This window comes from Embleya scabrispora DSM 41855 (assembly GCF_000372745.1).
In the GTDB taxonomy this organism is placed as follows: Bacteria; Actinomycetota; Actinomycetes; order Streptomycetales; family Streptomycetaceae; genus Embleya; species Embleya scabrispora.
This window is the reverse complement of sequence record NZ_KB889651.1, coordinates 114,332-198,187: the sequence shown is the minus strand read 5'-3', so window position 1 is coordinate 198,187 and position 83,856 is coordinate 114,332. Positions and strand designations below refer to the sequence as shown.

Here is an 83,856-nt window from a genome sequence, read left to right as displayed (position 1 = left end):
GCGGCCCCTCGCTCGGGACTTCGTGTCCCTCCGCTTCGCTCCGGGCCACGAAGTCCAAACTGGCGGCTCCGCCGCTCTCCGCGCTTCGCGCGTCGATCACTTGGGTGGGGGTGGGTCGGGGGCGCTGACGCGCCGGGGCGGAGTTGAGCTTGGCGACTTGGGGGAGTTGAGCTGGCGACTCGGGGGAGTCTGATCGCCTATCGCAGCCGACCCACCCACCCACCGCCTCGGCTCGTTGCCGGGTGCGGCGGGGCGGATTACGACTCTGCGGCCATCCGGATGCCCAGCGCCACCATGATTCCGCCGGACGTCTGTTCCAACCGGCGGCGGACCTTGGCGCGGCTCAGCAGCGTGCGCATCCGGCCGACGAACCAGACGTACAGGCTGTAGTAGCCGATCTCGTACACCGCCCAGATGGCGGCCAGCGCGACCATCGTGGGCAGTTGCGGCGCGCCGTGCGGGACGAACTGGGGGAGGAAGGACATCGCGAAGACGGCGGCCTTCGGGTTGGCCAGGTTCAGGGTCAGCGCGGCGCGGTAGGCGCGCCGGCCGCTGCCGGGTTCGGGCTTGGCGTTCGCCTCGCCGTCGGCCTCGGCCGTGGCGAATCCGGTCAGGCCGTCGCGCCGGGCCGAGCGGATGGCCTGGATGCCGAAGCCGATCAGGACCACGGCGCCGACGATGCGCATGATGTCGTACGCGAGTTGGGACGCGGCCAGCAGGCCGGTCAGCCCGAAGGCCGCGGCGAGTCCCCAGATGAAGACCCCGGTCTCGTTGCCGAGCACCGCCAGGAAGCCGGAGCGACGGGACCGCAACGAGTGTCGGATGATCAGGACCGAACTCGGCCCGGGGCTCAGCGCGATGAGCGTGCAGGCGCCCAGAAAGGCCAGGAGGGTATGCGTCATGCCCCGCATCCTGGACCTGTGTCGGGCCCGGATGCCACCGATTTGCCCGGGCCGACTACCACCCGGGCGGCAGCCAGGTGTACGGGTCGGCGGCGCCCTGTTCGGCCGAGCCCGGATCCTTCACCTCCCGGGTCGCGCACGCCGGCGGGATCAGGTCGGGACGGACGGTTCGAGGGTGTGGTCGGTGCTTGGGGGACTGCCGTCGCCCCGTACCGCGTCCAGGTATTCGGCGATCGCGTCGCGGTTGCGGATCAGGCAGTTGACCCGTTCGGTCATCCGGTCGCGTTCCTGTTCCAGGGTGGCCAGCATCTCCGGTGTCGCGTCCGGGAAGTGGATGATGCGGGGCTTGTCGAGGCAGGGCAGGATCTGTTTGATGATCCGGGTCGGCAGTCCGGCGTCGAGGAGCCCCCGGATCTGCATGACCCGGTCGACGCAGAATCCGTCGTAGTCGCGGTAGCCGTTCGGGGAGCGGTTCGCGATGATCAGGCCCTGCTCCTCGTAGTAGCGCAACAACCGGCGTGGAGTGCCGGTGCGTTCGGACAGCTCGCCGATACGCATGTGATCCACCTCACGTCTCGCCGCTTGACCCTCACATCAATGTGATGGTTCGAGCATACGCGGCATGAGAAGTCGAAGCACGACCCCGGCACCCTCCCACACCACGCCGATCGACGACCGGAAGCTGCCGATGGCGGCGCTGTTGGCGCTGGCCACGGCCGTCTTCGTGACCAGCCTGACCGAGACCCTGCCGGCGGGCGTCCTGCCCGCGATGAGCTCCGATCTGGGAGTCGGCGAGTCGGCGATGGGGCAGTCGGTGACGATTTATGCGATCGGTACCGCGCTCACCGCGATCCCGCTGTCGGTGGCCACCGCCGGCCTGCGCCGCAAACGACTGCTGCTGACCGCGATGGCCGGATTCGCGGCGGCCAACACGGTCACCGCCGTCTCCGGCAACTACCCGCTGACCATGGTGGCCCGCTTCGTCGCCGGTGTGGCCGCGGGCGTGGCCTGGGCGCTGCTGGCCGGATACGCCCGCCGCATGGTGCCCGCGCACCTGCAGGGCAAGGCGATCGCGATCGTGATGGCGGGGATTCCGATCGCGCTGTCGCTGGGAGTGCCCGCCGGGACCTTCCTCGGCGACCGGTTCGGCTGGCGAGTCTCCTTCTGGGCGATGACCGTGCTCGCGCTGGTCCTGATCGCCTGGATCGTCGCGATCGTGCCGGACCAGCCCGGACAGCGCCCGGACGAGCGAACTCCCCTACTGCGCACCCTGGCCATCCCGGGCGTGGCGCCGGTCCTGTTCGTCACCCTGGTGTTCGTGCTGGCGCACACCGTCCTCTACACCTACATCGCCACCTACCTGGACCGGCTGGACATGGGCGGCTCCACCGACGTGGTGCTGTTGGTCTTCGGCGGTGCGTCGCTGCTGAGTATCTGGGTCGTGGGCGCCGCGATCCACCGACGGCTGCGTGAGCTGACCATCGCGGCCACGCTGCTGTTCGCCGCGGCGGCCACGATCCTCGCGGCGTTCTCCGACAGCCACGTTCCGGTCTATGCCGCGATCGTGTTGTGGGGACTGGGTTGGGGTGGCGCGCCCACGCTCCTGCAGACCGCCGTCGGCGAAGCGGGCGGTGCCGAGGCGGACGCCGCACAGGCGATGCTCGTCACCCTGTGGAACGCGGCGATGGCCGGCGGCGGCGTGGCCGGTGCGATCCTGCTGGACCTGCTCGGCGCCGGCTCCTTCCCGTGGAGCGTGCTGGTCCTGCTGATCCCGGTGCTCGCGGTGGTCCTCGCGGCCCGCGCCCACGGCTTCCCGGCCCGACACAGGGGCGCGGACGTCTGATCGGCGGCACGAGGACGGCCGAGAAGGGCAGCGGTCGGGGCGGGGGATCGGCCGTGAACCCGCCCCGGCGGCAAGATCGATTCCGGCATTAGGCTGCCGCCATGAGCTCACAGGCATACCTCTCCGAACTGTTCGCGCTGGACGGCCGGGTCGCCTTGGTGACCGGCGGAAGTTCCGGTATCGGCCGCGCCATCGCCGCAGCCTTCGCCCGGGCCGGGGCGAGCGTGGTGGTCGTGGCCCGGAGGGAATCGGAACTGATCGCCACCGTCGCCGAGTTGACCGCCCAGGGCGGCAAGGCGGCCTGGGTGAGCGCGGACCTGGGCAGCCGCGCCGGAGTGCGCACTGCGGCCGAGGCGGCGGTCGAGGCGTTCGGTGAGCCGGACATCCTGGTCAACTCCGCGGGCATCAACCTGCGTCCGCCGATGAGCGAACTCGGCGACGACGTCTGGGACACCACGATGGCGGTGAACCTGGAGGCGCCCTACCTGCTGGGCCAGCGCTTCGGGCCCGGCATGGCCGAGCGCGGCTACGGGCGGATCATCCACGTCTCGTCGCAGCAGGCGCATCGCGCGTTCGTGCAGAGCGGCGCCTACGGCGTGTCCAAGGGCGGATTGGAGTCACTGGCCCGGTCCCAGGCCGAGGCCTGGTCGCCGTACGGGGTCACCGCCAACACGCTCGTGCCCGGGTTCGTGATGACCCCGCTCAACGCGCGACTGTCCTCCGACCCGGAGAGGGTCGCCTCGCTGGCCGCGCGCACCATGGTCGGCCGGAACGGCCTGGCCGAGGACTTCGAGGCGGCGGCGGTGTTCCTGGCGGGCGCCGGCTCGGCCTACGTGACCGGCCAGTCGATCTTCGTCGACGGCGGACTCTCGGTGCACTGACCGGAAGGCCGCACCGACCACACCGAGTGAGCCGGACGGGCCGGGCGGATCGCACCGACCACGCCGGACGGGCCGGTCCCGAGTCGACATCGACTCGGGACCGGTGCGTCCGCATGGCCGGCGGTCCCGGCGGTCCCGGCGGTCCCGGCGGTCCCGGCGGCACCGGTACCGCCGGTACCGCCGGTCACCGCGGGCGTACCTCAGCGGCCGATCATGAACGCGTCCGGCCGCAGCGCACGATCCACGATCCGGACATCGCCGACCCAGGCGTTGAGGGTCTGGTCCAGCTTGCCGTCGTACGCGTAACCACCCAGCATCCAGGGCAGGTTGAGCGTGGTCAGGCCGATCGAGCGGGCCGTCGGGTTGCGCACCACCGGGCAACCGTCGATGTACATCGTGGTCTGCCGGGAGTCGTTGACCACGGCGACGTGCCACCACGTGTCCAGCCGGAGTTCGTGGCCCCAGTTGGTCGACGAGCCGTCGCTGTTCAACGGGTAGACGCACCACTGTAGTTCGCGGCCACCGGACAGACTCAACGTGACGACCGGCTCCTGCGGATCGCCCTGCGGCTTGCGCGCCTCGCCGCTCATGCCCCAGCGGCTGAGCAGCGCCGACCAGGCGTCCCGGCCCCCGTCCCAGTCGGCGGGCAGCTTGAAGAACGCCTCGACCGTGTAGCCGGAGCGGAACGTCGCGGTGTTCAGCGGAGCGCCGTTGGCGGTCTGCAAGTGGCCGCCGCGCAGCGGCGACTTGCCACCGGCGAGCCGGATGCTGCCGTGTCCGGGCTGGTCGGGGTGGAACTGGTGGGACCAGCTGACCGAACCGGCCGCAGCGCCCGGAGCCGGTACGAGGGTGAGGTCGTTGCCGCGCCCGGACAGGTCGGGGAAGCGCCCGCCCCCGGGGATCGGCGCGCCGTCCTGGTGGGAGCCGTCGAAGCGCCAGTAGGCGACCGTGCCGGGCACCACCATGCGCTGGGCCGGGCGAGCCGGGCGCTGGGGTATCGGGGCGAAACGCGCGAAGCGCTGGTCGAAGTCGATCGGTACCGAGAAGTAGTCCTCCGGGCCGGTCAACTCCATCTCGCGGCGCTCGAGTTCGTTCAGACCATGGTTGCTGCGGCCGAGGATCCACGGGGAGAGCGTCTCGACGTCGATCGTGTTGCGGTCGAGATCGAAGTGGTAGAGCCGGATCATCGCGGCGCCGCCGAAGTAGCGGTTCTGGTAGTTGGTGATGTGCAGGTGCACGTCACCACCGGCGTCGTTCTTCTGCGTGGTGCGCCCGGCCGGCCAGTAGTGGCCGTTGAGCGTGAGGAAGATCTGGTCGTTGCCCTTGATCAGGTCGTTCCACAACTGCCTGCCGTGGTCGGAGAACTCCGCCTCCTGTCCCGGTCGGTCGGCGGAGACGAGTTCGTGGCTGGTCAGGATGACCGGCGTGTGCGGGTGGTCGGCCATCACCTTCTTCGCCCACGCGATGCCGGCCGGCGAGGGCCGCCAGTCCAGCGCGAGCACCAGCCACTCGCGGCCCGCGGCGCGGAACAGGTGGTAGGTGTTGTAGCCGTCCGGGGTCGCTCCGCCGAAGGAGCGCCTGCCGCGGAACCGTTGCGGCCCGAACGTGTCCAGGTACGGCGAACGCCCGCGCCGGTCGTCGGTGTTGGAATCGATGTCGTGGTTGCCCGCCAGCACGCTGTAGTCGACGCCCTTGCGGTCGAGCAGCTCGAAAGCCCGGCCGATCCCGTCGAATTCGGCCTTGCGGCCGTTCTGGGTGAGATCGCCCAGGTGTGACATGAAGACGATGTTGTCGTCGCGCGCGTGCTCCAGGATGTACCGGAACGACGCCTCGATCGGGGCGGTGGTGATGCTCGGCTCGTCGAACATGTACTGCGTGTCCGGCATCACGACCAGCGTGAACCGACGGCTGTCGCCGTCCGGACGCCACGCGGGCAGGTGTTGCGCGTCCACCGTCGAGTCGGCCGCCGCAGCGCCGGCGGCGTCCTCGGTACCCGCGGCGGCGGCCGGCGAGGCCGCCACCGCGCCCGCCACGGTGACGCCGGCACCGGCCAGCGCGGCGGAGCGCAGGAACGCCCGTCGCGCGGGTGCGGACAGGGGTGTGACGGGCGGCTGATCGCAGTCGTCGTCGTGCTGCTGACACATGATGGTTCTCCGGCGCCGGGCTGGTTGGGGGCATGCGCACGGTATTGGGTGGAAAACCCATGCAGGTCGTCTGTACCGCCAACAATCGCCGTCGGCCGGGTGAATTCGCAGATCGGCAGCCCTCCGGGGACCCGCCACGGCACCGGCTGCCCTGCCGGTCGCCCCCGGTCGCCACGCCGATCGGTGCGTCGCACGCCGTGGGGCCGATCCGACGAACCTCTTCGGTCGTCGGGAAATGCGCTGGACGACCGGTCGGTCCTCGCCGATGATCCGATGATGACCGAACACCTCGACGATTCCTCGCGCCCGCCGTCCGCCTCACCCGCTTCCGGTCTCGGATCCGCTTCCGAGCAGCGGGTGCGCTGGGTCTACCTGATCGGTCGACCCCTGACTGCCCTGCTGGCCGGTGATTTGGCCGAGGCGCGCTACCAAACCGGGCTGGAACTGCCCGAGTTCTTCGTCTCCGACCAGGCGCGCGGCCTGTGGCGGCGGCGCTTCGAGCAGGTGACCGCCGAACCCGAGAGCGCCCCCTGGGTCGCCCGGGCCGCGGTGTCCGAGCCGGACGGCGCGGTGGTGGGCTACGCCGGGTTCCACGGACCGCCGGACGAGGTCGGCATGGTGGAGATCGGCTACACCGTGGTGCCCGGCGCGCGCCGGCGCGGCTATGCCCGGGCGATGCTGAAGTCGCTGCTGGAGCGGGCGGCCCACGAGCCCGACGTGGCGACCGTCCGGGTCACCATCGCTCCGCACAACGCGGCGTCGCTCGCCACCATCCGGGGTTTCCACTTCGTCGAGGTCGGCGAGCAGATGGACGAGGAGGACGGCCTGGAGATCATCTTCGAGGTGCCGGCCGACCGAATCCTCAAGGCGTGACGCTCCGCGGCGCGACGGGGTCCTCGGCCTCTCGACCCGCTCGCCGAAAGTTCAGCGCGACGAGCACCGCGACCCCCGCACCCACCGCCGCGGCGAACACCGCGGTGCGCAGGCCGTGTGCGATCGCCGCGCGTAGGGCCTCGCCGGTTCGGCCGTCCGTACCCGAGTTGGCGATCGCCACCAGGACCGCGAGCCCCATCGCACCGCCGATCTGCCGGCCGGTGGACGCCATCCCGGACGCGATGCCCTGCTCGTGGCCCGGCACGCCGGTCGCGGCGGCGGCGAACATCGTGGTGTAGACGACGCCCTGACCGAGTCCGAAGACCACCAGACCCGGCACCAGGTCGAGATAGGAGGCGCCCGCCGACATGCCCAGACCGGTCGCGACCACGCCGATCGCGCTCACCGTGAGGCTGACGAGCAGCGTGGACCGTACCCCGAACCGGGTCGCCGACCGGCCCCCGAGCAGGGAGCCGAGCAGCCCGCCGCCCATCGGGACCAGGAAGGCGAAGCCGGTGCGCAGCGCGCTGTACCCGTGCACACCCTGGAAGTAGACGGTGAGGAAGTACGGCAACGTGCCGAGCGTGGCCATGAACAGGAACGCCACCGTCATCCCGGTGCCCAGATCACGGCTCCGCAGCAGCCGCAGCGGCATCAGCGCGTCGGGGTCGCGCCCCTCGACGATCAGGAACACGGCCGGCAGGGCGAGGGCGGCACCGGGGCGAGGCAGGCCCGGGCGGGGGCCGCCGGTGCCGACGCCGGTATCGGTCGTGCGAGCGGAGGCGGGCATGGCGAAGCCTTCCGAGGCGACTGGACGGGAGTTCGCCCGGCCGGACCCGATGCGTCGGGCCCGGTTCCGGCGGTGCCTCGAACGTTGCCACGGTGGTGTGCCGCCGAGGAGCGGAGTGTTCAGCCTGGGACCGCCGATCCCTGGATATCCGGGTCTCTGCCGGCCGCCGGTCGGCCGGTCCACCATCGAGTCGGCCGGAGCGCCGCGAGCACGGCGCCCCCTCACACCCGGGAGCCGACATGCCGATCCACCTCGACCACACCATCGTCCTCGCCACCGACAAGTCGCGGTCCGCGACGTTCCTGGCGGACATTCTGGGCCTGCCCGTCGGCGCGCCGTACGGCCCCTTTCTGCCGATCGGCACCGCGAACGGGGTGACCCTCGACTTCATGGACGGCCCGGCCGAGCAGGTGCGGCCCCATCACTACGCGTTCCGGGTCGAGGAGGACGAGTTCGACGTGATCCTCGACCGGCTGCGCACCGCCGGCGTGACGATCTACGCGGACCCCGGCCGCCGGGTCGCGGGCCGGGTGAACACTTGGGACGGCGGCCGGGGCATGTTCTTCGCCGATCCCGATGGGCACAACATGGAGGTCATCACCCGTTCCTACGGCGGCGGTTCGTGACGATCCGTCGATCCGTCGATCCGGTGGCCGGTCGGGTGGGCACTCGGGCGGACGGCCGCGGCCGGTCGCCGATTGCCGCGGCCCGGCGACCGGGATCAACCCTGCCCGGTGAATGCCCGGCGCAACCGCTCGACGCCCTCGATCAGCCGCTCCGGGCCCTCGGCGTAGGCGTACCCGACGCGCAGGTAGGGAGCCGGCGGCTCCGCGGTGAAGTACGCCGGGCCCGGTGTCACCGCGACACCGGCGTGCAGCGCGGCCGAGGTCAGTGCCGCGACGTCCTGCCCGTCGGGCAGCCGCAGCCAGAAGTGGTAGCCGCCGTACGGCAGTCGGTCCGGGAGAAGTTCCGGCAGCAGCCGCTCCAGCGCGCCGGCCAGCACTCGGCGCCGATCGCGCAGCCCCGCGCTCAGCGCCCGCAGGTGCTGCGGCCAGGCCGGCGCGCCGACCAGTTGCAGGGCGGTTTCCTGGAGGGGGCGCGGGACGAAGAAGCTGTCCACCGTCTGGACGGCGCGCAGCCGCGCGAAGGCCGGGCCGTGGGCGGTGAGCGCGGCCACGCGCAGGCTGGGCGAGGTGGTCTTGGTCAGCGAACGGATGTGCACCACCACGCCGTTCGGGTCATCGGCGGCCAGCGGCGCGGGCAGGGGAGGCGCGTCCGCGTGCACCAGGCGGCGGGAGAAGTCGTCCTCGATCACGAACGCGCCCGCCTCGTGCGCGATCCGCAGCACCTCGGCGCGTCGATCGACGCAGAGCACCGTGCCGGTCGGGTTCTGGAACACCGGCTGGCACACGAACGCCCGGGCCCGGGTGGCCGCGAACGCGTCGGCGAGCAGGTCGGTACGAACGCCGTCGCCATCCATCGGCACCGGCACCGGACGCAGCCCGGCGGCCTGCGCGACGGCCAGTACGCCGGGGTAGGTCGGCGATTCGACCAGCACCGGCGAGCCCGGTGCGACCAGCGAACGCAGCGCCGTGGTCAGGGCGTTCTGACCGCCGGCGGTGATCAGCACATTCGACGTGGAGACCGTGCCGCCGATGTCGCGGGCGAACCACGCGCGCAACTCCGGCAGGCCCTCCAGCGGCGGGCGCTCCCACGCGCCGGGACGGCGGCCCGCGCGCGAGAGGGCGGCGGCGAGCGCGCGTTCGGGTTGCAGGGACGCGTGCAGGTAGCCGCTGTTGAGGTCGACCACCTCGGGCGGGGCCACCGCGAGTGAGGACAACACCCCGGTCGCGTCCGGGCTGCGCTGCGGCGGCAGGCCCGGTTCGGCGCTGAGCGCGACCTCCTGCCACGAGGTGTCGCCGGTCGGCGCGACCGGGCGGCTCGGCGCGGCGCGGTAGACGCCGGCCCCGGGGCGGGTGACCACCAGCCCTTCGGCAGCGAGCGTGGCGATGGCGCGGGACACCGTCACCGGGCTGACCCGATGCCGGTCCACCAGTGAGCGACTGGACGGCAGCTTCTCGCCCGACGAGTAGCGGTTCAGCTCCTGGCGCAGGATGGCGACCAGATCGACGGCACCGCTACTCTTGTTCATGACAGTACAAGATAGCGCTATTCGACCCGCGCCGATAGCGGTCGGCGGTACCGCGCTCGCCGCACTTGCGATCGTGACCTTCTCGCTCAGCTTCCCGGCGACCGTATGGGCCCTGGACGGATTCGGCCCCTGGACGGTCACCGGGCTGCGCGGGCTGCTCGCGGCGCTGTTCGCCGGGGCGGCACTATTGGTCGCCCGGGCGCCGCTGCCCGCGCGAGCGGACCGGCTCGGGTCGGCCGTGATCGCGGTGGGCTGCGTACTCGGCTTCCCGCTGCTCACCACGCTCGCTCTACAGACCTCCTCGACGGCGCACTCGGCGGTGGTGATCGGTCTGCTGCCCCTGGCCACCACGGTCTGCTCGGTGCTGCGTACCGGTGAACGGCCGAGTCGGTCCTTCTGGGCGGCGGCGGTCGCGGGCGCGGTGGTGGTGTTCGCGTTCGCCGTGCAACAGAGCAGCGGCGGGGTCGGCCTCGCGGACGTCTACCTGTTCGGCGCGCTGGGATTGTGCGCGGCCGGCTACGCCGAGGGGGGCCGACTGGCCCGGCACATGCCCGGATGGCAGGTGATCGCCTGGGGCGTGGTGCTCGCCGCGCCGGCCACCGCGCTGATCTCGATACTGGGACTGGCCACCGAGCCGGTCCACCTCGATGCCCGAGGCGTGGGCGGCCTGCTCTACCTGGCGGCCATTTCGCAATTCCTCGGCTTCGTCGTGTGGTACCGGGGGATGGCCGCGATCGGCGTACCGGCGGCGAGCCAACTGCAACTGGGCCAACCGCTGTTGACCCTGGTGTGGGCGGTGCTGATCCTGGGCGAGACGTTGTCGCCCGCAATGCCGATCGCCGCACTCGGCGTACTCGGCTGCATCGTGCTGACCCAGCGGACCAGGTCGACTCCCGACCGGGCCTGATCCGCGTCGACGCGCACCCGGGTCGGCGCGGAGCGGGTTCGGCGCGACCCGCGCGGCCGACGGTGCGTCCGACACCGTGCCGCTCCGCGCGATCGAAAGGCGCGTTCGTCGCCGGCCGCCGCACGCACCGCCGCGGGACCTCGGACGCACCGCCCGGCGACCGCCCGGTCGTCGCCGGTACGGCTGCGCTCGTCCGGCGCCGACCCTTCACCCGGGTACGCGTGCCGGCCGGGCGCCGCAGGCCGTGGCCGGCCCGGGCGGCCGGGTCAGGCCACCGGGCGGATGCGCTGCACGCCGGCTCGGCGCAGCGCCGTCGCCAGGTTGTTCCGAGCCTCGGTCTGGGCGGCGATCCGGGCGTCCAGGACGGCCAACCGGTCCAGGGCGATCCGCACGGCCGAGGCGGACGGGGGCCGCGCGGCGACGTCGACGCCCGCGTCCAGGCACGGGAGGAAGGCGCGCACGTCGTCGAGGGTGAGCCCGACGCCGAGCAGGTCGCGGATCGAGCGGACCCGGGCCACGGCAGCCTCGTCGTAGACCCGATAGCCGTTCGCCGACCGGGCCGATTCGATCAGCCCCGCCTGCTCGTAGTGGCGCAGCGCACGTGGCGTGGCACCGGTCGCCTTCGCCAGTTCACCGATCCGCATCCGGACGCCTCCGATCCCCACCACGATCCCGCCGTGGTGATCCCACCACTCCTATCACGAGCACAGGACTCGACCGGTGCCCCCGATCGAACCGGGCCCGGAGCCGCCCCGGCGGCAAGTCGCCCGCGCCGGGCGCGTGGCCCGTCGGGGGCACCGAGACGGCCTACGCCACGACCGCGCCGCCGTCGACCGGGAGGACCACGCCGGTGACGAAGGAGGCACCGGGAGCGGTGAGCGTCGTGATCGCCCAGGCGACCTCCTCGGGAGCGCCGATCCGGCCCATCGGCGTGTGCGCGAGCTGCCAGGCGCGGATGGCGGCGCGCTGTTCGGGGGTCCAGCCCTGGTGCTCGGCGATCGGCGTGGTGATCGCGCCGGGGGCGACCGCGACGACTCGGACCCCGCGCGGGGCGAGCTCGACGGCCCAGCTCCGGGTGAGCAGTTCGAGGGCGGTCTTGGTCGCCGCGTAGAGCGAGTTGCCCGGCCAGGCGCGCCGGCCGACGGAGGTGGTGATGTTGACGATCACCCCGCCGGCGGCCTCCAGGAGCGGCAGCGCGGACCTGGTGAGCAGGACCGGGGCGATCAGGTTGGTGGCGAGCAGCGGGTCGATCGTCTCCCGGGTGTAGGTGCTCAGGTTGCCGGTGCCGACGATGCCCGCGTTGTTGACGAGGACGTCGAGTCGACCGTGCGTGTCGGTGACGGTGCGGACGATGTGCTCGGCCGCGCCGTCGGCGGTGATGTCGGCGGTGAGCGGGGTGATCCGGTGGTGGCCCGCCGCGGTCTCGGCGAGCGGTTCGGCGCGGCGCCCGACGGCGATCACGTGCGCGCCCTCGGCGGCGAAGGCGTGCGCGGCGGCCCGGCCGATGCCGGTGCCCGCACCGGTGATCAGCACGACGCGGGGTGCCCGGGAGGTGGTGTCATCGAGGTTCATGCCGCGATCGTTCAACCCTGTCGCCAACGGCAGGGTCAAACGATCGTGCGTGCATCGGGGCGGGTGGGAGCGATGTCCGTGCGGAGCCCGGCGGCTCGCATGCCCGGCGCCCGGCACCGGATGCGTCGAACGCGGGTGCGGGTCGAGCGACGTACGCTTGCGGATTGATTCCCTGGCTCTTCCATCCGTAGGCGGAGGCCGTACATGTCCCAACCCGCTCCACGTTCGCGACCCCGACCCCGGATCGCGATCTTTGGTGCCGGCAGCGTCGGCTGCCAGCTCGGTGGCCGGCTCGCCGCGTTCGCCGACATCACCCTGATCGGCCGCCCGGCCGTCCTGGACGCGCTCGCGGACGGGTTGACCGTCACCGGCGCGGGCCGTCCCGCGACGGTGGTAGAACCGGAGCGGCTGACCCTGGCCGAGACGCCGGACGCGGTGGCCGGCGCCGACTTCGTACTGGTCACCGTCAAGTCCGCGGCCACCGCCGAGGCCGGCCGGCAACTGGCCGGTCGCCTCAGCCCGGCCGCGATCGTGGTCAGCCTGCAAAACGGTGTGCGCAACCCGGCCGTGCTGCGGGCCGCGCTGCCCGGGCATACCGTGCTGGCCGGCATGGTCCCGTACAACGTGCTGCGGACCGAGCCCGCGGTATTTCATCAGGGCACGTCGGGCGTGCTGATGATCGACGCCAATCCGCGGGCGATCCCGCTCGTGGACGTGCTGGCCGAGGCCGGCATCTCGGTGCAGGTCCGCGAGGACATGCCCGAGGTGCAGCACGCGAAGCTGCTGATGAACCTGAACAACGCGATCAACGCGCTGTCCGGCCTGCCGCTGCGCGATCAGCTCGGGCAGCGCGACTACCGCGCGTGCCTGGCGCTGTGCCAGGGCGAGGCGCTCATCGCGTTCCGGGCCGAGGGCATCCGGCCCGCCAAGCTCGGCCCCGGGTCCGCCGCGCGCAACCGGCAGTTGCTGGGACTGCCCGATCCGCTGTTTCGTCGGCTGGCCGGTTCCGCGCTGCGGATCGACGCGAAGGCCCGCTCCTCGATGTGGGAGGACCTGCAACGGGGTCGGCGTACCGAGGTCGACAGCGTGCAGGGCGAGATACTCGCGATCGCCGAACGCAACGGACTGACCGCGCCGGCGAACGCGCGCATGATCGCACTGATCCGCGAGGCGGAGGCCGCGCCGGCCGGGCAGGCCCGGCAGTGGAGTGGGCCGGATCTGCTGGCCGAGCTCACCACGGCGGTCGAGGGCTCCTGACCCGGAGACGCGGCCCGGGCGTGACCCGCCGGTGCCGGATGGGCGCGGCGGGCGCCGGCGATGTGATCGGACGGGTGGACCCGGCCCGGCGGACGGCGATCCGACCGCCGCTCACCAGGTGCGGGCCGCCCGGACCAGGTGATCGTGGACCAGGGTCGGATGCGGGTGGTCCGCCGTGCCCGCGCGGCGGACCAGGTAGCCGGTGTTGATCGGCGGATCGTCGGGAGTGAGCAGCGGTACGAGCGCGCCGGACGCGAGTTCGGCCGCGCACAGATAGCGCGGCAGCACGGTCAGTCCCGTGCCGGCGACCACCGCGGCCGGCACACCGCGCAGATCCGGGACGGTGACGGCGGCCCGTTCGGTGAGCCGGGTGCCGAACACGTGTCGCCAGTAGCGGCGGGCGATCGGCAGGTCCTCCGCGTAGCTGACCAGCGGTACGCCGCGCAGCGCTGCCGGACCCTCGACGGCGACCCGGCCCGGGCCGATGCGCTCGGCCCACCGCGGCGCCGCGACCAGCACGAATTCCTCGTCCATCAGCGGGACGGCGGCCGGCGTGCGCCCGCGCGGTCGGGTCGTGGCCAGGACCAGGTCGTACCGGCCCGCACGCAGTCCGTCGAGCAGGTCGTCGGTGAGCCCGGTGGTGATCCGCAGCAGTACTCCGCGCTCGATCAGCGGCGCCGGCGCGGGCAGCGCACGCAGGCACAGGACCTCGGCGGGACCCGGCCGGGTGCACCGGCTCCGCCGGGCTGTCGACGCCGAACCGATCCCCATCGGCCACCTCGGCCGGCGCGTCCAGCGGCTCCGCGACCCGAATCGCCAGGTCGTCCGCGATCGGTGTGGCGGCCACGCCCCGGGGCAACCGTTCGAACAGGGCCCGGCCCAGCCGGCGCTCCAGCGCGCGGATCCGGGTGGTCACCGTGGGCTGGGACAGGCCCGGCACGCGTGCGGCGCCGGTGAAGGAACCGGCGCGATGCACCGCCAGGAACGTGCGCAGCAGGGTCGGATCCAGCGGCCCGCGCATGGCCGAGTCCGGTATCGACCCGCCCCGGTGTCCCGTCCCCGTGACCCATCGGAATCTTCATGGCTCATGGTGGCAAGCCTGTTTGGATCCCGATGGGTGGGCGATCTACGTTCGAGTTCGACGGCGCGACCGCGGGCGGCGTCGACCGGCCGCGATCACTGCCGTGACGGCCGGAGGCGACGATCGAACCGCGACCGGTCGACCCCGCACGACCCGCCCGCGACGTCCGACGACCCGACGATCACGACCCGGCGAAGCGATCAGATGGCGCCGGAGCGCACCCCGCTCCCGGTACCGAATGGAGAAACCCATGGCGAAGATCCTGTTCGTGCTCAGCGGCTCCGACTACTGGACGCTGGCCGACGGCACCCGGCACCCGACCGGCTTCTGGGCCGAGGAAGTCGTCGCCCCGTTCGAGGCGTTCACCGTGGCCGGCCACGAGATCGTGGTCGCCACACCCGGCGGCGTGACGCCGACCGTCGACCGGGCGAGCCTGGCGCCCGAGGTGAACGGCGGCCCGGACGGGGTGGCCGCGGTCGCCTCCGCGCTGGAGCGGTTCAGCGCGCTGCGCTCGCCGATCGACCTGGCCGACGTCGACCCGGCCGAGTACGCCGCGGTCTTCTACCCCGGCGGCCACGCGCCGATGGAGGACCTCGCGGTGAACGCCACCTCGGGCGCGCTGCTCACCGCGGTGCTCGACTCGGGCAAGCCGCTGGGCGTGGTCTGCCACGGGCCGGCCGCGCTGCTCGCCACCGAGCGCGCCGACGGCACCTCGCCGTTCGCCGGCTACCGGCTGACCGCGTTCACCAACGCCGAGGAGACTCAGGCCGGCTTGGCGGACAAGGCCGTATGGCTGCTCCAGGACCGTCTGGTCGCCCTGGGTGTCGACTTCCGGGAGGGCGCTCCGTGGGTGCCCAACGTGGTCGTCGACCGCAACCTCTACACCGGCCAGAACCCGGCCTCGGCCGCCCCGCTGGCCGCGGAAATGGTCAAGATCCTGAACTGACCGGGGCGGCGGCCGGGAAATCCGCCGGGCGGTCGCCGAATCGGCGACCGCCGATCCGCCGGTCGCCGAGCCCGCCGCCGCGCCGAACGGTGGCTCGCTCGGCCGGGTCGGCGTCGGTGATCCCGATACCGCCCCGGCTCGGGGCTTTCGTCGCCTTCTCCGGTGCGTTCGAGGCGGTGTGGCCGGCCGCGGAACGCGCTGCCGTGCCCTCGGCCGGGTGCTGTGTCCGGGCGTCATCGGTCCTCCTTCGGCAGCGGCGAGGTGGCGGACACCGCACCCGAGGGTGAGATGGCGACCGGAGCCGACCGTGCGTCGATGCCACCGATGCCGGGGGCGGCCTCGGCGTCCGTGCCGCGCGGGACGGACGAGGGATTGAGCAGCCGAGCCGCCGGGATCAGGATCGCGGCGAGCACGGCGACGACGGCGAACGACGTGCCCAGCGACGCCCGATCGGCGATGCCGCCGACGATGGCGGGTGCGATCAGGCCGGACGTGTAGGTGACGGTGGCCACCCCGGCGATGGACTGACTCGGGTCCTCGCCGGTACGTCCGGCCGCGGCGAAGGTGAGCGGCAGGACGGCGGACACCCCCACGCCGAGCAGTGCGAAGCCCGAGGCGGCAGGCAGCGGGGAGTGCGCGGTGGCGACCAGGGTCGCGCCGATCGTGGCCAGGACCGCGCCCGCCTGAACCGTTCGGGTCACCCCGAACCGGTCCACGATCGCGCCGGAGAGCAGCCGGGCGACGGTCATCGTGCAGGCGAAGCCGGTGAAGGCCAGCGCCGCGACGCCGGGGGAGGCGCCCGCGACCTCCCTGAGGTGTACCGCGCTCCAGTTCGCTCCGGCGCCCTCGGCGAAGACCGCGCAGAAGCCGACCGCGCCGATCGCGAGTACCTTCCGGGACGGCAGTGTGAAGCGCGGCGGGGCCTTGGCGCCGGCCGCGGGGCGCGCGTCGAGCAGGTTGCGGCCGGCGATCCAGCCCACCGCGGCGAGCAGCACGGCAAGCCCGGCCAGGTGTACGCGGGCATCGAGTCCGGCGAACGCGGCGGCCGCGCCCAGGCCCGCGCCGACCAGCGCGCCGGCGCTCCACATCCCGTGCAGCAGCGGCAACGTCGAACGGCCGACCCGCTGTTCGACCACGAGCCCCTGGGTGTTCATCGCCACGTCGGACATGCCCGCACCCACGCCGTACACCAGCAGCGCCGCGCACAACCACGGCAGTCCGGGGGCGGACAGGGGCAGCAGCGGGACCGCGCACCACAGCGCGATCAGGCAGCGCAGCGCGGTCCGCCCGCCGTGCCGGTGTACCAGCGACGCGGCCAGTGGCATCGCCAGCGAGGCGCCGACGGCGGGCGCGGCCAGGGCGACGCCCAGTTGACCCGGGCTCAGGTCGAGGTGCTCCTGAAGCCAGGGCATCCGGGACGCGAAGCCGCCGCCGACCGCGCCGTGCACGGCGAAGATCAGGCTCGCCGCGATCCGGGCCCGGCCCGCTTCGGCCGCTTCGGCCGCTTCGGCGGCTCCGGCGGCTCCGGCGGCTCCGGCGGTGGACGGTAGCGCCGTCGCGACGGGCGGGGTCTCGGAAGAGGTCGGCGGGGCCTCCGGCGGGCGTGGCGGTGTGGGGGCCGGTGGTGTGGGGGCCGGTGGGGCGACGGGCATGCCGGTGGCGTCGTGGGACGCGCAGGTCTGCGTCATGGTGCGATAAATTATCAGGGAGGGTTCCTGAAAGAAAGACTTCCGACCGGCCGTACCGCCGCGACCGGCGCGTTGACCGTGGCGCCGGGACGTGATTCGGCCCTGGTCCTGGCCGACGTGCTCGACGTGCTGGACGCCACCGCGGCCCGGGCCGGCGCCGACACGCTGCACACCTTCGGTATCGGTGCGCCCGGCCTGATCATCCGGTGTCCGGCAATCTGGGTGCGGCCGATTTCCTGCCCGGCCGCACACCCTCCTGGTCGCCGCCCTCCGCGAGCGCGGCCGGCTCGTGCCGGAGAACGAGTCCGACCTCGCCGCCATCGCCGAACACCGCCTCGGCACGGCCCGGGGCCTGGACACGTTCGTGCCGGCCTGGCTCGGTCAGGGCATCGGTGCGGGGGTGATGCTGGATGGCCGACTGCGGCGCGGAGCCTCCGGTGGCAGCGGTGAACTGGGCTTCCTTCCGGTCCCGGGTACCGGCCGGCTGCCCTCGCGCGGTGACGGCTCGGGCGGCTTCCACGGCCTGGTCTCGGGTCTGGCGATCGAGGAACCGGCCGCCCGGCACGGCTTCGCCGGGAGCGCCGAGGAGTGTGTGCGGGCGGCGGCCGAACAGGTCGGTTCGGGGCGGGACGCGGGCGGCGCGGTGGCGCTGCCGGACGAACTCGCCGACCGGGTCGTGGTCGGTATCGCCGCGCCGGCGGTCATCCTCGACCCCGGCCGCGTGGTGCTGGGCGGCGCGACCGGGCGGGCCGGCGGTGCGGCGCCGGCCGATCGGGTCGAGGCCCGACTCGCCGAGGTGTCGCCGCTGAGCACGCGGGTGCCGGCGGCCACGGCGCCCGGCAACGCGATCCTGGACGGTGCCGTGCCGACCGCGCTCGACGCTGCCCGCGACGACCTGTTCGGCGGGTCGGGGCGCTGAGTACGGCCGCCCGGTGTGCTGTGCGGGTCAGACCCGACGGCTGCCGGAGAGCAGGCCCGCGGGCGCGACCGCGCACCACGCGTCGAAGAGTTCGGTGACGTTCGCATAGCGCTCGGCCGGGTCGCGCCGGGTCGCCCGCTCGACCACGGCGAGTTGGGCCAGCGTGCCGCGCCAGGCCCGCTCCTCGTCGCCCGCGTCCAGCAGCAGGCGCAGGGTGCGGCCGAGCAGGAACACGGTGCCCGCCCGGGTGACCAGCGCGCCGCGGCGGCTGTGCTCGGGCGGCATGTAGCGGGTGGACCCCGACAGCCGGGCGGTGTCCAGCACGAACGGCGCGCTGCGGTATTCGTCCAGGTCGATCAGGTGCACCCGGCGGGCGGCGAAGTCGTAGAGGACGCAGCCGTCGTACCAGTCCACCCCGACGTAGCCGGCCGCGTCGATCAGGCGGTGCGCGTCGAGGATCGCGTCCAGTGCCGCGTGCACGTCATCCAGCGGCAGCGCGCGAAAGCGGGCGAGCGGCGAGGCCGCGCCGGTGCGCAATTGCTTGCCCGCGCGCTTGACCGTCGAGTGATACAGCACCTCGCCCGCGTGCCACGGCCCCACCGTCACGGGGATGCCGTTGGCGGTGAACGAGTGCAGCACCGGCACGATCGCCGGGTGCCGGACGTGCGCGTGCAACTCGATCGCGCGGCGCAGGCACAGCGCGGACGCCGCGTTGGGGCCGGTCTTGACGAACCAGTTGCCCTCGGCGTGCACACCGTAGGAGACCGCACCCGAATCCTGGTCGCCGAAGGTCGTGTGCACGGTTCCGATCGAGCGCAGGAAATCGGCCGGATCCTGCGTGGTGTCGATGGCGTCGAGCAGTGGGTGCGGCACGGCGGTGGGCCTTTCCTGGCGGGTGTTCCGGACCCGCCACCCGGGGTCGGCAGCGTGGACGGATCGAGCCTGTGGGCATCGGGTCCTTATAGGCGACGGTAGCGCCCCAGGGAAGGCCGATGGGGCGTTTTCGGCGGAAGCCCCGCAGATGAGGGGCCTGTCGGGGGTGGCCGGGGGCGCAAAGTGAACAGGATTTCGGGGGATCGTGTCGGGAAACACGGTAATTGTGCGCAAGCGCTCAACGGCCGGCGCGGGGCGCTGCGCGGCGGCCATCAGTTCGCCCGTCGTGCCGCCGAACCCGTTCCGGGCCGGCAGGATCCGACGTCGACGGCCGCCACCGTGCCCCGGGCAAGCACGAACACCTCGGGCCCGCCGCCACTCCGAAGCCCGTCGACCCGACGATGCAGTGAAGCCCGCCCGACCACGCGCCCATCGCGACCGGGTCGGGCGGGTCTGTCGTCGGGAGAGGGGCGGTATGGTGGGGGGATGTTGTGTGCAGGGGGTTCGAGTTGGTGGCGCTCCACTTAGGGGCGACCATCGTTTTTGCATGGGTCGTTCGGACGGACGGCCCTTTTTTGTGCCCTGGTTCGGGGCGGTGCCGTCGGGACGGCGACCGACCTGTCGACCAGGAGAAGAGATCATGAACGGCACACCGAACAGCGCGGCCGACGCGACTGTCACAATCCCCGCGACACCGGCCGCCTCGGCGGACTCGATGGATGTCACGGATGTGATCGGGACGAGCGCCGCGCAGGCCCGAAGTGTGGTGCTCGAAGAGCGGATTCGACGTGAACCCGGGGCTTTTCGCGTACTCACCGGAGACCGCCCGACAGGACGCCTGCACCTGGGCCACTACTTCGGCACCCTGCACAACCGGGTGCGCCTGCAGAACCTCGGCGTCGAGCAATACCTGATCATCGCCGACTACCAGGTGCTCACCGATCGCGATGTCGCGGACCACCTGGTCGAGTACGTCGAGGGCCTGCTGCTCGACTACCTGGCCGTCGGGATCGACCCGGACCGGACCACAATCTTCACGCACAGCGCGATCCCGGCGCTCAACCAGTTGTTGCTGCCGTTTCTCAGCCTGGTCTCGGTCGCCGAGTTGAGCCGCAATCCGACCGTCAAGGACGAGATCGCGCACTCGCGACAGGCCGCCGTCAGCGGGTTGATGTTCACCTATCCCGCGCACCAGGCGGCCGACATCCTGTTCTGCAAGGGCAATCTGGTCCCGGTCGGCCAGGACCAGTTGCCGCATCTGGAGCTCACCCGCACCATCGCCCGCCGATTCAACGACCGCTACCCGGCGGGCGGACGACCCGTCTTCCCCGAACCCGAGGCGCTGCTGTCGGCCGCGCCGCTGCTGCTCGGCACCGACGGCACCAAGATGAGCAAGAGCCGAGGCAACTCGATCGCCCTCGCGGCAACGGCGGACGAGACGGCCAAGCTGATCCGGGGCGCCAAGACCGACGCCGACCGGCACATCACCTACGACCCGACGACCCGTCCGGAGGTCTCGGGCCTGGTCCTGCTGGCCGCGCTGTGTCAGGACCGGGACCCGCACCGGGTCGCGGAGGAGATCGGTACGGCGGGCGCCGCCGCGCTCAAGCGCACCGTCACCGAGGCGGTCAACGAGTTCCTGGCCCCGATCCGGGCGCGTCGAGCCGAGTACGCGCGCGACCTCGGCCAGGTCCGGCGCATCCTGCACGCGGGCAACGAGCGGGCGAACGCGGTGGCCGACGCGACGTTGCGCGAGGTGCGAAGCGCGATGATGAGCCTCTACTGAGCGACGATCCGCCGGCGGCACGGCCCGGCGGCTCGCAACGAGGAGGTGGTCCCGATGGCCCGGGACGTGTACACGGTGCGACCCATCGGCAGGGTCGAATCGACGCTCGTGGACCGGAGTTCGGCACCCCGGCAGGCCGACGAGGGGGCGCCCGACGCGTGGCTCGTGTTCGAGGAGGAGGTGCGCGCGGGACTCGGCGACCTGCGCGCGGGCGACGAGGTGGTCCTGCTGACCTGGCTGGACCGGGCCGGCCGCGACGTGCTGAGCGTGCATCCGCGCGGTGACCGGGAGCGGCCGGCCACCGGCGTGTTCAGCACCCGCTCGCCGGACCGGCCGAACCCGATCGGACTGCACCGGGTCGTGCTCACCGCGGTCGACGGCCTCAGGCTGCACGTACGCAATCTCGAAGCGATCGACGGCACCCCGATCCTGGACGTCAAACCCGTCCTCGGCCCGGGGTCCGAACGCTGACACACACCCGCCACCGGCGGTCGCACAGCCGGGACGGGAGCCCCGAGCAGGCCCGCTCCCGGCATCCGCCCCGCGACCGCCGAGCCGCGCGGTGGTCCGCCCGCGCGGCCGGCCCGGCCGCCCGGCCACCGCGCCCCCGGGCGACCGCGCCCCCGTGCCCCCGGGCCACCTTGCCCGGCCCGGCCACCGCACCCGCCCAACCACCGCACCCGCCCGCTCAGGCCGCGACCTTCGCCAACGCGCCCGCTTCGCCGCCCACCGCCGCCCGGGGCCGATCCCGCATCAGACACGCCACCAACACCGCCGACCCGAGCAACATCGCCGAGCCGGTCCACAGCGCCAGGTGCAGGCCGTCCATGAACGCCGTCGTCGCGGCCTCACGGACCACCGTCGGCGCACCGCCCAGGTGCCCGATCCCGCCGCCACCCCCCGACGTGGCGGCATCGACGATCCGGCGCGTGTCGTCCGCGGGTACCCGCGCGTCGGCCAACAGTTCGGTCAACCGGCTCGACAGCCGCCCGGTGAGCACCGCGCCGAGTGCGGCGATGCCGACCACGCCACCCAGTTCGCGGGCGGTGTTGGTGACCGCCGACGCCATGCCGGCCCGGGCCGGTTCGACCCGCGACATCACCGCGACCGAGATCGGCGTGAAGCACAACCCCATGCCCGCGCCGAGGAACGGCAACACCCAGAAGAATTCCACGTAGGACACGTCCGCCCCGTAGAAGGAGAGCCCGCCCAGGGCGACCCCGCACAGGGTCAACCCGGCCACGAGCGGCACGCGCGGCCCGATCCGGCCCGCCAACTGCCCGGAGATCGGCGCCGCGATCATGATCGCCAGCGTCGACGGCAACGACGCGAAGCCCGCCTCGGTCGGCGTGTACCCGAGCACGTCCTGCATGTACAGGCCGAGGAAGAACAAGGCGCCGAACATCCCGAAGCTCACCGCGAAGCCGCCCCACATGGCGGCGCCGATCACTCGGTCGCGCAGGAAGCCGAGGTCGAGCATCGGTTGCTCGACCCGCAGTTCGACACAGACGAAGGCGATCAGCGCGACCACGGCCAGGGCGGCGGCGCTGAGTACGAGGGCCGAGGTCCAGCCCTGGGCCGGGCCCTCGATCAGCGCGAATACCAGCGCACCGACCGCCGGTACGCCCAGGAGCAGTCCCGGCACGTCGAAGCGACTGCGGCGTTCCGCGAATTCGGGGAGGACCCAGGCGCCGATCACGATCCCGGCGATACCGACCGGCACGTTGATCCAGAACACGCTCGCCCAGCCGAACGTGTCCACCAGTGGGCCGCCGATCGCCGGGCCGAGCGCGAGCCCGGCGCCGGAGACCCCCGACCAGATGCCGATGGCGCGGGCCCGCTCCCGGTCGTCGGTGAACACGTGTCGAATGATCGACATGCTGCCGGGCAACAACAGTGCGCCGCCCACACCCTGGATCGCGCGTCCGGCGATCAGCGCCGTGAGCGAACCGGCCAGCGCGCAGGCGATGGATCCGGCCGTGAACACGCCGAGGCCGATCAGGAACACGCGGCGCCGGCCGTATCGGTCGCCCAGGGTGCCGCCGGTCAGCAGCAGCGCGGCGAAGACCAGGCTGTAGCCCTCCATCACCCATTGCAGTCCGCTGACCCCCGCGTCGAGATCGCGGTCGATGCTGGGCAGCGCGTTGGACACCACCACGTTGTCGAGCATGGCCACGAACAGCGCGACGCACAGCGTGGCCAGGATCAGACCCTTGCGCGGCGTGCCGTCCCGCGCCGGTGCGGCCGGGGCGGTGCCGCCCGGCGTGGTCGAGGGGGGTCGCGCTCCCGGTATCGGACCGGGCGGATCGTGCGCCATTGTCGCTCCCTAACAGTGTTAGTTGTTGTCTAACGGTGTTAGATTGCACTCCGCCGGGCATCGACGCAAGAGGATTGATCCGGATCCGGACCCCGGCCCGGACCCCGGCCCGGACCCCGGCCCGGACCGGGGCGCGGATCCGGATTCGGGTCCCGGGGCGGAAACGCTCCGAATGCGGAAGAGGAATGACCTGAATCCGTAGGAGGATCGACCCGACGAGGTCCGCGGCAACACCCGCCGGGGTCGACGACAAGGAGTGGGCATGACGGGCAAGGGCCGGGCGCCGGCGGACGGCGCGCGACGGCGGCCGGCGGTGACCCTCGACGCGTTGGTCCGGGCGGGACTGGTCGTGCTGGAGCGCGACGGCCTCGATGCCCTGTCGATGCGCTCGGTGGCGGCCGAACTCGGCGTGCGGGCACCGTCGTTGTACTGGCACGTGCGGGACAAGGAGGAACTGCTCGACCTGCTCGCCGATGGACTGCTCGGGATCGGTGTCCCCGCATTGCCGCCGGTCCGCGGCGACTGGCGGGTCGAACTGCGCGATCTGGCCTGGGCGTTCCGTAGCTTTTTGAACCGCAGGCGGGACTCCGTACGGGTGCTGATGGGCCGTTTCCCGTCCGGCCCCGGGATGGCCGCGGTGATGGAGCACCAACTCGCGATGTTGGACCGGGCCGGGTTCGGCCGGCAGGACGCGGCGTACATCACCTACGGCCTCAGTACGCTGGTGACCGGGTTCGTGTACGGCGAGCAGCGACCGATCTCGGCGGCGGTGGTCGCCGGGGTGCCCGTCCGCGAGGCGGTGACCGCGATCGGCGACACGATCGCGGCCTTCCCGGCGGACACCTATCCGCACCTGGTGGCGACGGCGCGCGAGCTCACCGGTCCGCACATCGACGAACGATTCGAGTTCATCCTCGAACGGTTCCTGGACGGCCTGGCCGTGCTGCCCCGGAATCCGAAGCGCGACGGGGGAGGGACAACCGCGGCCGAGGACGTCTGACCGACGGGTGACACCCGACCAACGGGTCGGCCGATGCGGTGGCTGCGGTTCGCCTCGTCGTCCGACCGCCGATATGCCCTTCCGATTCGGCGAGTTCACCATGTATTAACCCGCCCTGTGCCCAACTGGGGGTTAATCGGTGGACGGTGGGAGCGTCCATCGGGGACAATCCGCCGTCGGACTGCCGGCAAGCGATGAGTTTCGGGGCGCTGGCCAGTCTGAACTCCTGTATGCAACACAGAAAATTCGACACCGACCGGTTGGCTCCGGGAGGGGTCGCGGACAGTCTCGATCGCCCGGTCACGGAGCCGGCGTAGAGCTGACTCCATGTTGTCGATCGACCGCTGCTTCCTTGGAATCAGCCCATCAGCTGGGGGATACATGAACCGGATCAAGGCGCTTGCGGCGTTGCCGTGCGGGCGTCGATCCAAGTGGGTCGTGCTTGCTTTGTGGTTGGTGTTGCTCGTTGCGGCAGCACCGCTCTCGGCCAAGCTGACCGACGCTCAGAACAACGAGGTCTCGTCGTGGCTGCCCGCCGAGGCCGAGTCCACGAAGGTGATCAACGAACAGAAGGACTTCCGCCCGGACACGACGGTGCCCGCCGTCGTGGTCTACGAGCGCGCCTCCGGCCTGACGCCGGACGACACGAAGGCGATCGCCGACGACCAGGCCAAGTTCGGCACCGCCAAGGGGGTCACGAACAAGGTCGAGGACGCGCGGTTCGAACCGAACAACAAGGCCGCGCAGGTCCTGGTTCCGATCACCATCAAGGACGGTGGCTGGAACGACCTCGGTGACGCGGTCGACGAGATCAAGAAGAGCCTGAAGGACAACCCGGACGGGCTCAAGTCGTACGTCACCGGCCCGGCCGGGCTCGGCGCGGACCAGGCCGCCGCGTTCGAGGGCATCGACGGGACGCTGTTGTACGCGACCCTCGGCGTGGTCGTGCTGATCCTGCTGTTCACCTACCGCAGCCCGGTGTTGTGGCTGCTCCCGGTGATCTCGGCGGTCGCGGCGCTGTTCACCGCGCAGGCCGTGGTGTACATGTTCACCAAGGCCGGCCTGGTCGTCAACGGCCAGAGCGCGGCCATCCTGACCGTGTTGATCTTCGGCGCGGGCACCGACTACGCGCTGCTGCTGATCGCCCGCTACCGCGAGGAACTGCATCGGTACGAGGACCGGCACGAGGCGATGGCGGCGGCGCTGTTCCGCGCCGGACCGGCGATCGTGGCCAGCGCCGCGACCGTCGGCGTCGGCATGTTGTGCCTGATGGCCGCGGAGATGCAGTCCACCAAGGGCCTGGGCCCGGTCTGCGCGCTCGGTGTGGTGGTCGGCCTGATCGCGATGACCACGCTGCTGCCCGCGCTGCTCGTGATCGTCGGCCGCTGGGTGTTCTGGCCGGTCCGCCCGGCCTACGAGCCGGACGCGATCACCCACGACGAGAACGGCATCTGGGCCAAGGTCGGCCGGCAGATCGCCCGCGGCCCGCGCCTGGTGTGGATCGTGACCGCGATCATCCTCGGCGTGATGACGATCGGCCTGACCAACCTCAACGGTGACGGCATCGCCAACAAGGACTCGTTCACCGACAAGCCGCAGTCGATCACCGGCCAGGAGATCTCCGAGCGCTACTTCCCGGCGGGCTCCGGTGACCCGATCGTGGTGATCGGCCGTGAGTCGGCCGCGACCGCGCTGATGCAAAAGCTCCAGACGACCCCCGGGATCGCTCCCGACGGAGTCCGCCGGACCGGCACGGCCAACGGGCGGGTGCAGATCGAGGGCGTGATGAGCGCGTCGCCCGACTCGGCGGCGGCCAAGGACACCGTCAAGCGGGTTCGCACCGCGATGCACGCGGTCCCGGACGGCGCGGCCAAGGTCGGCGGCGGCACCGCGACCCAGATGGACGTCGCCAAGGCGTCCGAGCACGACGACAAGGTGATCATCCCGCTCATCCTGCTCGTGGTGCTGATCGTGCTCGGGCTGCTGCTGCGGGCGGTGATCGCACCGCTGGTGCTGATCGCCACCGTGGTGTTGTCCTTCGCCGCGGCGCTGGGCATCAGCGTGTTCACCTTCGAGCACCTGCTCGGCTTCAAGGGCACCGACGTGGGCTTCCCGCTGTTCGTGTTCGTCTTCCTGGTGGCCCTGGGCATCGACTACAACGTGTTCCTGATGAGTCGGGTGCACGAGGAGTCGAAGAAGCACGGGACCAGGCGCGGCGTGCTGATCGGCCTGTCCGCGACCGGTGGCGTGATCACCTCGGCCGGCCTGGTGCTGGCGGCCACGTTCGCGGTGCTCGGCACGCTGCCGATCGTCGCGTTCGCCGAGATGGGCTTCACCGTCGCGCTGGGCGTGCTGCTGGACACCTTCATCGTGCGCTCGGTCCTGGTCACCGCGCTGGGCCTGGACATCGGCCGCAAGATCTGGTGGCCGAGCAAGCTCGCGCAGCACCCGGACGAGGAGGAGCCGAAGGCCGGCGGCGACGGCGACCGCGAGGGCGTCCTGGTCGGCTGAACCGGCAGGGCGCCGATCCGTTGATCGGGGCCCGCTGATCGAGGGTGGTGGGCGGATGGCACGCGCCCACCACCCTCTTCGCGTCCGCGCGGGCGGCTACCGGCTCCGGGCCCGCAGCGCGGCGAGGAACCAGTCGAAGACCGGGGCCAGGCTCGGCCAGGACGGCCAACCGTTCATCACGCCGAGCAGTTGCCAGTAGCGTTCGGCGCGCGGGTCGGTGCCCACCTCGAAGCGCTCGGCCAGCCAGGCGACGAAGGCGTCGTCGGGGTTCCGGCCGAAGGCGGTGGCGTATTCCGCGAGCAGGTCGGCGAGCACCGGTTCGGCCTCCGGCGAGGTCGGCTCGACGCCGGCCGTGCGGGCCGCCTCGACCCACTCACGGGTGATCGTGGTCAGCCGCTCGTGGGTGCCGGGAGCGACGTCGTCGCCGCGGGTGCGTGCCTGGTACTCGGCCATCCGCCGAATCGACGCGCGGAAGTCCGGATCGGCGACCAGTTCGCCCAGTTCGACCCACGCCTCGACCTGCTCGGTGGTCGGGTCGTCCGGCAGAGCCGGCAACCCGCAGCGCATCTTGGCCAGGAAATCCGGGTCCACGTCCAGGTCGGCGAAGGTCGCGTCGAGGAAGTCGGTGATCATCTTCCGGCGTTCCTCGTCGGACAGTTTGGCGAGCTTGTGCATCAGGTCCAACTCCTCGGGACTGGAAGCCCGCCGAGCCACCGCGCGCAATACGGCCCGACGCAACCGCAGCGTGCGGATCTGCGTGTCCACCGCGTTCGCGTGCGCCTCGGCGACCTCGGCGACGGTGACCTCGCGGGCCAACACCCGTCGGATGGTCACCAGATCGATGCCGAGGTCGCGCAGTGTGCGCACGAGTTCGAGGCGCACCAGCGCGTCGAGGTCGTACAGCCGGTAGCCGGCGGAACTTCGTCGGGTGGGCGGCACGACTCCCGCGTCCGCGTAGAACCGGATCGTCCGGACCGACAGGCCGGTCCGGCGCGCCAGGTCGCCGATCGAATACAGGGTCGCGCCGTCCATGTCCCTCACCGTGCCGCCTCCACCCGGTGGAGACTCAAGTCCCCCTCGCGTCCCCCGAGTCGCGAGCCTACGAGTTCGCGAGCCGGGGATCGGCCCCGAGCCCCGATCAGCCCTTGAGGCCGATCCGGTCCATCAACACCATGCCGTCGTTGGTCAGCACCATGCCCACCACCGTCGACCGGTGGAATCCGGTCACCACCGAGGACTGGTAGGTCCACAGTGGCGCGTCCTGCTTGAGCTGCGCGGCGACCGCGGTGTACGCGGCCTTGCGCTGGGCCGGGTCGTTGGTGGTCCGGGCCTTGTCCAGGTTCTGGTCCACGGTGGGGTTGGCGTACAGCAGGTAGTTGTTCGGGCTGGTGCTGTAGAGGTTCACGTACAGCCCCGGCTCGGCGTCCGAGAGGTAGTAGCTGAACATCGCGGCCTGGTAGTTCTTGTTGATCACGATGTCGGTCTGGAACGCGGCGATCGGCATCGGCGCGATCTTGACGGAGACGTTCTTCAGCCCCTGGAGCGAGGTCATGATGTATTCGGCGGTCCGCTGCGCGTTCGCGTTCTGCGGTATCGAATACGTGAAGTTCAGCGGCTTGCCCTCGGCCGCCAACTCGTTCAGCAGCCGCTGCGCCTCCGCACGGTCGGTGCGCTGAACCGTCTCGGTGCCGGGCTCCACGAGCGGGCTGTCCGGCGGGAAGATGCTGTGCGTGGGCGTGCCGTTGCCACTGAAGGAGATCTTGTTCACCTCGTTCGCGTCCAGCGCGAGCTGCACCGCGCGCCGGGCGCGCACGTCGTCGAACGGGGCACGCTTGTTGTTGAAGTAGAGGGACTCGCCGCCGATGATCGTGACGGTCTTGGTCTCCAGGCCCTTCTGCTTGGCCTTGACCGGATCCTCCGCGTTGACCGAGACCTTCAGGTCGGCGCCTCCGGAGAAGACCGTCTCCAGGGCCTGGGTGCTGTCCTGGATGATCTTGAACACCACGGTGTCGGCGTAGGGCTTGCCCGCGCCCTGCCAGTAGCCGGGGTTCTTCACGAAGGTCATGTGGTCGCCGTTGGTCCACTCCTTGAACGTGTACGGACCCGCGCCGACCGGGTTGCGGGCGAAACCGGCCGGATCCTTCCGGTACGCGGTGGGCGAGACGATGAAGGACAGGTTGGAGGCGACGATGTGGTCGAAGTTGGCGTTCGGCCCGGTCAGGGTGATCTTGAGGGTGGTGGGGTCGACCACCTCGGTCGCCTTGACCGCCGCGATGGTGCCCGCCTGGTACGACTTTCGCGCCGGCGCGGCGTGCTCGTCCCAGGTGGCCTTCACCGCCGCCGCGTCGTAGGGGGTGCCGTCGGAGAACTTCACGTTCGGCTTGAGTTTCAGCGTCCAGGACGCGTTGCCCGGGTCGGGGATCAGGCTCTCGCCGATCTGCGGCATCACCTTGCCGGTCTTGGCCTCGTGCCAGAACAGCGAGTCGTAGACCGCGTTGAGCCGGGTGTTGTCGGTGTACGAATTGCTCAGCGCGCCGAACGGGTCCATCGAGCGCATGTCGCTCGCCATGGCCACGGTCAGTGTCCCGCCGCCCTTGGGCGCGACGGTGGAGGTGTCCGGAGTCTTCGCCGCCTTGTCGTCGCCTCCGCCGCATGCGCCGAGCACCAGGCACGCGGCGACGGCGGGTACCACGGTGCGAAAGGCGCGTGCGCCGGCCGGGGCTCGGGACGGTTCGTCGGAGAGCGGATTCCGGCGTGTCGTGTCCATGCGTATGCCTCGCTTCGATCTGTGCGTCGACCCCCGAGGGGCAACCGGTGGCGGAGCATAATCGAAGCCTCGAACGATCTTTGTCGCGCTTTTTCGGGTACTGATGGATGTTTCGCCCGGCGCCGCCGCGGCGAGGCCCACGAGCGGGATCGCTGCCGCGCGGACCGTTTGCCCACGCGCGAAGGCCCTCGTCCGCCGACGAGGGCCTTCGGTTCGAGCGGGTGCGGGCCGTGGGCTCAGCGCACCGGGCGCAGCGTCCTGCTCCACAGCACGGTGGAGGCGCCGTCGCGCAGATTGACCGTCAGGTTGCCCGAGGGGCCGTCGATCTCGACCTCGCCGAAGTGCTGGAAGCCCTCCAGCGGCGAGTAGTTCGCGCGCGGCGGAGCGTGCACGAACTCCGCCTTGGGGCCGAACGTGCCGTCCAGCGCGTTGGGACCGAACGCGCCCGCGTTCAGCGGACCCGAGACGAACTCCCAGAACGGGTCGAAGTCCTTGAACGCCGCCCGGGACGGGTCGTAGTGGTGTGCCGCGGTGTAGTGCACGTCGGCGGTCAGGAACACGATGCCGCGCACGCCGCGCCGCTGCGCCGTGCGCAGGATCGTGGCGAACTCCATCTCCCGACCCAGCGGCTCGCCGGGGTCGCCCTGCGCGACGCCCTCCTGCGCGGCGGCGCCGTCCGGCACCACCAGGCCCAGCGGCAGGTCGTTGGCGATCACCTTCCAGGTGGCCCGGCTCTGCGACAGGCCCTCGATCAGCCACCGGCGCTGCCGCTCGCCCAGCAACCCGCGCTTGGGGTCGGCGTAGCGGTTGTCGTCGTTGGGGTCCTTGTAGGTGCGCATGTCCAGGACGAACACGTCAAGGTGCCGGCCGTAGGACAGCTTGCGGTAGACCCGGTCGTCCCCGATCGGCACCCACTCGCGAAACGCCTGCCCGGCGCGCGCGGCGAGCACGTCGACGCGCTTCTCGGTGTAGCGGGCATCCTCCAGGATCTGGCCCGGGTACCAGTTGTTGCGCACCTCGTGGTCGTCCCACTGGTTGATCTGGGCGACCTCGGCGGCGAACGCGCGGTAGTTGCGGTCGAGCAGGTTGTACGCGAACTGCCCCCGGTACTCGGTCAGCGACTCGGCGACCTTGGACTTCTCGGGGGTGACCACGTTGTGCCAGATCCGGCCGTCGGGCAGCGGCACGCTCTCCACCAGCGGGCCGTCCGAGTAGACCGTGTCGCCGCTGTTGAGGAAGAAGTCCGGACGCAGCCGGCGCATCTGCTCGAAGATCGTCATGCCGCCGATGTCCGGGTTGCTGCCCCAGCCCTGGCCGACGGTGTCGCCGGACCACACGAACCGCACGCCGGAGCGGCTGCGTTCGCTCGGCGCGGTGAACAGCGAACCGGTCACCGCCTCGCCGGCCGCACCGCGCTCGCCCTCGACCCGGACGCGGTAGTGGATGCGCCGCCCGGACGGCAGATCGCGCAACCGGACCCGCCCGGTGAGGTCGCCGTCCGGGGTCAACCACGGGCCCCGCACGCGGTGCGCGTCGCGCAGGTCGGGCCGGGTGCCGTACTCGACGATGAGCCGACCGGGCCGGTCGGCGCGGCCCCACACGATCGCCGAGGACGCGGTGGCGTCGCCACTCTGCACGCCGTGGCTCAGGCTCGGCCGGCCGGAGGCCACGTACGCCGGCGCGTTTGACGTCGAGGCCGAGGCGGCGCCGCCCACCACGGGGGCGATCGCCAGGCCCGCGCCGACGACGGAGCCGGTGCGCAGGAGGGTCCTTCTGTCCACTGAGGTCATGCAGATGTGTGTAGTGGCGCCGAGCGACGTATCGGCGAACGCGGGTTGGCCGGCTCGTCAAGTCTGGTCGGCGGGCCGGGGGCGCGCCGGCCGCGGGCCGGCCGGCGCGTGGACCGGGCGATCGGCTACTCCACCACGGTCAGCACGATCTTGCCGGAGGTGCGTCCGCTCTCGCCCGACTCGTGCGCCTTGGCCGCCTGCTCCAGTGGCAGCACCGCGTCGATCACCGGCCGCAACAGGCCCGCCTCGACCAGCGCCGCGATCTCCTTCAACCCGCCCTGATCCGGCTCGACGATGGTGAACCCCGCCCGCAGCCCCGCCGCCTGCGCCACCGGCACCAGTTCCAGCTCCGCCGGCGACGCGAGCGAGACCACCAGCCCGCCCGGCCGCAACGTCCGCAACGAGCGCGGCCCGTACTCGCCGCCGATGGTGTCCAGCACGACGTCCACATCGCGCACCACCTCGGCGAAGTCGACGCTCGTGTAGTCGATCAGCTCGTCCGCACCGAGGCCGCGCACCAACTCGTGCTTGGCCGCGCGGGCGGTGCCGATCACATACGCGCCGCGCGCCTTGGCGATCTGGACGGCGAGATGGCCCACGCCACCGGCCGCCGCGTGGATCAACACCCGCTGTCCGGGCCGTACGTCGGCCGCGTCCACCAGCGACTGCCACGCGGTGAGCGCGGCCACCGGCAGCGCCGCCGCCTCCACGTGCGACAGGCCGGCCGGCTTGCGGGCCAGGTGCCGGGCCGGCGACGTGACGAACTCGGCGTAGGTACCGGCCGGCTGCGGCAGTCGGGGCATGCCGAACACCTCGTCGCCGGGTGCGAAGACGCTCACCCCCAGGCCGACCGACTCGACCACGCCCGACACGTCCCAGCCCAGCGGGACGGGGGTGTCACCGAGCAGGCCGCCGCTGGCGCGGTGCCAGTAGTCGGTCGGGTTCACGCCGGCCGCGTGCACCCGCACCAGCACCTCGGAGGGGCCCGGCGTCGGGCGCTCGACCTCGACCATCCTCAGCACCTCGGGCCCACCCAGCGTGTCCTGTCCGATGGCGCGCATCTTCATCACATTCCCCTGCTCGTGCCGCGGTTCGACCGCCGTGCCCGGCGGCGTGGCAGCAACTCTGCCGTCGCCCCCGAGGCCCATCGAGTGGCCGAGCAGCCAATATGTGAAAGGATCCGGCCATGCATCGAGTCGTGGTCCTGGCCCTGGAAAACGTCTATCCGTTCGAGCTGGGCATCCCGGTCCGGATCTTCGGCACCGCGACCGGCGCCGACGAGGAACCGCTGTACGAGGTGATCACCTGCAGCCTCGACGGCCGGCCGGTGCGCACCAGCGCCGACTTCACCATCGCCGTCGAGCACGGCGCCGAGGTGCTGGCGACCGCGGACACCCTGGTGCTGCCGCCGTTCACGTGCGGTGTCGACGAGAACGACGAGCCGGACTGGCTTCCGCAACCGCTCGCCCGGGCGCTGGCGGGACTGCGGCCGAGCACGCGGATCGTGTCCATCTGCACCGCGTCCTACGTGCTGGCAGCCGCCGGTCTGCTGGACGGCCGTCCGGCGACCACGCACTGGAACGAGGTCGAGCAGTTCCGCAAGCGCTTCCCCCGGGTCGAGGTCGACCCGGACGTGTTGTTCGTGGACGACGGGGACATCCTCACCGCGGCCGGGGTGGCCGCCGGTATCGACCTGTGCATGCACCTGCTGCGCCGCGACCACGGCAGCGAGGTGGCCAACCGGGTCGCCCGGCGCTGCGTGACGCCGCCGTGGCGCGAGGGCGGGCAGGCCCAGTTCATCGAACGCCCGGTCCCGGAGCCGTCCTCGGCCACCACCTCGGCGACCCGGGCCTGGGCGCTCGAACACCTGCACCGCCCGCTGTCGTTGGCCGAACTGGCCGAGCACGCGCGGATGAGCGTACGCACCTTCACCCGGCGCTTTCGGGACGAAGTGGGCATGACCCCCGGGCAGTGGCTGACCCGGCAACGCGTCGAACACGCCCGCCGGCTCCTGGAGACCACCGACCTGACCGTGGACCGGATCGCCGACCGGGCGGGCTTCGGCACCGGCGCCTCGCTGCGCCAGCACCTGGTCGCCACGATCGGGGTGCCGCCGATGACCTACCGCCAGACCTTCCGCACCCACGAGCCGATGCCGGCGCGAGGCTGAGGCACCGGCCGGCGGGGCTTCCTTCCCATGGGTGAGGGCGATCAAGCCGGCTCCCGTTCCGGTCGATACCTCCGACAACGTGCCCACGCTCGGAGGAGATCCACCCGTGCCGTCACCGTCCCGTGTCGCCGCGTCCATCGCCGCCGCCGCGGCCCTCACGTTCGCCGGAGGCATCGCACACCCGGCTCCCGCCGCACCGGTCGCGCGGTACGCGGCGCTGGGCGACTCGTACAGTTCGGGCGTCGGCGCGGGCGACTACCTCGCGGGCGGCGGCGACTGCAAGCGCAGCGCGAACGCCTACCCGGCGCTGTGGCAACAGGCCCACTCCGCAGCCGAGTTCGCGTTCGTGGCCTGCTCCTCGGCAACCACGGCGGATGTGCGCGCGCGGCAACTGTCCGCGGTGACCGGCGACACCACGTTGGTGACGATCAGCGTCGGAGGCAACGACATCGGCTTCACCGACACGATCAGGACCTGTGTGCTCGGCAGCGACGGGGACTGTTCGGACGCGGTGGCCAGGTCCACGGCGTACGCTCGCGACCGCCTGCCGGCCGACCTGGACGCGACCTACGCGCAGATCCGCCGCCAGGCCCCGAACGCGCGGCTCGTGGTGCTGGGGTATCCGCGCCTGTTCGAGACGGGTAGCTGCCTCCTGGGGTTGAGCGTGGCCAAGCGGCGGGTGCTGGACGACGCGGCCGACACGGTGGCGGACGTCACGGCGCGCCGGGCCGCGGCCGGCGGCGCGGAGTTCGCGGACGTCCGGGCGCGTTTCGCGGGGCATGGGGTGTGTGCGGCGGACGAGTGGGTGCACGGGCTGACGCTGCCGGTCGACGAGTCGTACCACCCGAAGGCCACGGGCCAGGCGAAGGGCTACCTCCCGGGCCTGGTCGCACTCACCGGCTGACGGCCGGCGGGCACCGGACGGGCCTGCGGGCGGGGCGGACCGGCGCCTCGAACGGCGGTCCTGCCGGGATGCTTCGGGCGCTGCCGGGCGGGTCAGCCGCGCCCGTTGGCCAGTACCTCGCCGAGCGTGGTGCGTCGGTAGTGCACGGAGTGGCCCACCCGCAGGCCGGTGATCAGGTCGGCGCGGCGCAACACGGCCAGGTGGTCGCCGACCGTGCCCAGGCCGAGGTTGAGCCGCGCGGCCAGTTGGGTGGTGGTCGCCTGCGTGGCCAGCGCGCGCAGGATCGTCGCGCGCGTGGTGCCGAGCAGGTCGGCCAGCGCCTCGTCGTCCGAGCGGGCCGGGGCGCCCAGCAGTTCGGCCACGCCCCGGGCCGGATACACGATGGCGTACGGCCACGGCGGTTCCACGTAGACGATGAGCGCACCGAACGCGGACGGCACGAACAACAGCCCGGCGCCGTCGAGTGTCACCGTGTCGGTCGCCTCGCGGACAACCTCGATCACGCCCTCGTCGCGCCACCGCAGCCGAGGCGACAGGTCGCCCAATGCCGCACCCCAGCCGTATGCCGCCAACCGCCCGGCGGTGCGCACCAGATCGTGCTCCAGCACCGCGCGCAGCGCCGGCCACTCCGGCTCGACCAGGGTCGTCCAGGCGGCCTCGATCGCGTCCGCCAGCCGGGCCACGACATCGGGGGAGTCGAGCAGCGCGCGCGCCGAGGCCGAGGGCGCGCGCAGCCCTTCCAGATTGCGCACGAGTTCGGAGCGGGCCCGCGCCAGGGGGGTCGCGCGCAGTACGGCCAGTTCGTCCCCGATGCCGGCCGGCGTACCCGACGGCGGCGGATGCAGGAAGTCCGCGTTGTAGCCGCGGCGCCGGTACAGCGACGTCATCGCCGCGACCGCCGGTTGCTCGCGGCGCAGCCGGTCGTACGCCGGCCGCAGCCGCTCGATCCACGGCCGCAGCGGACCGGCCTGATGGCTTCCCGACAGCGTCCGCAGCACCCAGACCACCTCGCCCAGCGGTGAGATGCCGAATCTGCTGCGCGCCATGTCGGCCGGTCCGACCTCGATCCCGAGCATCTGCCGCCTCCCCCGGGCAGCCTGCCAGGTTTCGGTTGTGGCCGAAAGGATGGCCGGCGTGCGGCGCGGCGCGGCACGCTCGCCCTCATGATCGGTGACGACGTCAAACCGGCGACCTACGGCGAGGTCTTCGCGGTGGGCGCCTTCCGGGTGTTGTTCGGCTCCTATGTGCTGCTGTTGATCGGCGACACCGTGCGGATGCTCGCGCTCGCCGTGCTCGTCTACGAACGCACCGGGTCACCGGCGCTGTCCGCGCTCGCCTTCGTCGCGGGGTTCGTCCCGCAGGCGTTCGGCGGGGCGCTGTTGCTCTCGCTCACCGATCGGGTGCCGGTGCGTGTGGCGATGGCCGGATACGACCTGGTGCGCTGCGCGCTCGCGCTGGTGCTCGCCGCCGACGTGCTGTCGGTGTGGGCGGTCCTGCTGCTGCTGGCGAGCGTCGGGCTGGTCAGCCCGGTCGCGGGCGCCGCGCGGCAGCGCACGCTGCCCGAACTGCTGCACGGCGACGCCTACGTGCTCGGGCGTTCGGTGTTCGGGATGACCGCCGGCGCGATGCAGGTGCTCGGCTATGCGGTCGGCGGCCTGCTGCTCGCACTGGTGGGGTCGAGCGGTGCGCTGTTGTTCGCGGCGGGCACCGCACTGGCCTCCGCCGCGGTCCTGTGGTTCGGCCTGCCGCCCGCGCCGCGCACCGAGCGCGCCGCGTCGGCCCGGACCGAGGGCACGGTACGCGCGACGTGGCGGGTCAATCGCGAACTGCTCGGCGACCGGACCGTGCGCGGCCTGCTGCTGGCGCAGTGGATACCGGCGAACCTGACCGTGGCCGCCGAGGGCGTGATCGTCCCGTACGCGCCCGACCACGCCGGTGTCCTGTACGGCTCGGCCGCCACCGGGATGCTCCTGGGCGACCTGCTGGTGGGCCGCTTCGTGCGCCCGGCCCGGCGCGAACGCCTGACGCCGTGGCTCGCCCTGCAACTGGGCGTCCCGCTGGCGTTCCTCGCCGCGGGCCCGCCGCTGTGGGTGACGGCCGGCCTGTTCGTACTCTCCAGCGCGGGTCTGTCCTACCAACTCGGTCTCCAGCGCCGCTTCCTGGACGCCGTGCCGAAGGCCGCCACGGGCCAGGCGATGGGCCTGGCGATGACCGGCACGATGACCCTCCAGGGCGTCACCATGGCGGGCGCGGGTGCACTGGCCGGCGTGCTCGCCCCCGGGCACGTGATCGCGCTGGTCGGCGCGGCCTCGATCACCGGCACGTTGGCCATCCATCGCGTGTTGCGGCCGCGGGCGCGCCGGCGGTCGGTGGCGGCCGAACCCGGGGTGCCCACGGTGGCGGCTGAATCCGCGGTGCCGACCGAGCCCGGGGTGGCGGCTGTGCCCGCTGCGCCGACCGCGCCGGCTCTCGGCCCGGAACCGACGCAGGCCGGTTGACCGGGTTCGCCGGCCGGGTGCGCCACGCCGCCCGAAGGCACCTCGGTTGCGGGTGGGTGACGTGTCGGACGCCGCCGTTCGGGGCGTTCGGGAGCGGGTACGGCCGGGTGGGCTCGTTTGCGGCGGATCGATCCGACATTCTGTCCGCCGGGATGTCGAGAACCGTCGACCCGTTCCGACCCGGATACGAGCGGCCCGCCCGGCGACTCGGCGAAACGATCCCGAGCACCCGATCGGGCCGTGCCGCTCGGACCGGGGGCACCCGGCCCGACCGAACCAAACCGAGCCGAACCAGAGCGACCAGGAGTCACCGATGAAGTTCATGCTGCTGATCCACAACCGCCCCGGATTCGTGGAGGAACTCTCCGAGGCCGAGCGCACCGAACTGTTCGGCGAGGTCGACGCGCTGATGGCCGAGCTGACCGCGTCCGGTGAACTGCTGGGCGGCGAGGCGCTGGCCGACCCCGCGCAGACTCGGACCGTACGGGTCCGGGACGGGGTGCCGGCGGTCACCGACGGCCCGTTCGTGGAGGCCAAGGAGCACTTCGCCGGCTACCTGCTGGTCGAGTGCGAGAGCACCGAACGCGCCGTCGAGATCGCCGCACGCTGGCCGGACGCCCGCTACTGGGCGATGGAGGTCCGCCCGGTGATGACCGACGCCGGGACGGAGATGTGAGCCGGGACGTGCACATCGAGGGCCTGCTGCGGGAACTGACCCCACAGGTCCTCGGTGTGCTCGTCCGCCGGCACGGCCAGTTCGACGCGTGCGAGGACGCGGTCCAGGAGGCGCTGCTCGCGGCCACCGTGCAGTGGCCCGTGGAGGGGATTCCGGACAGTCCGTGGGGCTGGTTGCTCACCGTGGCCGACCGGCGGCTGATCGACCACTGGCGCAGCGAGCGGGCCCGACGCAACCGCGAGGAGCGACTCGCCGCGCAGGCCCCGGCCGACGAGTACGTCTGGCCCGCACCCGACGACGACGCGGCCGGCGATCGCGACGACACGCTGACCCTGTTGTTCCTGTGCTGCCACCCGGCGTTGACCGGGGCCTCGCAGGTCGCGTTGACGCTGCGCGCGGTCGGTGGCCTGACCACCGCGCAGATCGCCGACGCGTTCCTGGTGCCGGAGAGCACCATGGCGCAGCGGATCAGCCGGGCCAAGCAGCGGATCAAGGCCGCCGGCGCTCGCTTCGGCACGCCGGCCGGGTCGGAGCCGATGGAGCGGTTGGGCGCGGTGTTGCACGTGCTCTATCTGATCTTCAACGAGGGCTACACGGCCGGTTCGGGCCCGGACCTGCTCCGCACCGACCTGACCGCCGAGGCGATCCGGCTCACCCGTGCGGTACGCCGGTTGCGGCCGGACGACGGCGAGGTGTCCGGTTTGCTCGCGCTGATGTTGCTGACCGATGCCCGCCGAGCCGCACGCACCGCCGCGGACGGCGGGTTGATCCCGCTGGCCGAGCAGGACCGGAGCCGCTGGAACGCGGAGGCGATCCGCGAGGGCACCGAGTTGGTCACCGATGCGCTCACCTGGGGGCCGCCGGGCCCGTACCAGCTCCAGGCCGCGATCGCCGCGGTACACACGGAGGCGGCGCACGCCGAGGACACGGACTGGCCGCAGATCCTCGCGCTGTACCGGCTGCTCGACCACCTGTCGCCGGGCCCGATGGTCACCCTCAACCGCAGCGTCGCGACGGCGATGGTGCACGGACCGAGAGCCGGCCTGGACCTGCTCGACACGCTGGCCGGCGACGAGCGGATGACCGGGCATCACCGGGTCTGGGCGGTGCGCGGCCACCTGCTCGAACTCGCCGGCGACCACGAGGCCGCCCGCGAGGCATACCGCGAGGCGTCCCGCCGCACCACGAGCCTCCCGGAGCGCCGCTACCTGGAAATACGCGCGGCCCGGACCACCCGCGGCAGATGACGGGCGCGGCACCCCAGGCGTCGACTCGCCGGCTGCCCGCCCGCTCGTCCGCCCGCAGGCCCGTACGCGCGGGAAATCTCGGCGGGAACTCTTCTCGGGATTTCGGCGGGAGATGTCGAGGGCCCGGGATCGACTCCGACCTCTCCGTGAGAACAGCGAAGAACGGCACAGTCGGGAGCTTCGAAATGCGCAAGATCCTCTACATGGTCCACCAGTCGCTCGACGGCTACATCGAGGGCCCGAACGGCGAATTCGACTGGCCGGTGATGGGGCCGGAGCTGTCCGACTTCGGGCAGACCGTCAACGACGGAGTCGACACGTTCCTGTACGGGCGCGTGGTGTGGGAGATGATGTCCGGCTACTGGCCGATCGCCGAGACCATCTCCACGGATCCGCACGACCTGCGGTTCGCGCCGATCTGGCGCGCGACCCGCAAGGTGGTCGTCTCCAACACGTTGGACCGGGCCGAGTGGGGCGCCCAGGTGATCGGCAGGAACCTCGCCGAGGACATCACCGCGCTCAAGCACGAGCCCGGCAAGGACATCCTGCTCAGCGGCGGTTCCGGGCTCGCCAACACGCTCACCGGACTCGGCCTGATCGACGAGTACCTGATCTTCGTGCACCCGGTGATCCTGGGCGGCGGCAAGCCGGTCTTCCGGCCCGGCGACACCCGGTACGCGCTGGACCTGGTCGACTCGCGCACGTTCGACGGACGCACGGTGATGCTGCGCCACGCACGAGCCGGCGCGTAGCGGCGGCCCGCCGCGGGTCCGGGCGGCTCAGCCCGCAAGCCTGCCGGCCGCGCGATCGGCGAGCCAGGCGTCGAACGCGGTCCGGGCTTCGGCGGCGTCCTGCTCGGTCAACGGGCGGGACTGGTGGGTGATTTCCAGGTGCACGCCGTTGGGGTCGAAGCAGTACACCGAGTACCAGACGCCGTCGTGGTCGATCGGGCCCCGGACCTCGACCCCGTGTCGGCGGATCTGCTCGGCCATCGCGTCGACCTCGGCGACGGAATCCACCGCGAGCGCGACGTGCCGGGTCCACCATTCGAGGCCGTCGGGCACGGGCGCGTAGTCCTTGGCCACGTCGAAGAACGCGATGCACTCGCCGCTCGCGAGCGCGTAGAACACGTGCAGGAACGGTGCGGTGACCTCGCCGCTGCTGGTGGTGCGGGACTCCTCGCGCACCGCGCCCGCCAGTTTCGCGCCGACCGCATCGGTCCAGAAACGGTGCGTCGCCGCCAAGTCCCGGGTTTGGTAGGCGAGGTGGTTCAGCGCTACCGGTACGACCATGAGGTGCTCCTGTTCGCTCGGCGATGAGCAATTTCAGTGCACCATGCATGCTATCGAGGACGTGGCCGTCCCGACACCGCCACCACGATGACGGCGGCGGAACGGCCGGATGCGCCGGCGAGTGCCCGGGTCGACTCGAACGCGGGCCCAAGCGGAACGGCCGCGCCGGCGAGTCGGCCCGAACGCAGGCCCGGTCCATGGAACTTCACGTCGAACGCCGCCACCCGTTCGAGCTGCGGAAACCTTGTACGGGGCAACCGCGTTGCACCCTAGGCTGAGCGCTCGGACCGGCAGGGGAGCGGGGGCATGGCGAATCCGGCGCGGCGGCGCGCACCGGTGGTCGGGGTGGCCGGTGCCGCCCGCGCCGACCTCGGCACGGAGGCGCCCGACGCGCTGCCGCAATTGGCGTACGCGCCGGAATACGCCCGGCAGATCCGCGAACTGCTGCACAGTGCCTACCGATACGACCCGACGGAGTCCTCGGGCGACCCCGCCGGCAGCGCCGGCGCGCTGGACGAGGCGGTCCGTACGGTGCTGGGCGGCGGCCCGGGACTCGCGGTGGTGCACCTGCTCGCACACGGGCAGCGGGGCCGCGGCAGCGGCGGTCTGTACGTGGTCGGCGGCGACGGCAGCCGGGTCGACACCGCCGTGGACCAATGGCTGGTCCGCCTGGAGGACGACGAGGACGAGGGGGCACCGACCGTGCTCTTTCTGCTCGACCTGTGCTACGCCGGGGACGCCGCCCGGTTGCACTGGCAAAATCGCGCAGGGGACGGACGAGGACGCCTTCGATCGGCTCGCCGCGGCTGATCCGGCTCTCGCGCTGTTCGCCGATCAGTGGATGGCGGCGCTGGAACTGCCGGCGGTGACCGCGCAGGGCCGACTGACCGTGCCGCTGCGGCAGGCAGCCCAGGCCGTGGCGGTCCGGTTTCGGCTCGACGGGCGGCTGACCCACCTGTTCATGTCGCTGTTCGTGCGAGAGGTGACCACCTACCTGCGGGAGGCGGATGGGCCGGCGAGGATCGGCGCCCGCGAGGAGGTGGCCGCGTGTATCGCCGCGCACCGGCCGCGCGTGGTGATCGCGCACTCGCTCGGCACGGTCGTCACCTACGAGGCCCTGCACGCCCATCCCGAGTTGGAGCTCGATCTCCTGGTCACTCTCGGCTCGCCGCCGGCTCTCCCACACGCGGTCTTCCACCGCCTGCGGCCGACTCCGGACGGCACCGGCAGCCGTCCACCCGGTGTGCGTCGTTGGGTGAACGTGGCCGATCACGGGGATCCGGTGGCGATCCCGCGGCCGTTCACCGCGTACTTCCCGGAGGTCGACCTCGATCTGGCCGAGAGCATCGGCCTGTTCGCCTTCCACCCGGCGACGAACTATCTCGGCTCGGCCGCGGTTGCCGCCGCGGTGGCGCCCTACCTGGCACCGGTTCGGGACTGACCGCGGCCCGCGACGGGCCGCGGATGCGCGGCGGGGCGGCCGGTTCCGGGCGAAATTCCGGTCCGATCCCCGATCAGGGTCGCCAGGCGGTCCAGGCCGTGGTCGATCGTGGCCCGGTCGAGCGTGCCGCAGGACAGCCGCAGGCGGTGGGCGGGTCCGATGCCCGGGTCGTAGAAGTGCGCCATCGGTGTCCACAACACGCCGTACTCGCGGGCGGACAGCTCCATCAACTCGTCGTCCGCCACGAACGGCACGGTCAGCACGACGAGGAAGCCCCCGTCCGGGCTGTTCCAGTGCACCCGATCCGCAGCCGGACGCCGGCCGAATCGGGCGGCGAGGCCGGCCAGCAGATGCGCCGGGTTGCCGACGCGGCGGCGCGGACCGGGCCGACCGGTTTCGGCGAACGAGCCCACGTGTACGACGCGTTGCCGGGTGTCCAGGGCTTCCAGCGTCGGCGGTCGGCGATCGCCGGCGACGTGGATCGGGCCGTACGGGTTGTCCTCGAGCAGCAGCAGATCCAACTCCAGGGCTGCGGCCAGGAGTTCACGCCTGGCTGGCCGGTCCAGGGCGATTCCGGACGGGCCGGCGAAGTCCGGGACCGTGTACAGCGCGCGGGGTCGCAGGCCGGCCGCGCGGGCGCCGTGCACCTGCGCCGCCAGGTCGTCCAGGTCGACGCCGCGCGGGCCGTCGGCGACCGGGAGCACCGGTACGTCGGCCCGCCGGGCCGCGTCGGTCAGCCCGAGGTAGGCGGGCGCGACCGCCAGCACCACGTCCCGATCCGAGCCGCGCAGCACTCGCAGCGCCCGAAACAGCGCGTCCCGGCCCGCGGTCGGCATGCCCGCCGCGGTGATCCCGTACGGGCGCCCGGTGGCGAAGGAGATCGCTTTCGGGTGCCGGCCGGCCACCTCGTCGAGCAGGGCCCTGGAGCGCAGCATCGGGTCGGCGAGCGCGATGTCGGGGCCGTCGAGGGTCGATTCGCCATTGGTGTGCGTCATCGCCGGCCCCTCTCCGGTCGGCCGTCGGCCGGGCCGCGGTATCCACCGGCGCATCGCCGAGATGCCACGTGCTGCCCGGGCCGCCGGGTTGGCGACGAGGCTAGGAGGTGAACGGGGCCGACGGGCGACATCTGAGCAAAACGTGAGGTTCCCGGGGCGCGGGTGACGCGGGGGATCGAGGGGGCGAGGGGGATCGACTCGTCGGGACGTGGCGGTGCTGCCGCCGCCGGTGGCGGGCGGGGCGCTGCGACGGGTGGGTGACGACCGAGGCCGAGCGGGCACGCATGGACAGGGCGGCGACCCCGAGGCTGCGGGTGCGGGTGTGTTCAGCCGTCGCGGGCCGGGCGCCACATCGTGGTGACGATGTGTCCGGTGTCGAGGGTGACGGTGCCGAGTGGGGCGAAGCCGGCTCGTGCGTAGCGTGCGTGGTTGGCCGGGTTGCTCGACTCCAGGTAGGCCGGTGCGCCGAGCGCGTCGATGCGGTTCAGGCTTTCGGCGAGCAGGCCCATGCCCAGTCCGCGGCCCCGGTGGTCGTCGTGGGTGGCGAGCAGGCTCAGGAAGAAGTGCGGTTCGGCGGGTTGCGCGGCGCCGAGCAGTTCGAGGACCCGCAGGACGTTGTCCGCCGTCGTCCGGTCGCTGTTGTCGACCAGGAACTTCTCCAAGCCGTCCGCCTCGTCGGCCGACAACTCCGTCCCGCCCGGCGGGATCCACAGAGCCGCCGCCTCGACGTGCTCGGTCACCAGTGTCCAGGGATAGCGCAGTGTCGACGTCGCGAACAGCCGCCACAGCGCGGCGGCCTGCTCGGTCCGACGGCCGACGTCCGGGAACGCCGGGCCCCACATCGGGTCGTCGAAGAACGCGGTGGTCAAGGTGGCGACGATCGCGTCGATGTCCTCGGTCGTCGCCACGCGTGCGGGTACGGGGGCAAAAGCAGTGCTCACGTGTGCACTCTAATGAGCGGCGAGCCGGAGCCGCGAGGGACGGCAACGGTCCGCACCGCCCGGGCTCCGGCCGGAAGGTCAGCGGTAGTAGCCGGCGACGACTTCCCGGACCTCTTCGAGCAGTGCGGGTCCGACCTGCGGCACGGGGGGTTGGCCGCTGCCCGGCCTGATGTCCAGGAGTTGTTCGTTGGAGAGGGCGAACACCACCCGGCGCAGGCCGGCCCGCTGGATGACCGCCTCGCACATCTCGCACGGCTGGCAACTCGTGTACATCGTGGTTTGCGCCGCCGAGGCCGCGTCCAACTCGCGGGCGGCCCATCTGGCGAGCTTCAGTTCCGGGTGAGCGGTGATGTCCCGGTCGGTGAGCGTCGTGTTGTGCGCCTCCGCCAGGACCTTCCCGTCCGGGCCCGCCGGCAACGATCCGAACGGCGGATTCCCGCCCGCGCGGGCCCGGGCCGCGAGTTCGATCGCCTGCCGCAGGAGGGTGTGGTCGTCGGGTGTGGTCATGACTGCTCCGTTCAAGTGCGGGTGGTGTCGAACCGGGCGGCCACCGTGGCCAGTGCCTGGCGGGCCGCCTGGGGATGGCTCGTCTCGCGGGGGTCGCCGCCGTACGGATCGAGGACGACGGTCTCGGCGCCCAGCAGGCGTAGCTGCTCGAGGTCGTCGATGATCTGGTCGATCGTGCCCTCCCCGGCGATCCGTTGCGATCCGTCGACCGGCGTCGCGGTGGGTCCGAGGGCGATCCGTGGGGCGAATCCGGGCACGGGGAGGTGTTCCTCGTCCGCGAAGGTCCGCAGCTTGACCAGCCCTTCGCGCAGCCACGGCATGGTGCGGCGCAGCGGATGCCACGCGTCCCCCAGCCGTATCGCCCGGCGCAACCCCGCGTCGCTGTGGCCGCCGACCCACACCGGGATGGTTCCGCTCCCATAGGCGGCCGTGTCCGCCCAGGCCGCCCGGATCGTCCGCAGGTGCTCGTCGGTCAGTCGGCCGCGTCGTTCGAACGGGACCCCGAGCGCGGCGAACTCCTGTCGGGCCCAGCCCACCCCGACGCCGAGGACGAACCGGCCGCCGCTGAACTCGTTCAGGTTGGCCGCCATCCGGGCGGTGAGCAGCGGGTGTCGGTAGGGCGCGATGAGGACCGTCGTGCCGAGCCGGACCCGGGTGGTGATGCCGGCCAACCAGGACAGCGTGGTGAAGGGCTCGTAGAAGGGCGCCGGATACCGCTCGGCGACGTCGGGGGTGATGGCGATGTGGTCCGACACCATCAGCAGGTCGAAGCCCAGACCTTCCACAGTCTGAGCCCAGTCCCGCAGGACGCCAGGGTCGGTGCCGGGGCCGAAATTGAGGACGTTGACTCCGATCTTCACGACGTCGAGCCCAGCCGGGCGACCGGGGCGGTCAGAAGGGAATCCTCCCTGTTCAGACGCGGTTCGGCCGGGGATCCACCGGTAATCTGAGCGGATGACCGAGAATCTTGACGCGACGGACTGGGCGATCCTGGACGAGGTTCAGCGGGACGGCCGAATCGCCTATACCGAGTTGGCGCGGCGGGTGAATCTGAGCGCGTCGGCGACGACCGAGCGGGTGCGGCGACTGGAGGCGGCCGGCGTGATCACCGGCTACCGGGCGGAAGTGGCTCTGGAGCGGACCGGATACGCGGTGTCGGCCGTGGTTCGGCTGAAGTACCCGGGGACCCGGCACGAACCGCTGCGCCGGTTGCTCGGGGAGCGTTCGGAGATCCTGGAGTGCCTGCGCACCACCGGCGACGACTGTTACGTCCTGAAGGTCGCGGCCACGTCGATGTCCCACCTGGAGGAGATCGTCGACGCGCCGGCCCGGTTCGGGAGCACGACCACCAACGTCGTGCTCAGCCGGACGCAGCCGTTCCGCGGCCCGCGTGAGCCTCGGGTGCACACGGTCGGGTAGGCGTCGACGCGGCGTGTGTGTCGGGATCGGTCCGGTTCGGGCGGCCCGAGAACCGGCCGGGCCACGTGGGCGGTGTGGCCCGGGTAGGTTTCGACCATGACTGCCTCAGCCGCCCGCTCGACTCCGCATCGGGGCTCCGGCGGCCGACCGCCCGCCGAGTTCGGCCCGCTCGCCCGACGCCTGGCCCCCGCCGGGATCGCGCTGCCGGTCCTGATCGTGGCCTGCACGCTGTGCGCCGTGGCCGCGGACACCGACCTGGCCGATGCCCGCGGGCTCTGGATCCTGGCCGCCGCCGTGTGCGCGGTGGCTGCCGCCGTCGCGTGGGCGGACGTCCTGATCGTCGTGCACCGCCGCCGCCCCTCACCGGGAGCCGCCCGGGTGGCACCGCCGACCGAGGACCCCGGACCGGCGCCACCCGTTCGGCGGTGACCCTCGCGGGCGCCGAGCGTTCGGCTCCGGGTCCGCCCGCCTCGCGGGTCCTCTCTCCCGGCCCCGGCCCACCGACTCACACCAACCCCCAGGCCCCAGCCGGTCAGCACGGCGACCAGGGCCCCGGCCGCGGCCCGGCGGGCGCAGCTCACCGCGACAGGGAAGACCAGCACGTCCGCCGCCGGGAACAGCGGCCACGAGCGTGTCCCGAAGGTCCTGGCCGCGAACGCCTCGACCGGCAGCAGTCCGAGCACCGGCAGCGGCCTGCGCCCGGCCCAGCCGATCGGCAGCGCCGCCGCCACCGCCAAGGCCACCGGCAACCACCGATCCGGACGCAGGAAGCGACCGTCGTCCTCGGCCGGCGTGACGTTTGATCGGCCGCCGATCCGGCCCTCGGTCGGCTGATTTCACGCAGGGCCGGCCCGCCTTCAGCGCCTGGGCCGGCCCTCCTTGGGATCCAGCAACTGGGAGCGCAGGGCCGTCAGTTGGTGGGAGTGCTCGACCGAGCGGGTCTCGTCCAGGGAGGCGACGGCGAGCAACAGCGTGTCGCTGAGCACGATCGCGGCCAGCGATTCGGCGGTGATGCCGGTCGGGGTGTGCGGTGCGTACAGGACCGCGTCCGCGCGGTCGGCCAGGCGTTCGACCAGTTCATCGGTGACCACCACGATGCCGGCGCCGACCACGCGGGCGCGGTCCAGCAGCACCTCCATGTCGCGCAGGAAGCGGCCGGGGACGAACATCACCACCACGTCCCGGCGGCGCAGCGTGAGCAGTTCGTCGGCCAGCCCGAAGCCCGTGGTGCCGACGAATCGGGCTCGCCGGCCCATGCGGTTGAGCTTGAGCGCGAGGTGCCGGCCGGCCAACTCCGAGGCGCCGACGCCGTACGCGAGCACCTCGCCGGCGTCGGCGAGCAGTTGGGTGGCCAGTCGGAAGGCGGTCGCGTCCAGGTTGGTCCGGCCGTGTTCCAGCCGTTCGATCGCCTCGTCGTAGACCCGGGCGCGGATGCCGTCGAGGTCCTGGCCGACCTGGGTGATCCGCTGCCGGAGCCGGACCTCGGGGGCCACGTCGGCGCTGAAGTCGGCGGCGATGTCGCGCTTGAGCGCGGACAGGCCGCCCAGACCCAGACGCTGCAGGGTGCGCACCACGGTGGCGTTGCTGACGCCGATGCTCGCGCCCAGGTCCTGGGCGCTGGCGAAGAGCACCTGTTCGGGGGAGCAGTTGGTCAGATATCCGGCCACGTTCCGCTCAGCCGGCGACAGGTCGCCCCATTGATCACGGATCGCCGCCCGGAGTCGGGCCAGCGCCGGATTTTGCGGTTGTTCGCTCACGCCTCTTGACTCCCCGGTATCAGCCATTACTCTCCTCATGAAACGTGCAATACATGTTACCGCGAATTCGTAATGAATGTTACGGAGCCCGGGGTCGAAGCATGTCGAACCCATCCGCCCCGGACGACGAGCGTCGCCACGAGGCTCGCGGCACCCAGGACAGCGTGCAGCACCCGCCCGCCCGCCCAACCCCAGCACCCAGGAGACGACGTGAGTGGCGTGTCCCTTCCGACCATCGAGATCGGCGGCGAGCCCCGGACCCGGGGCCGCCAGTACGGCGAAGGGGCGAGCGCGCTCATCCATACCGCGGTCGACTACTACGCCGAGGCATTCGGCGCCGCCGGTGGCCTGACCTGGCGTCAGGTCACCGACCGGGCCGAACACTGGCTCGCCCCGTCCCGCGCCTTCGCCCCCGACCTGGTCGAGGAGATGACCGGGATCGCCGAGGGCGCCGGCCTCGACCTGCTCGACATCCTCGCCCTCAACGCCCGCGGCGAGATCATCTACGACGACACCTTCGCCGCGATGGGAGCGCCCGACGCGCCGGGGGCCTCGGACGCGGCAAGGACACCGGAGGCGGCAAAGACACCGAACGCACCCTCGGACACACCGGGGACACCGGACGCCCCGGCGGTGCCGAGGGCGCCGGACAACCCCGACGGCTGTACCTCGTTCGCCCTGCTCGACCGGGCCTCCGGCGACGGCCACGTCTACGCCGGCCAGAACTGGGACTGGCGCTACGGCGTGCGCGAGACGGTCATGGTCGTGCGGGTGGTCCAGCCCGGCAAGCCCACCGTGGTGATGCAGGTCGAAGCGGGTCAGGTCGGCCGGCAGGGCGCCAACTCGGCCGGCCTCGCGCTCAACGCCAACGGCCTCGGCGGGCGCTTCGACCACGCCGTCGGCATCCCACAGACGCTGATCCGGCGCCGCGTGCTCGACTGCGCCAACCCGGCCGAGGCGCTCGACGTGCTCTTTCGCACCCGCGCGCACATCGCCAGCAACGCCCTGCTCACCCATCGCGCGGGCTTCGCGATCGACATCGAGACCACCCCCGGCGCGAACGGCTGGATGTACCCCACCGACGGCCTGCTCGTGCACGGCAACCACTACCAAGCCTTCATGCCCGCGCAACTGGCCGCGAACTACCGCCCCTCGGCCCCGGATTCGCTGCTTCGGGTACCGCGTGCCGAGGCCGGACTGCGGCGCTGCCGGGACGCGAGCGACCCGGCCGAGACCCGCAAGCTGATCCACGCCGCGATGTCCGACCACCTCGGCTACCCCGAATCGTTGTGCACCCACCCGGATCCGGCCCGACCGGCGGTCCGGCAGTGGGCGACGCTCCTTTCCAGTTGCGTCGACCTGACCACGGGCGAATACCGCGTCACCGCCGGCACCCCGTGCGATCACGAGTACGAACTCCTGCCCTGGAACCTGCACGACGGTCCCGGCGGCGCCTGAACCACCCGCCCGCCCCGGCAACCGACCCACCGTCCCCCGCAATCCCCCGGAGAGTCGCATGTCCCGCACTCGCACCCTCGCCGCGCTCGGCCTGGCGACCCTGCTCGGCCTGAGCACCGCGTGCTCCAACAAGTCCGCCGGCGGCGACCACGCCGCGGGCACCCCCGGCAAACCCGCCGACCTCGCGCTGACCGACACCACCGCCAAGGGCACCGGCGCGGTGGACGGCGTCAAGTGGCTGCTGGCCAAGGAACCCAAATCGCTCGACCTGGACGTGCGTTCGGACAGCGACTCCAACGCGGTGCTCGCCAACGTCTGCGAACGACTGTTCCAGACCCAACCCGACCTGGGCATGCGCCCGCACCTGGCCGACTCGGCGACCTACACCGACCCCACGACGCTCGTGCTCAGGCTGCGCGCCGGCGTGACCTTCCACGACGGCTCGCCGATGACCGCCGACGACGTGGTGTGGAGCCTGCGACGGCACGCGGCGGACGGGAAGAACGAGTCGGACGAATTCGAGCGTGTGAGCTCGATCGAACGCACCGGCGACGCCGAGGTCACCGTGCGCCTGAAGGAGCCCGACGCGCTGTTCACCAAGGCGCTCGCGGGCAACGCGGGCATCGTGCTCGACCGCGAACAGGCCGAGCCCGCGGGCAAGGACTACGGCACCCCCGGCCGCGCCGACGCGTGCTCGGGCCCGTACACGCTCAAGGAATGGAAGGCCGGCAGCCGGATCACCCTGGAGCGCTACGACGCCTACTGGGACAAGTCCCGCAAGCCGCTCGTGCGTTCGGCGACATTCGGTTGGGCGGACGAGAACGCCATGGTCAACAGCATGACCACCGGCGCCGCCGACGGCACCTACCTCACCACGATGAGCGCGGTTCCGCCGCTGGCCGGCAACGGCGCACTCACCGTCTCCTACGGCTCCTCCTCGCGCGCCTGGACGCTGATCCCCACCGAGCGCGGCGGGATGAAGGACCCGCGCGTGCGGCGCGCGCTCTCGCTCGCGCTGGACCGCCAGGGCATCGCCAAGGCGGCCTTCGCGGGACTGGCCACACCGTGGAAGACCCCGCTGGGACCGGGCGCGTGGGGCTACGAGAAGGCCACCTTCCAGGCCGGCTACGACGCGCTCCAGGGCGCCCCCGCGCAGCCCACCGCCGCCGACCTGGACGCGGCGAAGAAGTTGATCGCCGAGGTCGGTCCCGCCGCGCCGACCATCGTGGTCGCCAACGACGGCACGCCCACTCGCAACCTGATCGCGAACGCGGTGGTGGACGCGGCCCGCCGGATCGGTCTCAAGGCCGAGATCAAGACCATGTCCGGCGCGGACTTCACCTCGTTGTACACCGATCAGGCGCTGCGCCGAAGCGTCGACATGTTCGCCGACGACTGGTACATCTCCAAGGCCGACCCGGCCGGCTTCTACGACAACGCGCTCACCGGCTCGAACAACAACTGGGTCGGCTTCAGTTCGCCCGAGTACGACAAGGTCGTCAACGAGGCGCTGCGCACCACCGACGACGCGGCCCGGGCCAAGCTGCTGGTCGAGGCCGAGCGCCGGTTCACCGCGGACGCGGTGTGGTTGCCGCTGGTCCAGGTGCCCAACGTGCTGGTCACCAGCGCCAAGCTGACCGGCGCGCCCGCGTCGATGGCCAACGTCGCCTACCCGTGGCTGGCCGACCTCGGCGCCAAGGGCTGATCCCCCGCGCTGCGCCGGCCGCGCGGACACACGTGTCCGGCACACCCGCCCGGCCGCGCACCGGCCCGTTCCCCTCGCTCTCGGAGGTGTCCCCCATGCCCGCCCGCGCCCTGCGCATCACCCTTGGGCTGCTCGTCACCCTGCTCGCCGCGTCCTTCGTGATCTTCGGCGCCATCTACGCCGCCCCCGGCGACCCGGCCGCGTTCCTGGTCGGCGGACAGGAGGACGCGACGCCGGAGAAACTGGCCGCCGTCCGGGCCGCCTACCACCTCGACGACCCGCTGTGGGTGCAGTACGGGGACTGGATCGGCGGCGTCCTGCGTGGCGACCTCGGCCGCTCGATGCAGTACCACGACCAGGTAGCGGACCTGGTGTCCTCGCGCGTGCCCACCACGCTGTTCCTGGTCGGCTACTCGGCCGTGCTGTTCGTCGTGGCCGGCGTCGCCCTCGGCGTGTTGTCGGCGGTGCGCGGCGGCCGGGTCGACTCGATCGTCGTCGCGGTCACCACGCTGCTCGCGTCGATTCCCAAGTTCGTCAAGGCACTGGCCCTGGTCGCCTTCCTGGGCGTGCAGTTGGGCTGGTTCCCGGTCACCGGCGCCGGCGAGGGCTTCGGTGACCGCCTCCACCACCTGACCCTGCCCGCGCTCTCGCTCGCGCTGGGCGAACTGGCCGTGGTCAGCCGGGTGACCCGGCAGAGCATGCTGGAGCAGTACGCCCAGGACCACGTCACCGTGGCTCGCGCGGCGGGACTGTCCGAGTTCAAGGTGATCCGTCGGCACGTGCTGCGCAACGCGCTCGCGCCGGTGGTGACCATGTGCGGCCTGATCATCGCGAGCCTGTTCGCGGGCACCGTGGTCGTGGAGACCGCGTTCGGGATCAGCGGGATGGGCTCGCTGCTGGTCCAGGCGATCAACACGCACGACTTCCCGGTGACCCAGGCCGTGCTGCTGCTCATGGTGCTCGCCTACATGCTCGTGACCACGTTCGTCGACCTCGTCCACCCGCTGATCGATCCGCGGGTGCGCCTCGAAGGAAGCGCCGCATGACCCTCCCGCAAACCGCCGCGCCGCCCGTGCCGCCCGTGCCGCCCGTGCCGATGATGTCCTCGAAGTCGGCCAAGCCCGCCCGGACCTGGCCGATCCCGTTCCGGATCGCGGCCGGATTCCTGCTGCTGACCGCGACGTTGGCGATCCTGGCGCCGCTGGTGGCGCCGTACGAACCGGACGCCATCGACCTGAACGCCTCGCTCGCGCTGCCCGACGGCGCGCACGTGCTGGGCACCGACCAGTCCGGGCGCGACCTGCTCTCCCGGGTACTGCACGGGGCGGGGCCGAGCCTGGTGGCGCCGCTTGCGCTGCTCGCGCTCGCGTCGGTGATCGGGATCGCGCTGGGCACGCTGGCCGCCTGGCACGGCGGTTGGGTGGACGCGCTCGTCTCGCGCGTCACCGACGTGATGTTCGCCTTTCCCGGGTTGTTGTTCGTGATCCTGATCGTGTCGGTATTCGGCGACGGGTTGACCACGGCGGTGATCGCGCTCGCGCTGGCCTATTCGCCGGTGGTGGCCAAGTACACCCGCAGCATCGCGCTCGCCGAGCGGGCCAAGCCCTACATCGACGCCTATCGGGTGCAGGGCATGGGCGGATTCGCGATCTGCGCCCGACGCCTGGTGCCCAACCTGGCGCCGTCGCTGATCGGTTACCTGGTGCTGATGTTCGGTCAGGTGTTGATGGGCATGGCCACGCTCAGCTATCTGGGCTTCGGCGCCCAGCCGCCCAGTTCGGAATGGGGTCTGATGGTCAAGGAGGGGCAGGCCGCGCTGGTCCAGGGCGCGCTGTGGCCGGCCCTGGTGCCCGGCACCGCGATCGCCCTGGTCGTGGTGGCCTTCAATGTCGTCGGCGTGCGGATCTCCGACCGCCTGGGGGTGAGGGAACGTTGATGGTGCGGAAGGAGAGCGACCCGGCAAAGACCCCGCTCGACGCCGAGACCCTGCTGGACATCGAGGACCTGACGGTCGAGTTGCCCGGTGTCGGGGCGCGACGTCCGGTGCTCGACGCGGTGCGCCTGCGGGTGGATCGAGGCGAAGTGGTGGGCTTGGTCGGCGAGTCCGGCTCGGGCAAGTCCACCGCCGCGAAGGCGGTGCTGCGGATGTTGCCGCGCGATGCGCACCTGCGCGGCCGGGTGGGCGTGGCCGGGCGCGACGTGCTCACCCTGAACGCGGGCGACCTGCGCGAACTTCGGGCCCGCCGGGTGGCGATGGTGCACCAGGATCCGCGTTCCTCGCTCAATCCGGTGCGCCGGATCGGCGACTTCCTGACCGAGCGGCTGATCCACACCCTGGGCCGGCCGAAGGCGCAGGCGTACGCCGAGGCGCTGCGGTTGCTGGAGGCGGTGGGCATCGTGCGTCCGGCCGAGCGGCTGCGGCAATTCCCGCACGAGTTGTCCGGTGGCATGCTCCAGCGGGTGGTGATCGCGGCGGCACTCGCGGGCGATCCCGAACTGCTGCTCGCGGACGAGGCGACCAGCGCGCTGGACGTGACCACCCAGGCCGAGATCCTGGCCATCCTGCGCGAGCATCGCACCGGGCGCGGACTGGGCCTGCTGTTCATCACGCACGACCTGCACCTGGCCGCGGCCTACTGCGACCGGGTGTACGTCATGTACGCCGGGCGGGTCGTGGAAGAGCGAACCGCCGAGCGGTTGTTCGAGGATCCGCGCCATCCGTACACGGCCGGCCTGCTGGCCTGCACGCCCGAGTTGGGCGACCCGCGCCCGATCAGCCCGATCCCGGGCCGACCGCCGTCGCTGGACGACGCCTTCCCGGGCTGCCCGTTCGTCGCGCGCTGCCCGGTGGCCGAGGCGGCGTGCGAGACCTGGCTGCCGGTCGCGCGCGAACTCGACGACGGCGGCAGCGTGATGTGTCGCCGAACCGATTTGGACCACCCTGCGGAGAAGGTGCGCCGATGACCACCCCGGCTCTGGAAGTACACGGTTTGTGCCGCGAGTTCGCGCTGCCGGGTCGACGCGGCGAGCGCACGGTCGCGGCCTGCGACATCTCCTTCGCCGTGCCGCCGGGCGGTTCGCTCGGCCTGGTCGGCGAGTCCGGTTCGGGCAAGACCACGATCGCGCGGATGCTGGTCGGCCTGGTCCGCCCGGACGCGGGCACCATCGCGGTGGACGGATGCCCGCGCGCGCCGCGTGCCAAGGGCGCCGCGGAACGGCTGCGTCGGGCCCGGGAGATCCAGATGGTCTTCCAGGACCCGTATGTCTCACTCGATCCCAGGCTCACCGCCGCGCAGTGCGTGGCCGGCGTGTTGCGCCTGCACGGCGAGGCGGATCGCGACAAGCGGGTGCGTGAGCTGCTCGACCAGGTCGGCCTGGGCACCCGCGAGGCCGACGCCCGACCGCATCGGCTCAGCGGTGGGCAGCGGCAACGGTTGTCCATCGCCCGGGCGTTGGCGGCGCGCCCGCGAGTCCTGGTGCTGGACGAGGCGGTCTCCGCCCTGGATGTGTCGATCCAGGCGCAGATCCTGCACCTGCTCACCGAATTGCGCGAGGAGACGGACGTCGCGCTGGTCTTCGTCAGCCACGACCTCGCGGTGGTGCAGCAGGTCACCGACGACATTCTGGTGCTCTATCGCGGTGTCGCGGTCGAACAGGGGCCGACCGCCGACATCCTGACCGACCCGCGACACGCGTACACCCGGTTGTTGGTCGGGTCCGCGCCGCGTCCGGGCTGGGACCCGGCCTCGGTGGGCGTCCTGCGTAGGGAACTCGCCGGGTGAGGTCGACGCGGCGGGTGGGCCGGTGCGGTCGGCGAGGGCCGGTCGCGCGGCAAACCCGGGTGTGGGCACGGGAATCGGGCCGCTGCGGAGCGTAACCGGTTGGGGACGGCGAGGTAAACGGAGTCGGATCGGGTGGAAAACCTTGACACGCTCCATTGGTCTGGACCACTTTGGCCTAGACCAATATGCGCACAGGGCGGGCTGTCGCGCATCCGGCGGTACCACGTCCACCCACATCGCTTCTCCACGCACGGAGGCAGTAGTGGCACGCGTTTCGCACCTTCCGCGAGCGAAGTCCCCTCGCCGCGGACACCCCACCCTCGCCGCACTCGCGGCGCTCACCCTGGCCGGCGCCGGTCTGACCGTCGCCGTCGCCGGCAGCGCACAGGCCGCCGACAACCTGGTGAGCAATCCCGGCTTCGAGAACGGCCTCTCCGGCTGGACCTGTTCGGCCGGTTCCGGCGCTGCGGTGAGCACCCCCACGCATACCGGCACCGGCGCGCTCAAGGCCACCCCGGCGGGTTCCGACAACGCCCGGTGCGCACAGACCGTCACGGTGTTGCCGAACTCCGCCTACACACTGAGCGCCTGGGTCCAGGGCAGCTATGTCTACCTGGGCGCGACCGGCACCGGCACCACCGACCCGTCCACCTGGACGCCGGGCGCCGGAACGTATCAGCAACTCACCACCACGTTCCGCACCGGACCCTCGACCACCTCGGTCACCGTCTACACCCACGGCTGGTACGGCCAACCCGCCTACTTCGCCGACGACATCACCCTGGCCGGCCCCGGCGGCGGCACCCGGATCCCGGCGGTCCCCACCGGCCTGGCCGCCGGTGCGCCGACCTCCACGAGTGTGCCCCTGTCGTGGAACTCCGTCCCCGGCGCGACCGGTTACAACGTGTACCGGAACGGGACCAAGGTGCAGTCGGTCACCGGGACGAGCGCCGACGTCACCGGGTTGACCGCGAACACCGTGTACGACTTCCAGGTCAGCGCGACCAACTCGGCCGGCGAGTCGGCCAAGTCGGCGCCGGTCACCGCGACCACCACCGGCGGCGGCACCCAGATCCCGGCGGTCCCCACCGGCCTGGCCGCGGGTGCGCCGACCTCCACGAGTGTGCCCCTGTCGTGGAACTCCGTCCCCGGCGCGACCGGCTACAACCTCTACCAGGACGGCACCAAGGTGCAGTCCGTGTCCGGGACCGGTGCGACGGCCGTCAATCTGACCGCGTCCACGTCCTACGGCTTCCAGGTCAGTGCCACCAACTCGGCGGGTGAGTCGGCCAGGTCCGCCGCGGTGACCGCGACCACCACCGGCGGCGGAGGCGGCGGCCAACTGCCCAAGCACGTGCTCACCGGCTACTGGCAGAACTTCAACAACGGCGCCACCATCCAGACCATCGCCCAGGTGCCCGCCGAATACGACATCATCGCCGTCTCGTTCGCGGACGCCACCGGCACCCCGGGCGGCGTCTCGTTCACCCTGGATCCGGCGCTGAACTACTCCGAGGCGGCCTTCAAGGCCGACATCGCGGCCAAGAAGGCGGCCGGCAAGAAGGTGATCATCTCGGTCGGCGGCGAGAAGGGCACCGTCTCGGTCAACAGCTCCACGTCGGCGACCAACTTCGCGAACACGCTGTACACGCTGATCCAGACCTACGGCTTCGACGGCGTGGACATCGACCTGGAGAACGGGATCAACTCCACCTACATGTCCCAGGCGCTGCGCTCGTTGTCCGGCAAGGTCGGCGCCGGCCTGGTGATCACCATGGCACCGCAGACGCTGGACATGCAGTCCACCGGCACCGAGTACTTCAAGACCGCGCTGGCGATCAAGGACATCCTGACCGTCGTCAACACCCAGTACTACAACAGCGGCGCGATGCTCGGCTGTGACGGCAAGGTGTACAGCCAGGGCACGGTCGACTTCATGACCGGCCTCGCCTGCATCCAACTCGAAGGCGGCCTGGCCCCCTCGCAGGTCGGCCTCGGCCTGCCGGCCTCACCGCGCGGTGCCGGATCCGGCTACGTCTCGCCGAGCGTGGTCAACAACGCGCTCGACTGCCTCGCCAAGGGCACCGGCTGCGGGACGTTCAAGCCGAGCAAGACCTATCCGGGTCTGCGCGGCGCGATGACCTGGTCGACCAACTGGGACGCCCTCAACGGCAACCAGTTCTCCAACACGGTCGGCCCGCACCTCGACACGCTCCCGTAGCGCCCGGCGCCCGGGCCGGACCACACGACCGGCCCGGGTGCCCCGTCCCGCTCCGCCCCGTTCGATTTCGTCCCGACCACGCGAGGAATCCCATGTCCGGATCCACCAGCGTTCGTCCCCACAAGCGGCTGCGCCCCCTCGTCGCCGCGGCAGGCACCGCACTGTTGACCGCCGCCATGCTCACCGCGGCCGGCGGCACCGCCGACGGCGCGGACGCCGCCGAACTCGTCCGGAACGGCGACTTCGAATCCGGCCTGACCGGCTGGACCTGCAGCGCCGGCAGCGGAGCAACCGTCAGCACCCCCGCACACGCCGGGACTTCGGCCTTGAAGGCGACCCCGGCCGGCAGCGACAACGCGCGCTGCGCGCAGACCGTCACCGTGCAGCCCTCCTCCGACTACGTGATCTCCGGCTGGGTGCGCGGCAGTTACGTCTACCTCGGCGCGACCGGCACCGGCACCACCGACCCGTCCACGTGGACCGGCTCCGCACCGGACTGGACCCGGCTGACCACCACGTTCCGCACCGGCGCGAACACCACGTCGGTGACCCTGTACACGCACGGCTGGTACGGCACGGGGGCCTACTACGCCGACGACCTGTCGCTGACCGGCCCCGGCGGCGGCACCCAGGTCCCGGCGGTGCCCACGGGCCTGACGGCCGGCACCCCGACCACGACGAGCGTGCCGCTGTCGTGGACCGCGGTTCCCGGCGCGACGGGCTACAACGTGTACCGGAACGGCACGAAGGTGCAATCGGTGTCCGGGACCGGTGCGAACGTCACCGGGTTGACCGCGAACACCGCGTACGACTTCCAGGTCAGCGCGACCAATTCGGCCGGCGAGTCGGCCAAGTCGGCGCCGGTCACCGCGACCACCACGGGCGGCGGCACCCAGATCCCGGCCACCCCCACCGGTCTGGCCGCCGGTACCCCGACCACGACGGCCGTGCCGCTGACCTGGACCGCGGTTCCCGGCGCGACCGGCTACAACGTGTACCGCAACGGCGCGTCGGCCCAAGCGGTGACCGGCCCGAGCGCCACGGTGACCGGCCTGAGCCCGGCCACCGCGTACAGCTTCCAGGTCAGCGCGACCAACTCGGCCGGCGAGTCGGCCAAGTCGGCGGCCGTCACCGCCACCACCGCCACCGACGGCGGAGGCGGCCAACTGCCCCCGCACGCCCTGGTCGGCTACCTGCACGCGAGCTTCGCCAACGGCGCCGGGTACACCAAGATGGCCGATGTGCCCGCGAGTTGGGACGTGATCAACCTGTCCTTCGGCGAGCCGACGTCGGTCACCTCCGGCGACATCCGGTTCGTGCGTTGCCCGGCCACCGAATGCTCCGGCGTGGAGAGCGACGCCGACTTCAAGACCGCCATCCGAGCCAAGCAGGCGGCGGGCAAGAAGGTACTGATCTCGATCGGCGGCCAGAACGGTCAGGTGCAACTGTCCACGACCGCCGCGCGGGACAAGTTCGTCGAATCGGTCGGCAGGATCATCGACGAGTACGGACTCGACGGCCTGGACATCGACTTCGAGGGCCACTCGTTGTCGCTGAACACCGGCGACACCGACTTCAGGAACCCGACCACGCCGGTGATCGTCAACCTGATCTCGGCGGTCAAGACGCTCAAGGCCAAGTACGGCGGCCGGTTCGTGCTCACCATGGCGCCGGAGACGTTCTTCGTGCAGATGGGCTACCAGTACTACGGCTCCGGCCAGTGGGGCGGCCAGGACCCGCGTTGCGGCGCCTACCTGCCGGTCATCCACGCGTTGCGCGACGACCTGACCCTGCTGCACGTCCAGGACTACAACTCCGGCTCGATCATGGGCCTGGACAACCAGTACCACAGCATGGGCGGCGCCGACTTCCACATCGCGATGACGGACATGCTGCTCACCGGCTTCCCGGTCGCGGGCAACACCAACAACGTGTTCCCGGCACTGCGACCCGAACAGGTCGCGATCGGCATGCCGGCCTCGGTCCAGGCGGGCAACGGCTGGGTGTCCACCACCGAGGTGAACAAGGCCCTCGACTGCCTGACCAAGGGCACCAACTGCGGCGGCTACACGCCCCACGGCGTGCGCCCGAACCTGCGCGGACTGATGACCTGGTCGATCAACTGGGACCGCTTCAACAATCTCGAATTCTCCCGCAACTTCGACAACTACTTCGGTGGTTGACCCGCTCGGCTGCCGCCGTCCCCCGGCAGCCGAGCCCCCGACGACCCCCGCCGCCGGCACCCATGCGAGACCGGCGGCGGGCCGGTCGAGAACCCGGCACGTCGCAACACTCGCGGCTACGGAACCAGCCAGGTGCCGTCGCGGAGCACCTCGCGACCCTCGATCTCGTTCGCCTCGCGCCAGGCTTGCACCAGATTCGGGCGAATACGGAAGTAGTGATAGGAGGTGGTGAGTGTCCGTGGGTCGAAGCCGGTCGTCGCGGCGAAGTCGTCGGCCGCGTCACCGGGGATCTCGGTTGTCGTGAGGGGCTCGGCGGTGGCCTCGATCATGACCACGTCCCGGGTCGGGCCGATCCCCAGCCGCAGCGTGCCGCCGGCCAGCAGGTTGCGGGCGGTCGGACTCGCCGAGGCGGTCGCGATCAGCAGCGTGCTGCCGTCCCACAGGAAGGACAGCGGCACCAGGTACGGCGTCCCGGTCTTCGCGTCGGCGGTGGCCACCCACGCGTCCACGTCGTGTTCGAGCCGGTCGAGGGTGTCCTGCTTGCGCTGCTCGGCGGTGCGGGGAGGGGATGGCGGTGGGGTCATGGTGACGCTGCCTCCGGATCGGCTCGCTCGGATGATCGACGCTTTCGCAGGTCGGCCTGCGACGGCTCAGTCTTTCGCATGTCCCGGCCGCCAGAACCGGGGGCCGATCTCCAGCGCCAATGCCGGGATCAGCAGGCTGCGGACCAGGAAGGTGTCCAGAAGCACGCCCACCGCGACCAGGACGCCCTGTTGCAGCGAGTTCACCGTCGGGATCACGGTCAGCGCGGCGAACGTGGCCGCCAGTACGAGACCGGCCGAGGTGATCACACCGCCGGTCACGGTCAACCCGGTGAGCACACCCTCGCGGTGCCCGCGCACCCGGACCTCCTCCCTGGCCCGGGTCATCAGGAAGATCGTGTAGTCCACGCCGAGCGCGACCAGGAACAGGAAACCGAACAGCACCAGGCCACGATCGATCCGCGGGTAACCCAGCGCGTGATAGATCAGCGCCGCGGCACCGACCGCGGAGCCGAACGAGAGCACCACCGACAACAGCAGCACGACCGGCGCGACCAGTGCGCGCAGCAGCACCACGAGCATGAGCAGCACCACCGCGAGAATCAGCGGGATCAGCAACTTCTCCTCCTCGCCCTGTGCCTGCGAGGTGTCCAACGCGACCGCGCTCTGCCCGGCGACCAGCGCCGAGCGGACCTCCGCCGGTCCCGAGTGCAGCGTCGCGCGGATCCGCTCGACGGTGTCCCGGGCCGCTCGGGTGTCGGGACTGTCCCGCAACACCGCGGCGATGTGCGTCCAGCCGCCGGAACTCGCCACCTCGGCCGCCGAGTTCACCCCGGGCACACTCGGCAGCAGGCGCACCGTCGCGGCGGCACCCACGCTGCGCACGTACACGTCCGCGGGCGCCGACGAGCCGGCCGGGAAGTGCTCGCCGAGTCGTTCCTGGCCGATCACCGAGTCGACCCGCTTGGTGAACTGCTCGCCCTGGGTCTGCCCGCTGCCCAGGGTGAGCGCACCGCACGCCAGTGCCACCAGCACCAGCACGCTGCCGATCCAGATCGGCCGGGGCCGCAGGCCCACCGCGCGCGAGACCCGCCCCCACGCGCCGTGTTCGCGCTCCACACCCACACCTTCGTAGCCCACCGCATGGCGCGGGATCAGCGGCCAGAACACCCACCGGCCGAGGATCACCAGGAACGCGGGCAACAGCGAGGTCATCGCGCAGAACACGATCACCACGCCGATGGCCACCACCGGTCCCAGACCGCGGGTGGAGTTCATGCTGCCGAAGACCAGGCACAGCGTGGCGATGCCCACCGTGGCGGCGGACGCGGCGATCGCGGGCAGACAGCGGGTCAATGCCGCCGCCATCGCCTCGTGTCGATCCTCGTGGCGGTGCAACTCCTCGCGATAGCGCGCGATCAGCAGCAGCGCGTAGTCGGTGCCGACGCCCAGAACCAGCACGACCAGCACGTACGAACTCTGCCCGTTGACCACCAGCCCCGCGTACCTGGCGAGCAGGTACACCACGCCGGAGGCGACCTGACCGGCCAATGCCACCGAGATCAGCGGGATCAGCCACAACACCGGACTGCGGTAGGTGATCAACAACAGCAGCGCCACGATCGCCAACGTGGTGCCCAGGAGCGCCGCGTCCATGCCCGAATACACGTCGATGAAGTCGGCGAGGTTGCCCGCCCGGCCGGCGATGCGGACGTCGAGTCCGGCGGGTATGTCGTTTCCGGTGAGCTTGCGCACGGCCTCGACCGCGTCGCCGAGCACCGCGTTGTCGCTCCTGTCGGCCTTCAGCGGCACGGTGAGGTAGGCCGCCTTGTGGTCCTGCGACACCACGACGTCCGCAATCTCCGCCGCGGCCATCCCTCGCTCGCGCAGTCGGCTCCGGGCCTCGCCGATTCGGGTCAGGTCGGCCGGGGTGAGTCCCCGAGCGCGGGTGTAGACCACGACCGCGGTCAGGATGCCCTTCTCGGTGAAGTGCTCGTCGGCGATGTCCAGCGCCCTGGTGGCCTGGGAATCCGCCGGCAACCAGGTCTGTTGCTCGTTGTTCTGCACCGAGCCGAGCTTGGCGGCCGGCGAACCGCCGACGCCGATCAGCAACAGCCAGCACACCAGTACCACCCATTTCGAGCGCCGCCCGGCGACGAACGAGGCGTAGCGCCCGAAGAGCGTGGGCGGTGGTGCGGGAGAGGGCACGTCGGCCGGTTGGGAAGGGGACGTCTGTGTGGTCATGGTGGCTCGCCCGGGGTCTCGTCCTGCGCCGCTTCGGTCACTGTGCTGACACGACCCGCGCGGCGAATGTGACACCCGTCGAGAAACGATTCACCCGGCCCGCCCGCGCCGGCGATCCACCGGCGCGCCGGCCGGGAAACCGGCGAAGATGTTCCGGCCGCGGACCCCGGGCCGGCCCCGTTCCACCCGCTCAGGTGATGCGGTGCCCGAACTCGGCTGCCAGCGGCTCCAGCTCGGGGGTGCCGAACTCCTCTGCCAGCGCCTGGAACCCGACCACCTTGTCGTCCCCGAAGCGCCGGATCTTCGCGGCGAACGTGTCGGGGCGCAAAAAGCGTGGCGGGTTCGATTTGCTGTGGAACTTGTCCGCGTACATCACCAGGCGCTCCTGGGCCGACTCGGCGACGTAGTCGTCCACCGGGATCGGCAACTGCCGGCTCAGTACGTCGTGCCGGGTCAGCCCGACGCCGGTGTGGCACGAGCAGAACCGGTGCAGCGACTCGGGCAGGCCCTCCTTGCGCAGGATCTCCACACCGAGCAGTCCGTGTCGCACGTAGTTGGCGCCGTCCAGTCGGCCGGTCTCGTCGTAGAGCCGGTAGACCCCGATGTCGTGCAGCAGGCACCCGGCCCGGACCAGGTCGCGGTCGACGCCGGCACCGCCGGGTCCGGTCAGCAACTGCTCGGCGATCCGCCAGACGATCCCGCAGTGCGTGTGCACCTTGTCGAAGACCGCTCGGCTCGGTGCGTATGCCTTGTGCAGTGCGGTGATCTCGGCGACCGTCGGAAGCTGTGACATCCGGGGAGCCTAACCGAGGGACCGTCGGGTTTGTCCGTATGGGCGGCCGATCAGCGTGGCGGGCCGGCGCCGGTCCTCCGCCGGTGGAGCCGGGACGCACCCCGGGCGCGGCGGAGTGGGGAAGGTCCCGGAATGTGCGGTGTGTGAGCGTGAACGGGCCTTCACGCAGTGCGAGTTCGATGTTCGGCCGCCCCGCCGGGTACCCTCGTGGTCGTCTGATGTTCGCCCGGTCGATCCTGCGGGGGCATCCCGGGATCAGGCACCGTGGAGGGGCGACGGCCGGCGACGTGCTCGCATGATCGGACGGGTCCGTCCGCGACCGACGGCCATCCCAGCGAATCAGGACACCGCGATGACCCCGACCACGCTCGCAGGGCCCGCTCCCGCCGGGCGCACCGACCACCACACGTTCATCGCGATCGAGGGGCCGCCCGGCGCGGGCGGCGCCGCGCTCGCCGATACCCTCGGCGCCGCGCTCGGCTGCACGCCGATCGCCGGGCGTGCCGAATCGATCCGCCTCGACGCCCGCGCCGGATACGGCCTCGGCCTGGCCGGGTTGCTCCGGGCCGACGCGCTGGTCAGGCGACAGCGCTCGGCGGGGCCGGTGATCGTGCACACCTGGGCGGCCGGCGTGGCCGCCGACGGTGCGGTGATCTACCGTGCCGACGGGAGCAGGCTCAGCGCCCAGGTCGCCGAGTACCGGGCCGTGCTGGAGGAGCCGACGGTCACGGTCCACCTGACCGCCTCGGCCCGTACGCTGCGCGACCGACTGTCCGCGCAGCAGGTGCTCTCCGCCGACGACCGGGGCTGGCTGACCCGCCGTGGCGCGCTGGAGCGCATCGCGGAGGCGCATGTCGCGCTCGCTCTCGAAGCCGACCCTCGGCACGCGATCGTGGTGGACATCGACGGATGCGGATCGCGGTCGGTGGCGGACGTGGTGATCGCGGGACTCCAGGCGCGCGAGATCGGCGTCGTGGACGCCGCGTAACCACCCCGCCGTCGATCCCGCGGTCCGCCGTATGCGATCGCCGGACGGGCCGGACCGTACTCGTCCCCGCTCGGCGTAGGGTGCCCCGCATGAGCGGTGAGATGGGGTTGCGCGAGCGCAAGCGGCTGCGGATGGCGGCGACGATCTCCGATGTCGCGATCGGGTTGTTCCTGGCGAGGGGCTTCGATGCGGTGTCGGTCGCCGAGATCGCGGACGCCGCGGAGGTCTCCAAGCCGACGCTGTTCCGGTACTTCCCGACCAAGGAGGACCTGGTGCTGCACCGGTTCGCCGACCACCAGGACGAGGCCGGCCGGGTGGTGGCCGGGCGGCCGGCGGGCGTTTCGGCGCTGGCGGCGCTGCGCCTGCACTTCCTGGCCGGATTGGATCGGCACGATCCGGTGACCGGGCTCAGCGACCATCCGCAGGTACTGGCCTTCCACGGGCTGCTGTACGGGACCCCGAGCCTGGTGGCCCGGTTGTACGCGTACACCGAACGTTCGGAGCAGGCGCTGGCCGACGCGCTGGGCGCCGCGGCTTCGGACGTGGACGCGGACGTGGACGCGGACGGGATGCAGGCGCGGTTGGCGGCCGGGCAGATCATCGCGGTGCAGCGGATCCTGGCCCGGGAGAATTGGCGGCGGATCGCGGCGGGCGAACGCGCGGCGGCCCTGCATCCGGTGGCGCGGGCGACGGCGGAGCGGGCTTTCGATCGGCTGGCCGAGGGACTGACCCGATACGCGACCATTACTCGGTAACATTTTTAACCGAGTTGCACTATCCTTTCGGTATGACGCCACTCGATGCCGAACTCGATCGGGAGCGCGCCTACCACGAGGTCTGCCGCGAGGCGATGGCCGCGATGGTCGCGGGCGCCGCCGAACACGTGCTCACCGGCGCCGACGTCTCCGCCTCCGGCGCGGACGCCGAAGCGCTCGGCTACACGCTGCGCAGCCGCGCCCGGGAGATGGACGAACTCCCGGACACCCCACTGTTCTTCGGCCGCCTGGACTTCGTCGGGACGGAGGCCGCCGGTGAGCACCGAGGCGGCTGCTATCACATCGGTCGGCGCCGGATCGGCACCGATCCGGCCGTCCCGCCGCTCGTGGTCGACTGGCGCGCGCCGATCTCCCGGGCCTTCTACCGAGCCAGTGCCCGCGACCCGCAGGGTGTCGCGATCCGCCGCCGGTTCGGTTGGGCACCGTGGAGCACCGGCGCCGCCGAGGACCTGACCAGCCTGGAGGACGAGCACCTCGCCGCGCATCCCGAGCCGAACGCGGCCGATGCCGGCGGCGCCGGGGCGATCCTGGCAAGCGAGATCGGCCGGCCCCGGGTCGGCCCGATGCGCGACATCGTCGCCACCATCCAGCCCGAACAGGACGACCTGGTCCGCCGCGACCCGAGCGCCTCGATCTGCGTACAGGGCGCTCCGGGCACCGGCAAGACAGCCGTCGGCCTGCACCGCGCGGCCTACCTCCTCTACACCTACCCGCAGCGCGTCCAACGCGCCGGCCTGCTGATCGTCGGCCCCAACCGGGCCTTCCTGCGCTACATCTCCGAGGTGCTGCCCGCCCTGGGCGAGACCGGCATCCGGCAGGCCACCATCGACGACGAGGTCGGCCGGCACCCGGTCGGCGCCCGGGACGAACCCGCCGCCGAGGTGGTCAAGCACGATCCCCGGATGGCGACCGTGCTGCGCCGCGCGCTCTACGCCCGGGTCGTCGCCCCGAAGGAACCGGTCGCCGTACCCGACGGCTCCTATCGGCGCCGGATCGCCCTGGACGAACTGACCCGGATCGTCGACGGGGTGCGTGCCGAGGACGCCCCCTACCAGGTCGGCAGGGAGCGGATCCGGGCCCGCGCGGTGGCCCTGCTGCAACGCCAGGCCGAGCGCAACTCCGGTCCGCCGACCGGAGATTGGCTGCGCCGGATGGGCCGCTCGAAGGCCGTCGGCGGGTTCGTCGACCATTGTTGGCCCAGGGTGCACCCCGAGCAGGTCCTCGCCGAGCTGCTCGGCGACTCGCAGGTACTGGCCGCCGCGGCCGACGGCATCCTCACCGCCGACGAACAGCGGGCGATCCGATGGACCCGGCCACCGCGCTCGTGGCGGAGCGCCCGCTGGACGGCCGCCGACCTGGTCCTGCTCGACGAGGTCGGCGGCCTGATCGAGCGGCCGCCGACCTATGGCCACGTGGTGGTCGACGAGGCCCAGGACCTGTCCCCGATGCAGTGCCGCGCGCTGGCCAGGCGGATCGGCTCCGGCTCGGTGACCGTGCTCGGCGACCTGGCCCAGGGCACCACGCCCTGGTCCGCCCGCACCTGGCCCGAGTTGCTTGCCCACCTGGGCCGACCCGAGGCGGAGGTGGCGCCGCTGACCGTCGGCTTCCGGGTGCCCGCGGTGATCGTCGCGCTGGCGAACCGGCTGCTCGCCGGGCTGGACGTGGACGTACCCGCGGCCCGGTCGTTGCGCGAGGACGGCGAGCTGACCATCCGCGAGGTGGCCGACCCGGTCGCCGCGACGGTCGAGGCGGTGCGCGCCGCGCTGGGCCGACCCGGCTCGATCGGGGTGATCGCGGACGGCGCGCGGACGCAGGCGCTGGGTGCCGCGCTCGCCGACGCCGACGTCGCGACCACGACGGCGGACGCACCGGACCCGACCGGCGCCGTACGGGTGACCGTACTGCCGGCGACGCTGGCCAAGGGGCTGGAGTACGACCACGTGGTGGTGGTCGAGCCGGCCGCGATCGTGGCCGCCGAGGCACGCGGGGCGGGCCGCCTGTACGTGGTGCTGACCAGAGCGGTGTCCCGGTTGCACATCCTGCACAACCGGCCGCTGCCGGCGCTGCTGCGCGAAGCGCTGAAGTGACGGACGGCGCCCGATCGAGCACCACCCGTTCGCGGTAGCCGAGCAGGCGGCGTCGGCGCGGCGAATCTACCGTGTGGACAGGACCGCTGCCCGGACACGGCCGGTGGATCGACCCGGGAGGCACGATGACGGGCGCGAGACACGAGGTCCCGGTGATGATCGCCGGCGACTCGATCGGTCACGTCGGCAGCGGCGACCGGACCTGGCGCTATCGCCTGTGGCGACACCTGCGCGCGCACGACGTGCGGCTCGACATGGTCGGGTCCAAGGACCCGCTCGGCGACATCGAGGCCGAGGTGGCCGAGCACCAACCCGACTACCTGCTGATCCTGCTCGGGGTCGACGACCTGCGGCCGACCGTCGAACCGGCTCGGTTCGACGCGGACCTGCGCGCGTTCATCGGCGACGCCCGCCGGGCGAATCCGCGCCTGCGGATCGTGCTCGGTCATGTGTTGCCCACCCATCAGGCGGGCCCGGACCCGGAGTTCGCCGCCCGTGCCGCGGGCTTCAACGCCCGCATCGACGCCATCGCGGCCGACCTGAGCACCGACGAGTCGCCGATCGTGGTGGCCACCACCGACGCCGAATTCGTCGCGGCCGACCACACCGGGGACGGCCTGCACCCCAACCCGGCCGGCGAGTACCGCATCGCGGCGGCCTTCGCGGACGTCCTCGCCGACCGCTTCCATCTCGGCGTGCACTACCCGCGCCCGTTCCCGAGAGTCTCGGGCGCCTCCACGGATACGACGACGACGGATTGACGACCGGCGCCGGGCCGGTTCGGGCCTACACGGACGGGACCAGGGCCAGGTAGCGGTCGACGGTGTCGTGGTCGCCGGTGATCGCCAGTCGGTCCGCCGGGATGCGGCCCCACAGGAAGAGTGCCAAGTCGGATGCCGTACCGGCCAGTTCGACGCCGCCCGGCTCGTCGGCCGGACCCAAGCGGACCTCGTCGCCGAAGAACCGCACCGTCCAGTCGCCCGGGCCGTCGGTCCGGCGGAACCGCAGGTGTTCGCCGGATCCGGGCGGCGCCTGCCGCCGGTCGCGCCGGGCCGGGACCATCACGGTGAAGTGCTGGGCGACCGCGTCCGCAGCCAACTCGGCGTGCATCGGCGCGGCGCTGCCGACCGTGTGCTCGGCGTCCCACCGATGCAGAGCGGCCTCGATGGTCTGCATGCGCAGCCAGAAGCCGACGCTCTGCTCGGCGGACCAGGTCCAGACCGCTCGCGCGGCCGGCGTGCGCCCGAACGCGTCGGCCAACTCGCTCGCCCCGGCGGCGAACCAGTCGACCAGCCCGGACGGCAACGGGCCCGGGGTGGGGGTGGGGCCGCCCGGGAGGGGCCAGCCGGTGCGGTCCTCGGGCAGTGCGTAGATGTCGATGTCGGTGACGGGCGGCGGCTCGGTGAGTCCGGCCACGACGACCCGGGTCACGAATCGGTGCACGCCGCCGAGATGCACCACCAGATCGGACATCGTCCACTCCGGGCAGGACGGCACGACGGGCGCCTCGGCGGCGTTCAGGCTCCGCCGCGCGGCGGCCTCGAACGCACGAACCTCGCGGCGGAAATGGCTGATGTGGTCCATGGATCGATTATTGGGCCCCGCCGGGGCCGGGCGGGCGCGGCGGCCGATTCGGCGTGGGCGAAACCGGGACGCGCGGCACCGCCGGCGGCACCGCGGGCGGGTACACCTTTCGGCTCACCGCCCTCGCGGGGTGCCCGATTGTTCGCGAGGCTGTCGGAAGAACCCGGGCGCGTCGCGCGTTGGCCCGATGGCACGCCGGAACGCAACAAAGGAGCGACCATGCAGCAGGACAAGCACCCGTCGTACGGCCCGGTCGTCTTCCGGGACAGGTCCGCCGGATACGCCTTCCTCACCAAGTCCACGGCGGTCAGCGAACAGACCATCGAGTGGGACGACGGCAACACCTATCCGGTGATCGACGTCGAAATCTCCTCGGAGAGCCATCCGTTCTACACCGGCAATGCCCGCCCGGTGGATCCCGAGGGAGAGATCGCCAAGTTCGAGCGCCGCTACGGCGATCGGGGCGGCGACGGTCGAGCCGACCGGAGCTGACCTCGGCCACCGTCGTTGGGGCACGCCGCGCCCGCAACCGACGTCCGCCCACAGCACGGGAGTTGGCCGGGACCGCGCGATTCGAAACGCTGCGAAAGGCCGCTGCCCCGGGCAACAAAACCGAGTCGAGCACCAATAGGCTTACCACCAACGGGAACCGATGATCACTCAACCCACGGTTGGAGCCTTCATGGCAGACGACTCGCAAACGGCGGGCAACGCTCCGGTCGAGCCGGACGACTGGCGACCGGTCGGCATCGACATCTCCACGCCCAGCATCGCCCGAGTCTACGACGCGGTGCTCGGCGGCAAGGACAACTACCCGGTGGACCGCGCGATAGCCGAGGCGTCGCTGGCGATCGTCCCGGAGATCGGCGATGTCGGCCGGTACAACCGGGCGATACTCGGGCGCGGCGTTCGGTACATGGCCGAGCAGGGCATCCGGCAGTTCCTCGACCTGGGTTCCGGCCTGCCCACCGTGCAGAACACCCACCAGGTGGCCCAGGAGCACTCGCCCGAGGCCCGCGTGGTCTACGTGGACAAGGACCCGATCGTGCTCGCGCACGGCCGGGCGCTGCTCGCGGAGAACGACCGGACCACGGTGGTCACCGCCGATCTGCGCGAGCCGGCCGAGATCCTGAACCACCCGGACGTGCGCGCGCTGATCGACTTCGATCAGCCGGTCGGGCTGATGCTGGTGGGCGTCGTGCACCACCTCAACGACGACGAGGGCCCGGAGCAGATCGTCGAGGCGTACAAGAAGGCGCTGCCGCCCGGCAGTTTCCTCTTCCTCACCCACTTCTGCGCGTCCAGCCCGGATGCGGTCGCGCTGGAGAAGGCGCTGCTCACCGACCTGGGTTCGGGGCGCTTCCGCACGATCGAGGAGATCTCCGCGTACTTCGACGGCCTGGAACTGGTCGCGCCGGGCGTGGTGTTCCTGCCGCAGTGGCAGCCGGAGGAGCCGGTCGAGGAGCCGCTGACGGTCGGTCAGAAGCTGATGGCCGGCGGCATCGCCAAGAAGCCGACGGCCTGACCCACCGCATGTGATCGTCGCGGCGCGCGGGGTTCAGCGTGCCGCGGCGAGTTGTTGTTCGGCGCGGGCGATGATCTCCTGGAGATACAGCCCGCGGCGGACGTCGCACACGTGCTCGCCGCCGTCGCGCACCAGGCTCGCGAACTCCGCGCGCAGCACCGCGAACGCGGCCCCGTCGATCGCGGTGGACAGGTCGAGCGCGGCGTTCCCGGCCGAGCCGTACAGCTCCACGTCGTAGCGGTGGCCGGCCTCGGCGGCGCAGCACAGCACGAGTTGGGACACCGCGCCGCCGGCGTGCACCAACTGCACCGCCGTCCAGCCGGCACCGGGTGAATCGGCCCGCATGTCCACGATGTCGCCCAGCGCGACGCTCATCAGGTCGAACGCGTGCGGCCCCACGTCGAGAAGCGCCCCGCGGGTCTGCCGCCACGGCGACGCCGCGAACGGGCCTTCGAGGAACGCGTCGGTGACGCAGGCCAGTCGGCCGCCGCGCCAGACCGTCTCGGCACTCGCCAGGTGGGCCAGGAAATCCCGTACCCGCGGCGCGTATCGGGCGCTCAACGCGACCATCGAACCGACGCCGGCCGCGCCGATCACGTCGGCCAACCGGCGGGCGGTCTCCACGTCGCCCGCGATCGGCTTCTCCAGCAGCACCGCCTTGCCCGCCCGGGCCGCGCGTTCGGCGAGCGCGGGCTGCGCCTCGGGGGCGATCGCGAAGACCACCGCCTCGCATCGGTCGAGCAACTCCTCGAATCGGGCACACGCCTGGGCCCCGTAGGGCTCCGCGAGTTCCCGGGCCGCCTCCGGACGGCGTGCCCACACTGCGGCGAGCCGGGTCTCCGGACCGGTCGCGAACACCGGTGCGTGCACCTGACTCGCCCACGGACCGGCCCCGACCAATCCCACCGCGACCCGCTCGACCATCGTCATCGCCTCCGCCACCCACACCGCCGACCCCGCCGAGCGAGCGTACCGGCGAGCCGAGCCCACCCGATCACGCCACGCACGTACGCGGCCCCGGCTCCCGAGCCGTTCGTTGGCGCGGCATGCCCCTGGGAAGCTCGCGAGCACGCTGCTAGCTTCCGGCCGCATGAAATTCTCCATGTCGCTGCCCGTGCTACGCGAGCCCGGTCACGCGCAGCCGTACCACCGGACGTTCGCGCTCGCCCGGATCGCCGAGGAGGCGGGATTCCACACCGCCACCGTCGGCCACCACCACTTCATGCCGGGCAACATGAGCGACCCGCTCACGCTGCTCGCCGCCGTCGCCGCGCGGACCGAGACGCTGCGGGTGGGCACCGGCATCTTCCAGCTCCCGGTGCACCATCCCGTGCGGGTCGCCGAACAGGTCGCCACGATCGACGAGATCTCCGGCGGCCGGGTCACCCTCGGCGTCGGACTGGGCTGGTGGCCGCTGGAGTACACCGCGCACGGATCCGACTTCCGCACCCGGGGCGCGCGGATGGAGGAGGCGCTGGAGATCCTGCGCTTGCTCTGGAGCCGGGAGAACGTCGGCTATCGGGGCCGCTTCCACACCTTCCCCGAACTGACCGTGCACCCGCGCCCGGTCCAGGAGAACATCCCGCTGTGGGTGGCGGGTGTCGCCGACGCCGCCGTCGAGCGCGCCGCGCGGCTGGGCGATGCGTGGTTGTGCGGCCCGGTGCAGTCGTTGGCCAGGGCCCGATCCTGTCTGGCGGTCTACCGGGCGGCCTGCGCGACGCATGCCAGGCGTCCGGACTGGGTGTTGCGCCGCTACGCGTGGCTGGGCAAGGACCGCCGCACGGTCGCCGAGGACGTGTTGCCCGCTTATGTCGGCGGCCTGCTCGAACACTGGCGCGAGTCGGCCGAGGACGCCGGCGAGCGGGACCTGTTCCGCCGTCTGGACGCGGGCGAGCACGTACCCGCCGAGGAGATCGCGCACGACCGTCTGCTGTGGGGCGGTCCCGAGGACGTGATCGCCCAGATCACCCGCTACCGGGACCTCACCGACAGCGATCACGTGCACGCCGCGTTCGGCGCGGGTCTGCCCGCGGGCACGAGCCCGGTGTCCACGCGCGGATCCTTCGACGAACTGGCTTCGATGATTCGACTGTTCGGTGCCGAGGTGATCCCGGCGTTCCGCTGAAACGGACGGTCGGCGGCGGAATCCGATCGACGGCCCGTCGGGCCACGGCACGGAACGCGATGCGATGCGATGTGACGCGCACGGGTGAAACCGCTCGTACGGGTCGGCCCGTCGACGGCCGGAATCGGGTCGCTCGGATGATCTACTGGACGCCGCAGAGTGCTTGTTCGGACGAAGGGTTCGCAGCGTGCTGATCGATCTCGCCGGGAAGTCCGCGCTGGTCACCGGGTCGACCCAGGGCATCGGGGCCGCGATCGCGGTGGGGCTGGCCCGCGCCGGGGCCCGGGTCGCGGTGAACGGGCGCACCCGGGAATCCGTCGACGCCGCGCTGGAGCGCATGCGCGGCGAACTGCCGCGGGCGCACTTCCTCGCGGCCCCCGGCGACATCGCCGCCGACGAGGGGGCCGAGCGGGTGTGGGCGGCGGTACCGCACGTGGACATCCTGGTGAACAACCTCGGCATCTTCGGTACCCGGCCCGCGCTGGAGATCGACGACGCCGAGTGGCGGCGGTACTTCGAGGTGAACGTGCTCACCGCGGTGCGGATGATCCGCGCCTATCTGCCCGGGATGCGCGAACGCGGCTGGGGGCGGATCCAGAACATCGCGAGCGACTCGGCGGTGGTCACCCCGGCGGAGATGATCCAGTACGGCGTGTCCAAGACGGCGTTGCTCGCGGTCTCGCGCGGCTTCGCCAAGGAGGCGGCGGGCAGCGGGGTGACGGTCAACTCGGTGCTCGCCGGGCCCACCCATACCGGCGGAGTCGAGGACTTCGTCTACGAGTTGGTGGACCCCTCGCTCCCGTGGGCGCAGGCGCAGCGCGAGTTCATGCGGCTGCACCGACCACAGTCGCTGATCCAGCGGTTGATCGAACCCGAGGAGATCGCCCACATGGTGGTGTACCTCAGTTCGACATTCGCCTCGGCGACCACGGGCGGCGCGGTGCGGGTGGACGGCGGATACGTGGACGCGATCCTGCCCTGAGCGGCGGGCGGTCCGCTGTCGTCGGGCCCGGCGCACCGATCCGGATCGCCCGGGCGCGCATACGACGCAGGCCCCACCGCCGATGGCGATGGGGCCTGCGCCCGGGGTACTGCCGCGATCAGTGCACGAGAACCGGAATCGGCACCTCGTCCGCGTCCGCGTCCTTGTCGTTCGAGGCGACCACCGTGCTGTCGCCGTGCCCGACGGTGATGAAGGTGAAGGCGATCGCCGAGGCCAGGGCCAGGATGCCGACCGCCCACCAGATCGCGGTGGCGTAGCCGTGCACGACGGCCTGGACGCGCAGTTGTTCGGCGCCCGCCGAGGTCGCCGCGTGCGAGGCCACGTAGGCGGTGGTCGCGCTTGCCGCGATGGTGTTCAGCAGCGCGGTGCCGATCGCGCCGCCGACCTGCTGCGAAGTGTTGACCATCGCCGAGGCGACGCCCGCGTCCCGCGGCTGGACACCGTGGGTGGCCAGGCTCATCGCCGGCATGAACGCGGTGCCCATGCCCAGGCCGAGCAGGATCTGCGCGGGCAGGATCAGCGCGACGTAGGAGCTGCCGACCTCGATTTGAGTGAGCATCAACATGCCGATTCCGGCGGTCAGGAAGCCCGGACCCATCAGCAACCTGGCCGGGACCCGAGTCATCAGCCGGGCGCCGATCTGGGTCGAGCCGGTGATCATGCCCGCGATCATCGGCAGGAACGCCAGGCCGGTCATCACCGGCGAGAAGTCCTTGACGATCTGGAGGTAGTAGGTGAGGAACAGGAACATGCCGAACATCGCGATGATGGCCAGGCCCAGCGAGAGGTAGATGCCGGCCCGGTTGCGCTCGGCGATCACCCGCAGCGGCAGCAGCGGGGCCTTGACCCGGCTCTCCACGAAGACGAACGACGCGAGCAGGACGGCCGCGGCGACGAACAGACCCAGCGTGCTGCCCGAGGTCCAACCGTGGCTCTCGGCACGGGTGAACGCGTAGACCAGGGTGCCCAGGCCGACCGAGGACAGCACCACTCCGGGGATGTCCAACGGCGAGCGGTTGCGGGTACCGGCGGGCTCGCGGATGACCAGGACGGCACCGGCCGCGGCGGCCGCGGCGAACGGGATGTTGACGAAGAAGGTCCAGCGCCAGTTCATGTACTCGGTGAGCACGCCGCCCAGGATCAGGCCGACCGCGCCGCCGCCACCGGCGATCGCGCCGAAGATGCCGAACGCCTTGGCGCGTTCCTTGGCGTCGGTGAACATCACCGCGAGCAGGGACAGCGCCGACGGGGCGAGCAGTGCGCCGAACGCGCCCTGGAGCGCGCGGGCGCCGAGCAGCATGCCGGTGCTCGCGGCTATGCCGCCGAGCGCGGAGGCGGCGGCGAAGCCGACCAGGCCGACGATGAAGGTCCGGCGTCGACCCCACAGGTCGGCGATTCGGCCGCCGAAGAGCAGCAGCCCGCCGAACGCGAGGGCGTATGCGGTGATCACCCATTGCCGGTTGCCGTCCGAGATGCCCAGGTCGGTCTGGGCGGACGGCAGCGCGATGTTCACGATGGTGCCGTCGAGGACGACCATCAACTGGGCGATGGCGATGAAAACGAGCGCTTTCCAGCGCCTGGAATCGGGCTCGGTGGTCTTGGGCGGGGCGGTTGCAGACATGGGGGTACTCACTTCGGGGGGTGTGTTGCGACGGCGGGCGTCGCGGGACGGACGGTGCGCCCTCGCCCGCGCGGAAGTGGCAAGGCGACGGTGAAGTGTTGTGGGTGGTGCGCGATCACGCGGCTACGCGAGGCCGCGAAAGCTCGGAGAATCGGAAGTCGGTGGGGCGCGTCAGCGCCCGCAAGGCTGCCCCTCGGGCTCGTCGGCCAGGTGTTCCAGGTCCCGCATCGCCACGGCGGAGCCGGACAGCGCGGTGGGTTCGGGCGTGCCCAGACCGTCGAGCAGCACGTCGAGGTGACGGTGCACAAAGCGGTCGTTCACCATGCAGCCGCCCATCCCGGGCAGCGGTCGGGTGAGCTGGGTGATCGCCATCAGCAGATCACCCGAGCCGACGTCGGCGCGCAGCCGGCCCTCGATGCGAGAACGCTCCATCAGCGTCTCGACCAAGTGCTCCAGCCGCGTCCGGGCGGCGATCAGCTCGGGGTGTTGCTTGTCCACGGTCGCGGACACGAGCGTGCACAGCGCCCCGATCCGCTCCTTCGTCGCGCCGTGGGCGAAGCGCCGCAGAGCCGCGAAGGCCTCCGACTCCTCGGCCAGGGCCAGCTCGCCCTGCTCGGTGATCCTCTCCAGAACGGAGAGGATCACCCGGTGTGCGAGCTCGCCGCGGTCGGCGAAGTGGCGGTACAGGGTCGCGTTGCCGACGCCGGCGCGGCGTGCGACCTCGTCGAACGGCACCTCGGCGCCGTGCTCGACGAACATCTCACGTGCCGCGGCGATGATCCGCTCACGATTGCGCCGGGCGTCCGCACGAAGTCGCGGACCGCGGTCCTCGGCGACGTCGGTGACGGCGACGGTGTTGCCCATGATCCGGCTCCTTCCTGTCGGTACCCGGTCGATAACCGGGGAGAGATTCCCCGATTGTGATTCGCTCGGTTAAACGGACAGGAAGTCCCCGGATATTTCGATCGGCCATGTGACCTGGGTCACATTACCGACCGGGGCCCTTCCGGTGGTCCGCCGGCGACCCGCGACGGGTCTCCCGGCGGCCCTGTCACAGGGCTCCTACCAGGCAAAAGACTCCGGCGCGGGTCCCGGGCCGGGGAAGATGCGGTCGAGTTCGGCGAGTGTCTCCGGGCTCAGTTCGACGCTCAGCGCGCGCAGTGCCGAGTGCAATTGCTCTCGCGTGCGCGGTCCCACGATCGGCCCGGTCACTCCGGGACGGGTGAGCAGCCAGGCCAGGGCGACCTCGCCGGGCGGCGTGCCGAGTTTGCCGCACAGGTCCTCGTACGCCTGGATCTGCTCGCGCCGCTCGGCCACCTCGGCCGCCGCCCGGTCGCCGGCGGAGCGGTGCCGGCCGCCCGTGCGCTCCTTCTCCAGCACCCCGCCCAGCACTCCGCCGTGCAGCGGCGACCACGGGATGACCCCGAGGCCGTATGCCTGTGCGGCCGGCAGCACCTCGGCCTCGGCGGCCCGCTGGGCCAGGTTGTACAGGCACTGCTCGCTGACCAGGCCCAGCGAGGATCGGCGGGCGGCCGCCTCCTCGGCCTGGGCGATGTGCCAGCCGGCGAAGTTCGACGAGCCGACGTAGAGCACCTTGCCCTGCGCGACCAGCAGGTCCATCGCCTGCCAGATCTCCTCCCACGGCACCCGGCGGTCGATGTGGTGCATCTGGTAGATGTCGATGTGGTCGGTGCCCAGGCGACGCAGGCTGTCCTCGCAGGCCCTGCGGATGTGCCGGGCGCCGAGTCCGCCGGAATTGGGCCAGTCGCCCCAACTGCCGTAGACCTTCGTGGCCAGCACGACCCGCTCGCGGCGATCGCCGCGGCCCAGCCAGCGGCCGACCAGTTCCTCGGTGTCGCCCCGGGTGCCGGCGCCGGTCACCTGGGAGCGCCCGTACACGTCGGCGGTGTCGAAGAGGTTGACCCCGGCGTCGAGCGCGGCGTCCATGATCTCGCCGCTGTCGTGTTCGTCGGTGGCGGGGCCGAAGTTCATCGTGCCGAGCACCAGGCGGGCGACGGTCAGGCCGGTGCGACCCAGCTGGGTGTACGGCATCTCGGGGGCAATGGCGGAGGAGGAAGAGGTCATGTCCTTGTCGCTGCCCGGCCCCGAGCGCCGGGAACCCACGGAAGGGGAGGGGTTCGCCGCTCGGTGCGGTGCGAGGGGCCGGTGGCGCACGGGCACGGGCCGGGTTCGCCGCTCGGTCGGTGACCGGGTGACCGGGCGACCGGGCGACTGGGTGACTCGCCGGTTGGTGGCCCGGTGACTCGGCGGTCCGGTGGTTCCGGTCGCCGGGCGGCTTGGTTGCCCGGTGGCTCGATCGCTCGGGGTGATGTGGTTCGCTGCCCGCCGCGGCGTCCCGTCAGCGGCTCGCCGCCAGTCGGCGGGTGTGTTCCTCCCAGGCGGCGGTGAGGCGGTCGACGGCGGATTCGAGCGTGGCCGGCGACTCGGCGAAGGACATGCGCACGCCGCGCCGATGCCGGCCGTCCACGCACGCGGCGGTGCCCGGCACGACCAGTACGCCGTAACGCGCGGCCAGGTGCACGAATGTGGTGCTGTCCGCGACCGGCAGGTCGGCCCACAACGACAGACCGGCCCGCGGCGGTTCCACCCGCCAGGCCGGCAACTGCCGGGCCAACAGCTCCAGCAGCAGGTCGCGTCGCTCGGTCAGGGCCCGGCGCAGCCCGTCCTGCCAGGGTGCGTCGGCGGCGTCGAGCAGCCGGGTCGCGAGCACCTGCGTGGGCACGCTCGCCGCCGGCGCGCCGACCCCGGAGGTCTGCGCCAGGTATCCGCGCAGCGAACCGGGCGCCCGCAGCCACCCCACCCGCAGACCGGCCCAGAACATCTTGGACAACGACCCGATCGTGATCACCGCGTCGTCCGCGGCGGCGGCCGGCGGCACGGGCCGGGCGCGCACCGGCCCCAGGTCCAGTCCGGCCTGGGTCAAGTCCTCCACCAGCACCGCGTTCCGCGAGCGCCGCACCGCGAGCAGGCTGCGACGGCGGAGCTCGGCGGACGGAGCCCCGGTCGGGTCGTGGGCGGCGGAGGCGGTCAGGATCACCGGCGCGTGCAGGCGGGCGGCGGCCCGGTCGACGGCGGCCACGTCCAGGCCCAGGGCGTCCACGCCGACCCCGATCGGCCGGCCGCCGGCCGCCGTCACGGCCGCGCCCAGGCCCGGTGGGCCCGGGCAGCCGGTGAGTACCGCCCGTCCCGGTGACACCAGCGCCGCGAACACCAGGGCCAGCGCGTGTCGGGCGCCCGCGGTGACGATCAACTGGTCGGGCGTGGTCGGCAATCCCAGGTGCACGGTGAGATGGTCGGCCAGCGCGGCGCGCAGCTCGGGCAGACCGTTCGGAGGCAGGCCGTGGTCATCGCTTCGGGAAAATGCGAACGAGCCGTCGACAGGCGGCAGATGTCCGGTGCCGGCGGGCACCGACAGGGACAGGTCGAGCACGTCCGCGTCGGCGACCAGGCGCCGCCGGACCGGGGCCGCGACCGGTGTGGGCGGATGCGTCCATCCCGGTCGTGGGCGGACGAAGGTGCCCGCACCCTGGCGCCGCTCCACCAGACCGGCCTCGGCGAGCGTCTCGTAGCCGCGCACCACGGTGCCGCGACCGACCCGCAAGGCGTCCGCCAACGGGCGTTCGGCGGGCAACTTCGCGCCCGGGTCGGTGAGTCCGCGCTCGATCGCCTCGGCCAGGGCCTCGGCGATCCGTCGGTGCCGCGGCCCGGTTCGCGCCTGCCAATCGTCCAGCGCGATTCGTACCCACCAGCCCAGATCCTGGTCCATTCGTTCAGATTGGCACTGTCTCGGCGGTGGGACAACGGGCACGCTGGTCGGCGGGCGGACCCGGACGGTCGGTTGCCGGTCCCGCCCGCGAACCCGTCGTCCGGCGAAAGGTGCCCGCCGTGTCATCCGCCCCCGCTCCCACCCTGGCCAGACGGTTCTGGGAGGCGATCGAACCCGTCCACGCCGTCGTGTACTTCGCGCCCGAGCCGATCGAGGCGGCTCGTGCGCTCGGCCTGATCGGCTGGTGGATGGGCTACTTCGCCGGCCGCCTCGCCCCGCTCGGCGCGGTGCGCGTACCCGAGGCGAACGCGCTGTGCTTCGCCTTCGCGCCGAGTCGGGTGGCCCGCGTGCTGCCCGACGCGTGGACCTGCACCACGCCGGAGAAAGTGCTGGACACCCGGCTCGGCGCCGTCGAGGCGGCGCTCACCCGCACCCTGCCGGCCGTCGGCGAACGACACCTGGGCCGCTTGGCCGACCTGCTGGAACACGCCGTGGAGGGCTGCGGCTACGAGGGACGCGCGCTCGCCGCCGCGTGGTCGGGTGTGCCGCGTCCGGACGGCGTGGTCGGGCGACTGTGGCCGGCGAGTACGGTGCTGCGCGAACATCGCGGCGACGGCCACGTGATCGCGGTCGCGCACGCCGGACTGACCGGGCTGGAGGCGGGCCTGACCCACGCCGCGACCGGCAACGTCGCACGCGAACTGCTGCAGAGCACCCGAGGCTGGACCGACGCGCAATGGGAACAGGCCCGGCGCCGACTGGTCGCCAAGGGCCTGCTGGACCGCGACACCCGACTCACCAAGAGCGGCGGGGCGCTGCGCCGGGAGCTGGAACACGCCACCGACCGACTCGCCGCCGACCCCGTCACCCGACTCGGCGAGGACGGGGTCGAGGAGGCCGTCCGACTGGCCGCGCCGCTGAGCCGACATCTGGTGGACAGCGGCCTGATCCCGGTACCCAACCCGATCGGAGCGCCCCGACCGTGACCTCGCCGACCGCGGCACGTCGGCCGCGGGCACGGCCTGGAGTTGATCCTCACCGGCGAGCCGATCGACGCGGCCCGCGCGGCCGAACTCGGCCTGGTCGACCGGGTGGTGCCCGCGGCCGACCTGACGGCGGAGGCCGCCGCACCGGCCGGGCGCATCATCCGGCGTCCGGCGAGCGCGGTGTCGGCCCGTCCGGCGGCGGTCACGCGCGGGGTCGACCTGCCGAGCGACGAGGGCTTGGCGGTGGAGGCGCCCCGGTTCGCGGTCACCGTGCCGATCGAGGGCGTCGCGGTCGGGCTGGAACGGTTCCGTACCCGAACGCGTCCGTAGTGGGCGGGAGTCGGTCTCGACCCCCGACCGCGGCCCCGCCCGCCGACTCGAATCTTGTTCGTGGTCGTGCGCGGCGGCCCGTCGGTCGCGAGAGAGCGGTTTGCCGGCCGTGACCCGGGGGGTCTGCCAGGACAGGGGGGCGGCCGGCCACGACACAGGGGGACGATCCATATCGCTATCGCCGAGCCCGGGCGCACTGCCCGGGAGAGCACCGCGCGAGGTGCGGGAGGGGACGGGGCCGGCGGAACCGGGGTTTCGGACGTCGGTACACGTGGGGTGGAGGCCGGCGAGGTCGGGGGTCGAGCGGAAGGCGCCGCGGCGGCTGCGCCCGTCTCGGGCGGCGCCTCGGGTGCGGTGGTGCGCGGGGCCGGAACTCGCGAGGTGGGCGTCCGCGACGTGGTGGACTCCGACGGGGGCGGTCCGGGCCCGGGGGCCATCGATGCGGACGCGGACGCGGACGCCGATGCCGATGCCGATGTGGACGCGGACCCCGACGGCGACGGCGCCGAGCGCGAGGAGTCCGGCGGGCCGTCCGACGTGCCGCCGCCGCGCCGGGGCCGGCTGCGTCGCCGGTGGCGGTCGTGGAGTCGGTGGCGGCGGGTCACCGTGATCGTGCTGCTCCTGGTGAGCCTGCCGCTGGTGCCGATCGGCGCGGCCGCGCTCGCGCTGCGCCTGGAGTACGCGGGCGATCCGTCGGATCAGGCCCGCAGCCGCGGCCGGGACGCGATCTGGTTGGGCCACGCGTGGGTGGACGGGCGCAAGGGAGCGGCCGAACTGGCCGTGTTGGCACAGCGGTTACGCGATACCGGCATCCACGACCTGTACGTGCACGCCGGTCCCCTGGAGCACGACGGCACGCTGCCGGCCACGGCCCACCCCGGGGCGCGGCAACTGGTCGAGGCGGTGCACCGCGAACTGCCGGGCGTACGGGTGCAGGCATGGCTCGGCGACATCGTCTCGCACGGTGGGCCCGGGCTGAACCTGGACCGCCCCCGGGTGCGCGAGGCGATCACCGCGTCGGCCGCGCAGGTTCTGGACGCCGGCTTCGAGGGTGTGCACTTCGACCTGGAACCGGTGTGGTCCGGTGACGAGGACTTCCTGACGCTGCTCACCGCCACCCACGAACTGACCCGTGCGCGCGGCGTGCCCCTCTCGGTCGCCGCCGCCCAGATCGACCCGCTGCCGTCCCTGCACAATGTCTTCCAGACGTTGCGCGACCACCCCAAATGGTGGTCGCAGCGATACTTCGGCCAGGTCGCGCGGCGGGTCGAGCAGATCGCGGTGATGTCCTACGACACCGCGATGCCGCTGGAATCGCTGTACGGCGGCTACGTCGCCGAGCAGACCGCACTCGCCCTGGAGGCGACGCCGGCCCGGGTCGACCTGCTGATGGGCCTGCCCGCCTACTACGCGAACACGTGGGGCCATCGCGGCTCGGCCGAGACGGTGGCGGCGGCGGTGCGCGGCGTACGCCTCGGTCTGACCCGAACCGACCTGCGCCGACCGGGCTTCGGCGTCGCGCTGTACGTCGACTTCACCGCGACCGACACGGACTGGGCTTCCTACCGCCGCGATTGGTGCCGCCTGGACCGTTGAGCCGGGTCCGGCCGTCCCTCCCGGCATCGAGCACGGCGGGCGAAGCCACCGGCGCCGGGAGCGGATCGTCGGCGGGCACGCCACCGCCGTACGGCCGACACCGAACGCGGCCTCCGGATGCCGCCGGCACCCTGTTCCGGCCCCGCCCAGGCGAAACGGCCGGGTCCGCTCGCGGACCCGGCCGTTCGCCGCCTGCCCGGCCGGTGACGCCCCGGCACTGTCAGTCGGTGTCCGAAGACGTGGTGATGCCGTCGAGGACGTAGTGCAGGCCCGTGGTGAAGGTGGTGTCCCAGTCGTTTTGGAGCATGTAGTCGTTGGCGCTGAGGGTGGGGTAGCGGTCGCTCAGGTCGTGTAGCCGGCGTTGGGCGGCCTCGCGGTCCTCGGTGGAGAGGGTGAAGCCGGCTCGGGCCACGGTTGCGCCCATGAGGTGGTTGTAGAGCGCCCAGGTGGCGGAGTTCAGCCGACGGCCGGTGAAGCCTGCCCGGACCAGGGTCGCCTGGAGGAACTCCATCCGGGCGAGCAGGTTCGGACCCAGGGTCGGTCGCTGGAGCAGCGCGGCGGACCACGGGTGGCGCAGCATGGTCGCCCGCCAGTCCAGGAGCAGGGCGAGGATGTCGGCCCGCCATGCGTCGGGCTCCGGGGATGCCGCCGGTACCGGGGTCTCGGCGAAGATCGCGTCGAGCGCGAGGTCGACCACGTCGATCTTGGTGTCGACGTGCCAGTAGAGCGTGGTGACGCCCGAGCCCAGCCGCTCGGCCAGCCGCCGCATGGTCAGCCCGTCGATGCCCTCCGCGTCGAGGAGGGCCACCGCCTCGCCGACGATGCGCGCCCGGGTCAGTGGGGGTTCCTCGCGCGCCGCCCGGGATTCGCGCAGCCAGACGCTTTGCGCGCCCCCCGCGGCCTGGCCCTTGGCGTTGCCCTGCTTGCCCTTGATGGCCCAACCTCCTTGCTCTTTCCGTGACGGCGAGCCTAGTATCCTGGCCGTGTCGAACGTTGTACCAGTACCGGTACGTTGTACTAGAGAGGCGTGGGTGAGCCGTGCATCAGCGTGAGTACGAGCAGGAACACGAGCAGGAACACCGACGTGAGCGGGATCGTGCCGAAGAGGCGGTCGGGCGTCGGCACGAGCAGCGGTGGTGGGCCTTGGCCGTGATCACCCTCGCCCAGCTGATGATCGTTCTGGACGGCACCATCGTGAATATCGCGTTGCCCTCGATGCAGCACGATCTGCACCTGTCGGACGCCGACCGGCAGTGGGCGATCATCGCCTATGTGTTGGCGTTCGGCGGATTATTGCTGCTCGGCGGCCGGGTCAGCGGGCTGCTCGGGCACCGGCGGACGTTTCGGATCGGTCTGATCGGGTTCGCCGCGGCCTCCGCGCTGGGCGGCGCGGCCGACGGTGCGGCGACCCTGTTCGGTGCCCGCGCGCTGCAAGGGGTGTTCGCGGCGGCGATGGCGCCGGCCGCCATGTCGTTGCTGACCCTGACCTTCACCGACCCGCGCGATCGCGGCAAGGCGTTCGGGGTGTTCGGCGCGATGGGCGCCGCCGGTTCGGGGGTCGGGCTGCTCGCGGGCGGGCTGCTCACCGAGTACCTGGACTGGCGCTGGTGCCTGTGGGTCAACGTGCCCATCGCCGGACTCGCCCTGCTGGGTCTGCCGTTCGTGTACCGCGACCGTCCCTCGGCGGGGCCCGGCCGGCTGGACCTGCCGGGGGCACTGTTGAGCGTGGCCGGCCTCGCGGCCCTGGTCTACGGCTTCAATCGCACCGAACCGCGCGGCTGGGACGACCCGTTGGTGCTCACCCTGGTGCCGGGCGGAGTGCTGTTGCTCGGTCTGTTCGTGCTCGTGGAGACCCGGGTGAGTCATCCGCTGCTGCCGATGCGGGTGGTTCTGGACCGCGTCCGCGGCGGCGCTTACCTGACCAGTGCGCTGATGCTGGCCGCGCTGTTCGGCTGCTTCTTGTTCCTGAGCTACTACGCGCAGACGGTCCTGGGGTATTCACCCGTCCGGGCCGGGCTGATCATCATGGTCCTGGTCGCGGGCTCGTTGGTGGGCTCGATCCTGATCGCGGGCAGGCTGCTCGCCCGGGTGACGGCCCGGACGCTGATGGTGCCCGGACTGCTCGCCATGGCCGCCGGGTTGCTGCTCCTGTCCCGGCTGACGGCGGACAGCGCGCATGTGCTGATGCTGTATCTGGTGCCCGCGCAGATCCTGATCGGCCTGGGCTTGGGCGTCGTGCTCACCACGACGACCAGCCTGGCCACGGCGGGAGTGGGCGCGGTCGACGCCGGGACCGCCGCGGCGACCTTCAACGCCGGACAACAGGTGGGCGGCGCACTCGGCACCGCGCTGTTCAACACCGTCGCCACCAGCGTCACCGCGACCTGGCTGCGCACCCACGAGGGTGGTCGGGACGAGGTCACGGCGGGCACCGTACACGGGTTCGGCGTGGCCCTGTTGGTGGCCACCGGCATCATGCTCGGCGCGACGGTGGTCGCGGCCGTGCTGATCGATTCGCGCCCGACCCGCGACGCGCCCCCGGCGTACTGAGCGGCCACCGGCAACGAGCGGGCGGCGGGAGCACCTGCCCCGCCGCCCGCCCCGGGGCCCGACGGTCAGCGGAAGACGCCGGTGTGGCCGAGCGAGTACCGGCCCGGCTGCGGATACACGCACAGCCCGTGCGGGCCGACGCCGACCGGGATGCGGGCGAGCAGGTGCCCGTCGGCGGTGTCGATCGCGTACACCTCGGCGTCGTAGCGGCCGCTGAGCCACAGCACCTTGCCGTCGGAGGAGACCCCGCCCATGTCCGGGCTGCCGCCGCCGGGCAGGTGCCACTTGGCGGTCAGCGCGCCGGTGGCGAAGTCCAGGACCGAGATCGAGCCCTCGCCCCGGTTGGAGATGTACAGGCTCTTGGAGTCGCGGCTCGGGTACAGGCCGTGCGCGCCCTTGCCGGTGCGCAGCTTGGTCGGCTTGCCGAACCTGTCGCCGTCGAGCACCCAGATGCCGTCGGACATCATGTCGGCGATGTACCAGGTACGGCCGTCCGGGGAGATCTTGACGTCCTGCGGCATCGAGCCGGACTGCGGGATCTTCTGCTTGGCCAGCACCTTCATCTCGGCGGTGTCCACCTTGAGCAGCTCACCGGAGAACTCGCAGGAGACGATGAAGTACCTGCCGTCGGGCGAGAAGTCCGCGTGGTTGACGCCCGCGCAGTCGCTGGGCACGGCCTTGACCACGGCCATCGTGTGTGCGTCGCGAAAGACCAACTGGCGGTCCATCGAGGCCATCACGATCGCGTACTTGCCGTCCGGGGTGAAGTAGAGGTTGTACGGATCGTCCACCGGGACCGGCGTGCCGGCCTTGCCGGTGGCCGGGTCGAGCGGGGTCAGCGAGTCGCCCAGGTCGTTGTTCACCCACAGCGTCTTCAGGTCCCAGGACGGCACCACGTGCTGCGGCTGGTGGCCGACCTCGATCGTCTCGATCACCGTGTAGGTGGTCGGGTCGATCACGCTGACCGTGTTCGAGTCGGTGTTGGGCACGTACACCCGGTTCGGGAAGTCCTTGACCGCGTCCGAGAACATGCCGGGGCGGTCGGCGGCGTACAGATCGTGCGGGTCCAGCGGCGGCGGCATGCCGGGCAGGAGATTCGCGATCTCCACCGCCGGCACCGCGGC

At 72.0% G+C, this 83,856-nt stretch carries 73 protein-coding genes and 2 pseudogenes (1 of these 75 running past the window's edge); 42 read left to right on the top strand and 33 right to left on the bottom strand.

The genetic code is table 11. The features are described from left to right. Window positions 1-257: 257 nt before the first annotated feature. Both A3IC_RS0116315 and A3IC_RS54800 read right to left on the bottom strand, forming a co-directional pair. Window positions 258-902, bottom strand: a complete 645-nt coding sequence (locus A3IC_RS0116315) for a LysE family translocator (protein WP_026218333.1) — start codon at window positions 900-902, stop codon at window positions 258-260. 150 nt (window positions 903-1,052) lie between these two features. Further along, on the bottom strand, window positions 1,053-1,460 hold the full coding sequence (locus A3IC_RS54800; protein ID WP_040876690.1) for a MerR family transcriptional regulator: 408 nt from the start codon (window positions 1,458-1,460) through the stop codon (window positions 1,053-1,055). A gap of 64 nt (window positions 1,461-1,524) precedes the next feature. Here A3IC_RS54800 and A3IC_RS0116305 point away from each other — a divergent pair, with 64 nt between their 5' ends. Beyond that, window positions 1,525-2,745, top strand: a complete 1,221-nt coding sequence (locus A3IC_RS0116305; protein ID WP_020551118.1) for an MFS transporter — start codon at window positions 1,525-1,527, stop codon at window positions 2,743-2,745. Between the two features lie 101 nt (window positions 2,746-2,846). Continuing rightward, complete coding sequence (locus tag A3IC_RS0116300; protein WP_020551117.1) at window positions 2,847-3,626, top strand: SDR family NAD(P)-dependent oxidoreductase; 780 nt, start codon at window positions 2,847-2,849, stop codon at window positions 3,624-3,626. 200 nt (window positions 3,627-3,826) lie between these two features. Here A3IC_RS0116300 and A3IC_RS0116295 read toward each other — a convergent pair whose 3' ends face one another. After that, window positions 3,827-5,770 (bottom strand): LamG-like jellyroll fold domain-containing protein, encoded by a 1,944-nt coding sequence (locus A3IC_RS0116295; RefSeq protein ID WP_020551116.1) that lies wholly within the window; start codon window positions 5,768-5,770, stop codon window positions 3,827-3,829. 276 nt (window positions 5,771-6,046) lie between these two features. Here A3IC_RS0116295 and A3IC_RS54795 point away from each other — a divergent pair, with 276 nt between their 5' ends. Beyond that, complete coding sequence (locus A3IC_RS54795) at window positions 6,047-6,643, top strand: GNAT family N-acetyltransferase (RefSeq protein WP_079026475.1); 597 nt, start codon at window positions 6,047-6,049, stop codon at window positions 6,641-6,643. Here A3IC_RS54795 and A3IC_RS54790 read toward each other — a convergent pair. Next, window positions 6,633-7,433, bottom strand: coding sequence for an MFS transporter (locus A3IC_RS54790; RefSeq protein ID WP_020551114.1), 801 nt, complete (start codon window positions 7,431-7,433; stop codon window positions 6,633-6,635). The genes A3IC_RS54795 and A3IC_RS54790 overlap by 11 nt on opposite strands. 239 nt (window positions 7,434-7,672) lie before the next feature. On the opposite strand from A3IC_RS54790, the gene A3IC_RS0116280 reads away from it, so the two are divergent. Continuing rightward, window positions 7,673-8,059, top strand: a complete 387-nt coding sequence (locus A3IC_RS0116280) for a VOC family protein (RefSeq protein WP_020551113.1) — start codon at window positions 7,673-7,675, stop codon at window positions 8,057-8,059. A gap of 95 nt (window positions 8,060-8,154) precedes the next feature. Here A3IC_RS0116280 and A3IC_RS0116275 read toward each other — a convergent pair whose 3' ends face one another. Further along, a complete protein-coding gene (locus A3IC_RS0116275; RefSeq protein WP_020551112.1) occupies window positions 8,155-9,585 on the bottom strand; it encodes an aminotransferase-like domain-containing protein in 1,431 nt (476 codons plus the stop codon). On the opposite strand from A3IC_RS0116275, the gene A3IC_RS0116270 reads away from it, so the two are divergent. Further along, complete coding sequence (locus A3IC_RS0116270; RefSeq protein ID WP_079026471.1) at window positions 9,584-10,492, top strand: DMT family transporter; 909 nt, start codon at window positions 9,584-9,586, stop codon at window positions 10,490-10,492. The two genes, A3IC_RS0116275 and A3IC_RS0116270, sit on opposite strands and share 2 nt — an antisense overlap. 266 nt (window positions 10,493-10,758) lie before the next feature. Here the strand turns inward: A3IC_RS0116270 and A3IC_RS0116265 are convergent, their stop codons facing one another. Both A3IC_RS0116265 and A3IC_RS0116260 read right to left on the bottom strand, forming a co-directional pair. Beyond that, on the bottom strand, window positions 10,759-11,136 hold the full coding sequence (locus tag A3IC_RS0116265; RefSeq protein ID WP_020551110.1) for a MerR family transcriptional regulator: 378 nt from the start codon (window positions 11,134-11,136) through the stop codon (window positions 10,759-10,761). A 163-nt stretch (window positions 11,137-11,299) separates the two neighbouring features. Beyond that, window positions 11,300-12,064, bottom strand: coding sequence for an SDR family NAD(P)-dependent oxidoreductase (locus tag A3IC_RS0116260; protein ID WP_026218331.1), 765 nt, complete (start codon window positions 12,062-12,064; stop codon window positions 11,300-11,302). Window positions 12,065-12,268: 204 nt separating this feature from the next. On the opposite strand from A3IC_RS0116260, the gene A3IC_RS0116255 reads away from it, so the two are divergent. Continuing rightward, on the top strand, window positions 12,269-13,321 hold the full coding sequence (locus A3IC_RS0116255; protein WP_020551108.1) for a 2-dehydropantoate 2-reductase: 1,053 nt from the start codon (window positions 12,269-12,271) through the stop codon (window positions 13,319-13,321). A gap of 111 nt (window positions 13,322-13,432) precedes the next feature. Here the strand turns inward: A3IC_RS0116255 and A3IC_RS54785 are convergent. Continuing rightward, window positions 13,433-14,342 (bottom strand): annotated as a pseudogene (locus tag A3IC_RS54785) (LysR family transcriptional regulator). Window positions 14,343-14,652: 310 nt separating this feature from the next. Here A3IC_RS54785 and A3IC_RS0116245 point away from each other — a divergent pair. After that, entirely contained in the window at window positions 14,653-15,348 is a 696-nt protein-coding gene (locus A3IC_RS0116245) for a type 1 glutamine amidotransferase domain-containing protein (RefSeq protein ID WP_020551107.1), read from the top strand. Between the two features lie 233 nt (window positions 15,349-15,581). Here A3IC_RS0116245 and A3IC_RS54780 read toward each other — a convergent pair whose 3' ends face one another. Then, window positions 15,582-17,036: an MFS transporter gene (locus A3IC_RS54780; RefSeq protein WP_063744840.1), complete on the bottom strand. Its 1,455-nt coding sequence runs from the start codon at window positions 17,034-17,036 to the stop codon at window positions 15,582-15,584. A gap of 289 nt (window positions 17,037-17,325) precedes the next feature. On the opposite strand from A3IC_RS54780, the gene A3IC_RS54775 reads away from it, so the two are divergent. Further along, window positions 17,326-17,955, top strand: coding sequence for an ROK family protein (locus A3IC_RS54775; RefSeq protein WP_020551105.1), 630 nt, complete (start codon window positions 17,326-17,328; stop codon window positions 17,953-17,955). A 27-nt stretch (window positions 17,956-17,982) separates the two neighbouring features. Here the strand turns inward: A3IC_RS54775 and A3IC_RS54770 are convergent, their stop codons facing one another. Next, window positions 17,983-18,828 carry a serine/threonine-protein kinase gene (locus A3IC_RS54770; RefSeq protein ID WP_020551104.1) on the bottom strand — a complete coding sequence of 282 codons (846 nt, stop codon included), beginning with the start codon at window positions 18,826-18,828 and terminating at the stop codon, window positions 17,983-17,985. Between the two features lie 640 nt (window positions 18,829-19,468). Here A3IC_RS54770 and trpS point away from each other — a divergent pair. Next, window positions 19,469-20,614 (top strand): tryptophan--tRNA ligase, encoded by a 1,146-nt coding sequence (gene trpS / locus A3IC_RS0116225; RefSeq protein ID WP_020551103.1) that lies wholly within the window; start codon window positions 19,469-19,471, stop codon window positions 20,612-20,614. A gap of 54 nt (window positions 20,615-20,668) precedes the next feature. Continuing rightward, window positions 20,669-21,085, top strand: a complete 417-nt coding sequence (tsaA, locus tag A3IC_RS0116220) for a tRNA (N6-threonylcarbamoyladenosine(37)-N6)-methyltransferase TrmO (RefSeq protein ID WP_020551102.1) — start codon at window positions 20,669-20,671, stop codon at window positions 21,083-21,085. Window positions 21,086-21,302: 217 nt separating this feature from the next. Here tsaA and A3IC_RS0116215 read toward each other — a convergent pair whose 3' ends face one another. After that, a complete protein-coding gene (locus A3IC_RS0116215; RefSeq protein ID WP_020551101.1) occupies window positions 21,303-22,931 on the bottom strand; it encodes an MFS transporter in 1,629 nt (542 codons plus the stop codon). Between the two features lie 262 nt (window positions 22,932-23,193). Between A3IC_RS0116215 and A3IC_RS0116210 the strand changes: the two genes are divergently transcribed. Beyond that, the gene (locus A3IC_RS0116210) at window positions 23,194-23,931 is read left to right on the top strand and encodes a TetR/AcrR family transcriptional regulator (RefSeq protein WP_020551100.1); all 738 of its coding nucleotides are present in this window, start codon (window positions 23,194-23,196) and stop codon (window positions 23,929-23,931) included. Window positions 23,932-24,312: 381 nt separating this feature from the next. Beyond that, window positions 24,313-26,442 (top strand): MMPL family transporter, encoded by a 2,130-nt coding sequence (locus A3IC_RS0116205; RefSeq protein WP_026218328.1) that lies wholly within the window; start codon window positions 24,313-24,315, stop codon window positions 26,440-26,442. Window positions 26,443-26,538: 96 nt separating this feature from the next. On the opposite strand, the gene A3IC_RS0116200 is transcribed toward A3IC_RS0116205, so the two are convergent. The 4 genes from A3IC_RS0116200 to A3IC_RS0116185 all read right to left on the bottom strand — a co-directional run bounded on the left by A3IC_RS0116200 (window position 26,539) and on the right by A3IC_RS0116185 (window position 32,060). Next, on the bottom strand, window positions 26,539-27,474 hold the full coding sequence (locus A3IC_RS0116200) for a helix-turn-helix domain-containing protein (protein WP_020551098.1): 936 nt from the start codon (window positions 27,472-27,474) through the stop codon (window positions 26,539-26,541). 106 nt (window positions 27,475-27,580) lie between these two features. Beyond that, the gene (locus A3IC_RS54765) at window positions 27,581-29,209 is read right to left on the bottom strand and encodes an ABC transporter substrate-binding protein (RefSeq protein WP_020551097.1); all 1,629 of its coding nucleotides are present in this window, start codon (window positions 29,207-29,209) and stop codon (window positions 27,581-27,583) included. A 236-nt stretch (window positions 29,210-29,445) separates the two neighbouring features. Beyond that, window positions 29,446-30,999 (bottom strand): alkaline phosphatase D family protein, encoded by a 1,554-nt coding sequence (locus tag A3IC_RS0116190; RefSeq protein WP_020551096.1) that lies wholly within the window; start codon window positions 30,997-30,999, stop codon window positions 29,446-29,448. 125 nt (window positions 31,000-31,124) lie between these two features. Next, complete coding sequence (locus tag A3IC_RS0116185) at window positions 31,125-32,060, bottom strand: NADP-dependent oxidoreductase (protein WP_026218327.1); 936 nt, start codon at window positions 32,058-32,060, stop codon at window positions 31,125-31,127. Window positions 32,061-32,185: 125 nt separating this feature from the next. Between A3IC_RS0116185 and A3IC_RS0116180 the strand changes: the two genes are divergently transcribed. Further along, window positions 32,186-33,169 carry a GlxA family transcriptional regulator gene (locus A3IC_RS0116180; protein WP_020551094.1) on the top strand — a complete coding sequence of 328 codons (984 nt, stop codon included), beginning with the start codon at window positions 32,186-32,188 and terminating at the stop codon, window positions 33,167-33,169. A gap of 106 nt (window positions 33,170-33,275) precedes the next feature. After that, window positions 33,276-34,073, top strand: a complete 798-nt coding sequence (locus A3IC_RS0116175; RefSeq protein ID WP_020551093.1) for an SGNH/GDSL hydrolase family protein — start codon at window positions 33,276-33,278, stop codon at window positions 34,071-34,073. 92 nt (window positions 34,074-34,165) lie between these two features. Here the strand turns inward: A3IC_RS0116175 and A3IC_RS0116170 are convergent, their stop codons facing one another. Next, window positions 34,166-35,149, bottom strand: coding sequence for an ArsR/SmtB family transcription factor (locus A3IC_RS0116170; RefSeq protein ID WP_020551092.1), 984 nt, complete (start codon window positions 35,147-35,149; stop codon window positions 34,166-34,168). Window positions 35,150-35,236: 87 nt separating this feature from the next. On the opposite strand from A3IC_RS0116170, the gene A3IC_RS0116165 reads away from it, so the two are divergent. The 4 genes from A3IC_RS0116165 (at window position 35,237) to A3IC_RS0116150 (ending at window position 39,246) form a co-directional block, all read left to right on the top strand. Continuing rightward, window positions 35,237-36,571 (top strand): MFS transporter, encoded by a 1,335-nt coding sequence (locus A3IC_RS0116165; protein WP_020551091.1) that lies wholly within the window; start codon window positions 35,237-35,239, stop codon window positions 36,569-36,571. 313 nt (window positions 36,572-36,884) lie between these two features. Continuing rightward, window positions 36,885-37,247, top strand: a complete 363-nt coding sequence (locus tag A3IC_RS0116160; RefSeq protein ID WP_020551090.1) for a YciI family protein — start codon at window positions 36,885-36,887, stop codon at window positions 37,245-37,247. Next, complete coding sequence (locus A3IC_RS0116155; RefSeq protein ID WP_020551089.1) at window positions 37,244-38,494, top strand: RNA polymerase sigma factor; 1,251 nt, start codon at window positions 37,244-37,246, stop codon at window positions 38,492-38,494. The genes A3IC_RS0116160 and A3IC_RS0116155 overlap by 4 nt, the downstream gene beginning before the upstream one ends. 185 nt (window positions 38,495-38,679) lie before the next feature. Further along, complete coding sequence (locus A3IC_RS0116150; protein WP_020551088.1) at window positions 38,680-39,246, top strand: dihydrofolate reductase family protein; 567 nt, start codon at window positions 38,680-38,682, stop codon at window positions 39,244-39,246. Window positions 39,247-39,273: 27 nt separating this feature from the next. Here the strand turns inward: A3IC_RS0116150 and A3IC_RS54760 are convergent, their stop codons facing one another. Next, the gene (locus A3IC_RS54760) at window positions 39,274-39,786 is read right to left on the bottom strand and encodes a VOC family protein (RefSeq protein WP_020551087.1); all 513 of its coding nucleotides are present in this window, start codon (window positions 39,784-39,786) and stop codon (window positions 39,274-39,276) included. A gap of 306 nt (window positions 39,787-40,092) precedes the next feature. Between A3IC_RS54760 and A3IC_RS54755 the strand changes: the two genes are divergently transcribed. Then, a complete protein-coding gene (locus A3IC_RS54755; RefSeq protein WP_020551085.1) occupies window positions 40,093-40,596 on the top strand; it encodes a hypothetical protein in 504 nt (167 codons plus the stop codon). A 31-nt stretch (window positions 40,597-40,627) separates the two neighbouring features. Next, window positions 40,628-41,227 carry a hypothetical protein gene (locus tag A3IC_RS54750; RefSeq protein ID WP_020551084.1) on the top strand — a complete coding sequence of 200 codons (600 nt, stop codon included), beginning with the start codon at window positions 40,628-40,630 and terminating at the stop codon, window positions 41,225-41,227. Here A3IC_RS54750 and A3IC_RS54745 read toward each other — a convergent pair. The 4 genes from A3IC_RS54745 to A3IC_RS0116115 all read right to left on the bottom strand — a co-directional run bounded on the left by A3IC_RS54745 (window position 41,203) and on the right by A3IC_RS0116115 (window position 44,530). Continuing rightward, window positions 41,203-42,222: an aminotransferase-like domain-containing protein gene (locus A3IC_RS54745; protein ID WP_020551083.1), complete on the bottom strand. Its 1,020-nt coding sequence runs from the start codon at window positions 42,220-42,222 to the stop codon at window positions 41,203-41,205. The two genes, A3IC_RS54750 and A3IC_RS54745, sit on opposite strands and share 25 nt — an antisense overlap. A gap of 326 nt (window positions 42,223-42,548) precedes the next feature. Next, window positions 42,549-43,163, bottom strand: a complete 615-nt coding sequence (locus tag A3IC_RS0116125; RefSeq protein WP_026218326.1) for a GNAT family N-acetyltransferase — start codon at window positions 43,161-43,163, stop codon at window positions 42,549-42,551. Window positions 43,164-43,241: 78 nt separating this feature from the next. Continuing rightward, window positions 43,242-43,670: a nucleoside deaminase gene (locus A3IC_RS0116120; RefSeq protein WP_020551081.1), complete on the bottom strand. Its 429-nt coding sequence runs from the start codon at window positions 43,668-43,670 to the stop codon at window positions 43,242-43,244. Between the two features lie 11 nt (window positions 43,671-43,681). Continuing rightward, window positions 43,682-44,530: an LLM class flavin-dependent oxidoreductase gene (locus A3IC_RS0116115; RefSeq protein WP_020551080.1), complete on the bottom strand. Its 849-nt coding sequence runs from the start codon at window positions 44,528-44,530 to the stop codon at window positions 43,682-43,684. 94 nt (window positions 44,531-44,624) lie between these two features. Between A3IC_RS0116115 and A3IC_RS0116110 the strand changes: the two genes are divergently transcribed. Together A3IC_RS0116110 and A3IC_RS0116105 are read left to right on the top strand one after the other, a co-directional pair. After that, complete coding sequence (locus A3IC_RS0116110) at window positions 44,625-45,089, top strand: Lrp/AsnC family transcriptional regulator (RefSeq protein ID WP_020551079.1); 465 nt, start codon at window positions 44,625-44,627, stop codon at window positions 45,087-45,089. Window positions 45,090-45,185: 96 nt separating this feature from the next. Further along, window positions 45,186-45,518, top strand: a complete 333-nt coding sequence (locus tag A3IC_RS0116105; RefSeq protein ID WP_020551078.1) for a hypothetical protein — start codon at window positions 45,186-45,188, stop codon at window positions 45,516-45,518. 428 nt (window positions 45,519-45,946) lie between these two features. On the opposite strand, the gene A3IC_RS0116100 is transcribed toward A3IC_RS0116105, so the two are convergent. Then, the gene (locus A3IC_RS0116100) at window positions 45,947-46,846 is read right to left on the bottom strand and encodes a MurR/RpiR family transcriptional regulator (protein ID WP_020551077.1); all 900 of its coding nucleotides are present in this window, start codon (window positions 46,844-46,846) and stop codon (window positions 45,947-45,949) included. A gap of 210 nt (window positions 46,847-47,056) precedes the next feature. Here A3IC_RS0116100 and A3IC_RS0116095 point away from each other — a divergent pair, with 210 nt between their 5' ends. From A3IC_RS0116095 to A3IC_RS71050, 8 genes are all read left to right on the top strand, one after another. Continuing rightward, on the top strand, window positions 47,057-48,304 hold the full coding sequence (locus tag A3IC_RS0116095; RefSeq protein ID WP_026218324.1) for a C45 family autoproteolytic acyltransferase/hydrolase: 1,248 nt from the start codon (window positions 47,057-47,059) through the stop codon (window positions 48,302-48,304). A 58-nt stretch (window positions 48,305-48,362) separates the two neighbouring features. Continuing rightward, the gene (locus A3IC_RS0116090) at window positions 48,363-50,009 is read left to right on the top strand and encodes an ABC transporter substrate-binding protein (RefSeq protein WP_020551075.1); all 1,647 of its coding nucleotides are present in this window, start codon (window positions 48,363-48,365) and stop codon (window positions 50,007-50,009) included. Window positions 50,010-50,104: 95 nt separating this feature from the next. Continuing rightward, complete coding sequence (locus tag A3IC_RS0116085; RefSeq protein WP_026218323.1) at window positions 50,105-51,055, top strand: ABC transporter permease; 951 nt, start codon at window positions 50,105-50,107, stop codon at window positions 51,053-51,055. After that, the gene (locus A3IC_RS0116080) at window positions 51,052-51,945 is read left to right on the top strand and encodes an ABC transporter permease (RefSeq protein WP_020551073.1); all 894 of its coding nucleotides are present in this window, start codon (window positions 51,052-51,054) and stop codon (window positions 51,943-51,945) included. The genes A3IC_RS0116085 and A3IC_RS0116080 overlap by 4 nt, the downstream gene beginning before the upstream one ends. Further along, complete coding sequence (locus A3IC_RS0116075; protein WP_020551072.1) at window positions 51,945-52,973, top strand: ABC transporter ATP-binding protein; 1,029 nt, start codon at window positions 51,945-51,947, stop codon at window positions 52,971-52,973. Before A3IC_RS0116080 ends, A3IC_RS0116075 begins: the two co-directional genes overlap by 1 nt. Further along, window positions 52,970-53,791, top strand: coding sequence for an ABC transporter ATP-binding protein (locus A3IC_RS0116070; RefSeq protein ID WP_020551071.1), 822 nt, complete (start codon window positions 52,970-52,972; stop codon window positions 53,789-53,791). Before A3IC_RS0116075 ends, A3IC_RS0116070 begins: the two co-directional genes overlap by 4 nt. A 262-nt stretch (window positions 53,792-54,053) precedes the next feature. Next, window positions 54,054-56,012 (top strand): glycoside hydrolase family 18 protein, encoded by a 1,959-nt coding sequence (locus tag A3IC_RS0116065; protein ID WP_020551070.1) that lies wholly within the window; start codon window positions 54,054-54,056, stop codon window positions 56,010-56,012. Window positions 56,013-56,104: 92 nt separating this feature from the next. Continuing rightward, window positions 56,105-58,195: a glycoside hydrolase family 18 protein gene (locus A3IC_RS71050; protein ID WP_020551069.1), complete on the top strand. Its 2,091-nt coding sequence runs from the start codon at window positions 56,105-56,107 to the stop codon at window positions 58,193-58,195. Between the two features lie 116 nt (window positions 58,196-58,311). Here A3IC_RS71050 and A3IC_RS0116055 read toward each other — a convergent pair whose 3' ends face one another. From A3IC_RS0116055 to A3IC_RS0116045, 3 genes are all read right to left on the bottom strand, one after another. Then, window positions 58,312-58,779: a pyridoxamine 5'-phosphate oxidase family protein gene (locus A3IC_RS0116055; protein ID WP_020551068.1), complete on the bottom strand. Its 468-nt coding sequence runs from the start codon at window positions 58,777-58,779 to the stop codon at window positions 58,312-58,314. Between the two features lie 66 nt (window positions 58,780-58,845). After that, window positions 58,846-60,981 carry an MMPL family transporter gene (locus A3IC_RS54740; RefSeq protein ID WP_020551067.1) on the bottom strand — a complete coding sequence of 712 codons (2,136 nt, stop codon included), beginning with the start codon at window positions 60,979-60,981 and terminating at the stop codon, window positions 58,846-58,848. Between the two features lie 190 nt (window positions 60,982-61,171). Then, window positions 61,172-61,774, bottom strand: coding sequence for an HDIG domain-containing metalloprotein (locus A3IC_RS0116045; protein ID WP_020551066.1), 603 nt, complete (start codon window positions 61,772-61,774; stop codon window positions 61,172-61,174). Between the two features lie 352 nt (window positions 61,775-62,126). Between A3IC_RS0116045 and A3IC_RS0116040 the strand changes: the two genes are divergently transcribed. The 4 genes from A3IC_RS0116040 to A3IC_RS54735 all read left to right on the top strand — a co-directional run bounded on the left by A3IC_RS0116040 (window position 62,127) and on the right by A3IC_RS54735 (window position 66,386). Beyond that, entirely contained in the window at window positions 62,127-62,762 is a 636-nt protein-coding gene (locus tag A3IC_RS0116040) for a hypothetical protein (RefSeq protein WP_020551065.1), read from the top strand. 89 nt (window positions 62,763-62,851) lie between these two features. Beyond that, window positions 62,852-63,517 (top strand): TetR family transcriptional regulator, encoded by a 666-nt coding sequence (locus tag A3IC_RS0116035; protein WP_020551064.1) that lies wholly within the window; start codon window positions 62,852-62,854, stop codon window positions 63,515-63,517. A gap of 32 nt (window positions 63,518-63,549) precedes the next feature. Beyond that, window positions 63,550-65,625, top strand: coding sequence for a HelD family protein (locus A3IC_RS0116030; RefSeq protein ID WP_020551063.1), 2,076 nt, complete (start codon window positions 63,550-63,552; stop codon window positions 65,623-65,625). Window positions 65,626-65,750: 125 nt separating this feature from the next. Next, window positions 65,751-66,386 (top strand): SGNH/GDSL hydrolase family protein, encoded by a 636-nt coding sequence (locus A3IC_RS54735; RefSeq protein ID WP_020551062.1) that lies wholly within the window; start codon window positions 65,751-65,753, stop codon window positions 66,384-66,386. A 25-nt stretch (window positions 66,387-66,411) separates the two neighbouring features. Here A3IC_RS54735 and A3IC_RS0116020 read toward each other — a convergent pair whose 3' ends face one another. Further along, the gene (locus tag A3IC_RS0116020; RefSeq protein ID WP_020551061.1) at window positions 66,412-67,209 is read right to left on the bottom strand and encodes a maleylpyruvate isomerase family mycothiol-dependent enzyme; all 798 of its coding nucleotides are present in this window, start codon (window positions 67,207-67,209) and stop codon (window positions 66,412-66,414) included. Window positions 67,210-67,428: 219 nt separating this feature from the next. Here A3IC_RS0116020 and A3IC_RS0116015 point away from each other — a divergent pair, with 219 nt between their 5' ends. Next, window positions 67,429-67,701 (top strand): type B 50S ribosomal protein L31, encoded by a 273-nt coding sequence (locus A3IC_RS0116015; RefSeq protein WP_020551060.1) that lies wholly within the window; start codon window positions 67,429-67,431, stop codon window positions 67,699-67,701. A gap of 190 nt (window positions 67,702-67,891) precedes the next feature. Further along, window positions 67,892-68,734: an SAM-dependent methyltransferase gene (locus A3IC_RS0116010; RefSeq protein WP_020551059.1), complete on the top strand. Its 843-nt coding sequence runs from the start codon at window positions 67,892-67,894 to the stop codon at window positions 68,732-68,734. Between the two features lie 33 nt (window positions 68,735-68,767). Here A3IC_RS0116010 and A3IC_RS0116005 read toward each other — a convergent pair whose 3' ends face one another. After that, a complete protein-coding gene (locus A3IC_RS0116005) occupies window positions 68,768-69,664 on the bottom strand; it encodes a Gfo/Idh/MocA family protein (RefSeq protein ID WP_026218321.1) in 897 nt (298 codons plus the stop codon). A gap of 160 nt (window positions 69,665-69,824) precedes the next feature. On the opposite strand from A3IC_RS0116005, the gene A3IC_RS0116000 reads away from it, so the two are divergent. Further along, on the top strand, window positions 69,825-70,859 hold the full coding sequence (locus tag A3IC_RS0116000) for an LLM class flavin-dependent oxidoreductase (protein ID WP_026218320.1): 1,035 nt from the start codon (window positions 69,825-69,827) through the stop codon (window positions 70,857-70,859). A 187-nt stretch (window positions 70,860-71,046) separates the two neighbouring features. Next, window positions 71,047-71,841 carry an SDR family NAD(P)-dependent oxidoreductase gene (locus A3IC_RS0115995; RefSeq protein ID WP_020551056.1) on the top strand — a complete coding sequence of 265 codons (795 nt, stop codon included), beginning with the start codon at window positions 71,047-71,049 and terminating at the stop codon, window positions 71,839-71,841. Window positions 71,842-71,959: 118 nt separating this feature from the next. On the opposite strand, the gene A3IC_RS0115990 is transcribed toward A3IC_RS0115995, so the two are convergent. The 4 genes from A3IC_RS0115990 to A3IC_RS0115975 form a co-directional block, all read right to left on the bottom strand. After that, on the bottom strand, window positions 71,960-73,483 hold the full coding sequence (locus A3IC_RS0115990) for an MFS transporter (protein WP_020551055.1): 1,524 nt from the start codon (window positions 73,481-73,483) through the stop codon (window positions 71,960-71,962). Window positions 73,484-73,654: 171 nt separating this feature from the next. Then, window positions 73,655-74,347 carry a TetR/AcrR family transcriptional regulator gene (locus tag A3IC_RS0115985; protein WP_020551054.1) on the bottom strand — a complete coding sequence of 231 codons (693 nt, stop codon included), beginning with the start codon at window positions 74,345-74,347 and terminating at the stop codon, window positions 73,655-73,657. A gap of 198 nt (window positions 74,348-74,545) precedes the next feature. Continuing rightward, window positions 74,546-75,535 (bottom strand): aldo/keto reductase, encoded by a 990-nt coding sequence (locus A3IC_RS0115980; RefSeq protein WP_020551053.1) that lies wholly within the window; start codon window positions 75,533-75,535, stop codon window positions 74,546-74,548. A gap of 307 nt (window positions 75,536-75,842) precedes the next feature. Next, window positions 75,843-77,270 carry an aminotransferase-like domain-containing protein gene (locus tag A3IC_RS0115975; RefSeq protein ID WP_020551052.1) on the bottom strand — a complete coding sequence of 476 codons (1,428 nt, stop codon included), beginning with the start codon at window positions 77,268-77,270 and terminating at the stop codon, window positions 75,843-75,845. 119 nt (window positions 77,271-77,389) lie between these two features. Here A3IC_RS0115975 and A3IC_RS0115970 point away from each other — a divergent pair, with 119 nt between their 5' ends. The 3 genes and pseudogenes from A3IC_RS0115970 (at window position 77,390) to A3IC_RS0115960 (ending at window position 80,182) form a co-directional block, all read left to right on the top strand. Beyond that, a complete protein-coding gene (locus tag A3IC_RS0115970; protein ID WP_026218319.1) occupies window positions 77,390-78,256 on the top strand; it encodes an SCO6745 family protein in 867 nt (288 codons plus the stop codon). Between the two features lie 18 nt (window positions 78,257-78,274). Beyond that, a pseudogene (locus A3IC_RS54730) lies at window positions 78,275-78,586 on the top strand (enoyl-CoA hydratase-related protein); the annotation flags it as partial. A gap of 357 nt (window positions 78,587-78,943) precedes the next feature. Next, on the top strand, window positions 78,944-80,182 hold the full coding sequence (locus A3IC_RS0115960) for a glycoside hydrolase family 18 protein (protein ID WP_158695966.1): 1,239 nt from the start codon (window positions 78,944-78,946) through the stop codon (window positions 80,180-80,182). A 220-nt stretch (window positions 80,183-80,402) separates the two neighbouring features. Here the strand turns inward: A3IC_RS0115960 and A3IC_RS0115955 are convergent, their stop codons facing one another. Continuing rightward, the gene (locus A3IC_RS0115955; RefSeq protein WP_020551048.1) at window positions 80,403-80,990 is read right to left on the bottom strand and encodes a TetR/AcrR family transcriptional regulator C-terminal domain-containing protein; all 588 of its coding nucleotides are present in this window, start codon (window positions 80,988-80,990) and stop codon (window positions 80,403-80,405) included. A gap of 335 nt (window positions 80,991-81,325) precedes the next feature. Between A3IC_RS0115955 and A3IC_RS0115945 the strand changes: the two genes are divergently transcribed. After that, the gene (locus tag A3IC_RS0115945) at window positions 81,326-82,732 is read left to right on the top strand and encodes an MFS transporter (protein WP_020551046.1); all 1,407 of its coding nucleotides are present in this window, start codon (window positions 81,326-81,328) and stop codon (window positions 82,730-82,732) included. Window positions 82,733-82,797: 65 nt separating this feature from the next. On the opposite strand, the gene A3IC_RS0115940 is transcribed toward A3IC_RS0115945, so the two are convergent. After that, a protein-coding gene (locus tag A3IC_RS0115940) for a YncE family protein (protein ID WP_040876689.1) crosses the window boundary here: on the bottom strand, window positions 82,798-83,856 show its 3' portion. Its footprint extends 168 nt past the window's final position; only the last 1,059 of its 1,227 coding nucleotides appear in the window; its start codon lies off the right edge, out of view — the gene reads right to left on this strand; its stop codon occupies window positions 82,798-82,800.

What these genes read in the sequence shown, in the direction of transcription:
- A3IC_RS0116315 (WP_026218333.1), bottom strand. Translation starts at nt 902, where the DNA reads ATGACGCATACCCTCCTGGCCTTTCTGGGCGCCTGCACGCTCATCGCG.
- A3IC_RS54800 (WP_040876690.1), bottom strand. Translation starts at nt 1,460, where the DNA reads ATGCGTATCGGCGAGCTGTCCGAACGCACCGGCACTCCACGCCGGTTG.
- A3IC_RS0116305 (WP_020551118.1), top strand. Translation starts at nt 1,525, where the DNA reads ATGAGAAGTCGAAGCACGACCCCGGCACCCTCCCACACCACGCCGATC.
- A3IC_RS0116300 (WP_020551117.1), top strand. Translation starts at nt 2,847, where the DNA reads ATGAGCTCACAGGCATACCTCTCCGAACTGTTCGCGCTGGACGGCCGG.
- A3IC_RS0116295 (WP_020551116.1), bottom strand. Translation starts at nt 5,770, where the DNA reads ATGTGTCAGCAGCACGACGACGACTGCGATCAGCCGCCCGTCACACCC.
- A3IC_RS54795 (WP_079026475.1), top strand. Translation starts at nt 6,047, where the DNA reads ATGACCGAACACCTCGACGATTCCTCGCGCCCGCCGTCCGCCTCACCC.
- A3IC_RS54790 (WP_020551114.1), bottom strand. Translation starts at nt 7,433, where the DNA reads ATGCCCGCCTCCGCTCGCACGACCGATACCGGCGTCGGCACCGGCGGC.
- A3IC_RS0116280 (WP_020551113.1), top strand. Translation starts at nt 7,673, where the DNA reads ATGCCGATCCACCTCGACCACACCATCGTCCTCGCCACCGACAAGTCG.
- A3IC_RS0116270 (WP_079026471.1), top strand. Translation starts at nt 9,584, where the DNA reads ATGACAGTACAAGATAGCGCTATTCGACCCGCGCCGATAGCGGTCGGC.
- A3IC_RS0116275 (WP_020551112.1), bottom strand. Translation starts at nt 9,585, where the DNA reads ATGAACAAGAGTAGCGGTGCCGTCGATCTGGTCGCCATCCTGCGCCAG.
- A3IC_RS0116265 (WP_020551110.1), bottom strand. Translation starts at nt 11,136, where the DNA reads ATGCGGATCGGTGAACTGGCGAAGGCGACCGGTGCCACGCCACGTGCG.
- A3IC_RS0116260 (WP_026218331.1), bottom strand. Translation starts at nt 12,064, where the DNA reads ATGAACCTCGATGACACCACCTCCCGGGCACCCCGCGTCGTGCTGATC.
- A3IC_RS0116255 (WP_020551108.1), top strand. Translation starts at nt 12,269, where the DNA reads ATGTCCCAACCCGCTCCACGTTCGCGACCCCGACCCCGGATCGCGATC.
- A3IC_RS0116245 (WP_020551107.1), top strand. Translation starts at nt 14,653, where the DNA reads ATGGCGAAGATCCTGTTCGTGCTCAGCGGCTCCGACTACTGGACGCTG.
- A3IC_RS54780 (WP_063744840.1), bottom strand. Translation starts at nt 17,036, where the DNA reads ATGACGCAGACCTGCGCGTCCCACGACGCCACCGGCATGCCCGTCGCC.
- trpS (WP_020551103.1), top strand. Translation starts at nt 19,469, where the DNA reads ATGAACGGCACACCGAACAGCGCGGCCGACGCGACTGTCACAATCCCC.
- tsaA (WP_020551102.1), top strand. Translation starts at nt 20,669, where the DNA reads ATGGCCCGGGACGTGTACACGGTGCGACCCATCGGCAGGGTCGAATCG.
- A3IC_RS0116215 (WP_020551101.1), bottom strand. Translation starts at nt 22,931, where the DNA reads ATGGCGCACGATCCGCCCGGTCCGATACCGGGAGCGCGACCCCCCTCG.
- A3IC_RS0116210 (WP_020551100.1), top strand. Translation starts at nt 23,194, where the DNA reads ATGACGGGCAAGGGCCGGGCGCCGGCGGACGGCGCGCGACGGCGGCCG.
- A3IC_RS0116205 (WP_026218328.1), top strand. Translation starts at nt 24,313, where the DNA reads ATGAACCGGATCAAGGCGCTTGCGGCGTTGCCGTGCGGGCGTCGATCC.
- A3IC_RS0116200 (WP_020551098.1), bottom strand. Translation starts at nt 27,474, where the DNA reads ATGGACGGCGCGACCCTGTATTCGATCGGCGACCTGGCGCGCCGGACC.
- A3IC_RS54765 (WP_020551097.1), bottom strand. Translation starts at nt 29,209, where the DNA reads ATGGACACGACACGCCGGAATCCGCTCTCCGACGAACCGTCCCGAGCC.
- A3IC_RS0116190 (WP_020551096.1), bottom strand. Translation starts at nt 30,999, where the DNA reads ATGACCTCAGTGGACAGAAGGACCCTCCTGCGCACCGGCTCCGTCGTC.
- A3IC_RS0116185 (WP_026218327.1), bottom strand. Translation starts at nt 32,060, where the DNA reads ATGCGCGCCATCGGACAGGACACGCTGGGTGGGCCCGAGGTGCTGAGG.
- A3IC_RS0116180 (WP_020551094.1), top strand. Translation starts at nt 32,186, where the DNA reads ATGCATCGAGTCGTGGTCCTGGCCCTGGAAAACGTCTATCCGTTCGAG.
- A3IC_RS0116170 (WP_020551092.1), bottom strand. Translation starts at nt 35,149, where the DNA reads ATGCTCGGGATCGAGGTCGGACCGGCCGACATGGCGCGCAGCAGATTC.
- A3IC_RS0116165 (WP_020551091.1), top strand. Translation starts at nt 35,237, where the DNA reads ATGATCGGTGACGACGTCAAACCGGCGACCTACGGCGAGGTCTTCGCG.
- A3IC_RS0116160 (WP_020551090.1), top strand. Translation starts at nt 36,885, where the DNA reads ATGAAGTTCATGCTGCTGATCCACAACCGCCCCGGATTCGTGGAGGAA.
- A3IC_RS0116150 (WP_020551088.1), top strand. Translation starts at nt 38,680, where the DNA reads ATGCGCAAGATCCTCTACATGGTCCACCAGTCGCTCGACGGCTACATC.
- A3IC_RS54760 (WP_020551087.1), bottom strand. Translation starts at nt 39,786, where the DNA reads ATGGTCGTACCGGTAGCGCTGAACCACCTCGCCTACCAAACCCGGGAC.
- A3IC_RS54755 (WP_020551085.1), top strand. Translation starts at nt 40,093, where the DNA reads ATGGCGAATCCGGCGCGGCGGCGCGCACCGGTGGTCGGGGTGGCCGGT.
- A3IC_RS54750 (WP_020551084.1), top strand. Translation starts at nt 40,628, where the DNA reads ATGGCGGCGCTGGAACTGCCGGCGGTGACCGCGCAGGGCCGACTGACC.
- A3IC_RS54745 (WP_020551083.1), bottom strand. Translation starts at nt 42,222, where the DNA reads ATGACGCACACCAATGGCGAATCGACCCTCGACGGCCCCGACATCGCG.
- A3IC_RS0116120 (WP_020551081.1), bottom strand. Translation starts at nt 43,670, where the DNA reads ATGACCACACCCGACGACCACACCCTCCTGCGGCAGGCGATCGAACTC.
- A3IC_RS0116110 (WP_020551079.1), top strand. Translation starts at nt 44,625, where the DNA reads ATGACCGAGAATCTTGACGCGACGGACTGGGCGATCCTGGACGAGGTT.
- A3IC_RS0116105 (WP_020551078.1), top strand. Translation starts at nt 45,186, where the DNA reads ATGACTGCCTCAGCCGCCCGCTCGACTCCGCATCGGGGCTCCGGCGGC.
- A3IC_RS0116090 (WP_020551075.1), top strand. Translation starts at nt 48,363, where the DNA reads ATGTCCCGCACTCGCACCCTCGCCGCGCTCGGCCTGGCGACCCTGCTC.
- A3IC_RS0116085 (WP_026218323.1), top strand. Translation starts at nt 50,105, where the DNA reads ATGCCCGCCCGCGCCCTGCGCATCACCCTTGGGCTGCTCGTCACCCTG.
- A3IC_RS0116080 (WP_020551073.1), top strand. Translation starts at nt 51,052, where the DNA reads ATGACCCTCCCGCAAACCGCCGCGCCGCCCGTGCCGCCCGTGCCGCCC.
- A3IC_RS0116075 (WP_020551072.1), top strand. Translation starts at nt 51,945, where the DNA reads ATGGTGCGGAAGGAGAGCGACCCGGCAAAGACCCCGCTCGACGCCGAG.
- A3IC_RS0116070 (WP_020551071.1), top strand. Translation starts at nt 52,970, where the DNA reads ATGACCACCCCGGCTCTGGAAGTACACGGTTTGTGCCGCGAGTTCGCG.
- A3IC_RS71050 (WP_020551069.1), top strand. Translation starts at nt 56,105, where the DNA reads ATGTCCGGATCCACCAGCGTTCGTCCCCACAAGCGGCTGCGCCCCCTC.
- A3IC_RS0116055 (WP_020551068.1), bottom strand. Translation starts at nt 58,779, where the DNA reads ATGACCCCACCGCCATCCCCTCCCCGCACCGCCGAGCAGCGCAAGCAG.
- A3IC_RS54740 (WP_020551067.1), bottom strand. Translation starts at nt 60,981, where the DNA reads ATGACCACACAGACGTCCCCTTCCCAACCGGCCGACGTGCCCTCTCCC.
- A3IC_RS0116045 (WP_020551066.1), bottom strand. Translation starts at nt 61,774, where the DNA reads ATGTCACAGCTTCCGACGGTCGCCGAGATCACCGCACTGCACAAGGCA.
- A3IC_RS0116040 (WP_020551065.1), top strand. Translation starts at nt 62,127, where the DNA reads ATGACCCCGACCACGCTCGCAGGGCCCGCTCCCGCCGGGCGCACCGAC.
- A3IC_RS0116035 (WP_020551064.1), top strand. Translation starts at nt 62,852, where the DNA reads ATGAGCGGTGAGATGGGGTTGCGCGAGCGCAAGCGGCTGCGGATGGCG.
- A3IC_RS0116030 (WP_020551063.1), top strand. Translation starts at nt 63,550, where the DNA reads ATGACGCCACTCGATGCCGAACTCGATCGGGAGCGCGCCTACCACGAG.
- A3IC_RS54735 (WP_020551062.1), top strand. Translation starts at nt 65,751, where the DNA reads ATGACGGGCGCGAGACACGAGGTCCCGGTGATGATCGCCGGCGACTCG.
- A3IC_RS0116020 (WP_020551061.1), bottom strand. Translation starts at nt 67,209, where the DNA reads ATGGACCACATCAGCCATTTCCGCCGCGAGGTTCGTGCGTTCGAGGCC.
- A3IC_RS0116015 (WP_020551060.1), top strand. Translation starts at nt 67,429, where the DNA reads ATGCAGCAGGACAAGCACCCGTCGTACGGCCCGGTCGTCTTCCGGGAC.
- A3IC_RS0116010 (WP_020551059.1), top strand. Translation starts at nt 67,892, where the DNA reads ATGGCAGACGACTCGCAAACGGCGGGCAACGCTCCGGTCGAGCCGGAC.
- A3IC_RS0116005 (WP_026218321.1), bottom strand. Translation starts at nt 69,664, where the DNA reads ATGACGATGGTCGAGCGGGTCGCGGTGGGATTGGTCGGGGCCGGTCCG.
- A3IC_RS0116000 (WP_026218320.1), top strand. Translation starts at nt 69,825, where the DNA reads ATGAAATTCTCCATGTCGCTGCCCGTGCTACGCGAGCCCGGTCACGCG.
- A3IC_RS0115990 (WP_020551055.1), bottom strand. Translation starts at nt 73,483, where the DNA reads ATGTCTGCAACCGCCCCGCCCAAGACCACCGAGCCCGATTCCAGGCGC.
- A3IC_RS0115985 (WP_020551054.1), bottom strand. Translation starts at nt 74,347, where the DNA reads ATGGGCAACACCGTCGCCGTCACCGACGTCGCCGAGGACCGCGGTCCG.
- A3IC_RS0115980 (WP_020551053.1), bottom strand. Translation starts at nt 75,535, where the DNA reads ATGCCGTACACCCAGCTGGGTCGCACCGGCCTGACCGTCGCCCGCCTG.
- A3IC_RS0115975 (WP_020551052.1), bottom strand. Translation starts at nt 77,270, where the DNA reads ATGGACCAGGATCTGGGCTGGTGGGTACGAATCGCGCTGGACGATTGG.